Origin of the sequence: Streptomyces sp. CB00316 (assembly GCF_001905595.1) — a bacterium.
Taxonomy (GTDB): Bacteria; Actinomycetota; Actinomycetes; order Streptomycetales; family Streptomycetaceae; genus Streptomyces.
Map to the genome: position 1 here is coordinate 226,569 of NZ_LIXI01000002.1, position 115,343 is coordinate 341,911.

Sequence of the window (115,343 nt, forward strand, 5' to 3'; positions counted from 1 at the left end):
CCGGGACCTCTTCGGGATCACGGACGCGACGCGCTACCGGAACCTCACCCAGCTCCTGCACCGGCTGCGGCGGCCCACGGTCGGGGACCGCGTCGAGCACGGCGGTCTGGCCGTCCTGCTGAGTGAGACCCTGCCCGGACTCGACGAGGACGTGGTCGAGAAGGTGGCGCGCAACCTCCACGATCTGGACACCGTGCGGGCCGAACTGGGGCGCCTGGAACGTACCGACGCGGCCTTGCGCACATTCCTCTCCGACTACCGCCGCTACCTCGCCGGGGTCCTGCGCTCCTCGGCGCGGGACGTGAGCCGGGAACTGGACGCTCTCTCCGAGCGCCGCCGGAAGGCCGGGGACGCCGCGCAGCACACGAGCGTCCTGAAGGAGCGCGAGAAGGAATCGGAGGAGGGGCTGAGGACACTCCGCGAGGAGGAGGAGTCCGCCCGGACGGAACTCGCCGCTCTGCACGACAGCCACGCCTACCGCAGCCTGCGCGAGCTGTCGGAGCGCCGCAGCACGGTGGAGGCCCTGCACACCACGGCGATGACCGCCTTCGCCGCGTTGCGCGGCGCGCACGAGGCGGAGGAGAGCGCGGCCGAACGTCTGGACGAGGGCGGCGAGGAGTTGGGCACCCGACTCACCGAACTGGCCACGGAGCACCGGGAACTACTGGTCCAGGCGGAGCGGGCGGTACTTCCCGCCGCGCATCTCGGCGAGACGGTCGCTCTGCCGCGCACCGTCCGTTCCTCGTCGACACAGACGGAGCTGACCAGCCCGGACGGGGAACCGCAGACCGTACGGCACCGACCGGTGGTGCGCGTGGACACGGCGACGACGGAGGCCGGGCTGCGGTCCTGGCAGGGGCAGCTGGGATCCGCCGAGACCGTCGTACGGAACCGCCAGCGGATGGTGCAGGAGGTGGCCCGCCTCTCCTCGCGGGCCGACGAGGCGCGTGGAGTTGCGGTGCGTGCCGACGAGGCGCGGGAACGACTGGAGGGCGAGGCGGAGGAGGCCGCTGACCGTCTCGAAGTCAGCCGTCGGAAGGTCGCTGAGGAGAGCCGGGAGTACGCCGACGAGGTCGCCGTGTGGGTGCGCGAGACGCGGACCGCAGCGGGGCCCGAGTGCCCGCCGCTGGATGCCGTCCTCTCGGAAGTGGCCTGCGCGGCCGACTCCGACGGGGCGTTCTCATCCCGCACGCTCCCGCTCGGCATCGACACCCACGCGCGGCGGACGGCACACCTGGCTCTGGAGCCGTACGCGGACGCCCTCACCCGGCACCGCGACACCCTGGCGGTCGGCGTCGGGCGACTCGGCGAGGAGATCGACCGCCTGGCGGAGGAGAGGCGGGCCTGGGAACGCCGTACGGACCCGGAGCCTCCGGCCCCGTACCACCGCAGCGCGGCAAGAGACCCGGCCGGCGGGACACCCTTCTACCGGTTGGTGGACTTCGCCGAGCACCTGACCTCCGCCGACCGGGCCGGTCTGGAGGCGGCACTGGAGGCGAGTGGCATTCTCGACGCGTGGGTCAGCACGGGCGGCGCCCTTCTCGACGCGCTCTCCGGGGACGCCCTTCTCGACGCGGCTCCGGCCCACGACCCGCTGCCGGTGGCGCAGACCCTCGCCTCGGCCCTGCGTCCGGTCGCGCAGCCGGAGAGCGGCATCACATCCGAGCAGGTGGAGCACCTGCTGTCAGCCGTCGTGCTCGCACCGGCCGCGGGGACGACGGCCGCGAGTGCGGTCCACTTCGACGGTAGCTGGCGGCTGGGAGCCCTCCGAGGGCAGCATCACAAGAGCGCCGCCGAGTACGTGGGCGCAGCGGTGCGGGCCGAGACACGGCGACGGGCCTTGGCCGAGCTGGACGACCGGCTCGGGCAGACGGAACGACAGTTGGCCGAAGCCCGTGCCGAGCTCGCCGCAGCCGATTCCCGGCGACGGGCCCTCACCCAAGCGGAACGCGACTTCCCCCGGGCGCAGCGGCTCTCCGACTCCTGGAACACCCGTGCTTCGGAGGAGAGGACGGCGCAAGCACGCTCCACCAAGGCGGCCGAGGCGGCGCGCCAGGCGGAGGAGGCACGCGCTCTGGCCGTTTCGACGCGCTCCGAGGCGGACGCCACCGCGACCGCCCACGACCTGCCCACCGACACCGTCGCGCTGGACCGCGTACGCACCGCGCTGGCCTCGCTGCTCACCGGCGTCGGCCGTCTGCGCAGGTCGGTCAACGGTACGGTCGCCCGGCTCGGCGGAAGTGAGGCGGACGACCGGCGGTACGCGTGGGCCCGCGAGAAGCGGACGGAGGCGGAAGAGGGCTACCGGCTTCGCCACCGGCAACTACTCACCGCGCAGCAGGATCTGCGGACCCGGGAGGCCGCTGTCGGATCTTCCGAGGAGAAGATCCTCGCCGACGAACAGGCGGCCAAGGACCGTGTCGCGAGCGCCGTGGGGGCCATCCCGGCGAGAGAGCGCGACCACAACGGACTGCGCGACCGACGTGTGCGGGCGGAGGAGAAGGAGGAACGCCTACGCGAGGAGCTGGCGGACCAGGAAGCAGCCGTGATCGAGACCGGACGCGCTCTGCGCGGTGCTCTCAGCCGTCCGGAAGTCGTCATCGGGGCGGGGTTGGATCGTACGTCCCTCCCCGATCAGGTGCCGGACGACCCGGGTTCCAACGCACGCGACCGCCTGCGCGCACTGCGGGCGCTGGCGGAAGCGGTGGATCGGATTCTCGGCCGTAGCCGGGAAGAGGTGTCCGACAGCCTTCTCCTCAAACGGCACACAACGCTGCGCGATCAACTGGCGGGCGGCTTCGACGCACAGCTCGACGAACACGACGGCATCAAGGTGTGCCGCCTGCTCGACGACCACGGTTCGCACGACGTCGCGGTCGTGGGCGGGCGGATCGCCGTGGAGGCCGCCGAGGCGCGAGGACGGCTCACCGAACGCGAGAGCGACGTGTTCCAGCGCTTCCTGACCGGCGAGCTCGGCGACCACCTCTCCGCGCAGGTCATCACGGCGGCCAATCTGGTCGCGGCCCTCAACGACACGCTGAAGACCGTACGGACCTCGCACGGCCTCGGCGTGGAACTCCTCTGGAAACTCAACGATGACGCCGACGCCGACGTGCGGGTGGCCGTCGAACTGCTGCGCAGCCCGTCGAGCCTCCGGACGCGCGAGCAGACCGAGCAGCTCCGCGACGTGACTCAACGCCGCATCGAGGATGCCCGCCGCGCCGATCCGTCTGCCGGCTACACCGCCCACCTACGCACCGCGCTGGACTACCGCTCCTGGTTCACCTTCCACACCTTCGTGGTCGAGGACGCCGCCCCCGGGCGCAGAAGGAAGCTGACCGGCCGCACCGGCCTGAGCCAGGGAGAGCAGCGCGTGCTCTCGTACCTCGTGCTCTTCGCCGCCGCTTCCGCCCACTTCACCAGCCTCGCCGACTCGGCCCCGCACGCGCCCCGGCTGATCCTCCTGGACGACGCCTTCGCCAAGGTCGACGAACCCACGCACGGGCGTCTTGGCCGCATCCTGGTCGATCTGGACCTCGACTTCGTTCTCACGAGCGAGCGTCTGATGGGCAATTGGGCCGAGGTGCCGTCCCTGCACATCTACGAGTGCCTGCGCGACCCTCATGTACGCGGAGTGGCCACGTTGCACTACACGTGGAACGGTCGCCACCGGCGGCCGGCGTCGGTATGAGCGCCCTTCCGCCCGCCACGCGCGACTGGCTGGCAGGTCCCGGTCTCGTCCGGCTCTGGAGCGCGGCACGCAAGCGACTGGAGAGCAACGGGGTGCAGTCCACCGGCTCCCTCCGGCTGACAACGGTGAGTCCCCAGGAGCGGAACGACCTGTCGCTCCTGCTGGGCAAGCCCCTCACCGGTACAGCGGCGACGGTGAGGCTCGACGTGCTCGACAAACGCCTGCGGACCTCGGCCGCAGGGCTCGGGCTCAGGCAGGTCCTGGAGGAACTCGGCCCTCCGCTCGTCAACCGACGTGCGGCCCGCGAGGAGGACGCGGCGGGGCGGCAGCGTGTCTGGGCCTCGCTCGCCTCATCCCTCGACGCGTCGCCGCTGGCCGGGCTGGAGTGGGTGGCGCAGTGGTCGGATGTGCTGCGCCGCACCGGCGTCCCGAAAGGCGTGACACCGGAAGCAGCCGTACGGACGCTTCAGCAGGCGGTCCAGGTACTCGGCGTGCTGCTCGACCCGCACCGTGCCGACGCACGGGGCCGCGGCGAGCTGGCCGCGTCGGTAACGGGCTCGGCGCACGGGCTGGACGACGGTTCCTGGCTCGCCCGCCTCGTCCAGCGCGGCATCGCCCTGGCCCACGGCACGGACCTTCCCGGCGACGCGGCCGGCCGACGGGCACTGTGGCGGCTGGTCTCGGTCACCCCGGACGAAGTCTCCAGCACCGTGCTGACGTACGGCCTCCGGCCCCTCGGCGAGGACTGGCGCGCGAGGTCACTGCGAGAGCGGGCCGATCACCATGCGGAGGCCCACCTGACGTCCCGGGACCTGCTCGACGCGCGGCTTCACCTGCCTGCCGGAACCACCGTCCACATCTGCGAGAACGCACGTGTGGTGGAGGCCGCAGCGGACGCGGGCTGTTCGCACCCCCTGGTCTGCACCTCCGGCAGCGCCGCGACGGTGGTCCTCACCCTTCTGGACCTTCTCGCCTCCACCGACTGCCACTTCGCTTACCACGGCGACTTCGACTGGCCGGGCATCGCTCTGGCGAACCGGATCATGCGCCGTTACGGAGCCCGGCCGTGGCGCATGGGCGCTGACGACTATGAGCACCTGGCCACTCGCAGCCAGGCCGAGGGAATCCCTCCGCTGCCGCTGGTCGGTAGGCCCGTCGGCGCGGTGTGGGACGCGGGTCTCGCCCCTGCGATGGCGGCGCTCGGGGTGGTGCTCCATGAGGAGGCGACGCTCGACCTGCTGGTGGACGATCTGTCGGGTGCCCCGTAAGGGAGACGGAGTGCTCGAACCTGGTTCGTCCCGCTCGCGCCGCCGAGCCCCGGAAGTCAAGCCTCTCCAAGCCCCTTCGGGACGTCGGTACCACGGCATGGCGAACCCTTGACCGGGGGGAGACGTCATCGGCGCAGGCACGATCACTGACCGGCTCCCCGTAGGAGGCCGAAGAAGCCGGTCAGGCGGTGGCCGGTGACGTCCGGCGGTGCCAGCTCTCGGCCGCCTCGGCGGCCGGTCCGTCGCCGCCGAGGGCGACGAGTGTCATCCGCTCGGGGGCGAACAGTTCGGTGGCTGCTGTCGTCACGTCCTCGGGGCGCGTGCGGAGGATCAGGTCGGGCAGGTCCTCCAGCCATGAAGGGCCGCGCCCCGCGGACAGCGTCTCCCGGATCATGTCGGCCTTCGACGCAGGCGAGTCGAAGACCCCCAGGAGCTGCGCGGCGCAGAAGGCCGCCACCGGCGCTAGCTCCGCCCGGGTCACGGGGCGAAGGCGCAGCATGGCCAGCTCCTGATGGATCCCTGCCACCGCGGGTCCCGCCTCGTGCTCCGGGACGACGGCCCTGACGTAGGCGCGCGGGACATCGCGGCAGACGTCCCGGCCGGCGTGGATCTGCCGCGCGGGGCCCGGCACCGACAGGCCGTGCGCGGTCAGCCGCGAGGCGTGGTGCGCGCCCACGACGGCGGTGGCCAGGTAGCGCGCCGCCGAGCCCGTGTCCCCGTACGGTTCGGGCGCGGACAGCGTGAGGTGCAGCCGGTCGTCCGTTCCTCGTTGCCCCAGGGTCACGACTCCCGGGGCCGATGGGCGCACCGCCCGGGGCCCCGTTTCGGTGTGGGCGTGCGGGGCCGCCGGAAGGGCCGTACGCCATGCCGAGAGGGCGGCCCCGGCTGCCGAGGCGAACGCCTCCGGGTCGAGGTCTCCGACGGCGACGAGCCAGCCGCCCCGCACGACCACACTCCGGTGGAACTCGGCCGGGCCCGGCGGCTCGGGTACCAGGGCGGGAGCGCCGACCGCACCCTGGGCGCCCCAGGCCCGGCGCAGCGCCGTGTCCATGACCGACTCGGGGGCCCGGTGCCGTACGGGAGCGGGCGGTGCCGGCTCAGCCACGGGCACGGCGAGACCCGTCAGCGACTCCAGCCAGGCCCCGACGCGCCCCGGACGGCAGTGGCCGGTGATGTCCAGCCACTGCCCGTCCGAGGTGAGTTGGAAGGCCTCGCCCTCCCGGTCGGCCCGGTCGGCGGCGCCGCAGCGCGTGGCCAGGAACCGGCTGAGCGCTTCCGCGCGGTCCGGCCACCACCAGCCCAGGTCACCGAGCGGGAGCCTCATACGCAGCTCGGCCAGGGGCGCGCGGCGGTCGGCCACCGCGACGACCCGGGTGCCGCACGGGAGAGACGTGTCCACGCGCGGACCGTGGAAGGGGGCCGTCCCCTTGCCGAACGGCGGTACCGGGCGGGCCGACCGCCCGGCGCCGGGCTCCGGGGTGGGGCCCTTGATGCGCTGGGCCGGCAGGGTGGTTTTGTCGGGAGGGACGGTGGCGGTGGGGATCGGATCCGCGGGGGTCGGCCAGCGGGCCGGGGGGCGGGTGCGGCAGTTGCCAGGGGTCAGCACCAGGACGCCCTTGGGGGCGGTGCTCAGTCGCACGGCCGCGGTGGCGACCGCGTCGGTGGGGACCTCGTCCAGTGCGCCGGGCAGTTCGTCGAGCAGTTCGGCCCTCCCGAAGAGGAGTTCCAGCCTGCCCCGGGCCCTGGCCCGGGTGTAGGGGTCCGCGTGCTCCCGCCCGTGCCTGGTGACCATGTGCCGGACGGCGGTCGACCGGGCCCGGTCGAGGGAAGGGTCCTCGGCCAGCCGGGCCCACCCGCCCGTCATCGACCGGACCGCCCGGCGGGCGGAGACCCCGTCCGGTACGAGGGCGGTGACGACCATCAGGTCGGATTCGCGGGCGTCGAGCAGGCCGAAGACACCGCAGCTCGCCGACGCCCCCCGCACCCCCTCGGCCCCGTGGCCGCTGATCATCTCGGCGAGAACGGCGTACGCGAGATGGCCCGGGAGGTCCTCGGCCGGAGCCGGCAGCCGGTAGCCGAGGGCGAGCGCCGCCGTGGGCACCCTCGGCTCGGTGCACTCCGCCCAGCGGTCGTCGGCGGGTTCGGGCTCACGTACGTCCGGGGCGGCGGCGAAGGGGCGGGCCGGGATGTCCCCGAAGTGCCGTTCGATCAGGGCGAGCAGCTCACCGGGGTCGTGGTCGCCGACGACGCTGAGGACGGCGTTGCCCGGCGCGTAGTGCGCCGCGAAGAAGTCGGCGCACTCGTCGGTCGTGGCCGTGCGCAGCCGCTCCAGGGCACCGTAACCGTCGTGCGCGTTGGCGAAGCCGTCGAAGACCACCGACGGCAGCAGCGGCCAGGGGAAGCCGCCGTACGGCGGGGTGACAACGGCTTCGTGGATCTCCGTCGCGATGCCGTCGAGCTGTTCGGCCAGGGCCTCGGGGGTGAACAGCGGCGCGCGCATGCGGTCCGCCTCGGCGAACAGGGCCCGCTCCAGAGCTGCGGCGGGGACGACCTGGTGGTAGTCGGTGTAGTCCTGGTGCGTGGTGCCGTTGGCCTGTCCGCCGAGGGGGTGGACGTGGTCGTAGAAGCGGCCCTCCGGCAGGCTGGCGCTCCCCCGGAACATCAGGTGCTCGAAGAGATGGGCGAAACCCTCGCGGCCCGGGCGCTCGGACCGGTAGCCGACGCCGTAGTGAACGCAGACGGCGGTCCGCGGGGTGTGCGGCGTGCGTTCGAGCACCACCCGCAGACCGTTTCCGAGCGTCGCCTTGGACAGGTTGCTCATGGGCCTTCTCCCGCTACAGGTCGACGAGGAAGCGGAGGAATCCGCTGTAGTGGTCGAAGCCATGCTCGAACCCCTCCAGGTAGGCCGCGATGTCGTGGACGTGCAGCAGGATCCGCAGGGCGGCGACCCGGTTCCACTCCGGGCCGAGATCCCGCCCGTACCCCTCCAGCAGAGCGTCGGTCAGCCGCTGCCAGGCCTGCTTGTCCCCGCCCACCTGCCACTGGAGTTCGACGAGTTCGCCGACGATCCAGCCGATGTCCACGTACCAGGGCGCCGTGCACAGGTCCTCGCCGATGATCAGGTCCTGCCCGGTGATCGGCCCGTCCCCGCCCCCGATCCCGTCCCGGTCCACCACGAGGGAGCCGAGTCCGGCCGCGCCGTGGGACAGCACCGTGACGGGATCGGCGGCCACCTCGTCCCGCCAGGTACGCAGATGGCTCCAGCGCTCCTCGCCGAGCGCCCGGCGCACCTGGCCGAGGGCGCAGGCGGCCCGGGGCACGGGCGAACGCCCCGCCAGCCAGTCGTCGAGACGGCGCAGGGCGCGCGAGGGCCGGGGCTGTACGGGGGCCGGCGGAGGGATGTCGTGCACGGCGCGCAGCAGGTGCCCCAGCTCACGCAGCGGAGCGGCGAAGGCAGGGCGCGGGCCCTCGTTGAGGAGGCGGTGGGCCAGGGAGGTCACCCCGCACACGTCGTAGACGCGCCCGGGCCCGTCCTCCGCCCCGGGCACCAGTCGCCCGGCCGACGGCCCCGTCCCTCCGGAGTGGCCGGGCCCGGCGGCGGCCCGCTCCAGAAGGCGGGTGACGTCCTGCGCGGGCTGCTCGAAGGGGGCGGGGGCCAGCGGGCCGGGGGTGCGCCGCCAGAGCCGGCCGCCGGACGGCAGCGGGCGCGTGTCGACGGCGGTGTGCAGGAGGCCGGTGCCGAACTCGCGCACCGGGTACGCCTCGTCCGGCTCCTCCGTCGGGCCGGGTGGGCTTGCCGCCCCGGCCGCGGCTCCGTTCGCCGCCCCCTTGTCCGCGTCGTTCCCGCTCGCGAGGCGCTCGGCCAGCAGGTGCAGCACATCGGGCAGCGGCGGGGGGACCCAGGCGTCGTCCCGCCCGGTGGTCAGGCTACGGCCGGGTATCGGCGGCACCAGGACGACGTTCGGGCGGGCGGCCAGGGTTGCCCAGTGCTCCCGTACCACCGGGCTCTCCAGCCCGCCGGGCGGCAGGGCGGGGGCCACGGCGACCGGCGCCCCGGAGCAGTGGGCGGCCAGCAGGGCCGGGCTGTCGGACAGGCCCAGGGCCAGCCGTGCCAGGAAGTGCAGGGTGGCCGGGTACACGACGAACGCGTCGGCCCACTCGGCCCATTCGACGTGCCGGGCTCCCGGCGCGTCGGCCGGCCAGCCGTCCCCGTACACCTCGCCGCCCACCCGGGAGGCGACCGACTGCCGGGTGACGAACCGTTCCGCGCTGCGGGTGAGCACCACCTTGACGTCGAGCCGGGGGTGGTGCAGGCGCAGCAGGTCCAGCCAGTAGGGGGTCGACCAGGCGTAGGCGGAGCCCGTGACGACCACGAGGAGCCGCTCGATCCCGAGGCCGGGGGTCCCGGGAGCCCCGGGCGGGAGCGGTGTGCCCCGGGGGTCGGGCGGCATGGTGGTGAAAGGCGGCCCGGTGGGCGCTGTCGCGGTCATGCGCCCACCGCCTGGAGCAGGTTCTCCAGCTCACCGAGCGAGGCGCGTTCGCCGTAACGCATGTGGACTCCGGTGACGTTCAGGACGATCTCGTCGGCGCCCGCGAGGGTGTACTCCGCCAGCCGCTCCCCGAGTTCGGCCGGTCCGCCGTACAGGAAGGCGCCGCCGTCGAGGAGCGCCCGGGCATTGCCCTGGGGGTCGTCCGGCGACACCTCGATGCCGCTGCGACCGAGCATGTCGGCGTAGTGGGCGAGCATGGTGTGACCGGTGTTGCTGATCGCGGCCAGCTCCACCGCGTCCCGGCCGGGGGCGTCGAGGGCCAGCGGCACCATCACCGACACCCGCGGTACGGGTCGCCCGGCGGCCTCGGCACCCTCACGCAGCGCCGGAACCAGGACGTCGCGGACGTACGCCGCGGGGGTGAGCCAGGTGATGGCGACGTCGGCGACCTCTCCCGCCAGCCGCGCCATCCTCGGGCGCAGGACGCCCAGCCCGATGTGGACGGGGGGCCTCGGCAGCGGCGGGAGGTCCGCATGGCAGGTGAAGTACCGGCCGGTGTGGCTGACCTCGCCGTCCTCCAGCAGCCCCCGCATGACGGTGGCGTACTCGCGTACGGCGCCGAGCTGACTGGCGTACGGCGCACCCAGCAGGCTGCTCTGGAGCGGTGCGGAACCCGGTCCGAAGCCGGCGATCACCGAATGGCCCGAGGAGAGCGCCAGGGCCCTGGCCTGCAGGGCGGCCTGGAAGGGGTGCCGCATCGGCATGAGCGTGACTCCCGTGCCGGTGGGCACCCGGAAGCCGCAGGCCGCCGCGTGGGTGAAGTCCTGGAACGGTTCGTTGAGCATCGCCTGGCCCTGCCACAGCCGGTGGGCGGCGGTCCACTGCACCAGGGCCGCGTACGGGAGCACCTGCTCGGGCCGGTGCGGCGCGAAGGGCATCAGCAGGGAGATGTCGGTCATCGTTCGGCTCCCACCGGTGTCGAGAGTTCGGCCGCCGTGTCCGTGGCGGCGGGCGCCGACGCCGCATCCGTGCCGGCGGAGCCGAGCTGCTGTCCGCGCACCAGCTCCGCGTAGAGCGCGCTGGAGCGCATCAGCTCCTCGTGCCGTCCCTGGGCCGTGACCCGGCCGTCGGCCATCACCACGACGTGACGGGCGTGCTGCACCGTGGAGATGCGGTGCGCGACGACGAGGACGGCCCGGTCGCGGCCCATCCGGTCGAACAGGGAGCGCAGGCGGAGTTCGTTGACGCTGTCGAGCTGCGAGGACGGCTCGTCCAGCAGGATCAGCGAGGCGTCCGACAGCCCGGCCCGGGCGAGCGCGAGCCGCTGCCGCTGGCCGCCCGAGAGGTCGTGCGCGCCGCCGAGCACGGTGTCGAGTCCGTCGGAGAGCCGGGACACCTCGTCCTCCAGGCCCACGTCACGCAAGGCGCGCCACAGCTCCGCGTCGTCAACGGGGCCCTTGCGGCCGAGGGTGAGGTTGCGGCGGACCGTGTCCCTCAGGAGGGTGGCGGACTGGTCCACGTAGGCGATCCGGCCGCGCAGTTCGGACAGATCCCAGTGGCCGGCGTCCCGGCCGAACACCTCGACGCTGCCCGCGTCCGGATCCATGAAGCGCTCGACCAGACCGAGGACGGTCGACTTGCCCGCCCCGGACGGGCCGACGACGGCGGTGAGACCCCGTGCCGGAACCGTCAGGTCCACTTCCTGCAGGACCGGTTCCGTGCCGTAGCCGAACGAGACCCCGGAGAAGCGCACGGCCGACGCCTCGTCGGTCGTGGCGCGGCTGTGGGGTACGGGTACGGGCTCGCCGGTGCACTGCGGCTCCGACGGCAGCGCGAACAGGTCGTCGAAGCGTTTGCGCGAGGCCAGGCCCGCCTGGATGGTCGTGATGCCGGAGATCGCCATGATCATGGGCGCGGCGAGCTGGAAGAGATAGAGGAGGAAGGAGATGAACGCGCCCAGTTCGAGGTCGCCGCCGACCAGCCGTGCGCCGCCGCCGAGTACGACGGCGACGAGGGCGATCTGCTGGCCCAGGTTCACCACCGGCACCATCAGCGCCTCCAGGGCGGACGCACCGGTCTCGATGCGCGCGACGCTCCTGGCCCGGTCGGCCAGCTCCTCGGACGCGGAACGCTCGGCCCGGTACGCCTTGATGATCGTGAGCGACTCCATCATGGCCACGAAGTGACCGGCCAGCTCGCCCACCTCCTCCTGGATGGCGAGGTACTTGCGGCGCAGGGCCACCATGACCACGCCGATGCCCACCAGTGCGCACAGGAAGGCGCCGAGGGTGAAGAGCAGCAGCACCCAGTCCAGGATCCCCATGATCACCAGGGTTCCGGCCAAGGTGGCCAGGGCCATCGGAAGCTGGATCGGGCCGATGTCGACGACGCTCTTCACCGCGGCCGCGTCGGCGGTGAGGCGCGTGGCCAGGTTGCCCGTGCCCTCGGCGCGCGCGGTGTGCAGCGTGAGGCCGAGCGAGTGCCGCATGCTGCGGACGCGCAGCCGGGCGATCAGGTCGTGGCCGGTGCGCGAGAGCAGGTAGGTCGCGTACGCGTTGGCGGCGGCGGCGCCGAGGCCCACTCCGGCCATGAGCCAGATCCACCGGGCGTATCCGCGCCCCTCCTGGATCGCGCCCAGCAGTTCGCCCACGGTCCACGGGAGTACGAGCGTCGCCGAGGTGGCCAGCAGGGCGAGGCCGAGCACACACGTCAGCAGCAGGCGTCTGCCCTCGAACACCTCCCGCAGGATGAGCAGCCGCTCCGGGGGCTCGCTCGGGGGTGTCGTGTGCTGCGCGGTCGCCATCAGTGGTTCCTCATCGCCGTGAACTCGATCAGCGAACGGACGGGGGTGGCGGGGCCTTCCCAGGTCGCCTCCAGCCCCGCCGCCCGGCCCAGCTCCCTGAGTTCGGCCACCGTGCGCACGGGGTACGGCATCATGGCCCGGACCCACAGGCCGGACCTGGCCGCCTCCGGGTCCGCGGGGTCGGGGCGGAGGCTGACCTCGGCCACCAGCACCTTGCCGTCGGCGCCCGCGGCTTCCGCGCAGCGGCGCAGGATCGCCGTCGCCCGCTCGTCGTCCCAGTCGGCGAGGACGGCGGAGAGCAGATAGACGTCGTGGCCCGTGGGCAGCGGCTCGAAGAAGCTGCCGCCGACCGCCGTGGCCCGGCCCGCGAGCCCCCGGGAGGCGAAGTGGTCGCGGGCGATCCGGGCGGTGCCCGGGAGGTCGACGAGGGTGCCTCTCAGGTGCTCGTGCCCGCGCAGCAGATTGACGAGCAGGGCGCCGGTGTTCCCTCCGACGTCGGCCACGCTGCGGACGCCCGACCAGTCGTACGCGTCCACCACGAGCTCCCCGTCGAAGACGAGGTGGTCGGCGGTGACGCGTGCCAGGGCGCCGGTGAACTCGGGCCGGGTGTCCAGGCTCTCCCAGTAGCCCTCCCCGTACATGCCGACATGCGCCGGCTCTCCCGTACGCAGGGTGTGCACAAGCCCGAGCAGGGCGGTGTCCGACCGGCCGAACATGCCGTCCAGACGGAGGAACTCCCTTACGGAGGCGGGGTGGTCGCCGCGCAGCGGCTGCCCGGCGGCGGTCAGCTCCACGTCGCCGGACTCGTCACGGCGCAGCAGACCGAGGGCGGCGAGATAGTCCAGCAGGCTGTCGAACTGGTCGGGTCGGGCTCCGCACAGACCGGCCAGTTCCCCTGGACGACCGGTACCCGCGGCGATGTGGTCGGCCAGCCCGAGCGTCGCCGCGGCACGGACGGCGGCCGGGCGCAGCAGGTCGGCGAGGTCGACGAGGTTCCTGGCGTGGGCGAGGTCGTCCATGGGTCGGTGCTCCTGGAAGGGTTTCGGTGAGTGGTGGTACGTAGGCGGGGCGGGGGTGTGAGCGCGGGGGCCCGCGCGCCGGTTTTCGGGCGTGGTGGCCACTCGGGCCGCCCGGCCCGGGCACGGTGACCGGTGTCATCCGTGCCCGGGGCGGGCGGTGGCTCAGCAGCCGCCGGAGATGGTCCTGGCCGAGAACTGGCTGGCCATCCAGGACACGCCCGCGCTGGCCGCGGCCGCGCACAGCGGCGTGCTGGCCGGGGCCTCGGCCGTCGCGCCGACCTCCAGCTCCTCCGCGCCGGTGTAGGCGTCGTAGCCTGCGGCGAGTTCCATGATCGTCGTGGTCTTCATTTCTTCACCCCCTCTCGGTCACGGGTCTCCGCCCCGCCGGGCGACGGGACGGAAGTGGGGAGAGGACCCTCAGCAGGTGATCTCGTAGGTGGCGCCGCTGACGGCGCTCGCGCCGGCGCTCGCCCAGGCGCCGCACTTGACCGAGCTGGCACGCGACGCGACGACCGAGACACACACCCAGGTGGTCGCCGGGGCGCCGGCGGCGGCGCTGACGTTGAGCTCGTCGACCTCGGTGTAGGCGTCGTAGCCGGCGACGAGGTCTGCGATGACGGTGCTCTTGTTGCTCATGTTCTCTTCACTCTCGTTCAGTTCTGACCTGAATCCAGGGGGCGCGGACACGCCCCCTGGAAAGCACTTCAGCCCTGGACGTCGCGGCACAGCCGGACGGACCCGCTCCACCGGACGGTGCGGACGGGAGCGGAGCGCGCCGCTTCCCGGACCGGGGGGAGCCGGTCCGGGAGGCGGTTCAGGCAGCCGGAAGGCTGACGTTGCGCGAAGGGTCCTCGGGGTCGACACCCGCCCGCACCAGCAAGGTGCGCAGGACGCGGGGGAACGCCTCCGGGTCGTCGGCCGTGTCGACCAGCGCCTCGGCGAGGACGCCGGCGCGGTGCTGGCCGAAGCTCAGGCCCTGCATCCCGGGTGCGGGGTCCCTGGGCTCCCAGGCGGTCGCCACACCCGGCCGGATCCGGCGGGTGAACAGCGAGGTCCGCGACCCGACCCCGGGCAGGTCCGCGAGGACCTCGGCGAGCCCCGGCGCGACGTGGGCACTGCTCTCGTCCAGGTAGACGACGAGTGCGTCCCGCCGCGGGTAGAGGTACGTGGACGAGACGACCTTCGCCCGGTACACCGCCCCGCAGCCCTCCAGGTGGTGCAGGGCGCTGCGCCAGATCGCCGGGGCGAAAGTCCAGCCGGTGATGTGGACGTACAGCCTGAGCAGTTCGGCGGAGCGGTGCGGGGCCGTGCCCTCGACGAGGAAGAAGCCCGGGGACAGGGCGGGGCGCAGCGGGGTGTTGACGACCTCGACGAGCGAGCCCGGAACGGCTCCTCCAGCGGCGCGGACCTGCTCGACGGGCACCCGGACCCGGACCCCGCCCAGTTCGACGAGGTGCGTTTCCTCGCCGGACGCGACCATCACCGCGCGCAGAGTCGTCGCCCGGTGCGGCACCCCCTCGGCGAGCAGCTTCTCGAACTCGGGGTCGCGCAGCCGGAAGGGCAGCCCCTCGTCGGCAACGTCCAGGCCGGCGTGCAGCTCCTGGTAGAGCGCGTCGGCGAGCAGCCGGCGCAGCTCCCTCGGGCTGTCGGCCTCGATGGTCCGGTCGCCCACGGTCGCCCCCGAGCGGTCCGGCAGCACGTGGACCGAGCGCCCCGCCGTGAGCAGCTCCGGGGCCAGGCCACCGCCGGCGGCGGCTGCCGTCCTGGTTCCGCCGCCGGTGCTTCCGGTTACGGCTCCGCCGCCCGTGGTGCCGGTTACGGCTCCGCCGCCCGTCGTACCCGTCATGGTTCCGCCGTCCGTCGTACCGCTGCTCATGACGCGTCCTCGAATCCCAGAATGTGCGCGAACCTGTCCGGCGTCAGAAGGGCCCGTCGGCCGACCCCCGCCGCCGCGCGCTCGATGCCGGAGAGCCGCTGGCCCTGCGCGGCCCCCGCGATCAGCCGGTCGAGCAGATGCCATCCGGCGAACGCGGTGGCCCGGGCCGGGAAGCCCGGGTCGAGGAGCCGGGGCACGGTGCGGTAGCCCGCCCAGAAACGGTGCACCAGCGGCAGCAGGCGCTCCATCCGCGCCGCCCCGCGTTGCAGCACCTGTTCGTGCGTCAGTTCCAGCTCGGTGAGGGCGGACCCGGGGGTGCCTCGGTGGGTGACGATGTCGAGGACCGAGCGGTAGAGCCATTCACCGGCGAAAGAGCCGACGTCCCTGGCCGCGTCCCCGGCACGGAACTCCTCCCAGTCCGTGAGGACGGGGGTCCCGTCCTCACGGACCAGGAGCTGGTCCACGCGCAGGTCGCCATGGGTCGGCACCCGGGGGGCGTCCGCCTCCAACCGCTGCAGCCGCTCGATCGCCTCGACGAGCGGGGTGTCGTGCTGCATCAGCCGCCACGCCTCCAATTCGGCGTGGCTGAGGCTGTTGTACAGCCCGATCGGCATGCCGTGCAGGATCGAGACATCCGGGAGCGACGGGGTGCTGCTGTCCAGCGGCCGGGTCGTTCCGGCGGCGTGCAGCCGGCCGACGGTGCGGCCGACGGACTCGGCCAGGTCGCCCCCGAAGGTCTCGTCCACCATCAGCTCGGCGCCGCCACGGGCCTCGATGCGCTCGAAGGCGACAAGGTTCTCCGCCTCGTCGTAGCCCAGCATGACCGGGACCCCGGCCCGCAGACGGGGCACGTCCCGGACGAACTCCTCGAAGGACAACAGCCGCGCCATCCGGGCCCGTACGTCGGGGCCGGGCCCGACGAGCCGCTTGACGAACACGTCGCGCCCGCCGGACGTCCGTCCGAGCCACGCCTGGTTTCGGCCGACCGGAGCGGTGACGGAGTCCCGCAGGAAGGGCCCCGCGCCGATGGCGTCGAGCAGGGCGTCGACCGCGGGCACGGCGTCCAGGTCCACCGGGCGGAACGCCGTCGCACGCTGCTTCGCGCCGCCTGGTTCCCGGGCCGTGCCCGGCGTGCCGGCCACGGCGGTTTCTGTTGTGAGCATGTGTCCCCCGTTGAAGATCTGCTCCGGCGTTGATCGGTTGTGCCGCTCTTCCGGCCGGGCACAACGAGTCTCGCCCCGCGATCAGGGGACCGGCCACCCGCCTCGGGTAGGCGGTACGGCCCCCGGTCGGCGGGAGGTTCACCGGCCGGGGACCCCCGGTCGGCGGTGCGTCCCCTGCTTTCGGGGGAGTCGCACGGGCCGGAGGGCTGGGGTGCCGGAGGGCTACGGAGCCGGAGGGCTGGGGTGCCGGAGGGGTGGGGTGCCCCGGTCCGTGGAGCTACGGAGCTGCGGGGGCCGCGGGCTACGAGCCCGCGGCCCCACGGGTCAGGCGGCACACTCCTGCGAGGGGCGGCGGCCCACCACCAGCTTGGCCCGGTCGGCGATCACGGCCGCCTGCACCCGGTTGGTGACGTTGAGCTTGGTGAGGATGTCGCTCACACAGTCCTTGACGGTGGCCGTGCCGAGCCCCAGTCTCCGTCCGATGTCGGCGTTGGGCAGCCCCTCGGCGAGCATCATGAGCACGTCCCGCTCGCGGGCGTTCAGCACCTGCGTGAGCCTGCGGGCCCGGACCGTGTCCGCGGTGTCCTGGACGTCCTTGCCGAGTTCGGTCAGAAGCCGGGCGGAGGCGAGCCGGGACAGGACGGTGGAACCGGCGGCGAGCGCGCGGACCGAGGTCACGAGTTCCTCGGGCCCCGTGTCCTGGAACAGGCAGCCCGCCGCCCCGCGACTCAGCGCCGCGAGCACGGACTCACGGGAGGACGGCCCCGACAGCACGGCGACGCGCGGAGGCTCGGGCAGTTCGAGCAGGCCGTCGAGGACGCTCAGTCCGTCGGCGGTCCGCAGCCCCAGATCGAGCAGGACCACCTCCGGTCTGCGGCGCCGGGCCTCCACCAGAGCCTCCTCGCCGCCAGCCTGACAGCCCGTCAGTCCGTCCGCCGCATCGACGAGCAGGCGCAGGCCGGCGCGCAGTAGCGCCTCGTCGTGGACGATCAGCGTCGTGATCACTTGTTCACCGCCGCGCGTCGGCTCTGCACCGCACGGAGCAGGAACATCCCGGCGATGACGGCGAGGGAGACCCAGATCGCGTGATCCGTGATGGTCTCCGCCAGATCGACGGCAGGCTGCCCGATGGCGTACCCGAGGAGGGTGAACATGCCGGTCCACACCGCGGCGCCGATGGCGTTGAGGCCGAGGAACGCCCACAGCCCCATGCCCACCCATCCCGCCGAGGCGAACGCCAGCGGACCGGGGACGAGGGGCAGCGGCGCGAGAACGACCGCGGCGGCGACGAGCTTCCGGTTCCTGCCGCTGCCACGGCCCGGCGGGCCGCTCGCGGCCGCCCCACCGTCCGCCTCGGCCGTCGCGGCCCCCGCGTCAGATGCCCCGGCGGACGTCTCCGGAGAAGACTTGGGCGCCTTGCCCGCCGCTTCGGCCGCAGGTCCGGGCGGGCCGGTGAGCAGCCCCACGATGTTGCCGCCCCAGAGGCGGCCGGCCCACCAGAACACCCAGGCGAACTTCATCATCCCGAAGACACCCGCGGTGAAGGCGATCAGCAGCGGGGTTTCCCCGACCCGCGCCGCCGCGCCCGCGACGGTCATGGCCGTCTGGGTGCCCGTCAGTACTTCCAGCAACACCGGATGGGAACCGATGAGCCAGGGCCGCAACGGCCACATGGCGAACGAATAGGCGAACACCAGCCACATTCCGTACCAGCAGACAAGGTCCCTGGTCGACGGCGCTCCCGCCCACGGCAGCCATGGCTTGTCGAGCGGGCGCGAGGAAGCGGCCGGTACATACCGGGTCTCGGTGGTCAAGCGAAACCTCTCAAGGTGATGACCGGACAGAATCAGGTACGGCGGACGAAGACGCCCGCGGTCGGAAACGATCAGTCGGGCGGCGGTGTCTCCCCCTCACCTCCCGAGGGGGCGTCAGCGAGGCCGACGATGCGGCGGAGTTCGGCGATGTGCCCCGCCAGGGCCCGTCGGCCGTCACGGGTGAGCGCGATCCAGGTACGGGGGTACGACGCCCCCCGCGCCTTGGTCACCTCCACGTATCCCGCCCCCTCCAGCACCTTGAGGTGCTTGCTGAGGACGGAATCGCTCACCCCGAGGCTCTCGCGCACCCGGGAGAACTCCATGCTGTCGACGGCCGCCAGCATGGCGCAGATCCGCAGCCGGTTCGGCGCGTGGATCACCGCGTCGTAGCGGGGTTCGGTCACCGGCCCGCCCGCAGTTCACGACGTACGGTCGCGTCGATGCGAAACCCCATCACCACGGTGAGCACACCGGCGACCAGGCCCGCGCAGGCGACGGCCCAGCGGACGTCGAAGCCCCACTCCAGCGTCATGCCGGTGGCCACGAGCACCAGGCAGGCCAGCAGGTACACGCCGAAGTACCGGGCCGCGTCGGGGGTGCTCGTGTAGCGGTCGAAGGTGACGCCGCTGGTCCGCCTGAGAGCCCAGCCGAGCCCCAGGACCACCAGGACGAACGGCCCCATGGCCCACTCGGCCCACCGCAGGCTGATGGCCGCGCAGACGAGCGCGAAGGCGAGCCCGAGGCCGCTGTGGAACCACCAGGGGCTCGACACGCTGTCGGCGACACGTGCCCTGGAGGCGGCCGCTTCACCCAGCGCGCGACGAGCCGCCTCGGCGTCAGGCAGCTCGGAAGAGGTCGATGAGGGCGAGTTGCTTTCCATGTCGGAAAGTAAAACAAACCACTGTCCACCACGGCAAGTACCTTCTGCCACAGGAGGAGCCACAGACGGATCCGCAGAAACGAGCCGCGGACGGAGAGCGGCGGCGGACGGGCTCAGCCGACCGCTTTCCGGCCCGGGGCCGCTCGCCCGACCCCACTCAGCCCGTTGCGCTGGGCGAGCAGCGCCGCCTGCACGCGGTTGCTGACCTTCAGCTTGAGCAGAATGGCGCTGACATGTTCCTTGACCGTGCTGACGCCCATGTGCAGTCGCACCGCGATCTCCTGGTTGGACAGCCCGTCCGTCAGACAGTCCAGTACGTCCTGCTCACGGGAGGTCAGAGCGGTGAGGAGGTCGTCACTCCCCCGGCCTCCCCGGGTCGCGAGGTAGCCGTCGATGACCTGGCGTCCGACCACGGGCGCGAGAACTCCCCCGCCCCCCGCGAGGATCCGGACCGAGTGGACGAGCTGCTCCGGGGCCATGTCCTTGAGCAGGAACCCCTCGGCCCCCAGCCGCAGCGCGGCCGAGACGCAGTCCTCGCCGACCCGGGCCGCGAGCACCGCGACCGCCGGGCGGTTGGGCAGGGCGCGGACATCGGCGAGTACGGAGAAGCCGTCCGCTGCCGGGAGTGCGAAACCGAGGAGCACGACATCGGGCTCGTGGGCACCGATCCGGGCGACCGCTTCGGCCCGGTCGCAGTCGGAGACGACCTCGATGTCCGGTTCCGCGCCCAGAATGCCGACCAGGGCCGAACGAGTAAGCAACTCGTCTTCGGCAATGACCGTGCGGATCACAGCACCCACCCCCGTTGGTAACCGATTCGTCGCATCATACTCACGGATGATCACGACCGATCAGCCACCCGCAGGCCGGGGCCGACCACGGGACACACCCACGGGACGCACCCAGGGACGGCCCACCGTACGGACCAGCGACCGGGCCACCGCATTGGGCCGTACGGATGGAACCGCCGTCGCCCGCAGCGGCCCTTCGCCGCTCCGTACGGGCCTTGAACCGCCACCGACGCGGTGCGCGCGGACGCCCAACCTTTCCTTCAACTCGGCTGTTTCTCCACGGTGTTAAGGGTTCCTCTACGCGCGGAGCTTCACCCTCCGAGCGATCCACCGGGCATATCAGACGACTTCTCGCACGGGCATTACCGGTGGGTACCACGAGCTGCTAGACACTGCATCGCACCTTCACCCCCACCCCCCACACTTCGAAGGTCGGCAGCCATGTCCGTACGCAGGTTCTGGGCATCCCTATCCACTCTCGCACTCGCCGCCGTGGCCGCTCTCGGCGTCGCCGGGACCGCCGTCGCGGCGGACTCGGCCGCCGCCGGCGGTTATGTCGCGCTCGGCGACTCCTACTCCTCCGGTGTCGGCGCCGGCAACTACCTCCCCGACAGCGGCGACTGCCGTCGCAGCGCCAACGCCTATCCGCAGCTGTGGGCGGCGGCGAACTCCCCCACCTCGTTCGCCTTCGTCGCCTGCTCGGGGGCGACCACCTCTTCCGTCGCCAGTGGCCAGCTGGGCGTGCTCGACGCGTCCACCGCGCTCGTCAGCGTCACGGCCGGAGGCAATGACGTCGGGTTCGCCGATGTCATGCAGGACTGCGTGCTGGGGAGCGAGGCCACCTGCCTCAACAGCGTGAACGCGGCGGTCGCCGAGATGAACGACTCCCTTCCGCAGAGCCTTGATTCGCTGTACGGGAGCATCCGCGCGGGTGCTCCCGCCGCCCAGGTCGTCGTCCTCGGGTATCCGCGCTTCTACCAGCTCTCCGGCAGCTGCGTCGCGGGGCTCACCGAGGCCGAGCGGGCCGCGATCAACGACGCGTCGGACGTGCTGAACGGGGTCCTCGCCAAGCGGGCCGCCGATGCCGGCTTCACCTTCTCCGGCGTCGTCGACGAGTTCACCGGGCATGAGCTGTGCTCCGGCGACGCCTGGCTCCACAGCGTGACCGTGCCCGTCCAGAACTCGTACCACCCCACCGCCGCCGGGCAGTCGGGTGGCTATCTGCCTGCCTTCCGGTCCGCGGTGTAACGGGGACCTGTACCTGGCCTGTACCTGTACGGAGGCGGTTCACCGGTGATCCGGTGGGCCGCCTCCGCGCGTCTCCGGGGATGCCTTCCTCAGTAGCGCTCCACCAAGTGCTCGCGGCCCGACGGGGGTTCGTACGACTCCGGCCAGAAGTCCGTCACCCCGGTGATCAGGCCCCGGCCGTCGAAGGTGAAGAAGTGGATCGCGTGCGTTTCCTCCGGGCCTACCGTGACCTCGGTCCGCGCCGCCGCCTGCAGGCCCTCGGCGTCGGCGACGATCCGCTCGATCCGGATGTGCCAGTCGCCCGGGTACTCCCGGTTGAAACGCACGTAGCGCTCCTTGCCGTGGACACGCTCCCTGGTCTGCGGGAGCTCGTACACCACGTCGTCCGCCAGCGTCGCCGCGAACGCGTCCCAGTCGCGGGCCTCTGCCGTCGCCCAATACGTCTCCACCGCCGTGCGCAGGCCGCCCGTGGTGGTGTTGCCGCTCGTCTCGTCCGTCATGGGAGTGAGTGTGGCGTGCGGCACTGACAATGGCCCGGGGAGCCGCCGTCGAGCTGCTGTCACGCCTCGTTCGGCTTGGGGCGCATCGCCTTCAGGGAGTACATCAGCGGGATCCGGGGACGGTCCGCCGGGAAGCGGTAGTGGCCGTCCGCGTGACGCTCCAGCGTGCCGAAGCGCGGGAAGAGCGAGACGTCGTGCTCGTGGAGGAACTCGATCCGCAGGCCGGCCGCCGCGAGCGCCGTCACCACCTCGCCCACCGGGTGCTGCCACTCGACGCTGCGGTTGTGCACGGTCGGCGCGTCGAAGTCGGCGTACGTCCCGGGAGTCTCGTCGACCCAGGCCTCACGGCTGAAGTAGTCGTGGGTGACGACCGAGCCGGTCCCGTCGTCCAGCGCGTCGGTAAGGGGGTGGAACTCCGCCAGGTAGAGGAAGCCGCCGGGTGCGACCAGCGAGGCCGCCGTCTCGGCCCAGCGCTCCATGTCGGGGAGCCAGTTCAGCGCGCCGACGCCCGTGTAGACGATGTCGTACGACGCGTCGGGGACGGCCGTAGCGGCGTCGTACACATCGGCCGCCACGAACGCCGCGCGGTCCGGGCCCAGGCCCAGCGATTCCGCCAGGCCCCGGGCGGTCTCCACGGCAGGCTCGGAGAAGTCCAGGCCCACCACCTGCGCGGCGCCGTGGCGCGCCCAGGACAGGGTGTCCAGGCCGATGTGGCACTGGAGGTGCAGCAGGGTCTTTCCCGTGATGTCGCCGACCTCCGCCAGCTCGAACGGGCGCAGCGCGTCCTTGCCCGCCCGGAACGCCTCCAGGTCGTAGAAGTCGCTCGCCGCGTGTATCGGCACGCGCTCGTCCCAGCGTGCGCGGTTGGCGTCCTGCCAGTCGTCCGGGGTCGGGGAGTACATATCCGAAAAGTTACCCACAGGGCGGAAGGGGCGCGAGCGGTTATCCACAGGCGGAGGGGTCCGGTCACATCTTCGTACGGGTGTTGTGGACGGGCTTCTCCGGTCGGGCGGGGGATCGGGTTGGATGGAGGGCATGAGCGAATCAGAGAACGTCTCGACCATGCCGGAGTGGGAGCAGCGGTTCCGCGCGCCCAGGGTGTCCCTGCCCGACTGGGCCGAGGACGCGCCTGACCGCTCGCTCTTTGTCTCCAATGCCACCGGGACCTACGAGCTGTACGCGTGGGACCGGTCGAACGGGCGGCAGCGCCAGGTGACCGACCGGCCCAACGGGACCACCGACGGCGTGCTGACGCCCGACGGTGAGGCCATCTGGTGGTTCAGCGACGCCGACGGCGACGAGTTCGGCGTGTGGATGCGCCAGCCCTTCGGCGGCGGGCAGGACGAGCCCGCCGCCCCGGGCCTGGCGCCCTCGTATCCGGCGGGCCTCGCCATCGGGCGCGACGGCTCCGCGGTGATCGGCCGCTCCACCGACGAGGACGGGACGACCATCCATCGTGTGCCGCCCTCGGGCAGTGGCGAGGCCGTCGAGATCTATCGGCACCGCGAGTCCGCAGGCGTCGGGGACCTGTCCTACGACGGGACGCTCATCGCGCTGGAGCACACGGAGCACGGCGACGCCATGCACTCCGCCCTGCGCGTGGTGCGCCCGGACGGCTCCACGGTGGCCGAGCTGGACGACACCGAGGGCGGCACCAAGGAGCTCGGTCTCGCCGTGCTGGGCTTCGCGCCGGTGGCCGGTGATGCCCGGCTGCTCGTCGGCCACCAGCGCCGGGGCCGGTGGGAGCCGATGATCTGGGACCCGGTCGCGGGCACGGAGACCGCGCTCCCGGTCGACCTGCCCGGGGATGTGGGTGCCGAGTGGTATCCGGACGGCTCCGCCCTGCTCATCGAGCACAGCTTCGAGGCCCGCAGCGAGCTGTGGCGGTACGAGCCGGGGGCCGCGGAGCCCGTGCGTGTGGAGACCCCCGCCGGGACGGTGTCGGGCGCCACGGCCCGGCCGGACGGCACGGTGGAGTACCTCTGGTCCTCGGCCGCGCAGCCGCCGGTCGTGCGGTCGACGAGCGGTGCGGTGGTCCTGGACCCGCCGGGTGCCAAGGCCCCGGCGTCGGTGGCCGTCGAGGACGCGTGGGTGGAGGGGCCGGGCGGCCGGATCCACGCCCTTGTGCAGAAGCCCGCGGGGGATGGCCCGTTTCCCACCGTCTTCGAGATCCACGGCGGGCCGACCTGGCACGACAGCGACGCCTTCGCCTCCGGCCCGGCGGCCTGGGTGGACCACGGCTTCGCCGTCGTGCGGGTCAACTACCGGGGCTCGACCGGGTACGGCCGCGCCTGGACGGACGCGCTCAAGCACCGGGTCGGCCTGATCGAGCTGGAGGACATCGCGGCCGTTCGGGACTGGTCGGTCAAGTCCGGGCTCGCGGACCCGCGGCGCCTGGTCCTGGCCGGCGGATCCTGGGGCGGCTATCTCACCCTGCTCGGCCTCGGCACCCAGCCCGACGCCTGGGCGCTGGGGCTGGCGGCCGTGCCGGTCGCGGACTACGTCACGGCCTACCACGACGAGATGGAGGCCCTGAAGGCGATGGACCGAACGCTGCTGGGCGGTACGCCGGAGGAGGTGCCCGAGCGCTTCGAGGCCTCGTCCCCGCTGACGTACGTCGACGCGGTGCGCGCTCCCGTCTACATCTCGGCGGGCGTCAACGATCCGCGCTGCCCCATCCGTCAGGTGGAGAACTACGTGGACCGGCTGGCGGCGCGTGGCGCCGTGCACGAGGTCTACCGGTACGACGCCGGGCACGGCTCGCTCGTGGTGGAGGAGCGCATCAAGCAGGTGCGGCTGGAGCTGGAGTTCGCCCTGAAGCACCTGGGGGGTGGTGACGTCCTGGGGGCGTGAGGGGCGGGCCGTCCCCCACGGGGGTGTGAGAGGCGGATAAAGGGGCGACCCCGCTCCGGAGGGCCGGAACGGGGAACCGTACCTTGGTGGGGTGTACCGGTTCCTGCTGACCCCGCGATGGTGGGGGATCAACCTCTTCGTCGTGCTGGCCATCCCGTTCTGCGTGTTCATGGGCACCTGGCAGCTCGGCCGCTTCGAGGACCGTGTGCAGTCGCACGAGCAGGCGACGAAGCAGCCCGATCCGAGCACCCGGGCCGCGAAGCCGCTGGACGAGCTGCTGCCCGTCGACAAGGTGACGTCCGGCCGCCCGGCCGTCGCGACCGGGACGTACGCCGACCAGTTCCTGGTCCCCGGCCGTGAGCTGGACGAGCGGCAGGGCTTCTACGTCCTGAGCCTGCTGCGGACCGACGGGGGCAAGGCCCTGCCGGTGGTACGCGGATGGCTGCCCGGCACCGCGGGCAGTGTCCCCGTGCCGGCCGCCCCGCAGGGTGAGGTCACCGTCACCGGGGACCTCCAGGCCTCCGAGAACATCCACAGTGACGGCGTCGACACCAGGGGCGGGCTCCCCGCGGGCCAGCTCGGCATGATCAGCGCCGCGTCCCTGGTGAACCTGGTCGACTACGACGTGTACGACGCCTGGGTGACGCTTCCCGGGGCGGAGACGGGCGGTACGGGCGGCGCGATGAAGCCGGTGCCCGCCGCCGCCCCGCAGGGCAGTGGGCTCGACCTGAAGGCGTTCCAGAACCTGGGGTACACGGGCGAGTGGTTCGTCTTCGCGGGCTTCGTGCTCTTCATGTGGTTCCGGCTGGTCCGCCGCGAGGCCGAGGCCGTCCGCGATGTCGCCCTCGGGCTCGTCCCGGAGGGCGAGGAGGCCGACGCCGCCGCCGGCGTTGCGGGAACCGAGGCCGTACAGGTGCCTGAGTCGCCGGAGACACCGGAGACCTCGAAGACTCCGGAGACCGCGCAGGGCTCGTAGGGCCCGTGGGGCTCTCAGGCGGGCCCGCCTGAGCTGTCGCGGCCTCGGTCGCGGCGGTCGCCGGACTACGAGGTGGGCAGTACGCCCGTCCGGTAGATCGTGCCCGCGCAGGCGTTGTCGATCTTCGTCTCGGCCGTGGGCGCGCCCGTCTCCGGTGTGTGCGTCACGGCGATGCTGCCGTCCGCCGATGAGCCGTCCTGGTGCAGCGCCTGTGTGTCGGTGCCGGACTGGCCGGAGCTCTCGCCCGTCGTTCCCCCGGTGCCCGCGTCCGGCGTCGGGGTGGGGGTCGGTGAGGGAGCCACGGTCGGGCAGGTGTCGGTGGGGACCCAGGCGAACCGCACCTCGTAGGCCATGGAGGGCTTCAGCAGCACCGTGCCCGGCTCCTGCGAGGGGTCGGGCAGGCCGGGGGCCGCGTCGCCCGCCGTGTGCTGGATGACGTTGATCTTGAGCGGGTCGGCGGCGCCGAGGGCGGTGAAGCCGACGGTGCCGTTGCTGCTGACCGTGCAGGCCGCGCCGGAGACGTTCGCGATCTTGAAGCTGCCGTAGACCGTGCCGTCGGCGCCAGGGGCGGCCGCTCCCGCGGAGGCGACGCCGAGCTGACCCGGGTCGCAGACCGGCAGGGTGGCGAGATCCGCCGGCGGGGACGCGGAGGGCCCGCCCGTCACGGCGCCGTCCACCGGGTCCTCGGTGCGGTCCGCCGAGGGGTTCCCCTCGGAAGGCGCCGGTTCGCCGACCCCGCCCCGGCTCTCCTGGTTCGTGGGCTCCACGGTCCGGTCGCCCGGCGCCTGGGGCCCGGGCTCCTCCCCGTTGCCGCCCTGGGCCTGCTCGCCGTGTCCGGCGATGGCGGGAAGCGCGGTGGACGGGCCGTCGGAGTTCGCCACGTGCACGAAAGCGGGGACCGCCGTGCCGATCAGCAGCGCCGCCGCGGCCGCGCCGACCACGGCCTGCCGCCGGCGGGCTCGCCGGGCGGGCACCGCGCGCTGCAGATGCTCCAGGGTCCGGCCGGAGGGCTCGAGGTCCCCCACGGCACCGTGCAGCATCCGGCGCAGGACGACCTCGTCCAGCTCGCCGTCGACGGTTCCGCGCCCGCTCCGGAGGCCGCCGAAGAGGTCGGTGAGCGTACCGGCGGGGTCGGCGGGGCCGCCCTCGTCCGGCTCGCGGGGCGCGCTCTCCTCACGCGGACCGTCCGGTCGGTCCGACTGCTCCGGATCGGTGTGCGGAGTCTTCTCCGGCCCGTGGTTCACAATTCCGGTTCCCGTCGGGTCATTCTCCTGCCTGTGCTCGTGCCGGTGGCGGGGCCCGCTCATGTCTGGGCCTCCATCACGACGCGCAACGCGGCGATACCGCGGGAACCGTACGCCTTGACGGAGCCCAGCGAAACTCCGAGTGTCTCCGCGACCTGGGCCTCCGTCATGTCCGCGAAGTAGCGCAGGACCAGCACCTCGCGCTGGCGCCGCTGGAGCCCTTTCATGGCCTTGATCAGCGCGTCCCGCTCCAGCTGGTCGTAGGCGCCCTCCTCCGCGCTCGCCATGTCCGGCATGGGCTTGGAGAGCAGCTTGAGCCCGAGGATGCGGCGGCGGAGCGCGGAGCGCGACAGGTTGACGACGGTCTGGCGCAGATACGCGAGCGTCTTCTCGGGCTCCCGGACGCGGTTGCGCGCGGAGTGCACGCGGATGAACGCCTCCTGCACCACGTCCTCGCAGGAGGCGGTGTCGTCCAGGAGCAGGGCCGCGAGGCCGAGCAGCGAACGGTAGTGGGCGCGGTAGGTCTCGGTGAGATGGTCGACCGTGGTTCCCGCTGCCACCGTCTCGTCAGCACCCCCGCGCTGCGAGGGCAGCTGGGCCGGGCGCGCAGCGGGCATGGGCGCGATCACCGGCATGCCGCCGGGCGCGCGGGGCCGCCGGGGCGGACGCACGGTCGCGCCTCGCAACGGGGCCACCACGGTGATGTCGAGAACCTCTGCCACGCCTGTTGGACACGCTGCCCCCCGTCAGGGTTGTACGCGTACGGCGCCATGTTCGGCACTGTGCGACATGCCCTCATACGTACCTGCTCTTCCCCAAATGCCCCGTAAACGCGTCCCGCCACGCAAGAAGTGACGGCATAGACGCCGCCCGGCCGACGTGCGGTTGCAGGAGGCCGGGAGATCATCGTCGGATATGACAACACCCCAGCTCAAGAGGTTCAGACCAGGTAATTACTCATAGGGCGTTCACAGATCCTACAAAGCAGGTTCGACCGCCAGGTTCGATCAAAGGGGCTTCCTCAGGCGAGGGTGATTTCGGCGGCCACCGATTCCGCGATCTGCGCCACGTTCAAAGCCGCACCTTTACGGAGATTATCGCCGCAAATGAACATTTCCAGGGCGCGGGGATCGTCCATCGAGCGCCGCACCCGACCGACCCAGGTGGGGTCGGTGCCCACGACGTCGGACGGGGTCGGGAAATCTCCGGACGCCGGGCTGTCGAAGAGCACGACGCCGGGCGCGGTCGCCAGGATCTCGTGGGCCCGGTCGACGGCGACCTCGCTCTCGAAGCGCGCGTGGACGGACATGGAGTGCGTCGCGACGACGGGGACGTACACGCAGGTCGCGGTGGTCCTCAGGTCCGGCAGGCCCAGCACCTTGCGGCACTCCTCGCGGATGGCGAGCTCCTCGGAGGACCAGCCGTTCCCGGCGTCCGTACCGGCCCAGGGCACGACGTTCAGGGCGACAGGCGCGGCAAAGGGACTGAACGGACTGCGGGCGGCACTGGCACCGTCGCCCAGGGCCCGGCGTACGTCTCCGGGGTGGGTGCCCAGCTCCGTACCGGCCACCAGCGACAGCTGTTCGCGCAGGGCCGTGACACCGTCGCGGCCCGCGCCGCTGACCGCCTGGTAGGAGGAGACGATCAGTTCCCGCAGCCCGAATTCCGCGTGCAGCGCGCCGACCGCGACGATCAGCGACAGCGTGGTGCAGTTCGGGGACGCGACGATGCCCCGCGGTCTGAGCCGGGCGGCATGGGAGTTGATCTCCGGGACGACCAGCGGTACGTCGTCCGCCAGCCGGAAGGCAGCCGAGTCGTCGATGACGACGGCGCCCTTGGCCGCGGCGATCGGGGCCCAGTGGGCGGACACCTCGTCCGGCACCAGGAAGAGGGCCACGTCCACGCCGTCGAACACGTCCTCGGCGAGCGCGAGCACCTCGGTCTCCTCACCGCGCACGACCAGCTTGCGGCCGGCCGAGCGCGGTGAGGCGACGAGGGTGACCTCGCCCCAGACGTCCGCGTGCTGCGAGAGGATCCGGAGCATGACGCCGCCGATCGCCCCGGTCGCACCGACGACCGCGAGCGAAGGGCGGCGTGCGGTCATCGGCCGGTGCCCCCGTAGACGACGGCCTCGTCGGAGTCGCTGTCGAGGCCGAAGGCGGTGTGCACGGCGCGCACGGCCTCGTTGACGTCGTCGGCACGCGTGACCACCGAGATGCGGATCTCGGAGGTCGAGATGAGCTCGATGTTCACGCCCGCGTCGGAGAGCGCCTCGAAGAAGCCCGCGGTGACGCCCGGGTTGGTCTTCATACCCGCGCCGACCAGGGAGATCTTGGCGATCTGGTCGTCGTAGCGGAGCGACTCGAAGCCGATGGAGCCCTTGGCCCGCTCCAGGGCGTCGATGGCCTTGCGGCCCTCGGCCTTGGGGAGGGTGAAGGAGATGTCCGTCAGGCCGGTCGACGCGGCGGAGACGTTCTGCACCACCATGTCGATGTTGACCTCGGCGTTGGCGATGGCGCGGAAGATCGCGGCCGCCTCGCCCGGCTTGTCCGGGACGCCGACGACGGTGACCTTGGCCTCCGAGACGTCGTGGGCGACTCCGGAGATGATCGCGTGCTCCACCTTCTGGTCCCCTTGCGGCTCGTTGCTGACCCAGGTACCGCGCAGTCCGGAGAAGGACGAGCGGACGTGGATCGGGATGTTGTAACGGCGTGCGTACTCGACGCAGCGGTGCAGCAGCACCTTGGAGCCGGACGCGGCCAGCTCCAGCATGTCCTCGAAGGAGATCCAGTCGATCTTCTGCGCCCTCTTCACGACCCGGGGGTCCGCGGTGAAGACGCCGTCGACGTCCGTGTAGATCTCACAGACCTCGGCGTCCAGCGCGGCGGCCAGCGCGACGGCGGTCGTGTCCGACCCGCCGCGGCCGAGGGTGGTGATGTTCTTGCCCTCCTGGCTCACACCCTGGAACCCGGCGACGATGGCGATGTTGCCCTCGTCGATCGAGGTCCGGATGCGGCCCGGCGTGACGTCGATGATGCGCGCTTTGTTGTGGACCGAGTCGGTGATGACACCGGCCTGGCTGCCCGTGAACGACTGGGCCTCGTGGCCCAGGTTCTTGATCGCCATCGCCAGCAGGGCCATGGAGATCCGCTCGCCGGCGGTCAGCAGCATGTCGAACTCACGGCCGGCAGGGATCGGCGAGACCTGCTCGGCGAGATCTATCAACTCGTCCGTCGTGTCGCCCATCGCGGACACCACGACAACCACCTGGTTGCCGTTCCTCTTGGCGTCGACGACTCGCTTGGCGACCCGCTTGATGCCCTCGGCATCGGCTACGGAGGAGCCTCCGTACTTCTGCACGACAAGGCCCACGTGCGCTCCTCGCTCAGTCATTACTGCGGTCGGCTCAGTTTAACGAGCAGCCCGGAATCGCCCCGTCCCTACCAGATGGTGAGATGTCCCGCCCACAACGCGGTACGGCGTGTCGCCCCGAACTGCTCGTACGGGGCTGCTGCCCATCCCGGAGGAGCGCACTCCCTTTTGTGTCCCAGCCCACACCATCAGGAGGGAATGCGCGAGCCGGGAGGAGCCGGCCGGCGTACCGCCTCCGGGGCACCGGCGGGGGCCGGGGGCTCGCAGCCCGGGGCCTGGGCCTCGACGGGGGCGCCGGGGTCCGGAACGGGTTCGTCCGGGGCACCGGTCGCGCATCGGCGCCGCTCGGTGGCCTCGATGTAGTCGCCGAGGGAGCGGCGGGTGTCGAGCAGGGCGTCGACGCGCGCGTCGATCCCTCGGAGCCGGGCCCGCAGGACGTCCAGCACCTCGGCGCACGGTTCGAGCTCGGGTGACGGGCCCGTCGCACAGGGAAGGGTGTACGCGATCTCCTGGGTGGACAGGCCGGCCGCGAGGAGGTTGCGGATCTGGGTGACGGTGAGGACGACGTCGTCGGTGTACTCGCGGTATCCGCTGGGCCCCCGGGTGGGCCGTAACAGGCCCTGGGATTCGTAGTACCGCAGGAGGTGCGCGTGGACCCCGGTCCGCCGGCTCAGTTCCCCGATCAACATGCCCGTTCCTCCTTGACCTTCATACCGGTGTGAAGGTTGATGATGCCCCCATGACCACGACACCCTTCAACCCGCACGCCCTCCTCGCGAAGAGCAGCCTCGGCACGCTCGCGACGCTCAAGTCGGACGGCCGGCCGCAGCTCTCCCCCGTCCAGCCCTTCTTCGACCAGGAGGCCGGCGTCATCTACGTATCGACCAGCCATGGAACGGCCAAGACGGCGAACCTGCGCCGGGACGCGCGCGCCACGCTGATGGTGCTGAGCTCCGACGGGTGGGACTGGGCCACCGCCGAGGGCGTCGCCACGCTCACCGGGCCGGGTGAGGACCCCCACGGCCCGGAGGTCGAGGCGCTGGTGGACTACTACCGCAAGGCGGCCGGCGAGCACCCGGACTGGGACGAGTACCGCGAGGCGATGGTGGCCGGCCGCCGGGTGCTCATCACGATGACCGTCGACCACGTGTACGGCGCCCGGGTCTCCTGACGGCACGCCCCTCACGGCTTCCTGCCCCCGCGGTCCGTCGGCCGGACCGCGGGGGCAGGAAGCTTCGGCGTCACCGGGCGGGGTCACCATGGGTCACCCGGGGTTCACCCAGCCGTGTCACCCGGCCGTGTCACCCAGCCGTGTCACCCGGCCGTGGCACCTCCGCCGTGGAGGAGCGTCTCGCCGTCCTGTTCCCGGAGTACGGCGATCAGTCCGCGCAGCCCCGCCTCCGTACGGGCGATCTCCTCGTCGGTGAGGTACACCGACGGCTCGAAGCGCAGGGTGTTGGTCGCGCTCGCGGTCGGGAAGATCCGCAGCGAGTGGACCCGCAGGAGGTAGCCGGACAGGAGGTAGCCGAGGAGCCCGGCGCCCGCCTGCTCCCGGATGATCTCCGAGGTGGAGCCGGACTGGTCGTGGAACTCCAGGCCGAGCATCAGGCCCTTGCCCCGGACGTCCGCGACGATGTCGCCGAACTCCTTGCGCAGCCCCTCCAGCACCTCCAGCAGCTGGTTGCCCCGCGTCTCGGCGAGCCGGTACGCCTTCCCGTCGTCGGCCTCCAGCAGCTCGACGGTCTTGGCCGCGATGAGCGTGGAGAAGCTGTCCTTGGCATAGGTGGAGCTGTGGACGAGCTCGAAGTCCGTACGGTAGCGGGAGCCGCGCACCAGGGTCAGCGCCGACTTGGCGATGCCGCCGCCGAGGCTCTTGGCGAGCGTGATGTAGTCCCCGCGCAGGCCGATGTGGGAGGCGGCGAAAAAGGCTCCGGAGCGGCCCATGCCGCTCTGCACCTCGTCCACGACGATCGGGATGTCGGCCGTGGCGCAGGCGTCCTGGATCCGGCGGGCGGTCTCCCGGTCGAACACCCTGATGCCGGCCTCGCCCTGGATGGGCTCCAGCAGGAACGCGCCGATGACCGGCAGCTCGCGCTCGACGAGGCGTACCGTCCCGTCCTGCGTCTGGAAGTCGAACAGGGAGCTGCGCTCCTCGTCGATGGCTTCCGTCAGCGCCTCGGGACGGCTGACGTCCACGAAGCGGCAGCGGGCGGCGAGCGCGCGGAACGGGGTGCGGTACCCGGGGTTGTGGGTGAACTGGACGCTCCCGATCAGCTTCCCGTGGAAGGAGCCCTCCGGCGCCAGGAACACCGGAGCCGCGCCGGTCCGCTCGGTGTTGACCCGTTCGACGGCGGCGAGCAGGCGCTCGAAGCCCGCCGCGCCGTCCTGCGCGGGGTCGCCCTCCACACCGAGTACCGCGAGTGCCTCGTCGGAGACCTCCGGACGCGCACCCGCCCCTACGGCGGACCGGGCCTCCTCCGCGTGGGCCGAGACCCCTTCGAGGAGTTCGGCGAGCTTCAGCACCCGGTCGAGTTCCGCGTGCTTGACGGCCACTTCGTTGGCCTCGGCACCACTGTTGGCGAAGATCGCCGAATAGGGCTCGGGGTCGCCGAACTCCCGGTGGATGATGCCGTTGATCTTCCAGGCGAGGTCATTGGCGTAAGGATGCCGCGAGAACTGCGCGTGGACCGGCGTCCCTCCGTCCAGCAGCGACTTCGCGTACTCCACGATCTCGGGGTTGTTGTGTCCGAGGACGACCGACCCGTAGCCGCCGACCAGGTCGAGCACCGGTATTTCCGCCCCATCGGCTCGGCGGTAGAAAAGGGTGTTTCCACTGGAACGGACGTACTCGACGTCCAGCCCCAGCGTGGACAGCCAATTCGCCAGGTGCGGTTCAGCAAGTTCGAGCTTCTCTACCACGGGGTTCATCTCCACCCTCTGACCGACAGTGCCGCATGACTCCGTACTGGCGGCGAACAATAGCATTCGGTCGCTCTTTTATTCGAGTGATCCGTAATGGATCGGTAACTGCCCGTCCTCCGCGCCGTGAACACCGCCCCGACCAGCCAATTCCTCCCCGGTTCCCCGAGTGATCCACAGGTTTCCTTTCCCTGGCACGGGCGCTCTCCGGTAATCATCCGGGGAAAGCGGACGGAGATTCACGCGTTGCCGGGCCGTGACCGACTTCCTGGAATTCATGTATCGAATACGGATACGGTTCGGGGCGAACATGTGATCGTCAGCCAGAGGCGATTTCCGTCGCGGGAAAGGCAGTCGAGCGAAATGACGAGTGAGCCACGTTCCGAGGTCAACGGCCCGCACCGGGGACGGTCCGAGCCCATCGCCGTGGTCGGCCTGTCCTGCCGACTGCCCGAAGCCTCCGGCCCGGCGGCCTTCTGGGAGCTGCTGCTCGAAGGCCGGGACGCCCTCTCCGACATGCCTGCCGACCGCTGGGAGTCGATCTCGGGCGACACGATCGACGGAATCCGCCGGGGCGGATTCATCGACGGCATCGCCGACTTCGACGCCTCCTTCTTCGGCATCTCGCCCCGCGAGGCCGTCGTCATGGACCCGCAGCAGCGCCTCCTGCTGGAGCTCACCTGGGAAGCGCTGGAGGACGCCGGTATCGTCGCCGCGACCCTGGAGTCCAGCGCGACCTCCGTGTTCGTCGGCACCGCTCGCGAGGACTACACCAGCCTGGTCTACCGGCAGGGCTCCTCGGCCATCACCCAGCACACCGTGACCGGCACGCACCGCGGCATCATCGCCAACCGGGTCTCCTACGCGCTCGGGCTGAACGGCCCCAGCCTCACCGTGGACACCTCCCAGTCCTCCTCCCTGGTCGCCGTCCACCTCGCGTGCGAGAGCCTGCGCACCGGCGAGTCCGACATGGCCCTCGCGGCGGGCGTGAACCTCAACATCCTCGGCGAAGGGATCGGCGGCGCCGAGCAGTTCGGCGGCCTCTCCCCCGACGGCCGCTCCTTCACCTTCGACGCCCGCGCCAACGGCTACGTACGCGGGGAGGGCGCGGGCGTCCTGGTCCTCAAGCCGCTCTCGCGGGCCCTCGCCGACGGCGACCGGGTCCACAGCCTGATCCTCGGCAGCGCCGTGAACAACGACGGCGCGACCCCCGGGCTGACCGTGCCCAGCGCCGCCGCGCAGGAGCGGGTGATCCGCCTGGCCCGGGAGCGGGCCGGGGTGGAGCCGGACGCGATCCAGTACGTCGAACTCCACGGCACCGGGACCCCGGTGGGCGACCCGATCGAGGCCGCCGCGCTCGGGGCCGCGCTCGGCACCCTCAAGGCGGACGGCGATCCCCTGCGGGTCGGGTCCGTCAAGACGAACATCGGGCACCTGGAAGGCGCCGCCGGCATCGTCGGCCTCATCAAGACGGTCCTGTCCATCCGCCACCGGATGCTCCCGCCGAGCCTCAACTTCGAGACGCCCAACCCGAACATCCCCTTCGGCGAGCTGAACCTCGCGGTCAACGAGCGGCTGAGCGCCTGGCCGCGCCCCGACCGCCCGCTCACCGCGGGCGTGAGCTCCTTCGGCATGGGCGGCAGCAACTGCCACGTCATCCTCACCGAGGCGCCGGACCGGCCGGCGGACCCGGCGGCGGACCCCGCCGGATCCCCGGCGCGGCCCTCCGCCGCCCTGCCGGTGGTGGTCTCCGGGCGGACCCCGCAGGCGCTGGCCGCCCAGGCCGCCCGGCTGGCCGCCCATGTGGCGGCCGACGAGCACGTGACGCCGGCCGCCGTCGGCCGCTCGTCGGTCTCCATCCGGTCACTGTTCGCTCACCGCGGGGTGGTCCTGGCCGCCGACCGCGAGGAACTGCTCGCCGGGCTCGGGGCGCTGGCCGGGCGGCTGCCCGCCGCGGGCGTGGTCTCCGGCAGCGAGGCGGGCGGCCGTCTGGGGATGGTCTTCACCGGCCAGGGGGCCCAGCGGGTCGGGATGGGAACGGAGCTGTACACGGCCTTCCCGGCCTTCGCCGCCGCCTTCGACGAGGTGTGCGCGCACCTCGACCCGCTGCTGGAGCGCCCGCTCCGGGAGGTGATCGCCTCGGGCGAGGGCCTGGACCTGACCGGCTCCACCCAACCCGCGCTGTTCGCGGTCGAGGTGGCGCTGTTCCGCCTGTACGAGTCCTGGGGCGTGCGCCCCGACTTCCTCGCCGGGCACTCCATCGGCGAGGTGTCGGCCGCCCATGTGGCCGGGGTGCTCACGCTGGCCGACGCGTGCGTCCTCGTGGCGGCCCGGGGCCGGCTGATGCAGGCGCTTCCCGAGGGCGGCGCCATGGTCGCGGTCCAGGCGTCCGAGGCGGAGGTGCTGGCCGCCCTGTCCGGCCACGAGGCCGCGGTGTCCCTGGCCTCGGTGAACGGGCCCGCCGCCGTCGTGCTCTCCGGCGACGAGGCCGCGGTGCTGGAGGTCGCGGGCGGTCTGCGCGAGCGGGGGCACAAGACGAAGCGGCTCACGGTGAGCCACGCGTTCCACTCGGCCCACATGGACGGGATGCTCGACGCGTTCCGCCAGGCGCTGGCGCCGTTGTCCTTCCACCCGCCGCGCATCCCCGTCGTCTCCACCGTGACCGGTCAGGTGGCGGCGGACGGCCTGCTGGAGTCCCCGGAGTACTGGGTCGAGCAGGTGCGCCGGCCCGTCCGGTTCCTGGAGGCCGTGCGCACCCTGGAGGCCGAGGGCGCGCGCACCGTCGTGGAACTGGGCCCCGACGGGGTGTGCTCGGCGATGGTGGCCGAGAGCGTGCTCGACCGGGACGCCGTCCACGCCGAGCCCGCCCTGCGCGCGGGCCGGCCGGAGGACCGTACGGTCGGCGCGGCGCTCGCCCGGGCCTTCGTCCGGGGTGCGCGGGTGGACTGGGACGCGGTGTTCGCGGGCACCGGGGCGCACCGGGTGGAGCTGCCGACGTACGCCTTCCAGCGGGAGCGCTACTGGGTGACGGACCTGGCGGCTCCGGCCGCCGGCTCCTCCCCGGGGGCGGGTGCCGCCACGGCCGGCGCTCCGGCCCCCGTGGCCGCCCGCCCCACGGCGGGCACCGCGGCGGGAGACCGCTCGGCGGCCGACCTGGTGGCGGCACACGTCGCGGCCGTCCTCGGATACGGTCCCGACCGGTCCGTGGAGACGGATCTCCCCTTCCGTGACCTCGGGTTCAGCTCACTGATGACCGTGGAGCTGCGCACCGGCCTCGCCGAGGCCACCGGGCTGCGGCTGCCCTCCGGTCTGCTCTTCGACCACCCGACGCCGGCGGCCCTGGCGGAGTTCATCGGCGCCGAACTCCAGGGCTCCGGCGGTGGCCAGGAGGAGGAACCCCTCCTGGCCACCGGCTCCGACGAGCCGATCGCCATCGTCGGCATGGCCTGCCGCTACCCCGGCGGCGTCGCCTCGCCGGAGGACCTGTGGCGGCTCGTGGACGAGCGCGGCGACGCGATCACCCCCTTCCCGACCGACCGGGGCTGGGACGAGGACCTCTACGACCCGGACCACGAGCGCTCCGGCAAGTCCTATCTGGGCGAGGGCGGCTTCCTGCACGACGCGGGCCGCTTCGAGCCCGGCTTCTTCGGCATATCGCCGCGTGAGGCGCAGGCCATGGACCCCCAGCAGCGGCTGCTGCTGGAGACCGCGTGGGAGTCCCTGGAACACGCCGGGCTGGTGCCGCGCACGCTGCGCGGGACCCGTACGGGTGTCTTCGTCGGCGCGACGACCGGCGACTACGGGCCCCGGATGCAGGACGCTCCGGAGAGCGCCGAGGGGCACCTGCTCACCGGGACCACCCCCAGCGTGATGTCCGGGCGCATCGCCTACCAGTTCGGCTTCACCGGCCCCGCGGTGACCGTGGACACGGCCTGCTCCTCCTCCCTGGTCGCCGTGCACATGGCGGTGCAGTCGCTGCGGCGCGGCGAGTCCGGCCTCGCTCTGGCGGGCGGGGCGGCCGTCATGTCCTCCCCCGGCATGTTCGTGGAGTTCTCCCGGCAGCAGGGGCTGTCGCCCGACGGGCGGTGCAAGTCCTTCGCCGCCGGCGCCGACGGCACCGTCTGGTCGGAGGGCGTCGGCCTGCTGGTCCTGGAGCGGCTCTCCGAGGCACGCCGCAACGGACACCGGGTCCTGGGCCTGGTCCGCGGATCGGCCGTCAACCAGGACGGCGCCTCCAACGGCCTCAGCGCCCCGAACGGCCTCTCCCAGCAGCGGGTGATCCGGCAGGCGGTGGCCGACGCCGGTCTGACCGTCACCGACGTGGACGTGGTGGAGGCGCACGGCACCGGTACGTCGCTGGGCGACCCGATCGAGGCCGAGGCGATCCTCGCCACCTACGGAAGCGACCGGGAGGGCCGGGAACCGGTCCTGCTCGGCTCGCTGAAGTCGAACATCGGGCACGCGCAGGCAGCGGCCGGCATCGGCGGGCTCATCAAGATGGTCGAAGCGATGCGGCACGGCGTCGTACCGGCCACCCTGCACGTGGACGAGCCGACCCCGCACGTGGACTGGTCGTCCGGCACCGTCGCGCTGGTGCGCGAGCACCGGCCGTGGCCCCGCACCGGTGCGCCCCGGCGGGCCGGTATCTCCTCCTTCGGAATCAGCGGGACCAACGCGCACGTCGTCGTCGAGCAGCCGGACCCGGCGGACGCGCCGCCTCCCGCAAAGACGCACCCCGTGAAGACGCACCCCGTGGAGACGGCCGCCACCGAGGCGCCCGCCACCGAATCGTCCGCCGTGGACGCGGCACGGACCCCCTGGCTGCTCTCCGCCCCCGACGCCGACGGCCTGAAGGCCCAGGCGGCGCGCCTGCGGGAGTTCGTGACGGCCCGTCCAGAGCTGCGCCCCCAGGACGTGGGGCTCTCCCTCGCCGCCACCCGCACCCTCTTCGCCCACCGGGCGGTCGTCCTCGGCACAGCCGGTGAGGCCGGTTCCGGCGCCGAGGGCCGCCTCGCCGCCCTCGCCGCGCTCGCCGACGGCACCGCCTCGCCGCAGGTGGTGCGCGGCTCGGCCGCGGAGCCGGGCCGCACCGCCTTCCTCTTCACCGGCCAGGGTGCGCAGCGGGCCGGGATGGGGCGCGAACTCCACGCGGAGTCAACGGTGTTCGCCGAGGCCTTCGACGCCGTGTGCGCGGCCGTCGATCCGCACCTGGACCGCTCGCTGCGCGACCTGGTCTTCGCCGACGAGGACTCCCCGGACGCGGCGCTGCTGCACCGGACGCGCTACACCCAGCCGGCCCTCTTCGCCGTGGAGGTGGCGCTGTTCCGGCTGGCCGAGCACCAGGGCCTGGCCCCGGACCTGCTGGCCGGCCACTCGGTCGGTGAGCTGGCCGCGGCCCATGTGGCCGGGGTGCTCTCCCTCGCCGACGCCGCCACGCTGGTGGCGGCCCGGGGCAGGCTCATGGAGGAGGCGCGCTCCGACGGTGCCATGGTCGCGATCCAGGCCGGGCCCGACGAGGTGGTCGCCACGTTCGGCGCCGACGCCGACGCCGTCTCCCTGGCTGCGGTCAACGGGCCGCGGTCCGTGGTCGTCGCGGGGGACGAGGCCGTGGTGGAGCGGATCGAGCGGGAGTGGCGCGAGCGCGGTCACCGCGTCCGCAGGCTCCGGGTGAGCCACGCGTTCCACTCGCCGCACATGGACGGCATCCTGGAGGAGTTCCGTACGGTCGCGCGCTCCCTGACCTTCCACGCGCCCGCCGTCCCCGTGGTGTCGACGGTGACCGGGGCACCGGCCGAGCCGGAGCTGCTGCGCTCGCCCGACTACTGGGTCGACCAGATCCGTGCCACGGTGCGGTTCCACGACACCGTACGGTCCCTGTACGAGCAGGGGGCGACCCTCTTCGTGGAGCTGGGGCCGGACGCCGTCCTCACCGCCATGGCACGGGAGTCGCTCGCCGACGCGGGCGCCGACGGCGCCACCACCTGTGTCGCCCTGGCCCGCGCCGGCCGGCCGGAGGCCGACACCTACACCGCCGCCATCGCCGCGGTCCAGGCCGCCGGGGCCGCCTTCGACCTGGCCGCCCTCTTCCCCGGCGCAGAGCGGATCGGCCTGCCGACGTACGCATTCCGCGGAACGCACTACTGGCTGGCCCCCGGCGCCCGTACCGACGTCCCCGGGCTCGGCCTCGACGCCTCCGGGCACCCGCTGCTCGGCGCCTCGGTCGACGTGGCGGGGGGCGACGGGGAGACCGTCCTCACGGGCCTGCTCTCCCTGCGCACCCACCCCTGGCTGGCCGACCACGTCGTCGAGGGCAGCACCCTCCTGCCCGCCACCGCCTTCCTGGAGCTGGCCTTCGCCGCCGGGGAGCCGACGGGGGCGGACACCGTCGACGACCTGACCCTGGAGGCGCCGCTGGCCCTCACCGGGCGGGACTCCGTGCGCGTCCAGATCAAGGTCGCCGCCCCGGTCGCCGACGGCGGCCGGCCCTTCACCATCCACTCCCGCCCGGTCACGGCCACCGGTCAGCCGTGGACACGACACGCCACCGGGATCCTCTCCGCCGCCGCGGACCCGTCCCCGGACGCCGAGCGGGGCCCCTGGCCGCCCGCCGGGGCACTCGCGCTGCCGACCGAGGACCTGTACCAGGAGCTGGACGGCCTCGGATACTCCTACGGCCCGGCCTTCCAGGGGGTGCGCGCGGTGTGGCGCCTCGGGGACGAACTGCTCGCCGAGGTCGCGCTGCCCGACGGCCGGCAGGAGCACTCCGGCCGGTACGGCGTGCACCCCGCGCTGCTCGACGCCGCGCTGCACCCGCTGCTGCCCGGAGCGGCGGACGGCGGGAGCCCGTCGGAGATCCGGCTGCCGTTCGCCTGGGACGGGGTCCGGCTGCACGCGGCCGGAGCGGCCGAGGCCCGGGTGCGGATCACCCCGGCCGGCCCGGACACCGTCTCCCTGGCCGTCACCGACCGGGCCGGGGAGCCCGTGGTGACCGTCGCCTCGCTCACCCTGCGACCGGTGGCCCGGGCGGCGTTCGCCGAGGCCGCCGTGGTCCGCGAACCCCTCTACGCCCTCGACTGGCCGGTGGTCGCCGCGGGCGAGGTCCCCGAGTGGACCCGTACGGAGCTGACCGGCCTCACCGGGCAGGAGACGGCGGCCGTCGACCCGGCCGACCTCGTCGTCCTGACCCTCACGAAGGTCCCGGGCGCCGTGCCCGGCACGGCCCGGACCACGACCGCGCGGGCGGCTGCGTTCCTGCGGGAGTGGCTGGAGTCGGAGCGGTTCGAGCGGTCCCGGCTGGCCGTGGTGACCAGCGGTGCCGTGGCGGCGGCCCCCGGGGAGGACGTGACCGACCTGGTCCACGCCCCGCTGTGGGGGCTCGTGCGCTCGGCCCAGACCGAGCACCCGGGCCGGATCGTCCTGGTCGACCTCGACGGGCACGGTGACGCGCACGCCCTGGTGGCCGGTGCCGTGGCCACCGGAGAACCGCAGATCGCCGTCCGCGACGGGGAGTTCCGCGCCCCGAGGCTGGCCCGGGCCGCCGCCCGGACCGCACCGCCGGTACGCTTCGCGGCCGAGGGTACGGTCCTGGTCTCCGGCGGCACCGGCGGACTCGGCGCGGTCCTGGCCCGGCACCTCATCACCGAGCACGGCGTACGACGCCTGCTCCTGCTCAGCCGCCGGGGACCCGACAGCCCCGGCGCCGACACCCTCCGCCAGGAACTCACCCGACTCGGCGCCCACGTCGACCTCGTGGCCGCCGACGCCGCCGACCGCGACGCCCTCACCCGGGCCCTCGCCACCATCCCCGGCGAACACCCGCTCACCGCCGTCGTCCACACCGCGGGCGTCATCGACGACGCGACGATCGCCTCCCTGACCCCGGAACAGCTCGACAGCGTGCTCCGGCCCAAGATCGACGGTGCCTGGAACCTCCACGAACTCACCCGCGACCACGACCTCACCGCCTTCGTCCTCTACTCCTCCATCGCCGGCACCATCGGCACCCCCGGCCAGGCCAACTACGCCGCCGGCAACACCTTCCTCGACGCCCTCGCCCACCACCGCCACGCCCACGGCCTCCCCGCCGACTCCCTCGCCTGGGGACTGTGGGACGCCTCCACGGGCATGGGCGCCACCCTCTCCGGGGCGGACCTGGCCCGCTGGACCCGTACCGGCGTGCTCCCGCTCTCCGAGGAGCAGGGCCTGCGCATGTTCGATACGGCGCTGGGCACGGACGCCCCGCTCACCGTCGCCGCCGCGCTGGACCCGGCGCGGGCCGCGGGCTCCGGCCTGCCGCCTGCCGTGTGGCGCGGCCTGGTCCGCACCCGGCGTACCGCCCGTACGGCAGCGGCGGCGGACGCCTCAAGCTGGGCGGCCCGGACGGCCGCACTGCCCGAGGACGAGCGCGGCCCCGCCGTGCTCCAGCTCGTCCGCGACTGCGTCGCCACGGCGCTGGGCCACACCTCCGGTGAACAGGTCGACGCCACCAAGGCGTTCAAGGAGCAGGGCTTCGACTCCCTCACAGCCGTCGAGCTGCGCAACCAGCTCGGCACCGCCACCGGGCTGCGGCTGCCCTCCACCGTGGTCTTCGACCACCCCAACCCCACCGCCCTGGTCACCCATCTCCTGGGCCTGGTCCCGGGACAGGACCAGGCAGGGGCCGCGACCCCGGGCAAGGCCGCGAAGGCACGCCGGGGCAAGCGCTCCGGCTCGGCCGACGAGCCGCTGGCCATCGTGGGCATGGCCTGCCGGTACCCGGGAGGGGTCCGGTCGCCGGAGGACCTGTGGAACCTGGTCACCTCGGGCACCGACGCGATCAGCGGCTTCCCGACCAACCGCGGCTGGGACCTGGAGCGGCTCTACGACCAGGACCCGGAGCACACCGGTACCTCGTACGTACGCGAGGGCGGGTTCCTGCACGACGCCGACCTCTTCGACCGTGACTTCTTCGGCATATCGCCGCGCGAGGCCACCGCCATGGACCCCCAGCAGCGGTTGCTGCTGGAGACCGCCTGGGAGACCTTCGAGAGCGCCGCGATCGACGCGACCTCGCTGCGCTCCACCAACACCAGCGTCTTCGTCGGTTCCATGTACGACGACTACGCCTCCCGACTGGCCTCCGTACCCTCCGAGTTCGAGGGCTTCCTGCTCGTCGGCAACACCTCCAGCGTCATATCGGGCCGGCTGGCGTACACCTTCGGGCTCGAAGGCCCGGCGGTCACCGTCGACACCGCCTGCTCCTCCTCCCTGGTCGCCCTCCACCTCGCGGCCCAGGCCCTGCGCTCGGGCGAATCCGATCTGGCGCTGGCCGGTGGTGTCACCGTGATGGCGGGACCGGGATCGTTCGTCGAGTTCAGCCGGCAGCGGGCCCTGTCGACCGACGGCCGCTGCCGGTCCTTCGCCGCCGACGCCTCCGGCACCGCGTGGAGCGAGGGGGTCGGGCTGCTTCTGGTGGAGCGGCTCTCCGACGCCCGCCGCAACGGCCACCAGGTCCTCGCGGTGCTGCGCGGCTCGGCCGTCAACCAGGACGGGGCGAGCAACGGGCTCACCGCGCCCAACGGCCCCGCCCAGGAACGGGTCATCCGTCAAGCCCTCGCCGACGCCGGCCTCACCCCAGCCGACGTCGACGCCGTCGAGGCCCACGGCACCGGCACCACCCTCGGCGACCCCATCGAGGCGCAGGCGCTGCTGGCCACGTACGGCGCCGAGCGGGAGCCCGGACACCCCCTGCTGCTCGGGTCGCTGAAGTCCAACATCGGCCACGCCCAGGCCGCGGCCGGTGTCGGCGGGATCATCAAGATGGTCCACGCCCTCAGCCACGCCCACCTGCCTCCCACCCTCCACGCCGACAACCCCACGCCCCACGTCGACTGGGACACCGGCACCCTCGAACTCCTCACCCGGCCCCGCGACTGGCCCGAGACCGACCGCCCCCGCCGCGCCGCCGTCTCCTCCTTCGGGATCAGCGGCACCAACGCCCACGTCATCCTCGAACAGGCACCGCCCGTCAAGGAGGAGGCCCGGAAGAACGCGGACGGGCCCCGCCCGGAGACCGGTACGACGGTTCCGTGGCTGCTCTCGGCGAAGTCCGAGGACGCGCTGCGCGCCCAGGCGGACCGGCTGCGGCAGTTCGTGACCACGAGCCCCGAACTCCTGCCGTCCGACCTCGGCTTCTCCCTCGCCACCGGCCGGATCCGGCACGAGCACCGGGCCGCCGTCGTCGGAGCGGACCGCGAGGAGCTGCTGCGCGGCCTGGCCGCGCTGGCAGCGGGAGAGGACGCCGCCGGTGTGGTGCGCGACGAGGGCGGCCGAAGAGGCAGGACCGCCTTCCTCTTCACCGGCCAGGGCAGCCAACGAGTGGGTATGGGAGCCGAGTTGTACGCCTCCTTCCCGGTCTTCGCCGCAGCCTTCGACGAGGTGGACGCGCACCTCGAACTGCTTCTGAAGGACGTGGTGTTCGGCGGCGGGGACGGACTGAACCGGACCGCTCTCGCCCAGCCCGCGCTGTTCGCGCTGGAAGTGGCCCTGTTCCGGCTCGTGGAGTCCTGGGGCATCACCCCTGACCTGCTGATGGGCCACTCCATCGGCGAGTTCGCCGCCGCCCATGTCTCGGGCGTGCTGTCCCTCGCCGATGCCTGCACCCTGGTGGCCGCCCGCGGCCGGCTGATGGACGCGCTGCCGCAGGGCGGGGCGATGCTGGCGGTGGAGGCCGCCGAGGAGGAGGCCGACCTGCCGGACGGGGTGAGCCTGGCCGCCGTCAACGGCCCCCGGTCGGTGGTGGTCTCCGGCGACGAGGAGGCCGTGGCCGCGCTGGAGGCGCGGTGGCGCTCCGAGGGCCGCAAGGTCAAGCGGCTCGTCGTCTCGCACGCCTTCCACTCCCCCCTCATGGACGGGATGCTCGACGCGTTCGCGCAGGTGGCGGAAGGGGTGACCTTCCACCCGCCGAAGGTGCCCATCGTCTCGACCGTCACCGGTTCCCTGATCGACGACGAGGCCCTGTGCACCCCCGACTACTGGGTGGCGCAGATCCGGCAGGCCGTCCGCTTCGCCGACGGCGTCCGCACGCTGGAGTCCGAAGGGGTCACCGAATACCTGGAGCTGGGCCCCGACGGTGTCCTCTCCGCGCTGGTGGAGCGGTGCCTGACGGCTCCGGCCGGATCGGTGGCCGCACTGCTGCGGGCCGGCCGGCCCGAGCCGCGGACCGTCGTATCGGCCCTGGCCCTGTCCGCGCTGCGGGGAGCCCGCACCGACTGGAGCGCCGTCCTCCCCGGCGCCCGCCGCACCCCGCTCCCCTCCTACGCCTTCCAGCGGCAGCGTTACTGGCTCACGGCCGGGGACACGAAGGGCGAGGCCGCGGACTTCGGCCTCGACTCCACCGGGCACCCGCTGCTCGGCGCGGCGGTCGAGGTGGCGGGCGGCGAGCTCGTCGTCCTCACCGGCCGGGTCTCGCTGCGCACCCACCCGTACCTCGCCGACCACGCCGTCATGGACCGGGTCCTGCTGCCCGGGACGGCCTTCGTGGACCTGGCCCTGACGGCCGCCCGGCGAGTCGGTCTCCCCCTGCTCGACGAACTCACCCTCACCGCCCCGCTGGTGCTCGGTACGGACGACGAGGCGCAGCTGCAGATCACCGTCGGCGCCCCCGACGAGGGCGGCCGCCGGCCGGTCTCCGTCCACTCCCGGCGAGCCGGCTCCCGCGCCGAGGGCGACGAGCCCTGGACCCAGCACGCCGAGGGCGTGCTCAGTCCGGGCGGGCCGCCCTCCCCGGCCGACGGGGACACCCGCGCGCCGGCCGGCGTACTGGAGATCGACCTCACCGACGTGTACGACCGGCTCGCCGGGCAGGACTACCGGTACGGCCCCGCCTTCCAGAACCTGCGGCGGCTCTCCCGCCTCGGGGACGACCTGTACGCCGAGGTCGCATCCGGCGGTGAACACCCGGCGGGCGGAGCGGGCTTCACTCTCCATCCGGCGCTCCTGGACGCGGTGCTGCACGCACTGCTCCCCGGCGTCGCGGGCGTGGCCGACCGGCCCATGGTGCCCTTCTCGTGGTCCGGTGTCAGCGTGCCGGCGGCTCCCGTCGACGCGCTCCGGGCCCGGCTGACCCTGCGCAAGTCCGACGACACGGCCGTCGCGGTCGGCCTCACCCTGACCGACGGGGCGGGGCTGCCCGTGGCCACGGTCGACGAGCTGCTCCTGCGTCCGCTGTCTCCCGAGGACCTGCCGGTGGCGGGCGACCGGCCCGCCGAGGGACTGTTCGGGCTGAGCTGGGAACCCGTACCGCTCGACCGGACGGCAGGGGCGGACGAGGACCGGGTCGTGCTCGGCCGGACGCTCGACCTGCCCGGAGCCCGTACGCACACCGACCTGGCGGCTCTGCGCCGGGCGGTGGACGACGGGGAGCTCACGCCCTCGGCCGTACTGCTGCCGCTGGAGCCGCCCGCCGGCACCGGTGGTCTGGCGGAACGGGCCCGGGCCGCCCTGGCCGGTGTCCTCGCCACCGTGCGGGAGTGGCTGGCCGACGAACGGTTCGCCGACACCCGCCTGGTCGTGGTGACCCGGGGCGCCGTCGCCCCGGACGGGGAGGACGCCACCGACCTGGTGCTGGCCGGTGTCTGGGGCCTGCTCCGGTCGGCCCAGGCCGAGCAGCCGGGGCGGATCGTGCTGGTCGACACCGACGAGAACCCGCTCAGCCGGGACGTCCTGGCGGCGGCCCTGCGCACCGACGAGACCCAGCTGCTGCTGCGGGCCGGCGAGGCGTTCGTACCGCGCCTCACCCCCGCCGAACCCCCCGCCCCGGGCGTGGCCGGCCCCGACTGGGGACGCGGTACGGTCCTGATCACCGGCGGCACCGGCGCACTCGGGGCGATCCTGGCCCGGCACCTCATCACCGAGCACGGCGTACGACGCCTGCTCCTGCTCAGCCGCCGGGGACCCGACAGCCCCGGCGCCGACACCCTCCGCCAGGAACTCACCCGACTCGGCGCCCACGTCGACCTCGTGGCCGCCGACGCCGCCGACCGCGACGCCCTCACCCGGGCCCTCGCCACCATCCCCGGCGAACACCCGCTCACCGCCGTCGTCCACACGGCCGGTACGACGGATGACGCCACCGTCATGTCGCTCACCCCGGAGCAGCTGGACGGTGTCCTCCGGCCCAAGATCGACGGCGCCTGGAACCTCCACGAACTCACCCGCGACCACGACCTCACCGCCTTCGTCCTCTACTCCTCCATCGCCGGCACCATCGGCACCCCCGGCCAGGCCAACTACGCCGCCGGCAACACCTTCCTCGACGCCCTCGCCCACCACCGCCACGCCCACGGCCTCCCCGCCGACTCCCTCGCCTGGGGACTGTGGTCCGACACCAGCACCCTGAGCTCCCACCTGTCGGACGCCGACGTCCAGCGCCTGGCCCGGCTCGGGCTGAAGCCGCTGAGCTCGGCGGAGGGCACCGCGCTCCTCGACGCGGCGCTGCGCCTGGACCGTCCCGTACACGCCCTCACCCGGATCGACAGGGCGGCGCTGCGCACCGCACAGCAGCTCCCCGCCGTCCTGCGGGGCCTCGCACCGGCCGCCGCACCGGTCCGGAGCCAGGCACCGCTCGCCGAGCGGCTGGCCCAACTGCCGCCCGCCGAACAGGAAGCGCTCGTCGCCGATCTGGTGCGGGCCAAGACCGCGGCCGTCCTGGGTCATGCCGACCAGTCGGCGGTCGCCGCCACCCGGGCCTTCAACGAGCTGGGGTTCGACTCGCTCACCGCGATCGAGCTGCGCAACCAGCTCGGCACCGCCACCGGGCTGCGGCTGCCCTCCACCGTGGTCTTCGACCACCCCAACCCCACCGCCCTGGCCGCCTATTTGCTGGAGGAGCTCGCCCCGGCGGCCGGACCCGCGGCCCCGTCGGCGGCCACGGCGGTCCTCGCCGATCTCGACCGGCTGCTCGGCGCCCTGCCGGGCGCGCTGTCCGACGCCGACGCCCAGGGCCGCATCGCCGCGCGGCTCAGAGAACTTCTCGACCTGGCGGACCCGGTGGCCGGCACCGACGAGGACCTGGACGGCGCGACCGACCAGGAACTCTTCGATCTCATCGACGAACTCGACTGAGAAGAGGTGGGCCGGGCCCCGACGCCCGGCCCGCCTCGCCGCACGCACCGTCCCCTTCCGCACACGAACCTGGAGCTGAGAGACGTGACCGCCGAGAACCAACTCCGCGACTACCTCAAGCGCGCCACGGCCGACGCGCGCGCCTCTCGCAAGAGACTGCGAGAGATCGAGGAGAGACAGCAGGAGCCGATCGCGATCGTCGGCATGGCCTGCCGCTACCCCGGCGGCGTGCGCAGCCCCGAGGACCTGTGGCGGATCGTCGCCGACGGGGTCGACGCGGTCTCCTCCTTCCCCGAGCACCGCGGCTGGGCGGAGGACCTCTACGACCCCGACCCCGAGGCGGTGGGGCGCTCGTACACCCGCCAGGGCGGATTCCTGCACGACGCCGACCTCTTCGACCCCGAGTTCTTCGGGATGTCGCCGAGGGAGGCGTTGGCCACCGACCCGCAGCAGCGGCTGCTGCTGGAGACCGCGTGGGAGGCCTTCGAGCGGGCCCGGATCGTCCCGGACTCGGTACGGGGCAGCCGTACGGGTGTGTTCGTGGGGGCGATGTACAACGACTACGGCTCCCGGCCCCATCTGCCGCAGCAGGAGTTCGAGGGCTATCTGTACAGCGGCAGCGCGGGCAGTGTCGCCTCGGGCCGGCTGGCGTACACCTTCGGGCTCGAAGGCCCGGCGGTCACCGTCGACACCGCCTGCTCCTCCTCCCTGGTCGCCCTCCACCTCGCGGCCCAGGCCCTGCGGCGCGGCGAGTGCGACCTGGCCCTGGCCGGCGGAGTGACGGTGCTGGCCACGCCGATGCCGTTCGTCGAGTTCTCCCGGCTGCGCGGCCTGTCGCCCGACGGCCGCTGCAAGTCCTTCGCCGAGGAGGCCGACGGCACCGGCTGGGCCGAGGGCGTGGGGCTGCTGCTGGTGGCCCGGCTCTCCGACGCGCTGCGCGACGGCCGACGGATCCTCGCCGTGGTCAAGGGCTCGGCGATCAACCAGGACGGGGCGAGCAACGGGCTCACCGCGCCCAACGGCCCCGCCCAGGAACGGGTCATCCGCCAGGCCCTCGCCGACGCCGGCCTCACCCCAGCCGACGTCGACGCCGTCGAGGCCCACGGCACCGGCACCACCCTCGGCGACCCCATCGAAGCCCGCGCCCTGCTCGCGACCTACGGCAAGGAACGGCCCGAAGGCCAACCGCTGCTGCTCGGGTCGCTGAAGTCGAACATCGGCCACGCCCAGGCAGCCGCGGGCGTCGGCGGGATCATCAAGATGGTCCACGCCCTCGACCACGCCCACCTCCCCCGTACGCTGCACGCCGACAACCCCACCTCCCACATCGACTGGGACACCGGCACCCTCGAACTCCTCACCCGGCCCCGTGACTGGCCCGAGAACGACCGCCCCCGCCGCGCCGCCGTCTCCTCCTTCGGGTTCAGCGGCACCAACGCCCACGTCATCCTCGAACAGGCTCCCCCCGTCGAGGAGGAGGCCGGCAGCGCGCCGGCGAGCCCGGACGGGCCGCCGCAGCCCGTGCCGCTGGTCCTCTCCGGCCGGGACGGACAGGCCCTGGCCGACCAGGCCCGGCTGCTGCTCGACCGGCTGGCGGAGGGCACCGACCCGGTGGCGGACATCGCGTACGCCCTGGTCACCACCCGGGCGACGCTGGACCACCGGGCCGTGGTGACGGGCACCGGCCCGGCCGAGCTCGGTGAAGCCCTGACCGCCCTGGCCGAGGGGGCGACCGCCCCGAACCTGGTCCGCGGCGTCCGGCGCACGGAGTCCCGCAGCGCCTTCGTCTTCCCGGGCCAGGGCTCCCAGTGGGAGGGCATGGCAGCCGAACTGCTGGACACCTCACCGGTGTTCGCCGCCAAGCTGGCCGAGTGCGCGGCGGCGCTGGAACCCTTCACCGACCGGGACCTCCTGGAGACCCTGCGGGCGGGCGCGCCGCTGGAGCGGGTGGAGGTCGTCCAGCCCGCGCTCTGGGCGGTCATGGTGGCGCTGGCCGAGGTGTGGCGCTCCCACGGGGTGCGGCCCGCCGCCGTCATCGGGCACTCCCAGGGCGAGATCGCCGCCGCCTGCGTGGCCGGGGCGCTCTCGCTGGAGGACGGCGCCCGCATCGTGGCGCTGCGCAGCCGGGCCATCGCCGAGGACCTCTCGGGGCGCGGCGGCGGCATGATGTCGGTGGCCCTGCCCGAGGACCAGGTGCGGGAGCTCATCGCCGGTTACGGCTCCAGGGTGTCGGTCGCCGCCGTCAACGGGGCCGCCTCCGTGGTGCTCTCGGGCGACGGCGACGCCCTGGACGAGGTGCGGGAGACGGTCCGGGCCTCCGGCGACCGTGCCAAACGGCTCCCGGTGGACTACGCCTCGCACGGCGCCCACGTGGAAGGCATCCGCGAGCGGCTGCTCACCGACCTGGCGGGGATCGAGGCCCGGCCCTCCGAGGTGCCGTTCTACTCCACCGTCACCGGCGGCCTGTTCGACACGACCGGGCTCGATGCCACGTACTGGTACACCAACCTGCGCCAGAGCGTGCTGTTCGAGCCGACCACCCGCACCCTGCTCGGTGACGGCCACGGTGTGTTCGTCGAGTGCAGCCCGCACCCCGTGCTGCTGCACAGCATCGAGGAGACCGCCGACGCCTCCGGGGTCACGGTCACCGGCATCGGTTCGCTGCGCCGTGACGACGGCGGGCCCGAGCGCGTCCTGACCTCGCTGGGCGAGGCGTTCGTCGCCGGCGTCCCGGTCGACTGGGCGACCCGGTTCGCCGGGACGGGCGTACGTCAGGCCGAGTTGCCCACGTACCCCTTCCAGCGGGAGAGGTACTGGCTGGAGCCGTCGGCGAGCGCCCTCCGCGCCGCCGGCTCCGGCGCCCCGCAGCATCCGCTGCTCGGCACCGCGCTGGCCGTGGCGGGCAGCGACGAGTTCCTGTTCGCCACCGCGATATCGCTGGGGACCCACCCCTGGCTGGCCGGGCACACCCTCGCGGGCAGCGCGGTCCTCTCGGCGCCCGCGTTGGTCGAGACCGTGCTCGCGGCGGGCTCCGTGGCCGACGCTCCGGTCCTGCGGGAGCTGACCGTACGGGCCCACCTCGCCGTCCCCGAGACCGGCGAGCTGCCCCTCCAGGTGCGGGTCGGCGCCCCGGACGGCGAGGGTCACCGGCCGGTGACCGTACACGCCCGGGCCGAGGCCGACTCCGCCGACTGGACGGAGCTGGCCACCGGGACCCTGACTGGCGAGCAGGACCCGGCCGCCGCCCCGGAGCCGGTGCCCGCCGAGGCCGCCGAGGCCGTGGACGTCCGGCTGCCGGAGGAGTACGCGCCGGAGGCCGGCGCCTTCGGCCTGCACCCGGAGCTGCTCCGGGCCGCCCTGGCCGGGGCCCCGGGCTCCGCGGCCGGAGCGACGCTCGTCGACGCCGAGTGGCGCGGGGTACGCCTGTACGCCCCCGGCGCCACGGCGGTGCGGGCCCGCTTCCAGGCGGCGGGCGGGGGGACCCTCTCCCTGCTGCTGACCGACCAGGACGGCAGGCCCGTCGCGACCGTGGAGTCCGTGCTGCGGCGCGCGCCCCGTCCTGCCGAACTCGTGGGCGGGCCGGGCCCGCTGCGCGCCCTCCACCACGTCATCTGGACGCCGTCCGGGCTGCGTGCTCCCGCCCGGCCGGTGGCCTGGGCGGTGCTGGGGTCCGACGGTGGCGCGGCGCGGGACGTGCCGCACCACGAGGACCTGGCCGCCGTCGGCCGGGCCATCGGCTCCGGGACGTCCGTACCGCTCCTGCTCACCCGCCCGCACCCCGCCGAGGACGCCGACACCCTCGCCGGCCTCCACGAGGAGACCGGTGCGGCCCTGTCGCTGCTCCAGGGCTGGCTGGCCGACGAACGCCTCGCGGACACCCGGCTGGTGATCGTCACCCAGGGTTCGGTGCACGCCGCCGAAGGGGACCGGCTCCGGCCCGGCGCGGCGGCCGTCCGGGGCCTGGTCCACTCGGCGCAGTCGGAGAACCCGGGCCGGATCGTGCTCGTGGACGCCGACACCGAGGAGGTCGCACCGGAGCTGCTGTCCGCTCTCCTCGCCTCCGACGAACCGCAGGCCGCCGTCCGGGACGGCCGGCTCCTGCTGCCCCGGCTGGCCCGCGTGCCCGCCCCCGCCGAAGACACCGGGCCGACCCCGTCCTGGCGGCCGGACGGAACCGTCCTGGTCACCGGCGGCACCGGCGCACTCGGTTCGGCGGTCGCCCGCCACCTCGTCACCGAACACGGCGTCGGCCACCTGCTGCTGGCCGGGCGCCGCGGTGAGGAGGCCCCTGGGGCCGGCCGGCTGCACGCCGAACTGACCGCGCTCGGCGCCTCGGTGCGGATCGCCGCCTGCGACGTCTCCGACCGGGACGCCCTCGCGTCGCTGCTCGCCGAGATCCCCGCCGAGCACCCGCTGACCGGTGTGGTGCACACGGCGGGGGTCCTGGACAACGACCTGCTGCCCGCCCTGACCGCCGACGGGCTGGACACGGTCCTGCGGCCCAAGGCGGACGCGGCCTGGCACCTGCACGAGCTGACCCAGGACGCGGATCTCTCCGCCTTCGTGCTGTTCTCCTCGGTCGTCGGCGTGTTCGGCGGCCCCGGACAGGCGAACTACGCCGCGGCCGGAGCGTTCCTGGACGGCCTCGCGCACCACCGCAGAGCGCTCGGCCTGCCCGCCGTCTCGCTGGCGTGGGGCCTGTGGGAGGTGGAGGGCGGGATCAACGCCGGCCTGACCGCGGCGGACCGGACCCGCTTCGTCCGTGAGGGGTTCCTCCCGGTCGGTACGGCGGAGGCGCTGTTGCTCTTCGACGCGGCCCTCCCGCTGGAACCGCCCGCCGTGACCGCGACCCCGTTCGACCTGGCGGCGCTGCGGGCCGGTACACGCGTCCCGCCGCTGCTGCGGTCCCTCGTACCGGCGTCGGGCCGCCGCGCGGCGAGCGGCGACGGAGCCTCCTTCGCCCAGCGGCTCGCGGAGCTGTCCGACACCGACCGGCGCACGTACATGCTCGACCTGGTGCGCGGCGAGGTGGCCGGAGTCCTCGGCTTCCGCGACGCGGGCGCGGTCGACGCGGGCCGTGCCTTCCAGGAGCTCGGCTTCGACTCGCTCACCGCGGTCGAGCTGCGCAACCGGCTGGGCGCGGCGGCGGGCGTCCGGCTGCCGGCGACGGTGGTCTTCGACCATCCGACGCCGACGGCGCTCGCCGGGTTCCTGCTGGCGAAGGCCGCGCCCGACAGCGCCACCGAACGGCGCGCACCGGCCCTGGCCGAGCTGGACCGGCTGGAGGAGATCCTCGCGACCGTGGCGGACGACGAGGGGCGCGCCACGGTCACGGTCCGCCTCCAGACGATCCTGGCGCGCTGGATGGAGGCGTGGGGCACGCCCGCCGGCTCCGAGCCCGTGTCCTCCCTGGAGTCGGCCTCGACCGACGAACTCCTCGACTTCATCGACAACGAGCTCGGCCGGGCCGGCGGCTGACCCCCGCCCGGTCCCGCGTCCCGCGGAGTTCCGCGAAGTCCCGTGAGGCTCCGCGAAGTCCGCGCCCTCCCGCCCCGCCCTCACCGCCCGCACCGACGTCACGAGGAGATGTGAGCCGTCCCATGCCCGATGAGAAGAAGCTCGCCGAATACCTGAAGTGGGTCACCGCCGACCTGCAGAAGGCCCGCCACCGCATCACGGAGCTGGAGTCCGGGCGGAGCGAGCCCATCGCCATCGTGGGCATGGCGTGCCGCTATCCCGGCGGTGTGGCATCGGCCGACGACCTGTGGCAACTGGTCCGGGACGGCCGTGACGGCATCTCGGAGTTCCCCACCGACCGCGGGTGGGACCTGGACGGCCTGTACGACGCCGACCCGGACACGCCCGGTACCTCGTACACCCGGGAGGGCGGGTTCCTGGACGGGGCGGCCGACTTCGACGCCGGCTTCTTCGGCATCTCCCCGCGTGAGGCGGTCGCGATGGACCCGCAGCAGCGGGTGCTGCTGGAGACGGCCTGGGAGACCTTCGAGCAGGCCGGGATCGACCCGACCTCGCTGGAGACCTCCAAGGTCGGGGTGTTCGTGGGCTCGGTGGACCAGACGTACCTCGGTCTGGAGGGGCCCTCGGACCTGGAGGGCTACCTGATGACGGGCAAGCTCAGCAGCGTCGTGTCGGGGCGGGTCTCCTACTCGCTCGGCTTCGAGGGCCCGGCGGTGACGGTCGACACCGCCTGCTCCTCGTCGCTGGTGGCGCTGCACCTCGCCGCGCAGTCGGTGCGCAGCGGCGAGTCGTCGCTGGCCCTGGCCGGCGGGGTGACGATCAGCGGGACGCCGGGCGGGTTCGTCGACTTCTCGCGGCAGCGCGGGCTGGCCGAGGACGGCCGGTGCAAGTCCTTCGCGGGGGCTGCCGACGGGACGAGCTGGTCGGAGGGTGTGGGGCTGCTCCTGGTGGAGCGGCTGTCCGACGCGGTGCGGCGCGGCCACCAGGTGCTGGCGGTGCTCCGGTCGACGGCGGTCAACCAGGACGGCGCGTCCAACGGGCTGACCGCGCCCAGCGGTCCGTCCCAGGAGCGGGTGATCCGGCAGGCGCTCGCGGAGGCCCGGCTGGACTCCTCGGACGTGGACGCGGTCGAGGCCCACGGCACCGGTACCCGGCTCGGCGACCCCATCGAGGCGCAGGCGCTGCTGGCGACCTACGGGGCGGCGCGTCCGGCGGCACCGCTGTGGCTGGGCTCCCTGAAGTCGAACATCGGGCACTCCGTCGCGGCGGCCGGGGTGGGCGGCGTGATCAAGATGGTGCAGGCCATCCGGCACGGGATCCTGCCCCGCACGCTCCACGTCGACGAGCCCACCCCGCTGGTCGACTGGTCGGCGGGTGCGGTGGAGCTGCTCACCGAGGAACAGGCCTGGCCGGAGACGGGCAGGCCGCGGCGGGCCGCCGTGTCCGCGTTCGGCGTGAGCGGCACCAACGCGCACGTGATCCTGGAGCAGGCACCGCGGCCGGAGGAGCCGGTGGCGGACGCGGCCGCCGGGGGGACGGAGGGCGCCGGGGAGCTGCCGGTCGCGGCGTGGGCGCTGTCGGCGAAGGCGGCGGACGGGCTGCGGGCCCAGGCCCGTCGGCTGCTCTGCCACGTCGAGCGGCACCCCGGCCTCTCCGTACCGGACGTCGCCCACTCGTTGGTGACCACCCGGGCCGCGCTGGAACACCGGGCCGTGGTGGTGGGCACGGACCGCGATTCGCTGCTGGACGGGCTGCGCTCGTTCGCCCTGGACGAGGCGGGCTCCTCCTCGCCGTCGGACGTGGCGCGGCCGGGCAGGCTGGGCTTCCTCTTCACCGGCCAGGGCAGCCAGCGGCCGGGGATGGGGCTGGAACTGCACTCCGCCTATCCGGTGTTCGCCGAGGCGTTCGACGCGGTGTGCGCCGAGGCCGACCCGCATCTGGACCGCCCCCTGCGTGAGGTGATCGAGACCGGTGACCGGCTGGACGAGACCGGGTACGCGCAGCCGGCCCTGTTCGCCTTCGAGGTCGCGCTGGCCCGGCTGGCCGAGTCGTGCGGTGTGCGGCCCGACTTCGTCGCCGGGCATTCGGTGGGCGAGCTGGCCGCCGCCCATATCGCGGGCGTCCTGAGCCTCGCCGACGCGACCGCCGTGGTCACCGCCCGGGGCAGGCTGATGCAGGCGCTGCCGGCCGGCGGGGCGATGGTGGCGCTCCAGGCGACGGTCGACGAGGTGGAGCCGCTCCTCGCCGCCCGCGCGGGGCGCGTGGGCATCGCGGCGGTCAACGGGCCCTCCTCGACGGTGGTGTCGGGCGACGAGGACGTGGTCGCCGACATCGCCGCGACCGTACGGGCCTGGGGTCGGGCCACCAAGCGGCTGACGGTCAGCCACGCCTTCCACTCGCCGCGGATGGAACCGATGCTGGAGGAGTTCGGCAAGGTGGTGCGCGGGGTGGCCTTCGGCGCCCCGGCCGTCCCGCTGGTGTCCTCGGTGACCGGCCGGATCGCCACCGAGGAGGAGCTGCGCTCCCCGGATTACTGGATCGACCAGGTCCGCCGGCCGGTGATGTTCCTGGAGGCGGTGCGCACCCTCGCGGCGCAGCAGGTGAACACGCTGCTGGAGGTGGGCCCGTCCGGCGTCCTGTCGGCGATGGTCGACGACTGCCTGCCCGGCGACGGGGCGGTCCTGCCGGTGGCCGCCGTACGGTCCGGCCGGCCCGAGCCGCACGCCGTGGTCCACGCGCTGGGCCGGCTGTGGAGCGCGGGGGTGCCGGTGGAGTGGACGGCGCTCTTCGCCCCGGCGGGCCCGCGCCGGGTGGAGCTGCCGACCTACGCGTTCCAGCGGGAGCGGTACTGGGTGGAGGCGGCGGCCCCCGTCGAAGGCCCGCGCTCCGACGGGCCGGTGGCGGACCATCCGCTGCTGGACGCGGTGGTCGAGGTGGCAGGCCGCGACGAGCTGGTGTTCACCGGCCGGCTTTCGGCGCGGTCCGAGCCCTGGTTCGAGGGGCACCGGCTGTTCGGCTCCCCGGTGGTGCCCTCGTCGGCGCTGCTGGACATGGTGGTGCGGGCGGGCGACGAGGTGGGCTGCACGGTCGTCGACGAGCTGGTGGTGAGCCGGCCGGTCGCCCTGCCCGAGCGCGATCCGCTGCGGGTGCAGATCACGGTCGGCCCGCCGGACGGGGCCGGTGCGCGGCCCTTCACCGTGCACACGGCGGGTGAGGGGGTGCGTCCCGCGTGGACGGCCTGTGCCTCGGGAGTGCTCGGTACGGGTGGCCGCGCCCTGCCCTTCACACTCGGCGCGTGGCCGCCCGCCGACGCCGAGGCACTCCCCGTGGCCGGAGAGGACGGGGCCGGAGAGGACCAGGACGGGGCCGGTTCGCCGTCCGGGCCGAGGACCGCCCGTCCGACCGCGCTCTGGCGCCGGGAGGGCGAGCTGTTCGCCGAGGCCCGGCTGGAGCCGGGAGCGTCCGCCGACGGCTTCGGGCTGCACCCCGCGCTGCTGGACGCCGCACTGCGGGGCGCCGGGCTCGCCTCCGGGCAGCCGGTCGCCGTGGCCGAGTGGCGGGGCGTACGGCTGCACGCGGTGGGCGCCTCCTCGGTCCGGGTGCGGATCACGCCGGGCGAGGAGGGCACGGTGGCGCTGCTCGTCGCGGACCCGTCGGGCCGGCCCGTCGCGTCCGCCGAGTCGGTCCTGGTCCGCCCGGTGACCGAGGACGCGGTGGTCACCGCGCGGACGCGGCCTCAGGACTCCCTGTTCGAGGTCGGCTGGAAGCCGCTCGCGCTCCCCCCGCGCAGCGGGGACGCCGCCTGGGCGGTGCTGGACACCGGCAGTGGCGACCTCGGGCTCTCCCGCGGCCAGCGGTTCGACGACGTGGACGCGGCCCTGGACTCACCCGGCGCGTTCGGTGCGCTGCTCGCGCCGTTCGTGTTCCCGCAGGACGGTGCCGTGCCCGCGGGGGTACGGGAGGCCACCGGGCGGGCGCTGGCGCTGGCGCAGCGGTGGCCGACGGACGACCGGGCCGCCGACACCCCGCTGGTGGTGGTGACCCGGGGCGCGGTGAGCGCGGGCGGGTCGGGCGTGACCGATCTCGTCGCGGCGCCGCTGTGGGGTCTGCTGCGGTCGGCGCAGTCGGAGATGCCGGGCCGGATCGCCCTGGTCGACCTCGACGACGACCCGGCCTCGGTGGCGGCGCTGGCGTCGGTGATCGCCTCCGGCGAGCCGCAGGCGGCGGTCCGCGGCGGTGCGGCGTTCGTACCGCGCCTGGAACGGACCACGCCGCCGCGGGAAGGTCGCTCCGCCACGGAGGCGGCGCCCGGACCGTGGAACTCCGGCGGGACCGTGCTGATCACCGGAGGCACCGGCGCCCTCGGCGCGCTGTTCGCCCGCCACCTGACCCGGGTGCACGGCGTCTCCCACCTGCTGCTCGTCAGCCGCAGCGGCCCGGCAGCCCCGGGCGCGGGCGCGCTCGCCGACGACCTCGCCCGGCTCGGCGCGAAGGTGACCATCACCGCCTGTGACACCGCCGACCGGCAGGCGCTCGCCGCGCTGCTGGCCGCCATCCCCGCCGAGCACCCGCTGACCGGGGTGGTGCACACCGCGGGTGTGCTCGACGACGCCCTGATCCCGGTGCTCTCCCCCGAGCAGCTGGAGGGCGTCCTGCGGCCCAAGGTGGACGCGGCGTGGAACCTGCACGAACTGACGGCCGGTCATGACCTTTCGGCGTTCGTCCTGTTCTCCTCCATCGCCGGGGTCGTGGGCGGCCCCGGCCAGTCCGGGTACGCGGCGGCCAACGTCTTCCTGGACGCCCTGGCGGCGCACCGCGCCGAGCAGGGGCTGGCCGCGACCTCGCTCGCCTGGGGGCTGTGGGACTCCGCGCACGGCATGGGAGGGCACCTGAGCGCGGCCGACCTCAAACGGATCGCCCGTACCGGTCTGCTGCCGGTCACCGAGGAGGACGGCCCGCGCCTGCTGGACACCGCCCTCGGCCTGCGCCGTCCGGCTCTGGTGGCCTCGCCCCTGGACGTGGCCGCCCTGCGCGCCCGGCCCGGCGAGACCCCGGCCGTCTTCGGCTCACTGGCCCCGGCCGCGCGCCGCGGCTCCGTATGCGAGGACGGCGACGGGCCGGGGTCGCTGGTGGAGCGCCTCGGAAGCCTGCCGGAGGGGCGGCGGCAGGAGGGCGTGGCCTCGTTCGTACGCGGCCAGGTCGCCCTGGTGCTGGGCCACGCCGATCCGGACACCGTCGATGTGGACCGGCTCTTCTCCGAGCTGGGCTTCGACTCGCTCGTCTCGGTGGAGCTGCGCAACCGGCTCAACTCCGCGACGGGACTGCGGCTTTCGCCGTCCGTGGTCTTCGAGCACGCCACGCCCGCCCTGCTGACGAAGCACCTGCACTCCGAGCTGTTCGCCGGGGAGCGGGAGGAGGCCTCCCAGGGCCGCGCCACGGTGGACTTCGCCGCCGAGGTGCACCTGCCGGAGGACGTGCGGCCGGCCGCCGAGGTGGTCCGCGTGGCGGCCGACCCCCGCGAGGTGCTGCTGACCGGGGCCACCGGGTTCCTGGGCGCGTTCCTGCTGCGCGACCTGATGCGGTCGACCACGGCACGGGTGCACTGCCTGGTACGCGGGGAGGACCGGGCCGACGCGGAGCGCCGGCTGCGCGAGAGCCTCGCGTGGTACCGGGTGCTGGACGAGGTCGACGAGGACCGGATCTCGGTCGTCGTCGGTGACCTCACCGCACCGGGCCTGGGGATGGGCGACGCCGTCTTCGACGATCTGGCCCGCCGGGTCGACGTCGTCCACCACGCCGGGGCGACGGTGAGCTGGCTGCGGCCCTACACCGAGCTGCGGCAGGCCAACGTGGCGGGCCTGCGGGAGGTGTTGCGGCTGGCCGCCCGGCACCGGACCGTGCCGGTGCACTACGTCTCGACGACCGGGGTGTTCCCCGCCCCGGAGCCCGGCACCCGCCCCGTGCCCGCCCGGCCCGGCGACCCGACCGGCCCCGCCTCGTCCCTGTGGAACGGCTACCTCCAGAGCAAGTGGGTGGCCGAGCAGGTCATCGAGGTGGCCCGGGACCGGGGGATGCCGGTGTCGGTGTACCGGGTGGACGTGGTCTGCGGCGACCGGCACACCGGCGCCTGCCAGACCCGCGACTTCGTCTGGCTGAGCCTGAAGGGGCTGCTCCAGGCGGGCGCGGTGCCCGACCGGCTCGCCGGGGTGTTCCACATGGTGCCGGTGGACTACGTCAGCGGGACGATCACGACCCTCGCCGCCGACCCGGCGGCCGTCGGCGGGACGTACCACCTCTACAACGAACAGACCCAGCCCTTCGCCGAGTTCGTCGGCCACCTCAGGGCGGCCGGGTACGAGCTGCCCGAGGTGACCTGGGACGCGTGGCGCAAGCTGGTGCGGTCCGATCCCGGGAACGCGCTCACCCCGCTGCTGCACGCCTTCGACGGCGCCATGGCCGGTGACGGGAGCGAGACGTACCCGCCGATGGACGTCTCCGCGACAAAGGCCGCCCTCGCGGGCAGCGGAGTCTCCTGCCCGCCGGTCGACCGCGAACTGTTCGCGAAGTACGTCGACTTCTTCGTGGACGCCGGCTACTTCCCGGCGTCCGGTGCCTGAGCCGTACGAGGCCGAACCCGTCGGCCCGACCTACCCGAGGAGCAGTGACCACCGTGGGCATAGCTGACCACAACCGCGCCGTCGTGCTGGGGGCGAGCATGGCCGGTCTGCTGGCCGCCCGTGTCCTGGCCGACTCCTACACCGAAGTGCTGGTGGTGGAGCGCGACGGCCTGGAGGACCTGGCCGGCCCGGACGGATCGGCGGAGACGAGGCGGGGCGTACCGCAGGGACGCCATGTGCACGCCCTGCTGGCCCGGGGCCGGCACATCCTGGAGGAGCTGTTCCCCGGCTTCACCGAGGAGCTCGTCGCCGGAGGCGCCATCACCGGTGACGTCACCGGCAACGTCCGGTGGATCATGGACGGCCACCGGATGCCGAAGCCCCATTCGGACATGCTGCTGCTGTCGATGAGCCGGCCCTTCCTGGAGCAGCGGGTCCGGGCGCGGGTGCGGAGCCTGCCGAACGTGCGCTTCCTGGAGCGGCACGACGTCACCGGCCTGCTGACGGCCGACGGCGGCAAGGCGGTCGTCGGGGTGAGTGTCACCGAGGACGGCGCGGAGAGCACCCTGTCGGCCGATCTGGTGGTCGACGCCGGCGGCCGGCGCTCGCGCACCCCGGCCTGGCTCAAGGAGCTGGGCTACGCCGAGGTGCCCGAGGACCAGATGGCCATCTCCGTCGGATACGCGACGCAGTACTACCGGCTGCCGGACGGGGTGATGCCCGACGAGATCTCCATCGACGTGGTGGCCTCCCCGGAGCTGCCCCGCGGCGCGATCTGCGCGAAGATCGACGGGGACCGTACGGTGGTGACGGCCTACGGCTACCTGGGGGACTACCCGCCCAGCACCTCCGCCGGGTTCCTGGACTTCCTCAAGTCGCTGTCGGGGACGGACATCCACGACGCGGTCCGGGACCACCAGCCGCTGGGCGACCCCGTCGCCTACCGCTTCCCGGCCAACCTGCGCCGGCGCTACGAGCTGCTGCCCGCGCTGCCGGACGGGCTGCTCGTCCTCGGCGACGCGGTGTGCAGCTTCAACCCGGTCTACGGGCAGGGCATGACCGTCGCCGCGCTCGGGGCGACCGTACTGCGCGATCATGTGACGGGTGATCAAGCACCGGATTCCCACGCGTACTTCGCCGATCTCGCCGCCCGTGCGGTGGACGACGTCTGGGAGATGACGACCGGCGCCGACCTCGCTTTCCCCGGAGTCGAGGGCGACCGCACGGAGGAGTGGCAGGCTGAGCAGGGTTACGTAGCCGATCTCCTCACGGCGGCGACGCGGGACCACTCCCTCCTGACGGCGTACGCACGGGTCGTGTTCCTCGTCGACCCGCCCTCCGCGCTCGCGGCCCCGGAGATCCAGGAAGCCGTACGCGCCGCCCTGGCGCAGACCGGCCGATGACAGCACCACTCCCACGTAAGGACAGCTGAGATGAGCGAAGCACCCGTTCTCGTACTGGGCGGCACCGGCAAGACGGGCCGCCGAGTGGCGCGCCGACTCACCGAGAAGGGACGGGCGGTCAAGGTCGCCTCCCGCTCCGGCGGCCAGCGCTTCGACTGGCACGACCGCGACACCTGGGCGGATGCCGTCGCGGGTGTCGAGGCGGTCTACGTGGTGGACGAGCAGGGCGCGAACGCGGCCGCGCTGCTGGCCGACTTCACCTCTCTGGCGGTGGGCGCGGGGGTCACGCGCCTGGTCATGCTCTCCGCCCGGACCCTGGAGGAGTCCCCGCAGGAAGATGAGGTGTTCACCGCCGAGCGCGTGGTGCGCGGGTCCGGCGTCGCCTGGACCATCCTGCGCCCGACGTGGTTCGCGCAGAACTTCAGCGAGGACGGCCTCTTCCGCGACGAGGTCGCGCGCGGAGAGCTGCTGCTGCCGGACTGGAAGGGGCTTGAGCCCTTCGTCGACGCCGAGGACATCGCGGCCGTCGCGGTGGCGGCCCTGACCGAGGAGGGCCACGACGGGGAGATCTACGCACTCTCCGGCCCCCGGCTGATGACCTTCGAGGAGTGCGCCGAGGAGATCTCGAAGGCGGCCGGGCGCGAGATCCGCCGCGTGGCGGTGACCCGCGAGGAGTACGCGCTGCACCTCGTCGAGCGGGGTTACCCGCGGGGCTTCGCGGACTTCCTCAACACGCTCCTCGACGTCGTCCGGGACGGCGGGGCGGCCCACCTCTCCGACGGGGTGCAGCGGGCGCTCGGCCGCGAGCCGCGCGACTTCTCCCACTACGCCGCCGAGACCGTGTGGACCCCCGCGGCGGGCGCCACCGGCTGACCGTCGACGACCGGCCGGGCCGCCGGTCACCGTGCGGTCCGCGCACGGTAACCGGCGGCTCTGCGCCGCAGGCCACCAGGGTGGCCGGGGGCGGAGACCCAGCGGTTGCCGGGCCGTGTCGGGCAGCCCGTAGCGTCAGTCCGGCCGCCGCGTTCTGCGGGCTGCGGCGCACGGCGAAGTCCATCCGAACGAAGAGAAACGGAGCGGTTCACCATGGCCAGCGCATCCCAGAACACCAGCTTTCTGACCGACGACATCGAGCAGCACCAGGAGTTGTTCGGCCAGGCCTTCAACTCCGGTGACGCGGCCGCCGTCAACTCCATGTACGCCGATGACGCGGTCGGCGTGTGGGAGCCGGGCTTGCCGCTGACCGGGCAGGCCCGCCGCGACTACGTCACCGACTTCATGTCCCGGCGGCCCTCCGTCGAGGCGACGGTGCTGCAGACCCTGGTGACCGGTGACACCGCCATGCTGATCGTCGAGTGGTCCATGGAGACCACCGACAAGGACGGCAAGCCCGAGCACCTGGAGGGCACCGCCGTGGACGTGCTCCGGCGCGACGAGAACGGCCACTGGCGCTACCTGGTGGACAACCCGTACGGCGCCAGCGGCCCGCACACCGCCGAAGAGGCGGCCGCGCAGGCCTAGCCGGCGCCCGCCGCGGAGCCCGCCAGGGGGGTTCAGGCGCCGCGGCGGGCCGCGGGGATCGCCCCGAAGGACTGCCGGTAGTCGGTGGGGGTGACCCCGACGTGGAGGGTGAAGTGCCGCCGCATGTTCGCCGCGGTGCCGAGGCCGCTGTGCTCGCTGATCCGCTCGATCGGCAGGTCCGTGGTCTCCAGCAGGGCCTGGGCCCGGGAGAGGCGCTGGTTGAGGAGCCACTTCAACGGCGTCATCCCGGTGGCGGCCTGGAGCCGGCGGAAGAACGTCCGGGTGCTCATCCCGGCCCGCCGCGCCATGCCGTCCACGGTGAGGGCCTGGTCGAGGTGGTGCGCGGCCCACTCCATCACCGGGCCGAGGCTGTCGTCCTCGGTGGCGGGGACGGACAGGGCCACGAACTGCGCCTGGCCGCCCGGCCGGTGACCGGACACCACCAGGCGGCGGGCCAGCTGGTTGGCCACATGGGCTCCGAGGTCGCGGCGGACGAGGTGCAGGCACAGGTCGAGTCCGGCGCTCATGCCGGCACTGGTCAGCACCTGGCCCTCGTCGACGTAGAGCACCGAGCCGTCGACCTCGGCCTTCGGGTAACGCTCGGCCAGGTCCGCCGTGTTCGTCCAGTGCGCCGTGGCCCGGAGCCCGTCGAGCAGTCCTGCCTCGGCGAGCGCGAAGGCCCCGGTGCACAGGGAGACCACCCGTGCCCCGCGGGCGGCCGCCGTGCGCAGGGCGTCGATGAACTCGGCCGGAAGCCGCTCGCCCCGGGAGACCACGGCGTCGGGGACGGAGGGCACGATCACCGTGTCCGCCTCGACGAGTTCGTCCATGCCGTAGGGGGTACGTACGGAGAATCCCTTCGCATCGGCGTCGGGGCTCTGGTTCACCGCGCATAACCGCAGGTCGTACCAGGGGTCGTGGAGATCCAGGTGACCATCGCCGAACACCGCGTAGGCGATGGCCGTCTCATAGACCTCGCATGCCTGCATATCCGTGTCGTTGATCAACGCCAGCGCAACAGAGCCAGGATTCATGCCGCGAGTGTACGGCAGGAATTTTGCGACATCAGTCAGTTCTGCCACTGTCCGCCTCGTCGAGGCAATGCGATGGTGCAGGAGCAACAGGTCGGACATCGTCGCGATGCAGACCAAGAAAATTGACGGGAGCACACAATGTCGAACACCAATGCAGCCCAATCACCGGTGTCGGTCATCGGACTGGGGCTGATGGGCCAGGCATTGGCCGCCGCATTCCTCAAGGCGGGTCACGCCACCACCGTGTGGAACCGCACGGCCTCCAAGGCCGATGAGCTCGTCGCCTCGGGCGCCACCCTCGCCGGCTCGGTCGAGAGCGCCGTCAAGGCGAGCCCGCTGGTGATCGTCTGCGTCTCGGACTACGCCGCCGTGCACGAGCTGCTCGACCCGCTGGAGGAGGCCCTCAAGGGCCGGGTCCTGGTGAACCTCACCACGGGCACCTCGACGCAGGCCCGCGAGACGGCCGAGTGGGCGGCACGACGCGACGGCCTGTACCTCGACGGCGCGATCATGGCCATCCCGCCGGACATCGCCACGGACTCCGCCGTCCTTCTCTACAGCGGCCCGAAGGCCGTCTTCGAGCAGCACGAGGCGACGCTGCGGAAGCTGGGCCCGGCGGGCACCATCTACCTCGACGAGGACCACGGCCTGTCGGCGCTGTACGACATGTCGCTGCTCGGCATCATGTGGGGCATCCTCAACGGCTTCCTGCACGGCGCCGCCCTGCTCGGCACCGCCAAGGTGAAGGCCACCACCTTCGCCCCGCTGGCCAACACGATGATCAACGTGGTCACCGAGTACGTGACCGCCTACGCGCCCCAGATCGACGACGGCTCCTACCCGGCCGACGACGCCACCATGACCGTCCACCAGGAGGCCATGGAGCACCTCGCCGAGGAGAGCGAGACCCTCGGCATCAACTCCGAGCTGCCCCGCTTCCTCAAGGCGCTGGCCGACCGCTCGGTGGCCGACGGCCACGCCGGCAGCAGCTACGCCGCGCTGATCGAGCAGTTCCGCAAGCCCTCCGCCTGAGGCTTTTGGCGAGATCTCATTCCGGGGCACGGCCGATTCTCGGCCGTGCCCCGTTCCGCGTTCCCGCTGGAACGGGAGGGACGGGAACAGGAATCTCACATTTCCCTCCCCACGGAGGCTCTCTCCGATCACCGGTCCGGTGACCAAACCTGGACCGCGGGAATTACCCACATGTGACTGAAAATCGACGCCCCTCGGCTACGTTGAGCCCGCGCTTTCCGGACACGGCATTGCCTTGCCCGAGCCCGGCGAAACACCGAGGAGAAACATGAGCACACCCACGGACCGCGGTCCGATATCCACCACCGTGAACGCGGCCGAAACCGGTCGTGGCAAAACGCGCCCGACCCGGCGCACCCTGCTGAAGGTGGCCGGAGCCGCCACACTCGCCTCCGCGGCGAGCGTCTCCGTGGCACATGCGACGCCGAAGGGCGCCCGGCGCGATTTCGACGTCATCATCGTGGGAGCCGGCCTGGCCGGCGTCACCGCCGCCCGTGAGCTGCGGAAGAAGGGCAAGCGCGTCCTCCTGCTGGAGGCGCGCGACCGCATCGGCGGCCGGACCTGGACGGACACCTGGCGCGGCAGCCAGATCGAGCGCGGCGGCACCTGGGTCGACCAGCTGCAGCCGCACATCTGGCGGGAGCTGGTCCGCTACCGAATACCGATCGTCGCCGACTCCGGCGTGGAGCGGGCCATCCTCCCGACCCTCACCGGCTTCCAGGAGTACGACCCGGTCGAGGCGTACACGCGCCAGAGCGAGCTCTTCACCCCCTTCTTCGACGGGTCCCGGGACCACTTCCCCAGCCCGTACGAGCCCTTCGCCCGCGAGGACCTGGTGAAGCCGCTCGACCGCTTCTCCCTGCGGGACCGGCTCGACCAGCTCGACTACGCGCCGGAGGACGAGATCCGGCTCACCAGCACCACCTCGCTCTACGGCGGGTCCAGCACCCGCGGGGCGTTCACCCACCTCTCGCAGTGGTGGGCGCTCTCCGGCTGGAACTTCGACGGCTTCCACGGAGTGAACACCTACCGTCCGCAGCACGGCACGATCGCCCTGCTCCGGGCCATCCTCAAGGACGCGGCACCCACGCTGCGCCTCAACTCCCCGGTCGACTCGGTCGTCCAGAGCAAGGGCCGCGTCCAGGTCACCACCCGCTCGGGCGAGCGGTTCTCCGCGCCCGAGGTCATCATGGCCGTCCCGGTCAACGTGTGGAAGACCATCCAGTTCAGCCCGCCCCTGCCCAAGGCCCACAAGGCGGCCTCCACCTCGGGCATCGGCGTACCGCACGAGAAGAAGCTCTGGCTCGACCTGAAGCGCCCCGCGGACACGTTCGTCGCGGAGGCACCGGAGGGCTACCCGATCTGCATCATGGGCCGCCTCAACGAAGGCGACCACGTCGTCGCCTTCAGCGTGAAGGACACCTTCGACGTCAACCAGCACCACCAGGTCGAGAACGCCGTCAGCCAGATCGTCCCCGACGCCGAGCTGCTCGGCTACACCGCGACCGACTGGCACGCCGACGAGTTCGCCCTCGGCGTCGGCGCGTTCCGCCAGCCCTTCCAGCTGACGCGGCTCCACCGCGAGATCCAGCAGCCGCACGGGAACGTGAAGTTCGCCGGCGCCGACATCGCCGACGGCTGGAGCGGCTACATGGACGGGGCCGTGGAGTCGGGGCTGCGCATCGCCGGCTCGCCCACCCTGACCGGCCCGCTGCCCGCCGCGGTCGCCAACTCCCTCGGCGCGCCCCCGGTCGACCGCCGGGCCTACCGCCCTCTCCGGGGGCTCTGACCCGGCCCCGGGGCCGTCCGCGAGGGCGGCCCCGGGTGCCAGGGGTCTGGCAATCCCGCGCGGCCCCGCCCGCCCATTCCGTACGACGAAGGTGAAGACGCAGGATCATGACCATCATCTCGGACGCCACAGCGCAGGACCCGACCGAGGAGCTGTTCTCCTGGTTCCGCACGAAGCTCGACACCACTCCGGTGTACCGGGACGAGGAGAAGGGCTGGCAGGTCTTCGGCTACGACGACATCGCCCGGATCCTGGCCGACACCACCACCTTCTCCTCCGACACCGCCCGCTCCTTCAACCCCCCGCAGCCCGACCTCGACTTCTTCGACATGGGCAACCTGGTCACCACCGACCCGCCCCGCCACCGCCAGCTGCGCTCGCTGATCAACTCGGGGTTCACGCCCCGCGCCGTGGCCGGGCTGACCCCGATGATCGAACGGATCACCCACACGCTGCTCGACGCCGTCGACGGCGCGGACCGGTTCGACCTGATCGACTCGGTGGCGTACGCGCTGCCGATCACCGTCATATGCGAGCTGCTCGGGCTGCCGATGGAGGACGAGCCGCTCTTCCGCGTCTGGGGCGAGGCCCTCGGCACAGTGGACGCCGCCACCGTGCCGCCGGACCAGCTGCGAGACGAAGTGGCCCCCGCCGTACGGGACATGAACGCCTACCTGATGGACCAGGTGCGCCGCAGGCGCAAGCAGCCCACCGACGACGTGATCAGCAAGCTCGCCAACGCGGAGGTCGACGGCAGGCATCTGGAGGACGGCGAGATCGTCGGTATCACCGGCCTGACCATGTTCGCCGGCCACGCGACCACCATGGCGCTGATCGCCAACGCGGTGCTGCTCTTCGACCGCCACCCGGAAGCGGGCGCCGCCGTGCGCGCCGACCGCTCCCTGCTGCGCAACGCCGCCGAGGAGGTGCTGCGCCTGCGCCCGCCGTTCCCGCGGCTGGCCCGGGTCGTCACGGCCGACACCGAGATCGGCGGCCACGCGATCGCCGCCGGCGAGCTGGTGACGCCGTGGATCGGCGCGGGGAACCGGGACGCCTCCCGCTTCCCCGACCCCGACCGGTTCGACATCCACCGCCACACCGGCAGCAGCCTGGTCTTCGGCCAGGGCATCCACTTCTGCCTCGGCGCCCCGCTGGCCCGCCTGGAGGGCCGGATCGCGCTGGACATCCTGATGGACCGCTACGCGGACATCGCGGTGGACGCCAACGAGCCGGTGGAGTTCGAGAACCCGTGGCAGCTGATCACGCCGAAGCGGCTACCCGTACGCGTGTCCTGACAGCCGCGGGGTGCACTCCGGGGCGGCGGCCGGCAGGCCACCGCCGCCGGAGCATCTCTCGTAGCGCAGGGACGCCGACCCGGACGCCAGGATCCGGCGCAACTGGTGGCGCCGGGCGTCCGGTTCCCGGCCCCCGCTCTCCAGAAGGGCCTCCAGGAGCCCGCCGACGGAGTTCTTCACCCCGCCCTCGGTCGTGGACATCAGGAACTCCAGCAGCCGGTCGATGGCGGCGTCGGAGATCGGCTCCAGGGTGATGGTGAGACGGTTCAGACTGCCCTCGCCCCACTCCGGCCGCCTCTTGAGCAGCTCCGGCCCGGCGGTGACGATCACGAAGAGGGGCAAGCCCGCCTGGGAGGCCGTCAGGTTCTCGACGAAGTCCACCAACGCCTGATCGGCCCAGTGCAGGTCCTCGAAGACCAGCACGAGCGGCGTGCTCGCCGCCACCGCCCCCAGGAACTCCCGGGATGCCGTGAGCATTTCGTCCGGCGGAGCCTGTGCCGCGGCCGGGTCGACGAGCGGGGCCAGGCAGGACAGCATCCAGTGGCAGTCCTCCTCCGGCGCCTTCAACCGCCTTACGGTGGAGGTGAGTTTGGCCGTCATCGTCTCGACCATGTCCCCCTGGAGGATTCCGCAGCAGGCCAGCAGGAGGTCGTGCAGGGCCTCCAGGGGATGCGCGCCGCCGCCGGGCCGGACCCGCCCCACCACCAGCCGTACCGCGTCCGCGTTGGCCGCGACCCGCCGCTCGAACTCCATGACGAACCGCGTCTTGCCGACGCCCGGCTCACCCAGCACGGTGATCAGGTGCGGCGTCGCCTGGTGCCGGCTGCGCTGGAGAAGCCCGCGCAGCACGTCCAGGTCGTACTCGCGGTCGATCACCGGTACGGCGTGCAGGGCGGTGTACTCCTGGCGGAACCCGCCGACCGTCCACCCGGAGGACGGGGTGCCGTGCTGGTAGGTGATGGCGAATCCGGTCGACCGGCGCGTGTTGTCGCAGACCCGTATCTCGCCGGCCCGGGTGTCGGAGAGCAGGGTGTGGCACTCGTCCAGCAACGCCCCGTTGACCGTCGGCGGCAGGCCGCTGCGGTCCGGCTGGTAGCGCACGAGCGCCTCGCCCGTGGCCACCGCGACCTGCACGGACACCCCTCGGGTGCGGCCGCCGTCCGGCTCCCCGGGGTCGGCGATCCGGGTCAGCTGGTCCCGGATGGTCAGCGCGGCGTGCACGGCCCGCTCCGCGTCGTCGTCGCCGGCCTCGGGGACACCGAACAGCACCAGGGAGATCGGCCCGATGGACGCCGCGACCGTACCTCCGAGGCATTCGACCTCGCCCCGGATGGTCGCGGCCACCTGCTCCACCGCCTCGTCCATCCGCTGGGGGTCGACGCCCGCCGCGTCGGGCATCAGCTGGACCCGGGCGATCAGGACGCTGACCTCCTTGCGCTCGGCGACCATGGTCCGTGGCACCGGCCGGGAGGCCGGTTCGTCGTCCACCCGCTCGGGCCGCGTCTGAGGCCCCACGCGGCACTCCGCCTCCGGCGGCGGTCCCGAGGCGATCTCGGCGGGCGGCGGCGCGGCGGGCCCGGCCGCCGCCCGAGCGGGTTCCGGAGGAGCGCACGTCATCCGCACCTCTATCTGTTCGCGGATGCCGACGGGTATCAGCGCCGGGTCGTGCGTCAGGACCGCCTGCTGCAGTGCCTGCAGGGCGTGCCCGGGTTCGAGACCGAGCCGCTCGGCCATGGCGGCGCGCGCACCGGCGTAGACGTCGAGCGCGTCCGTCTGTCGCCCGGACCGGTACAGCGCGAGCATGAGCTGGCCCAGCAGCCGCTCCCGCAGCACCTCCGTGGCGACCGTCTTCTCCAGCTCGGCCAGGACGCGGTGGTGGTGGCCGCATGCCAGCTCCGCTTCGAAGAAGTCCTCCAGGGCGTCGAGCCGCGCGTTCTGCACGGAGGCCAGCTCGGGCCAGTCGATACCGGTCTCGACCAGGTCGGCCAGGACCGGCCCCCGCCACAGGGCCAGCGCCTCACGCAGCAGGACGGCCGCGGCCCGGGGCGCTCCCGCCGCCAGCTCCGCGTGCCCGCACTGGGCCAGCCGCCGGAAGTGGTACAGGTCGATCTGGTCGGGCTCGGCACAGAGCATGTAGCCGGGCGCCTGGCTCCGAAGCCTCACACCCGTGAACTCCCCGTCGCCCAGCGGCAGGGCTCTGCGCAGCCGCCACACGGAGTTCTGGAGGATCTTGCGCGCCGACTGCGGCGCCCGGCCGGCCGGCCACAGCGCGTCGATCAGCTGGCTGCTGGCCACCACCCGGTTGGCGTGCATCATCAGGAACCCCAGGGTGGCGCGCTGCCGCGTTCCTCCCAGTCCCACGGGCACGCCCCCTCCATCCACTTCCAGCGGGCCCAGCATCCGGAACAGCATGTACATCCCCCGTAATTCGACGTCGGTTTGCGGATCGTCGGGAACCGCGGAATTCGACCGGCGGGCTCGCCGAGAACAAGCCCCGTTTCCGAACACAAGACGTTCACTCGGCGGATTCGGGATGTCCGGGTGGTGTTGTATTCCGTTACCCCCGGATACCGTGACGGGTGAACGCCGAGCTGGGTGATCAGCCGCGGGTGGCCGTGACGCTGCCGCGGATCAGGTCGGCGAGTTCCTCGACCCGGCTGCCCAGGTAGAAGTGGCCGCCCTCGAACACCCGCAGGCGGAAATCGCCCGAGGTGTGCCCCTGCCACGCCTCGACCTCCCGGACGGGTGCCTCCGGGTCGCCGTCGGCCGCGAGGGCCAGCACCGGACAGGACAGCGGCCTCCCCGGCGTCCCCCGGTAGGTGGCCAGGGCCCCGTAGTCGCCACGCAGCGCGGGCAGGACCAGCTCCCGCAGTTCGGGGTCGTCGAGGAAGGCGGCGTCGGTTCCGCCGAGCGCCCGCACCCTCGCGACCAGGGCCGCGTCGTCCCCTACCCAGCCCCAGCCCGGCTCGGGCGCGCTCGGGGCCCGCCGGGCGGACACGATGAGCAGGTCGGGGCCGCCGCCAGGGGTACGGGAGAGCCGTGCGGCCACCTCGTACGCCAGGGACGCGCCCATGCTGTGCCCGAGCAGCACCCGGGGCCGGTCTCCGGAGCCGCCCAGCACCCCGGCGATCAGATCGGCCAGCCGGTGCAGGTCCGCCACGGCCGGCTCCCGGTAGCGGTCCTGGCGGCCCGGGTACTGGACGGCCAGGACGTCCGCGTCATCGGCGAGCTCCACGGCCAGCCCTCGCCAGTACGCGGCGGAGCCGCCGGCGTGCGGAAAACAGACCAGTTCGAACGGCGCACCGGCCCTCGCGGCCCCCCGTGTATCGGTGCCGAATTTCCGGAACCAGAGATTCCGTTCGCTACTTGCCACTTTCGGACCGCCCTGACGAATCGTCATGCTTCGATGCCCCGCATGCAGACTTTGGAAAGCAACCGCGCACCTCTCACATCACTGTCGAGTGGGCGCGCGGATCCACGCAACCAAGAAAGGGTGCAGACTGAGCCAATGGCCGGTATTGACCAGCATCACGGCCAAAAACGCATGCTTGCCATCGCATTGTTGACCACTATGTTTCGGCCGCCGTGCGCGTGCGGCCGGACACCGGTCACCTCGGCCGATCCGGAGCGACAGCGGTGAACAGGGGCCCGTCGCGGGGAGTCCGTCAGCCGATGAAGGATTCCGGCCAACTCCTGTCGGCCGCGGGGACAACGCCCGCCGCCGAGCAGTGGACGCGCCGGTGTCCGATACGTGTCACCAGCCACCACTTCTCGGCCAGGGGCCGCGCCCCGCCCGCGGCAGCACAGCACGACGCAGCCGGCCCCACGACTGAACTCGCCGTGGGACCGGCTGCGAAAGCGGGCGGACGTCCTCGTTCCGGGCGGCTGCCTCACCGGCTTCCGGGCGGCTGCCTCACCGGCTCGGGCCGGCTACTTCACCGGCCGCAGCCCCAGCGGGCCCGCGATCTCGTGGAGCATCACGCGGCCCGCCTCCTCCGCCAGGTCGTCCTCGCCCGGGTCCTGGTCGGTGTCCAGGCCGTCCAGCTCCTCCAGGGGCTGGCCGAGGCGGATGTGGGCGACCAGGGACTGGAGGGCGCGGAGGGTGGCGGAGGCGGTGGAGCCCCAGTTGGAGAAGTACGAGAACTGCCACCACCACAGCGCCTCGGCCGTGCGCTCCGCCTCGTAGTGCGCGAGGCCGTGGCCGAGGTCGGTGACCAGGTCGGCGAGGTCGTCGGAGATGCGGTGCGGGACCGGGGCCTTGCGGGGCTCGTACGGGTCGAAGACCTCGGAGTAGACGTCGATCGGCTCCAGGAGGGCCGCGAACCGCTCGCGCAGGCCGTCCGCGTCCGGCTCCGGGCCGAGGTCGGGCTCGTACCGCTCGTCGGGGAGGACGTCCTCGTGCGCGCCGAGGCGACCGCCCGCGAGCAGGAGCTGCGAGACCTGGAGGAGCAGGACCGGGACGGCCTCTTCCGGCTCGTCGACCTTGGAGACCTCGGTGACCGCGACGATGAACGTCTTGATCTGGTCCGCGATCTGGACGGCGAAGTCGCCCGGGTCCTGCGTGACGGAGTTCAGCGTGGCGTCAGACATCGGGGGGACCTCCCGTGGGCACGGTCACAGACGGTGAAGCAGACGGCAGTACGGGCGAGGGCCGGGGACGCGTGGCCGTGGTCTCAGACATCCAGCAGCCGCCTCCCCTCGAACGCGCGGCCCAGCGTGACCTCGTCGGCGTACTCCAGGTCGCCGCCGACCGGCAGGCCGCTGGCCAGCCGGGTCACCCTGAGGCCCATCGGCTTGACCATCCGCGCCAGGTACGTCGCGGTGGCCTCGCCCTCCAGGTTGGGATCGGTCGCCAGGATCAGCTCCGTGATGGAGCCGTCCGCGAGCCGGGCGAGCAGCTCACGGATGCGCAGGTCGTCCGGGCCGACGCCCTCGATGGGGCTGATCGCCCCGCCCAGGACGTGGTAGCGGCCCCGGAACTCGCGCGTCCGCTCGATCGCCACGACATCCTTGGGCTCCTCCACCACGCAGATGACGCTCCGGTCGCGGCGCGGATCGCGGCAGATCCCGCACTCCTCCTGCTGGGCGACATTGCCGCACACGGCGCAGAACCGGACCTTGTCCTTGACCTCCAGGAGGGCGTGGGCGAGGCGGCGTACGTCGGTGGGCTCGGCCTGCAGGATGTGGAAGGCGATCCGCTGCGCGCTCTTGGGACCGACGCCGGGCAGCCTGCCCAGTTCGTCGATGAGGTCCTGAACAACGCCTTCGTACAACGGAACGCCTTTCTTTGCTTCCTGCTCCGTACCGTAGTGGGTACGGGTCGGTACCAGTAGGCCTCCGGCGTCAGCTCCCGCAGGCCCGGCCCGTCAGAACGGCAGGCCCGGGATCGAGCCGCCGCCCAGGCCCTGCGCCAGCGGGCCGAGCTTCTCCTGCTGGAGCGCCTGCGCGTTCTCGTTGGCCGCCTGGACGGCCGCCACCACGAGGTCGGCGAGCGTCTCGGTGTCCTCCGGGTCCACGGCCTTGGGGTCGATCACCAGGGCCCGCAGCTCGCCGGAGCCGGTGACGGTGGCCTTCACGAGGCCTCCGCCCGCCTGTCCGTCGACCTCGGTCCTCGCCAGCTCCTCCTGGGCCGCGGCGAGGTCCTGCTGCATCTTCTGGGCCTGCTGGAGCAGCTGCTGCATATCGGGCTGGCCACCACCGGGAATCACGGTCACTCCTGGCATTTCGACGACAAATGTTTCGGTAAGCCGAGCCTACGTGCTCCTCGGTCACCGCGCTTCACCCACCCGGGACCAACTCTTTCGGGTGAGTTTCGTCAACCGTCGCGAAGGCTCCTATACCTGACCAGCGGCCCTGCGCAGGCGGGAATCCCGCGATCTCGACTCCGCAGACCACCATTCGGCGGTAGGAAGGGCATGCACATCGGTACACATGCGCGCATGTGTGGTGACGCAGAGTTACCCGCGAGGAAGCCCCGAGCGTCCGTTCCGTCCGTCAGAGTGCGAAGGAGTGCCCCGGTGAGTCAGCCGGAGATGCAGCCCGAGGGGCCGCCCCGCAAGGAGTCCGACGCGGGTTCCGGTGAGAGCGGAGCTGAGTGTTCCGCTTCTGGCTCCCGCGCCGGTGGAGCCGGCGCGCAGGATGGATCGGGGGGCGGCGGGGCCGGGAACGGCGGCGCCCGTCCCGGTGGGGCCTGGGGCGGTGGCTCCGGGGCCGGCGGGCGCGACCTGACCGGGCGGCCCTTCCCCCTCGGGGACTGGGGCGAGCCCGCCGAGCGGCTCGACGGGCTCTACCGCTGGGTCGAGTCCGGCGCCCTCGCGACGGCGGACTGGTATCTCCACGACCGCGCGTGGAAGCGCCGGGGGGCGCGGGCCCTGCGGCTGGGCACCGCCGCCGGGGCCGTCGCGGGGGCCGCGCTGCCCCTGCTCGACCTGACCGGGACGCTGAGCGGGTCCGCCGGGTGGGGGTACCTCTCGCTGCTGCTGGGCGCCGCCTGCATGGGCTGCGACCGGTACTTCGGGCTCACCTCCGGCTGGATAAGGAACCTCGCCACGGCGCAGGCCGTGCAGCGGCGGCTCCAGGTGCTCCAGTTCGACTGGGCGTCGGAGTGCGTACGGGAGATGCTCGGCCCGTCCGAGGGGACGGCCAGTGAGGCGGCCGAGCGGTGCCTGGGGGTGCTGCGGCGGTTCTCCGAGGACATCACGGAGCTCGTGCGCTCCGAGACGGCGGACTGGATGGTGGAGTTCCGGGCGGGGCCCGCGCCCATGGGGACGCAGGCGCTGGTGTCGGGCAGTGCGGGTGGCCGGGCCGAGCCCGGTGGGCTGCCGGGCCGGTTCTCCATGCCGTCCGTCGCCGCCCGGCCGAACATGCCCCGGCAGCGGCCTCCGGAGGCGCCGCGCTAGGGGGTGTCCGGTGGCTCAGCTGAAGATGATCATCGAGCCCTGCGCCAGCGACCGTGTGGCCGCCGCGTGCAGCCCCAGCCAGACGTGGCGCTCCCTGGCGAAGGGACTGTCGTCGTAGGGGACCGCGGTCGCCGGTTCCTCCAGGGCCGTGGGGCCCGGCGGCGGCTGAGGGGCGGCCGGGGGGTTGGCCGGGTCGATGCCGATGGACGGGGCAACGTACTCCAGCTCCCGCAGCAGGCCGTGTGCGGAGCCCAGGGGGCCGCCGCCCTCCAGCAGCGCGTCGTCGGAGAGCGGGTGCGGGAAGTCGACCGGGACGTACGCCCCGGCGTGGTCGTAGTGCCAGACCAGGTGCGACTGCTGGGCGGTCTGCTCGAACATCTCCAGCAGCTGCTCGTAGTCGCCGCCGAGTCCCTCGACCGGGGTGACGGCCAGACCGCTCAGCTGGAGCAGGTAGGCGCGGCGCAGGAAGTGCAGGGCGTCGTAGTCGAAGCCCGCGACCGGGGCCACGTCCCCGTTGAGGCCCGGCATGTAGGCGAAGACGGGGACGGGCGGCAGCCCCGCGTCGTTCAGCGCCCGGTCGTAGACGGCGATCTCTTCGGCGAACGGGTTGTCGGGGCTGTGGCACAGCACATCGACGAGGGGGACGAGCCACAGGTCACAGGCCACGAAGTCTCGCTCTCCATCGGGTTCGGCGATCGTCGGACCAGCGTAATGCGAGGTGAACCCCACGCACAGTGCGTGGGTTCCTACTCTTCCGGGCGCTCCCGTGCCTGCTGGGCCTCCAAGTGATCCGCCCAGGCCAGCGCGTGGGCGTAGTACGCCTGCATCACCGCCAGCACCTCGCCGCGGTCGCCGCCCGCGATGGCCTCGACCAGCTCCTCGTGCCCGAACCACAGAACGTGCTCGTCCGCGTGCTCGCCGCGCAGCCGGTGGACGGCGAACGCCCAGGCCTGGACGCGGAGTTTGGCGAGGAAGGCGGTGATGTACGGGTTGAGGACGAAGGCCCCGAGCTCCCGCCAGAAGCGGAGGTCGTACCCGATCAGTACGTCGAGATCGCCGCCCTTCGCCGCGCGGACGGCCTCCGAGGCCCGGCGCCGGATCGGGGCGAGCGCCTCGGGCCGGACGGCCACCTGGTCGGCGGGGCTGCGGAAGATGCCCTCGACGACGAGGGAGCGGGCCTCCACCATCGCCCGGTAGTCCGCGATCGTGAACTCGTGGACCTGGAAGCCGCGGTGCTGGTCCGAGGCGAGCAACCCCTGCGCGGAGAGGTCGAAGAGCGCCTCGCGGACGGGCGTCGCGGAGACGCCGTACTGTTCCGCGATCTGCTTGACGGTGAACTCCCGGCCCGGCCGCAGTCGCCCGGCCAGCACTTCGTCGCGCAGCGCGTCGGCGATCTGCTGGCGCAGCGTACTGCGGGTCACACCTCCGCTCGGCCCCATGGGCGGCCCTTCCCGTTCGTCGGCCGTCTTTCGGCTCGGGTCACCTTAAGCCAGCCGCCCGCCGTGCCCGATTTCGGGCAGGGCGGGCGGGGATGGGATGCGTGAGAGTGCTCGGGCGCTTACACCGTGTGCTCGTCGGCCACCGCGAGCGCGATGTCCAACGCCGCGAGGCCCTCCTCGGCCTCGGCCTCGGTGACGTTGCAGGCGGGGACGGCGTGGGTACGGTTCATGTTGATGAACGGCCACAGCCCCTGCTTCTTCGCCGCCGCCCCGAAAGCCGCCATCGGGGCGTTGGCCTCGCCCGACGCGTTGTACGGGACGAGCGGCTCGCGGGTCTCGCGGTTGCGGACCAGGTCCAACGCCCAGAACGCGCCGAGGCCGCGCACCTCGCCGACCGAGGGGTGGCGCTCGGCGAGTTCGCGCAGGCCGGGCCCGAGGACACGCTCGCCGATCCGGGCCGCGTTCTCGATGACCTTCTCGTCCTCCATCACACCGATGGTGGCGACGGCGGCCGCGCAGGCCAGCGGGTGGCCGGAGTAGGTGAGGCCGCCGGGGTAGGGGCGGGTCTCGAAGGTCGCGGCGATCTCCGCGCTGATGGCGACGCCGCCGAGCGGTACGTAACCGGAGTTGACGCCCTTCGCGAAGGTCAGCAGGTCCGGCACGACGTCGAAGTGGTCCGCCGCGAACCAGGCGCCCGTGCGGCCGAACCCGGCCATGACCTCGTCGAGCACGAAGACGATCCCGTACCGGTCGCAGATCTCGCGGACGCCCGCGAGGTAGCCCGGCGGCGGGGTCATGATGCCGGCCGTGCCCGGGATGGTCTCCAGGATGATCGCGGCGATGGTGGACGGCCCCTCGAAGGCGAGCGTGTCCTCCAGGTGCTGGAGCGCGCGGGCGCACTCCTCGGCCTCGGTCTCGGCGTAGAACGCCGAGCGGTAGAGGAACGGCGCCCAGAAGCGCACGACGCCGGCCGAGCCGTTGTCGGAGGGCCAGCGGCGCGGGTCGCCGGTGAGGTTGATCGCGGTGGAGGTGGCGCCGTGGTACGAGCGGTAGGCGGAGAGCACCTTCGTACGGCCGGTGTGCAGCCGGGCCATGCGGATGGCGTTCTCGACGGCCTCGGCCCCGCCGTTGGTGAAGAAGATCTTGTCCAGGTCGCCCGGGGTGCGCTCGGCGATGAGGCGTGCGGCCTCGGAGCGCGCCTCGACGGCGAACGCGGGCGCGAAGGTGGCGAGTTTGCCCGCCTGCTCCTGGATCGCCGCGACCACGGTGGGGTGCTGGTAGCCGATGTTCGTGTAGACGAGACCGCTGGTGAAGTCGAGGTAGCGGTTGCCGTCGTAGTCCCAGAAGTAGGACCCCTCGGCGCCGGCGACGGCGAGCGGGTCGATGAGGCCCTGGGCGGACCAGGAGTGGAACACGTGCGCGCGGTCCGCGGCCTTCACGGCCGCACCGGCCGCGGGGTCGGCGTACGGGGCATGAGGGGCATGAGGGGTCATGCGGGGAGCGTAGGCGCTGGTGGGGGCCACCCTCCATGGCCATGTTGTACGGCGTGGGGCGCGGGGTTCGGCAGGGTGTCGGGTCCAGGACCCCAAGGACCCCTTCATCCTCATTGACAGCACACTGTCGACATGACAGGCTTCTGTCATCTACTTCGGGAGGCTGCCATGACCGGCACCAGTTCTGTGGTTCATCTCGCCGTGTACGACACCCTCGCCGACTGGGAGACCGGGTACACGACCGCCTTCCTCGCGCAGAACGGCTACACCGTGCGGACCATGGGGCCCGAGCGGGAGTCCGTCACCACCATGGGCGGGCTGCGCGTCCAGCCCGACCTGGCGCTGGCCGAGCTGCGGCCCGAGGACAGTGCGCTGCTCGTCCTCCCCGGGGCCGGGCTCTGGGACGCGGGCGACGATCTGGCCCCGTTCGCCCGTACGGCACGCGCCTTCCTCGACGCGGGGACGCCGGTCGCGGCGATCTGCGGGGCGACGGCGGGGCTGGCCCGCGAGGGGCTCCTCGACGACCGGGCGCACACGAGCGCGGTCTCCTTCTACCTGGCGGCGACGGGGTACGGCGGTGGCGCGCGGTACGTGGACGCCGACGCGGTGACGGACCGCGGGCTGATCACGGCCGGGCCGACGGAGCCGGTGGCGCTGGCGCGGGAGGTGTTCGGGCTGCTGGGGGTGTACGGACCGGAGGAGCTGGACGCCTGGTACCGGCTGTTCCACGACTCGGACACCGGCGCGTATGAGGTGCTGGAGGGTGCGTGAGCGCGCGGAGGACGTGGGGGAAGTGGAGGAAGTCCCTTCCCAGCAGGAGCTGTTGAGCCGGGCCGCGCTGACGGTGTTCCGGCTGAACGGCCAGTTCCTCGGCGTGGCCGAGGAGTTGGCCAAGCCAGGCGGGCTGACGGCGGCGTGGTGGCAGGTGCTGGGGGCGGTGCTGCCTGAGCCGTTGCCGGTGGCGGGGGTCGCGCGGACGATGGGGATCACCCGGCAGAGCGTGCAGCGGATCGCGGACCTGCTGGTGGGGCGGGGCCTCGCGGAGTACGTCGAGAACCCGGCCCACCGCCGAGCGAAGCTGCTCCGCCCGACGGCCGCGGGCCGGGACGCGATAGCGCGGATCACCCCGTCCCACGCGCAGTTCGCCGCCCGCCTGGCGGCGGAACTGGGGCCGGAGGGATTCGCGGAGGCGGTGGGGGTGCTGGAGCGGTTGTCGGGGGCGGTGGAGTCAGCGACGTCCCCTTCCGGCCCGCCGGGGGCGGGCGGCTCCAGCCCGTCCGGCGTTTGAGGACGGAACCCTCGGGGTGGGGGGCCGCACCTGAACACCCCGCTCCCCGGAGCACCGCCCATGCCCGCGCACCCGACCCGTGCACTCCCCGGTTCCGTCGTCAAACGCCGGACGGGCTGAGGGGAGCGCGGGCGGAACCAGGGGCGCGACAGGCGTGTCGTGGAGGGCGGGGCCCGTGACGGCGGCGCCCCCGCCCCGCCGGGGCTATTCTCGTGCGGGCCGCACGGGAGGAAGCGCACATGGACAAGCTCGGCCCCGACGACCCGCACCGCATAGGCGCGCACCGCCTCCTCGGCCGCCTGGGAGAAGGCGGCATGGGCCAGGTCTTCCTCGCCCGCTCCGCTCCGTCCAGCTCCTCGGCTCCGGCCTCGCCCACGCCCTCCAGCACATCCACCGCGCCGGGCTCATCCACCGCGACCTGAAGCCCTCCAACGTGCTGCTCACCATCGACGGCCCCCGGGTCATCGACTTCGGCATCGCCCGCGCCCTGGAGTCCCTGGCCGACGGTGACCTGACCCGCCCGGGCGCGATGATCGGCTCGCCGGGGTTCATGGCCCCGGAGCAGGTGCGCGGCGAGCGCGTGACGACGGCGTGCGATGTGTTCTGCCTGGGCTCCGTGCTCGCGTACGCGGCGACCGGCCGCCTCCCCTTCGGCGCGGCCGAGAGCGGCGGGGCGCACGCCCTGATGTTCCGGATCACCCAGGAGGACCCGGACCTGACCGGCGTCCCGGCGGAGCTGGCCGGGGTCGTCCGGGAGACCTGGTCCGCCTCCATCCCCGGCGACCGGGGCGCGTCCACCCGGAAGCTGACCATCCGCCAGGGCGACGTCGGCGACCAGGTCCTCTCCCTCACCGCCGAAGGCCCCCTGGCGCTGGGCGCCACGTACCACTGCGAGTTCACCGCTCCCCTGGCCGCCCGCCCCGGCGACGGCGAACCGGTCCTCATCGGCCCCTCCACCGTCTCCGTGGGCCGCCCGGCCGCCTCCTGCTCGCCCGGGAAGGCCACCGAGTTGACCCTCCTGCCGGACGGCACCCTGCGCCGGGCGACGACCGGGTCGGGCGAGAGCCTGATCTACACCAGGTCGGACTGAGCCGAAGTCCCTTCGGCCGAGGAGGCCGACGAAGACGGCGAAGGCGACGAGGGTGACGAAGGCGAGGCCGCCGCGTCCGTACGCCGCACCGCCGGCCGCAACGCCCCCGCGACCAGCGCCGCAGCCGCCAGCAGCACCAACACCACGATCATGGCCAGCCGCAGGCCCACATGGTCGGCCAGGAACCCCAGCGCGGGCGGCCCGACCAGGAACGCCACGTAGCCCGCCGTCGCGACGGCCCCGACCCGGGCCGCGGCGTCCTTCTCACCCTCGCCCGCCGCCGAGATCGCGACCGGGAAGCCGAGCGAGGCGCCGAGGCCCCACAGCACGACCGCCGCACCGGCCAGCAGCGCGCTGGACGAGAAGATCACCAGCGCCACCCCCACCGTCGCCACGACCGCGCTCGCCCGGACCACGGCCGCCGGGCCGAACCGCACCAGCAGCGGCCCGCCCGCGAACCGGCCCGTCGTCATCGCGACGGCGAACAGCATGAACGTCAGCGAACCCGCCGTCGCACTCGTCCCGTGACCGTCCACCATGAGCAGCGGCAGCCAGTCGTTGGCGGAGCCCTCCGCGAACGCCATGGCCAGCACGATCAGTCCGATCAGCACCAGCCGCCGGTCGCTCCACACGGCCAGCTGCGCCCGCAGGCCCCCGGTCCGCTCCCCGTCACCGGCCTCCGCCTCCTCGCGCCCGGTACCCGACGGGACGGCGCGTACGGTCCACAGCCCGGCCACCGCGGCGGCGACGGCGATCGCCGTCAGGTGCCAGCCGACCGGGAACGCCACCGCCGTCAGCGCCATCCCCAGCAACGCGCCGAAGACCGTGCCGAGGCTGAAGCAGCCGTGCAGCAGCGGCAGGACCGGCCGCCCCGCGGCCCGCTCCACGGCGGCACCCTCGATGTTGAACGCCACCTCCGCGAGCCCCATCCCGGCCCCGAACAGGGCCAGTCCGGCGAAGACCCCGCCGGACACCTCCAGGGCCGTGCCCCCGGCGATCACCAGCAGCCCGGCGACGAACAGCCCGGCCCCGACGGCGATCACCGGCCGGCCGCCGTACTTGCGCACGAGACCGCCGGAGACGAGCACACCCGCCATCGAGCCGACCGAGAGACCGAACAGCACCAGACCCATGGAGCCCGTGGAGGCGTCCAGCGCGTCCCGCACGGCGGGGGTCCTGGCGACCCAGGACGCCAGGCTCACCCCGGCGGCGAACATGAAGAGGAAGAGCGCGGCGCGCCAGCGTCGGGTGGGTGCGTCCATGACCGGCAGGTCCTTCATGAGAGCAGCGCCTCTGCTTACAGATGGGGGACGGGGAAACGGATATGCGCCTGAAGCGTACGGTCGCGCGCGGAGGCGCCACAGGGCCTTTCGCCTTCTGCGTCCGGGCTGCGACCAGGCGGTTACCGCCGACTCCGGGACCGGGTGCCGGCCCTTGCGCTCCCGTGGTGGAGCCGGGGCGGATGTTCACCGGCGACGCCCCCCACGGCCCCCGCTGGCAACCGCTCGCCCATGCCTCTTGGTGCCCGCCGCACGCATCAGGCGGGTGATCGCCGGATTACCACGCCCGGGCCGGTCACCGATCGCCTCCGAGGAGGTCGTTGAGTTCGTCGGCGCAGTCCGTGCGGTCGCGGGAGAACACCAGGATTGCGCCTTCTCCCTTGCTGTCGCTCCTGGCTACGTGCATCCGGCCTTCGATCCCCGCGATGTACTCGCGGCACTCGGCCTCGATGCGTCTCTCGGGCGGCGCCTCCGGCGCCGACGCGGCCTGAAGCCCGGCGGTCGCGGCAAGGCCGGCCACGCAGAGTACCGCCCATGTGAGCAACCAGGCGCGGCGGCTCATCCGACGTGGATTCGGCATTCAGGCAGCCTATGAGCACGACGTCAGCACGCCCAGGGAGCCGCCGAAAAGGGAGACCTTCTCGACGCGCTCCACGCCCGAGGCGTTCCGGCCGCCCACCTCTCTCCATGGCCACGAGCAACACCCCGGCCCGCGCCTTCTACGACCGCGTCGGCTTCCACGAGATCGCCGTCCCCGATCCGGGGTTCGTCACCTATCTCGGCCGGGGTACAGCAGCGACTCCGCCGCGTTGATCAGGATCAGCGTGTGGACGAAGCGCCCCGGGCCCGTCGGCGGATACCGCCACGACAGCGGCCACGTCCGGCCCTCCAGAGCCGGGACGGGCACGTAACTCACACGGCTCCTCGTCGAGTTCAGGATCGTCACCTCGCGCGGCCAGCACCGGTGCGCGGTCGAGCCCGGCGGTACGAGGAAGTACACCCCGCGCCGCCCGTTCGCCTCCGTCACCACAGGGCCCGGTTCGCCCCCGACGAGCTCCTCCATGAGGTCGGCCAGCCGACGCCCTGTCTCGCCGTCCACGCGGACCGCGTCGAATTGCACGCCCGCCTTGCGGAGTTGGAATCCCGAGTCCGGGACCCACTCGATATCGCGCTCACCATTCAGTGCATTCACAGGGCGATTGTGACCGCGATCACCTAGCGTTCTCTACGACTGGCGAGGAGCGTCGCATACCTGTTGACCTGCACGAACCTCGCTGCTGGGCAGTTGATTTCGGGCACATCGCGTAGTGACCGGTTGAGTTCGGTTGAGTCGAAAAGAGATCACGTCATGGCAAGTGCGGAGAACAAGGAGACGGCCAGTCCGGCGGCGAAGCTGGTGGCCAAAGTGACGCGCATGCTGCGCGTCCAGCGGGAGTGGTCGCAGGACCGGCTGGGGGACGAGCTGGGCTACTCGGCGGCTGCGGTCAGCGCGATGGAGACGTGCGCGCAGCCCGCCAGTGACGCGATGCTGGTGGCGCTGAAACGCGTCCTGAGCGAGGGCAGCGAGGTCTTCGAGACCGCACGGCTGTACATGCGGATGGAGCGGCTTCCCGAGCAGTTTCAGGACTACTCGCTGCTGGAACAGGCCGCCATCAGCCTCCAGCTGTTCGCCACCAACGTCATCCATGGGCTCTTCCAGAGGGAGGCCTACGCGCGGGCGCTCATCGGTGGCGGATACCCGCCGCTCTCCGACGAGCGCGTGGAGGAGCTGGTCCAGCTGCGGATGGCGCGCAAGGCCCTCTTCGACCGGGACCCGCTCCCGATGATCGAGATCATCATCGACGAGTCCGTCCTGCGTCGCGTCATCGGCAGCGAGGAGATCATGCGGGAGCAGCTGCTCCATCTCGTGGAGTGCGCCCGAAGGCGCAATGTCACGCTACTGGTGCTGCCCCTGGACGCCGGGAAGTATGGGGAGTACGACGGTGGTCGTGGCTCGATGAGCCTGCTGGAGACGCCGACGCACGAACATCTCGTCTATCTGGAGCCGCAGGACGAGAGTCTGCTGATCAGTGACCCGGCAAAGGTCAGCATCTACGCTCAGCGCTATGCGAAGATCCGGTCACAGGCCCTGGGTCCTCGTGAATCGCTGGACCTCATCATGCGGTTGGCAGGAGTGAAGTAATGAGCAGCACCCTCCGGTGGTTCACGTCGAGCTACAGCAGCGAAAGCGGCGGCGAGTGCATCGAGGTCGCCTTCGACTGGCGTACGTCCTCCTACAGCAGCTCCAGCGGCGGCGAGTGCGTGGAGGTCGCCGCCTGCCCCCACTCCGTCCACGTCCGCGACTCCAAGGTGGCCGACGGGCCTGCCTTCGCCGTCGCGCCCGACGCCTGGTCCACGTTCGTCACCTGGGCGGACTGACCCGCCCACGTACGAGACCGGCCCCGCACGGCGGTCCCGTCACGCGGCATGACTGAATACCCCCACAGAACGTTCGACTCAGCGGTGGGGGGCACCACATGACGACCAGACGTAGCCGTACACGTACCGCCACGCTCGCCGCGCTCGCGGCCATGACCTTCGCCGCGAGCACGCTGGCCGGCGGTCCGGCCGGCGCCGCGCCGGTTCCGGTGCCGCAGGACATCAACGGGGACGGGTACCGGGACGTCGTCCTGCCCGCGCCCGGGGCCTCCGTCAAGGGGCGTTGGGCGGCCGGGGCCGTCGTCGTGCTCTACGGGTCGGCCAAGGGGGTCTCCGCCGCCAAGCGGGCCGTGATCACCCAGGACTCGCCGGGGGTGCCGAGGACGGCCGAGGCCAATGACCGCTTCGGGGCCTCCAGCGCCATCGCGGACCTGGACAAGGACGGGTACGCGGACGTCGTCGTCGGCATCCCGTACGAGAGCGTGGGGACCACGCAGGCGGCCGGTTCGACGGTGGTCCTGTGGGGCAGCAGGAACGGTCTGGTCTCCGGCGCCGCGCTGCCGACGCGGGTCGAGAGGAACGGCAACGCGGGGCGGGACGTGGCGGCCTGGTCGGGGCCGGACGGGGCACAGGTCCTCGTCGTGAACAACAACACCACCACCCGCCTGACCGGGCCGTTCACGCGGGCCGGGAAGCCGAAGTCCACCTATCTGCACGACGAGACGGGCTGGATGCGCTCCGCCTCGTACGGGGATGTGAACGGGGACAAGGCGGCCGACCGGGTCCTCGTCACCGGGCGCATGGGCGGGCTGAGCGGAGGCTACGCGTTCGTGAACTCCTCGATGGAGGTCAGCCCCTTCGACCGCCGGATGACCGGCGGTGACGGACTCACCTCCGCCGTCGGGGACGTGAACGGCGACGGTTACGGGGACCTGGTCGTCGGCGACCCCGATGAGCCCACCGCCGAAGGGCGCTGGGGCCGTCTCGGCGGGGCCGTGCACGTCTGGTTCGGGTCGGCGAAGGGGCTGGCGTACGACAGGGCGCCGCTGACACTCCACCAGGACACGACGGGCGTTCCGGGCTCCGGTGAGCGGGGGGACGCCTTCGGGTCCTCCGTCGCGGTCGCGGACCTGGACCGGGACGGGAAGGCCGAGATCATCGTCGGCGCTCCGGGTGAGGCCATCGGTACGAAGTCGACTGCGGGCACCGTGGTGGTGGTGCCCGGGCGGGCGACGGGGGCGCTGGGAGCGGGCTCGTACTCCTTCTCGCAGGACACGGCGGGGGTCCCGGGCTCGGTCGAGGCGGAGGACCAGTTCGGTTCGACCGTGAGCGCCGGGGACCTGAACCGGGACGGGCGGCCGGACCTCGTCGTGGGGGCCGCCTGGGAGAACGGCAGCGGCGGGGTGTGGGTGCTGCCGGGCGGTGCGTCGAAGCCGGTGTACGCGTCGTCGGTGTCCTTCGGGCCCGGCGGGCTGGGGCTGCCGGGGAACAGCGGGCTGCTGCTGGGCGGCGACCTCCAGTCGTGAGCTGAGCCGGGTGTCCGCACACCGGCCCGCCGACCGGACACCGGCCCGTGGCAGCGCCTTCCGGAACAGCGCAGTCCGTTCGGGCAGGATGGGGTCCATGCCCATGCGACCTGTACCTGTCCTCGTCTACGACGGCGACTGCGCCTTCTGCACGACCTCGGTGAACTTCCTGACACGGCGTGTGCGTCCGCAATGCACCGCCACACCGTGGCAGTTCGCCGACCTGGACGCTCTCGTCACCACCCAGGAGCGGGCCGAGCACGAGGTGCTGTGGATCTCGCCGCTCGGCACGGTGTTCGGCGGGGCGCAGGCCGTCGCCAAGCTCCTGTTGAGCGCCGGCGGTGGCTGGGCGTGGCTGGGCGGCCTGCTCACCCTGCCGCCGGTGCGGTGGATCGCCCACGGGGTCTACCGGCTCATCGCCGCCAACCGTACCCGCCTGCCGGGCGGCTCACCGGCCTGCGCGCTGCCGGCGGACCGCAGGCCGGGGGGCGTACGGTCCGCGCCCTAGGGACGATCGCGTACGGGGGAGACAGGACCGCCCTGCTTCGGCACCGCACCACGCGCTGCCTCCGGTACTTCGCCCCGTACCGGCTGCGGCTCCTCCGTACGTCCCAGCGCCCGCCGGGCCAGCCTTCCGGCCGCGATCCAGAAGCGGTCCGGCAGGAACACCGCGTCGGCGATGATCATCGCGCCCGAGAACAGCGGCAGCCCCATGAGCACCGCGATGCCGATGTGCATGCCGAGCAGCATGGTCAGCACCGGGTACTTGAGCCTGCCGAACAGCACGAACGGGAAGGCGACCTGGAGGAGCACGGTCAGGTAGCCGACCACCGCGATGGCCAGCGCCTGGTCGTCCGCCCAGTGGGAGAGGGCGGGCCACGGCTGGAAGAGGTCGAGGTTGAGGACGTAGTGCAGCGCGGTTCCGGCTCCCCAGGTGCCGCCCTGGACCTTGTAGAGGCCGGCGGCGCCGTAGAGGAAGCAGACCTGGACGCCGATCACGAGGAGCCCGCAGTTGTGGAGCGTCGTGACCAATGTGGTCCGTGATGCGGCGAGTCGAGGAGGAAGGGCGGGCAGGCGTCGTCGGCGGGCGGGGGTGCGGCGGGCCCTCCTGGCGTCCAGGGACCAACGGCGGCCGGAGGCCGTGAGGACGAGGTAGAGCGCCATCAGCAGGACGAGGTTGTCGCCACCGTCCGTCATGAAGATGGACCGCGCGTGGAACGAGGCCACGACGACGGCGAAGAGCACGGAGACCGCGCGGGTCCGCCAGCCGAGCAGGAACAGGACGCTGACGACGAGCGCGGCCGCGTAACAGAGTTCGAAGTGGAGGCGGCTGTCGGAGAGGGTCAGCACGCTGACCCAGCCGGTCTGGTCGAAGAGCTGCCGGGCCAGGTCCGGTGTCCACGGGGAACCGGGTCCCCAGATCGCGTCGCGGTGGGGGAACTCGCGCAGCAGGAAGACCAGATAGAGCAGGCCGTATCCGATGCGCAGGACCGATACCGCGTAGAGGGAGAGGGGGCGGTCCGTCAGCAGCGCCCAGGCGTGGCGCGCGGCCCCCGTCACCCGTACGAGCGGGCGGGTCGGGTTGTCGGTCGGCTCAGGCATCGGAGGTCACCTTCCACCAGGGCAGGAGCCGGGTATCGGCGTTTCTCGCGGCTTCGGCGGCGCCGCCGTCGCCATCCGCTCTGCCCTGAGCGGGCACGGGCAGGGTGACCACCCGGAGCTGGATGTTCTCGAACGGCTTGCCGTCCCGTTCCGCCATGCGGTCCGCGGCGATGTTCCGTAGGTACTTCCGCATCATCACGGCCCGGTCCGAGCGCGAGAGGTCGTCTCCTCCGTGGAGTTCGACGTACGACGTCCACGACCGGCGCAGCATGTTCTGCGAGGTGTGGCTCGGGAGGGGGTTGTGCCTGATCGCGGCGGTGTCCACCGCCGTCAGGTCCACCCAGTCGCTGACCTCGATGGAGCCGTCCGGGGCCGTGTGCGCGGTGCGCGCGGAGATCTGCCGGTTGACGGAGTCCGGGTCGGGCGCGAACAGTCGCCAGTTCTGCTCGAAGAGGGGGTAGATCCAGGCGTCCACCTGGGAGTTGAAGCGCTGCGACACCACGTTCGACGGTGCCACGTGTAAGAACACCAGGCCGACGTGGGCCAGGGCCGTGGTCAGGCAGAGCGCCACGGCGGTGTTGAGGATTCCTCTGCGTACATGTTCCGTCGTCACTCCACCCAGCACGTGCCCCAGCCCCGCCCTGTTCTCGTCTCGTCAATTCTTGTTGTCGCGTGGAAGCGTGCGGCGGGGCAGGAGGACATGCCCCGCCGCACGCCGGTCATCGGGCAGCGCGGGTGTCGCGCCGCCGGTCAGCCCTCGTGGTGGCCGGGGCCCTCCGGCTTGTCGCCGTAGCCGCCGTGCTGCTCACCGTGGCCGGGGCCGTGGTCACCGGGGCGCCCGTCGCCGTAGCCGTAGCCGCCGTTGTCGTGACCGCCGGAGTGACCGCCCGAGTGACCCCCGGTGCCGCCGCCCTTGCCGCCGCCGGTGTGACCGCCGGAGTGGCCCCCGGTGCCGCCGCCCTTGCCGCCGCCGATGACGCCGCCCTTGCCGCCGCCCGTGGTGTTGCCGGCGATGTTCCCGGAGGTGTTGCCGACGGTGTTCCCCGTGGTGGTGCCGGTGGTGGAGCCGCCCGGAGTGCCTCCGGTGGTGCCGCCGGTCAGGACGCCGCCGAGCACCCCGCCCAGCACGCCGCCGGTGCCGCCCGTCGTACCGCCGGTCAGGACGCCGCCGAGCACCCCGCCCAGCACGCCGCCGGTGGTGCCGGTGGTGGTGCCCGTCGTCGTGCCGGTGGTCGTGCCCGTCGTCGTGCCCGTCGTCGTGCCCGTCGTCGTGCCGGACGTGGTGCCGCCGGAGCAGGTGGAGCGGGTGATGCGGTTGTTGTCCAGGGTGACCGAGCCGTTACGGGCCAGCGCCCGGCCCTCGATGGTCGCGCCGGTGGTCACGCTGATCGAGGTCAGGGCCAGGATGTTGCCGATGAAGGTCGAGTCCGTACCGAGCGTGGCCGAACTGCCGATCTGCCAGAACACGTTGCACGGCTGCGCACCGTTGATGAGGTTCACGCGGCTGGCGGACGCCGTCGTCAGGCCCGATCCGACCTGGAAGACCCACACGGCGTTGGGGTCACCCTCGGCGTCGAGGGTGAGCGTGCCGGTGAGACCCAGCGTCGAGGAGGCCGTGTAGACGCCGGGCACCAGCGTCAGGCCCCCGGCGTCCGGCGGGAGCGCGGCGTCCGTGGCCTGTCCCGCCGCGTTGTTGTACGCCACCACCAGATCGGACTTGGCCTGGAGCGCGACGGCGTCCGCCGAGTGCTGGACCCCGTTCACGAGCCCCGGCGGGAATCCGCTGATGGCCGTTCCCGGGCTGACGCCGACGTCCCCGGTGATCACGGTGGGTCCGGTGTTGGTGACCGACTCCCCTGCCAGCACCGCGAAACTGTCCGCTGTCCCCAGCGGTACGGGCGTGGCGATGGCGAAGGCCGGGGCCGTCGCCACGGCCACCATGGCTGCGGCGACCGTCGCGGTGACAGCGGCGGTGAGCCAGGAGGAGACAAGGCGCCGTACTGCAAGATCAGGAGTTCTGAGCTTCATCAGAAACCGATTTTCTGTGCGAGGCGGCGGCTTCCGAGCCGTTTCACGGTTTCCCGGAAGCCCTCGTGTGTCCGCAGCACATTACGCACAGAACCACCCAAAAAGTCGGGCGAAATCGGGCCAACCGCATTTCTTTTTTCTGCCGAAAAGCGGAGAACGGTTTCTGCATCGCGCAGAATGCTTTCATCGAATAAAGGTGCCCAGCCACGGATAATCGAATAAAGAATTAATGCACCATGTGTTCCCCTCCCGGTGCGGAGCCCCCAGCTCGGCCCCCAGGGCGGGGGGCGCGTAGTCGTCCAGGGGCGCGAAAAATGCGCCCCCGTTGTCGGCGACGTGCCTTATTCTGCGATCGGGCCGCGCCCCTTCGTTTCTCTCGTCCGGGTGACGTGCGGCCCCTTCATACCGTGGGGGTATCAGTAACTGTGCGCACGCGCAGAATCTCGACCGCGACAGCGTTCGCGGTCCTCTTCAGTTCCGTGGTGCTGGTCGGCGGCACGGCGAGCACTGCCGCCGCCGACAGCAGCAGAATCCTTCCCGCAACCTCGCTCGGCGACATCGTCGCCGACGGTGTGCACCAGCGGGTGTTCATCAGCGACCCGCAGTCCGGCCAGATCCTCGCCACGGACTACTCCGGCAAAGTCGTCCGCGTCCTCGGCGAACTGCCCGGGGTGACCGGTCTGGAGCTGTCGGCCGACTCCGGCACCCTGTACGCGGGTGTGGCGGCCTCCGACCACATCGTGGCCATCGACACCGCCACCCTGACGGAGTCCGCGCGCTACGACATCGGCCTGGGCACCCGGCCGACGCACCCGGCCCTGGCGGGCGGGAAGCTCTGGTTCGGCTACGGGGCGGCGACCGAGGGCAACATCGGTTCGCTGGACCTGTCCGGCGAGGAGCCGGTGGTCACGCTGGACCAGGAGACGGACCGTACGTGGTACTCCGCGCCGGTCCTCGCCTCGTCGCCCGGCGCCCCGGACAAGCTGGCAGCGGGGCAGGAGGGCCTGAGCCCGTCCGAGCTGGCTGTGTACGACGTGGCGTCGGGCACGGCCGAGCGGACCGCCCAGCTGCGGGCGGACGCGAGCAACCTGCGCGACATCGCGGTGAGCCCCGACGGGGCCCAGCTCGTCGTCGCCAGTGGTGCGCCCTACTTCCACCAGGTGTACCGGACGTCCGACCTGCGGGCGGAGCAGGGCTACACCTCGAAGCACTACCCCAACGCCGTGGACATCGCCCCCAACGGGACGGTGGCGGCCGGGATCGACGGTTCGTACGATCCGGACGTGTACATCTACCCGAAGGGCGCGTCCAAGACGGCCCCGGTGCGGACGTACGACTTCCCCAGCACCGGTACGTCCAGCGGGTCGGACCTCCTGGAGCCGGCGGGTCTCGCCTGGGCGCCCGACGGCAGCCGGCTGTTCGCCGTCTCGGTCAACAACCACGGGACCCGTTCCTTCCGGGTCCTCACCGATCCGACGCGGTCCGTCGCCACCCTGAGCATCAGCGCCCCCGCGAAGGCGACGCGCGCCGAGGCGCTCACCGTCAAGGGCTCCATCAAGGCCTCCGTGGCGGTCCCGGCCGGCACACCGGTCACCGTGACCCGTACGGACGTCGAGTCGCCCAAGGGCAAGTCGCTCGGCACCGTGAAGACGGACGCCAGGGGCGCGTTCACCTTCAAGGACACCCCGCCCGCCGGCGGCAAGGTGACCTACAAGGCCACCTACGCGGGCAGCGCCAAGCACACCGCCGCGTCAGCCTCCGCCGCCGTCACCGTCTCGCGTGCCGCGACCTCGCTGAAGCTGAACCGGAACAAATCGGTCCACGCGTACAACAAGAACGTCTCCTTCACCGCGACCCTCGGCAAGACGTACAAGAACCGCGTCGTCGAGCTGTGGGCCGACCCCTTCGGCGCCGACAAGCCGAAGAAGCTGGTCAAGAAGGCGAAGGTCAACTCCAAGGGCAACCTGTCCGTCACGGTCAACATGAAGCGCGACACGACGGTCACCGCCGTGTTCGCGGGGGACGCCAGGTACGCGCCCAAGACCGTGAAGTCGACCGCGTACGCCAAGGTCAACGCCTCGCTGAAGCTGTCCAAGCAGTACAAGACGGCGAAGATCGGGAAGACCCCCTACGCGTACTACAGCAAGAAGAAGAACCCCGACTTCACCACGAGCATGACCTACCACAAGGGCCGTGCCCACCGGCTGTCACTTCAGCTGAACTACCAGGGCACCTGGTACGACGCGGGCCAGCAGTACTTCCCGCTCGGGTCCGGCGGCAAGTCGATCGTGACGTTGGAGGGACCGCACGAGACCGGCTACAAGATGCGCGTGCGCACCTCGTACATCAACGGTTCCTCCGGTGACAGCGTCAACTCGACGACCCACTCGGCCTGGAAGTACTTCATCTTCACGAAGTAACAAGCTGCGGCTACCCGTTGACCTGCTGCGCCCGTATCGCCAGCCACAGGTCGTAGCGGGCGCTCGGGGGGCGCAGCAGCGAGCGCTGGAGCACGGTCTCCAGCCTTGTGAGGCGCTTACGGGCTCCGGGGACGGAGATGCCCAGCTCGGCCGCTGTCGGGCCGAGGCGGCCCTCGCAGCGCAGCCAGGTGCGCAGGGTCTCATCGGCCGAACCTCCCCATGGCTCCGATATCGGGGCCAGTTGGCGGGCGGCCCACTCCTGGACGGCGGGGCGGCGCAGGACCTCATCGAGGTCGTGCGCCGCCCCGCCGTCGCGCCGTCCGGCCTCCGGGGTGCAGACCGGGGCCGGGGTGGCGCGGATGCGCAGGGCCAGGTCGAGCGCCGACTGGTCGGCCAGCCGGAGGAGGTCGAGGCCGAGCAGTTCGCCGATGAGCTTGAGGCGGGCGGCCAGGGTGTTGCGGTGGACCTTGAGGTGGTCGGTCGCGTGCGACGAGAAGGCCAGCCAGGACGCGGCGGTCGCCGCGAGCTCCTGGCTCCCCGGGTCCTGGGCCCGGCGCGGCACATGGGTCAGGAGCGGGGTGAGCAGGGCCTCAGCCCACCGCCGCCCGGCAGGGCCGACGACGAGCGCCGGTTCCGGGGCGGCGCCGAACCGGACGTGCCGGCCGGGCACTTCGCGGGCGACGGCCAGGGCGTGGAAGGCCTGGCGGTAGCCGGTGGCGGTGTCGGCCAGCGGCACCTGCTCGCTGACGCCCACCACGCAGCGCTCCACCAGCGCGGCCACCGCCTCGTCGGTGGCGGTCCCGCCGTCCGGGCCGTCCTCCCGCCCGCCCTCCGCCGGCATCACGAGGATGAGGTGGCGGGCGTAGACGGGGCACCGCACGATCCAGGACCGTCCGCCGTCCGCCTCGGCGCAGACCCGGGCCACCTCGTCCCGGCTGTCCCCGGGGCACTCCACGACACAGACCCGTACGGGGTCGGGGAGGCGGGGGCGCAGCGCACCGGCCACCTGGTGGGCGATGGAGAGCTGGCCCGTCATCAGCAGGTGCAGCACCGCCTCCCGGCCGCGCGACTCGGCGAGGTCCACCCGGCGCCGCTTGCGCTCGACCGCCTCGGCCTCCCGGCACAGGGAGAGCGGCATCAGCACGTCGGCCAGCAGCGTGGTGAGCCCGGCGGCCACGGGCCGGCGCGTGACGACGGCGAGGAGGGGGGCGGCGCCCCGGTCCGCGGCGTGCGCGTCGTGGGGTCCGGGCAGCGGGAAGAGGAGGACGGTGTGCGCTCCGGTGTCGTGGGAGTACGCCAGGGCCCCGCGCTCGGTCAGCGCCCGTACGCCCTCGGCGACCAGCCGGGGCACGTCGGGGGCGTCGGCCGGTGCGGTCAGGGGGCCGCTCGAAGCGGCCCCGGACGCGCTCAGCACGGTCCCGTCGGAGCGTGCGATTCCGGCCCAGCCGCCGGCGCGCCCCGCCAGCCAGCGCAACAGGCCGGCCGTCCCGCCGTTGCGGGCCAGCCGCTGCATCCTCAGCAGGTCGTCGTCCCGTTGACGTGCTCGCACATGATCCCCCGATCACCACTGTGCATCACTGTGCGGGGTGTTACCCCCGCCGTCGCCCCACTGGGCGCATTGAACCTCCCCGTGCCCCTACCCGCCGGTCTATGGTCCGAACGTGGTGTTCCGGTACTGGTCGTCCGGGGCGCTCACGGTACCGGTGGCAGCGACTCACGGGGGTGGTCGCTGTCGCCGGTGCTCTTCGGCCCCGGCCCGGTGTCAGTGGTGGCCTCTAACGTCGTCGGTGTCCGGACGATCTGTTGAGAAGAGGCCCCACCGTGGAGTTCCGCATCGAGCGCAGTGCCCTGACCGAAGCCGTGGCCTGGGCCGCCCGCGTCCTGCCGGTCCGCTCCCCCGTTCCCGTACTGGGCGGGCTCCTGCTGGACACGGAGGGCGGGCGGTTGCGCGTCAGCGGGCTCGACTACGAGGCGTCCGCGCGCATCGACGTGGAGACCGCCGAGGTGCTGCGCCCCGGGAAGGTGCTCGTCATGGGGCGGCGCCTGCTCGACATCTGCAAGGTGCTGCCGGAGGGGCCGGTGGAGTGCGCGGTGGAGGGCTCGCGGTTCACGGTGTCGGGGGACGGCGCCCGCTTCGGCCTGTCCGTGCTGCCGCTGGACGACTACCCGGCGCTGCCGTCGCTCCCGCAGGTGCGGGGCGCGGTGGAGGCGGCGGAGTTCGCGGCGGCCGTCGCGGATGTGGCGGTGGCGGCGGGGCGGGACGACACCCTGCCCGCGCTCACCGGGATCCGGCTGGGGCTCGACGGGGAGAGCGGGACGATGACGCTCGCCGCGACCGACCGGTACCGCTTCGCCGTGCGGACGCTCCCGTGGAAGGCGGCGGCGGGCGACGAGAGCGCCGATGTCATCGTCTCCGCCCGCCGGCTGACCGAGATCGCCCGCTCGCTGGGGCGGTCCGGGCTGGTGAGCGTGGCGCTGGACGCCGGTTCGGCGGGGTTCGAGCACGCGGGGATGCGGACCACCGTGCGGCTCCTGGACGGGCGGCTCCCGCGCCACGACAAGCTGTTCGCCCTGGAGAGCCCCGCCGTGGCGGTGGTGGACCGGGCGCGGCTGGTGGAGGCCGTCAAGCGGGTCTCGGTGGTCGCCGACGGGGACAGCCCGGTGCAGATGGCGTTCTCCGCCGCCGACAACTCCGTACATCTCCAAGCGGGTTACGAGGACGACGTGGCGTCCCAGCGGCTGCCCGCGACGCTGGAGGGCGCCCGGGAGATGACCGTGGCGTTCAACCCGGGGTATCTGGCGGACGCCCTGGCCTCGTTCGAGGAGCCGTCGCTGCGGCTGCTGATGATGGGGGCGGGGCAGCGGGCGATGATCACGGGCGGGGCGGGGTCGGACGCGCACCGGCACCTGCTGATGTCGGTGAAGCCGCCGCTGCTGTAGGCCGGGACGGGGGTCCGCCCGGCAGCAGCCGGACGCACCCCCGTACGGGTGGGGATCACCAGGTGGGGATCAGCAGCTCAGGTTCGAGCCGGTGGTGGTGCCGAGGATCTGGGTGAACTGCGTGAACTTGTTGATCCGGCTCTGGACCTGCGCCGGGTTGCCGCCGTTGCACTCGATCGCACCGTTGATGGAGCGGATGGTCTCACCGAACCCGCGGTTGTCGACGATGGCGTTGTGCGCCGTCATGGTGCCGGGGCCGTTCTGGGTGTTCCAGTACCAGAGGCCGGTCTTCCAGGCCACGGATGCGTTCTGCTCCACCAGGTAGGGGTTGGCCAGCAGGTTGATGCCGAGGGCGTCACCGGCGGCCTTGTAGTTGAAGTTCCAGCTCAGCTGGATGGGACCACGGCCGTAGTACGCGGCCCGGCCGGCGGGGCAGCCGTAGGGCTGGCCGGTGTCGCAGTAGTGCGGGTAGTTGGCCTCGTTGACCTCCTTGATGTACACCAGCCCGCCGGTCTCGTGGCTGACGTTGGCGAGGAAGGCCGCGGCCTCGCGCTTCTTCACCTCGGTGCTGCCGGTGTTGGCGAAGGCCGGGTAGGAGCTGAGGGCGGCGGTGAGGCCGCTGTAGGTGTAGAAGGAGTTCCGGTTCGGGAACATCTGGTTGAACTGGGCCTCGCTGACGACGAAGCCGCCGCCCGGCTGCTCACCGCCCCCGCCGGTGCCGCAGGCGCCGTTGTCGGCCCAGACGTCGGAGGAGCCCGGCCGCTCGTTCTGGGTCCACCACTTGGCGGTGTAGTTGCGGCCGTTGTACGAGGCGGTCTGCCCGCCCGTGTAGACGGACGAGGAGTTCCAGGTGGTGACGCAGGTGGCGGCCTGGGCGGTGGCCGCGGGGAGGACGACGAGCGCCGCGACGACCGCGGCGAGCGCGACCAGCAGACTGAGGACGCGTCTGATCACGTGAGCACACTCCTTAGACGCGGCGCGACGTCCGGCCGTGCGCCGCCGTGGGGGTGCCGACACTCAAGCGATGATGGTCTGGACCTGTCAAGGTCTAGACCATCATCCGTGAATATGCCGCACCCCCCGAACCGGCCCGACGCCGCCCGTGACAACGATGCCATCAGGCCTCTCAACTGCCGTCATTCCGGAGGAACTCGATCCGGATCATGTCGTGAACAGGACGAGGGTGAAAGGAAAAAGATTCGGGGCGTGTCCAGCATGCGGGACGCGTACCCCACCCGAGGGCCGCGGGTTTGAAAGCCGCCGATCACTCGTTGGTGAGTTCCGCCGCCCCGGCACACGCCCCCGGCGAGACTCGGCGGCGCGGACGGACGCGGCGCCGCCCGGGCCCTTGCGGCTCCGGACACACTGGGGCTGGGGGATGGCGTGGAACGAACGACGGACACACGCGAGGGCGTCGGCGGACCGGGCGGGCAGGCGGTGCTGCTGGCGGCGGGCCTCGCGGACCTGGCGGTGACGACGGTTGGCGCGGCCCTCACCTCCGTACGCGGGCTGCTGCGGCGGTCCGACACGGCCGAGCTGGCGGCCGAGGCCGAGCAGGAGCTCTTGGCGCGCGGCCGCCTCGCACTCGACCGGTACACGACCGCGCCCCCGGCCCACCTGGAGGTGCTCGCCCGCCATGTGATCGCCCAGCGCGACAGCGACGGCAGCCGTCACGGTGACCGTGCCTGAGGGGTGGGAGCCGGGCGCGTTCAAGGCCCGGGTGGACCAGGTGCTCCATCGCTTCGCCGCGGCGGAGGCCGATCAACTCACCGCGGTCGACGGCTCCCTGGGTCCCGTGGCGGACGCGGTGGAGACGGCCGTGGCGGACGGCAAACGGCTGCGGGCGGCCTTCTGCTACTGGGGCTGGCGCGCGGCCGGGCAGCCCGACAGCGACGCCCTGGTGCGGGCGGCGGCCTCGATGGAGCTGGTGCACGCGGCGGCCGTCGTCCACGACGACCTGATCGACGACAGCCCGCTGCGGCACGGGCGGCCCACCGCGCACCTGGCCCTGCGCGCGGCGGTGCAGCAGCATCCCGAACCCACGGCGGCGGCGCGGTCGTTGGCGATGCTCGCCGGGGACCTGCTGATGTCCATGGCCGGGCAGCTGTTCGTCACCAGTGGCCTGCCCGCCGCCTATCTCGGCCGGGCCCGCCCGCTCTGGGCCGCGCTGGCACGGGAGTTGATCGCGGGCGAGTGTCTGGAGATCCTGCACACCGGGTCCGCCGCCCCCGAGACGGCGATCTCGCTCAAGGTCGTCCGCTACAAGACCGCCAAGTACACCGTGGAGCAGCCCCTGCTGATCGGCGCGCTGCTGGGCGGGGCCGGTGCACGGCTGCGCGCGGGCTGCTCCGCGTACGGGCTGCCGCTGGGCGAGGCGTTCCAGCTGCGGGACGACCTGCTGGGCCTGTTCGGGGACCCCGCTCTCACCGGCAAGGACGGCTCCGACGACGTACGGGGGAACCGGCCGACCGCCCTGCTCGCGGAGACCTGGCGGCTGGCCGGGGAGGAGGACCGGCGCCGCTTGCGCACCCTGCTCGCGGCCGGGGCGGAGAACGACGCCGCCGACGCCGTACGCGATGTGATGCGCCGCCTGAAGGCCCCCGACCGCATCGAGTCCATGATCACCGCCCGGGTCGAGGAGGCCCTGCGCGCCCTCGACGAGCTGGACCTGGCCGGCCCCGCCGCCACCGCGCTCACCGGCCTCGCGCACTCGGCGGCCGTCCGCCGTTCCTGACGCCTCCCCGACGCGACCCCACCAGAAGGGCAAGCCCCCGCCATGACATCCGCCCCCGCACCGACCTACACCCAGGCATCGCTGGACGCCCTCCGCCGCAGCGGCGACGAGCTCGCCGACGCCACGGTCGCCACCCTCTTCGAAAACGGCGAGGTCGGCACGTTCAACACCCTGATGCGGTACGTCTCAACCGCCGGCGCCCCGCTCCCCGACGGCCTGCCGGACGTGGCCCGGGAGTACCTGAACGCCACCGCCGCGCCGCCGTCCTGGGTGGACTGGGGCGAGATGGAGAAGGCCCGGCTGTTCTTCGTCGACAACAACGTGCACATCTCCACCGCCCTCTCCTTCGCCTCCATGCCCGCCTGTTACGTGGTCCCGCACGTGGCGAAGCTGCTGTCGGCGACGCACGGGCTGAACTATCCGTCCAAACGGATGGCGGAGACCGGCCAGTTCACCGTCTACCTGATGCAGCCCGACGCCTTCGAGGCCGGCAGCCGTTTCATCCCGGCCGCGCAGAAGGTCCGCCTCCTGCACGCCTCCATCCGCCACCACCTGCGGCGCGAGGGCGCCTGGGACACGGAGGGCGCGGGGGTGCCGATCTGCCAGGAGGACATGATCGGCGGGCAGATGTTCTTCTCGATGCTGGTCCTGGACAGCCTGCACCGGCTCGGCATCCACATGTCCCAGGAGGGCGCGGACGCCTACTACTACGCCTGGCGGGTGGTCGGCGCCATGCTCGGCGTCGACCAGGACGCCGTACCCGAGTCCCTGGCCGAGGCACGGGAGTTCCTCGACCTCTACATGATCCGGCACATGGGCCCGTCCCCCGAAGGCGCGTTGCTGACCCGGCAGCTCATCGACCTCTACGAGGAGGTGGTCCCCGGCACGTTCTTCGACCCGATCGTCTCCGCCCTCATCCGCCATCTCGTGGGCGACACCTGCGCGGACTGGCTGGAGGTGCCCCGTACCCCCTGGGACGCCGTCGCCAAGGCCGTCCCGCACCTGCTCGGCGTCCTGGAGACCATCGAGGACCGCTCTCCGCTGGGCGCCTGGGCCCTGGACCGGGTCGGGCACCTCACCACCGTGCTGGAGCTGTCCTCGCTGACCCGGGGGCGCGTCATGCACTACGCCATCCCCGAGCACCTCAAGAAGGAGTACGGCGTCCCGTCCGGGCCCGCCCGCACCGGCCGCTGGAGCCCTCCGGCGGCGACCGTGCCGGGGCCCAGGTAGGAAGGGGGCCAACTGGATCAACTGCTGTCTGAACAAAGGGAGAACAATAGCCGTCACTCTTCCCCCACCCCTCCCGGCCCCCTTCCCGCCCGCCTACGGTGACTCGCACCGACGCGCGGACACGGGGGCCGGACGCGCGGGCACGGGGGACCGGGGGGCAGCCGTGGAGTGGTTCAGCGCCGAGAACGTCGTGGCGGTCCTCACCGCCGTCCTCGGCGTCCTCGCCTCGATCGGGGTGCTCTGGTACGAGCGCCGGGTGCCCCGCCACAAACGCATCGGCTACCGCGTCCAGATGGACACGCCCATCGGCAGCGACGTGAGCCAGGGCCGGGCCAACGTACGCCTCGGGCTCTTCAGCGAGACCCCCGACATGTCGGACGCCACGCTCGTCCTGCTGCGCGTCGAGAACGACGGCTCGCAGTCCATCGTCGACAGCGACTACACCGGACGTGAACTGCACGGCCTGACGGCCGAGTTCACCGGACGCACGGTACGCGGGATAGCGGTGACCCAGCCTCCCGGCGCCGCACACCTGATGGAGCACTTCACCCCGGCCTCCGGGATGCGGCACAGCGGATCGCTGATCCGGCTGCCCCGCGTCCCGCTGAACCGGGGCGAGCACTTCAAGCTGCTGGTGCTGCTGACCGGCGCGGACGTCGGCAGCCCGATCCGGATCACCGGCGGCATCCGGGACGGTGAGGTGACGGTCAACCGCGCCGCCCGCCCCGACGACAAACCGCCGCTGTTCGGCCGGGCGGCCCGGCTCATCACCGTGACGCTGACCGTCTGCGTCATGGCCCTCGCCGCGATCATCCTGGTCCGGGACGACACCCCGCCCCCGCTCGACTGCGCGCGGGGCGAGCTCCGGGTGACGGGATCGACCGCCTTCGCCCCCGTCGTACGGGAGCTGGCCGCGACGTACATGAAGGAGTGCGAGGGATCCCGGATCGAGGTGGACCCGCGCGGCAGCAACTCCGGCATCCGCGAGCTCGCGGACGAGGGCGCGCGGTCCGCGAAGGCCGGTGGGGCGAAAGCCGGTTCACCGGCGCTGGTGGCCCTCTCGGACGGCCCGAAGCCGCCGGGCCACCCGGAGCTGCGCGAGACCCGTGTCGCCGTGTCACTGTTCTCCCTGGTCGTGAACGACCGGGTGCCGGTGCGCGACCTCTCGCTCGCCGACATCCGCCGCATCTACGCGGGCGAGATCCGCAACTGGCGGGAGCTCGGCGGCCCCGACCTGGAGATCCTGCTCGTCAGCCGGGACGCCAACTCCGGTACGCGGGAGGTGTTCCAGCGCCGGGTGCTGGACCGTAACGAACCCGCCCAGTCCTCCCGCGACTGCGCCACCAAGGACGACCCTCAAGCCCCGGTCATCCGCTGCGAACTCGATCGCACCGACCAGGTCCTGGCCACCGTCGCCCGGCTGGACGGCGCGCTCGGCTACAGCGAACTGCGCTCCGGCAGCGAGCCACGCGGCCTGCACCGGATCGCGATCGACGGCGCCCACCCGGCCGTCGACACGATCGGCACCAGCCCCTACCCGTACCGGGAGATCGAGTACGCCTACACCTACGGCCGCCCGCCCGCCGACTCCCTGGCCTCCAGCTTCCTCGGCTATCTGAGCCGGGGGCGCGGCCAGGACGTCATCCACATCCACGGCCACCTGCCGTGCGCGACCCCGAAGGGGCTGCGGGTGTGCGGCGAGGACTGAGCGGCCGGCCGCCTACGCCGAGGGCCCCGGATCGATGAGGATCCGGGGCCCGGGCGGTCGCCCAAGGAGCAGGTGCTCCTACAGGAACGAGTTGATCTGGATCGTCTCGGTCCGGCCGGGGCCGACGCCGATCGCGGAGATCGGGGCGCCCGACATCTCCTCCAGCGCCTTCACGTACGCCTTCGCGTTCTTCGGCAGGTCGTCGAAGGTCTGGGCCTTGGTGATGTCCTCGGACCAGCCCGGCAGGTTCTCGTAGATCGGCTTCGCGTGGTGGAAGTCGGTCTGGTTGTACGGGAGTTCCTCGACGCGCTTGCCGTCGATCTCGTACGCCACGCAGACCGGGATCTGCTCCCAGCCGGTGAGGACGTCGAGCTTGGTGAGGAAGAAGTCGGTCAGGCCGTTGACCCGGGTCGCGTACCGTGCGATCGGGGCGTCGAACCAGCCGCAGCGGCGGTCACGGCCGGTGGTGACACCCCGCTCGCCGCCGATGCGCCGCAGCGCCTCGCCGTCCTCGTCGTGCAGCTCCGTCGGGAACGGACCGGCGCCGACACGCGTCGTATAGGCCTTGAGGATGCCGATGACGCGGCTGATCTTCGTCGGGCCGACACCGGCGCCGGTGCAGGCGCCGCCCGCCGTCGGGTTCGACGAGGTGACGAAGGGATACGTGCCGTGGTCGACGTCGAGCAGCGTGCCCTGGCCGCCCTCGAAGAGCACGACCTTGCCCTCGTCGATGGCATCGTTCAGGATCAGGGTCGTGTCGGCGACGAACGGCTTGATCTGCTCCGCGTACTGGAGCATGTCCTCGACGACCTTGCCGGCCTCGATGGCCCGGCGGTTGAAGACCTTGGCCAGGAGCTGGTTCTTCTGCTCCAGGGCCGCCTCCACCTTCTGCACCAGGATCGACTCGTCGTAGAGGTCCTGGACGCGGATCCCCACCCGGTTGATCTTGTCGGCGTACGTCGGACCGATACCCCGGCCCGTCGTGCCGATCTTGCGCTTTCCGAGGAAGCGCTCGGTCACCTTGTCGAGCGTGACGTTGTACGGAGTGATCAAATGAGCGTTGCCGCTGATCAGAAGCTTGGACGTGTCGACGCCTCGCTCGTTCAGACCGCTCAGCTCGGAGAGCAGGACCGCCGGGTCGACCACGACACCGTTCCCGATGACCGGGGTACAGCCCGGCGACAGGATTCCGGAGGGGAGGAGATGCAGTGCGTACTTCTGGTCGCCTACGACGACCGTGTGACCGGCGTTGTTCCCGCCTTGGTATCGCACGACATAGTCCACGGATCCACCGAGGAGATCGGTGGCCTTCCCCTTGCCCTCGTCACCCCACTGAGCACCGAGCAGCACAAGTGCGGGCACAGGCGTACACCCCTTCCGGGCGGGGCATGTCCAAGGTCAGGGGGCGTACGTAAAGGTCGTACCTGCCGCACGACGATGTACGGCAAAGCCTGAGCCGTCGAACCGGGTGCCCCGGAATAGACGAAGCCCCTGGCGCAATAGCGCAAGGGGCTCTTGCACCAAGATGCTACCCGAGGAAGGACCGAGGTGTCGGCTGCAGAGCCCCCCGGCGACGGCGACGACCAGCTTCTGGTGGTCATCGACCCGGTCGCCCGCCGGACCGACGGCGAGTCCGTCCGTATCGCGAAGGACGTGCTGAGCGCCGGCTCGCACGCCAAGATCTGCCTTCCGGACACCCCGGAGGAGTTCGCCCGGGCCCTGTCCCGGCGGGGTTCGCGCCGCCCGGTGGTGGTCGGCGACGACCACGCGCTGCTGCGTGCCGTGGCCCAGCTCCACCGGGAGCGGGAGCTCGCCGGGGGCGTCCTCTCCCTGATCCCCGTGGGGGCCGCGCACGCCCTGGAGGTGGCCCACGCCCTCGGCGTGCCCCGGGGCGCGGTGGCGGCCGCGCGGACGGCGCTGGACGGGGCGGTGCGGCGGCTGGACCTGCTGGTGGACGACAGCGACGGCGTGGTGCTCGGCCGGCTGTGCATCCCCGCCCCCACGCCGGCACCCGGCGCGGGGGCCCCGCACGCGGGCGTCACGGCCGTCTGGGACACCTGCCGCTCCCTGATGACGTCCCTGGTCCGCCCGGCGGCCCCGGGCGCCGCCACGGCACCCCCGGGGACGTACCGGCTGCGCGTCGAGGCGGACGGGGTGCTGCTGAGCGACCTGGACGCGCCCGTGCGGGGCGTCTCGGTGCTCTCCCAGGGCGACGGGGGCCTGGCCGACGTGGTCGTGCGCACCTCGGACGGCGAGGACGTCACGGTGGAGGCCAAGGCCGTCACCGTCTCGGGCGCGGACTTCCGCTACCGGGCCGACATACAGACCGGGGGCCCGGTCCGGACCCGGACGTGGACCGTGCGGGCGGGCGCCTGGGGGCTGATGCTGCCTCTCCCGGCGAGCGCGGACGGGGCGACGGGAGGACGCTAGAAGGGTACGTACGGGAATCGGCCGCGGAGGTGACCGCCATGACCAGCACCGTCATGCCCCGAGTCGCTGTCGGATGGCACATCGACCTCGAATTCGAGGAGGACTCGCACCGCACCCGCGCGGCGGCCCTCGTCCGCCTCCCCGACGGAACCGAGGTACGCGCGCACGGCTACGCCAGCCGCCACCCCTCGGACGAGGACCAGCAGCGGGTCGGCGAGGAGATCGCGGGAGCCAGAGCCCTCAACGAACTGGCGATGAAGCTGCTGACCAAGGCCCACGACGAGATCGACGAGGCCTCGGGCCGGACGTCGTACCCGTTGACGTAGGCCATACTTCAGCCCCTCCGGCATTCCCGCCCCTCCGGCGTTCGAGGGGCGGGGGTCCGGGGGCAGCGCCCCCGAAACGCGGGCGGAACCGCCCGCCCACCCCACCGCGTCCCCCCGCACATGGAGACCCGACAAGAAGCCGTCACCGGCACCATCGGCTGCGCGGCCGCCGCCCTCGGCACCCTCGTCGGCATCGCGGCCTGGCTCCCGTACGGCAGGAAGGGCCTCTTCGGCGCCTTCGAGGGCGAGACCAACGCGGACGTCTTCTGGCTGGGCCTGCCCGTGATGGCCCTCGGCGGAGCCGCCACCGCCCTGGCCGCCCTCGCCGCCGCCCGGCGCCACTGGCACCTCGCAGCCGGCCTGGCGGCCGCCACCGCGGGGCTCGCCGCCTTCGGGTACGCCTTCGACGTCCTGGCCGCCCCCCAGGCACTCCAGGACTGCGGCCCGCCCTGCTGACCGGGCGCCTGGCGCCCTACACCTCCACCACCAGCTCCTTCAGCCCCCGGATCACGTACCCCGGCTGCCACTCAGGCTCCGCCACCATCCGCATCGCGGGCGCCTTCCGCAACAACTCGCCGAAGGACGCCGCCAGTTCGAGCCGCGCCAGTGGAGCGCCCAGGCAGTAGTGGATGCCCGCGCCGAGCGAGACGTGCTGGTTGTCCGGCCGGGTCAGGTCCAGCCTCTCCGGGTCCGTGAACCGCTCCGGGTCCCGGTTGGCCGAGCCGAACAGCAGCGCCACCTCCGCCCCGCGCCCGATCACCTGGCCGTCGACCTCGATGTCGTCCAGCACCCACCGCTCGAACAGCTGCAACGGGGTGTCGTAGCGCAGGAGTTCCTCCACAGCCGTCGGCAGCGACGCGGGCGCGGCACGGAGCGCGGCGAGCTGCTCCGGGTGGTGGAAGAGCGTGCGCCAGCCGTTGACCGTGGTGTTCACCGTCGCCTCGTGACCCGCGTTCAGCAGCAGCACGCACGTGGAGACCATCTCCTGCTCGGTCAGCCGCTCCCCGTCGTCGTGGGCGGCGATGAGCGCCGAGATCAGGTCGTCGCCGGGGGCGGCGCGCCGCTCGGCGATGAGCCCGCGCAGGTAGGCGGAGAACTCCTCCGACGCGCGGACCGCCGCCTTCGCCGTCTCCTCGGACGGGTTCAGCTCGTACATCCCGCAGATCGCCGCCGACCAGGGCCGCAGCGGCCCCCGGTCCTCCTCCGGCACGCCCAGCATCTCCGCGATCACGGCGACCGGCAGCGGTTCGGCGACCTCCGCCAGCAGGTCGCCGCCGCCCTTGGCCACGAACGCGTCGACCAGCCCGGCCGCCAGCCGCCGTACGGTCGGGGCGAGGTCCTCGACCGTACGCGGGGTGAACGCCTTGGAGACGAGCCGCCGGATGCGGGGGTGGTCGGGGGCCTCCAGGTCGAGCAGCCCCTGCCCGTTGAGCGTGGTGAACGGCTCGTGCGCGGCGGGCGGCGGCGTACGGCCGAACTCCTCGTGGGTGAAGCGGTGCAGATACGTACGGCCCAGGCGCCGGTCGCGCAGCAGGGCCGATACGTCGGTGTGGTGCGGGATCAGCCACTGCCCGGTCGGCTCGAACCAGTGCGCCCGGCCGGCGGCGCGCAGGGCGGCATAGGCGGGGTAGGGATCGGCGACGAACGCGGGCGACCATGGGTCGAAGGACACGTGCATGACCCGACGCTACCCGCGTCCGCCGCCACCGCAAGGGGGTCTGCCCGTCCTGGGGCGCTACCCCGGCGTGACCAGCCTCGCCTCGTACGCGAACACCGCCGCCTGCGTCCGGTCGCGCAGCCCCAGCTTCACCAGGATCCGGCTCACATGCGTCTTGATCGTGGACTCCGCGACGATGAGGTGCGAGGCGATCTCCGCGTTCGACAGCCCCTGCGCGATCAGGACGAGCACCTCCGTCTCGCGCTCCGTGAGATCCCCGATCCGGGCGAGGGCGGGCGGCCGCGGGGCCTCCGCGAGCTTGGAGAACTCGGTGATCAGCCGCCGGGTGACGGTCGGCGCGAGCAGCGCCTCGCCCGAGGCCACCACCCGTACGCCGTCCGCGAGCTGCCGGGCCGAGGCGTCCTTCAGGAGGAAGCCCGAGGCCCCGGCCCGCAGCGCCTGGTACACGTACTCGTCCAGGTCGAAGGTGGTCAGGACCAGCACCTTGGCGTCCGCGTCCTGGGCGACGATCTCGCGGGTGGCCTCGATGCCGTTCATCTCGGGCATCCGGATGTCCATCAGGACGACGTCCGGACGCAGGGCGGCGACCTGGGAGACGGCCTGACGTCCGTCCACCGCCTCCCCCACGACGGTGATCCCGGGCATCGCGTTGAGCAGGACGGAGAAGCCCTCGCGGACCATCATCTGGTCGTCGACGATCAGGACCCGGATGTCGGTGCTCATGCGCTGCCGTCCCGTTCGATGACGAGCGTTTCCGCCACGGTACCCCGGTCGTCCCGCTCGTCCGGCTCGCTCTCCGCCGGCGGTACGGGCAGGAACACCGCGACCTCGTACCCGCCGTCCTCCGCCGCCGCGGCCGTCATGGCGCCGTTCAGCATCGCGACCCGCTCCCGCATCCCGGTGATCCCGTGCCCGGCCCCCGGGGACGGCTTGACCAGGCCCCTCGGGGGCCCGTTGACGATCCGCAGCCCGATCCCGCCGAGCACGTACGCGATCTCGACCCGGGCGGTGGCGCCCGGCGCGTGGCGCAGGGTGTTGCTGAGGGCCTCCTGGATGATCCGGTACGCCGACAGCTCGACGCCCTGGGGCAGCTCGCGGACGGCTCCGGTGATCACCTTCTCCGTCTCCAGGCCCGTCTCGCGGACGTTGTCCAGGAGCCCGTCGAGGACGGCGAGGGTGGGCTGCGGGGCGTCCGGTGCCTCGTAGTCCTCAGCCCGCACCACTCCGAGGACGCGGCGCAGCTCGGTGAGGGCGGCCACCGCGTTCTCCCGGATGGTGACGAAGGCCTGCTCCAGCTCGGGCGGCGGGTTCTCCACCCGGTAGGGGGCGGCCTCCGCCTGGATCGCGACGACCGACATGTGGTGGGCGACCACGTCGTGCAGCTCCCGGGCGATGGTGGTGCGCTCCTCCAGCAGCGTGCGCCGGTCCCGCTCGACGGCGGTGACGGTGCGCTGCACGGTGACCTCGCGCTCGGCTTCCCGGACCTCCTGCGCGGCGTCGCGCCGGATGTGGATCAGGGCGACGACGAGCAGAGCGAAGGCCGAGAGGACGGCCATGGGCGCGGTGACGGACGGGTCCCCGCCCTCCAGCAGCAGTCCGAACAGCAGGGTCAGCGTCCACATCCAGGCCGCTGTACGGGGCCGGGTCCTGGCGGCCACGACCACCATGACCACCACCTGCGCGAGGAAGGCGCTGGGCCCCCACAGCCCGTCGCTGCCCAGGATCGCGCAGAAGATCGTCGCGAGCATCGATCCCCAGAACGCGGCGACCGGCCTGACCAGGGTCATCGCGACCGTGATCGCGGGCACGAAGCCCATGAGGAACCGGTAGTGCCAGTTGGCCATTCCCGCCGTCAGCACGATCAGGGCGGCGCCCAGCACCAGGGCGTGCGGGGTCCAGACGACGGCCCGCTTCAGCCCCTCGGGCAGCCGGCGTATGAAACGCCCCTCCGGCGAGAGGGGCGGCAGCGGGCGGTAGGCGAACACATGGCGGAAGAGGTCTTCCCGCAGGCCTTCCATCGCGCCTTCGGCCGCCCGGAGCTCCGGGCTACTGGTCTTCGTCTGGGTCTCGGTCACGTTTCCACGGTAGGCGGCGGCGGAGTGAGGGTCGTCCCTATCGATGCTGATTCCGGGGCGTCCCTCTCAAGGACTACGCGCCCTACTCGCGCCCCGGGGCGGCGCCCCCCGGCGCCGCCCCAGCCCGTTCCCCGGCCCCTACGGACGGAAGAATTCCGCGTTCTCCCCGGCCCACTGCGCGAACGTCCGGGCCGGCCGTCCGGTGACCTTCTCGACGGTGTCGATCACGGTCCTCCCCTCCGGCGGGGTGTCCCGGTAGACCTCGATCAGGAACGCGATGACGTCCTCGGGCATCGCCTTGGCCCGCCAGCCGGTGACCGCCTCCTCCTCGGTGAGCTCCACCAGCCCGATCTCCCGGCCTCGCGCCGCCGCGATGGCCGCCACCTTGTCGCCGACGGTCAGCGCCTGCGGTCCGGTGATCAGGTACACCTGGCCGCCGTGGCCGTCCTCGGTGAGCGCCGTCGCCGCGACCGCGCCGATGTCGGACTCGTGGACCATCGCGCTCAGCCGGTCGACGAAGGGCTCGCGGACCACACCCTCGGCCTTGATGCCCGGCGCCCACTCCAGGGCGTTCGCCATGAACTCGACCGGCATGACGACGGTCCACGCGAGCCCGCTCTCCCGTACCGCGGTCTCCATCGGGGTGTCCCCGCCGCCGTTGAGGACGGTCACCCGGCGCACCCCCGCCGCGCGGGCCCGCTCCATGATCTCCTCGCCGGTCGTCAGCGGGGCGAAGAGGCCGCCGTCGAAGGTGATCAGGTGCAGCCCGGTCACGCCCTCCAGCGCGCTCTCCAGCGACGCCGGGTCGGCGAGGTCACCGCGGACCACGTCGACGCCCGCGGGGAACTCCGCACGCGCCGGGTCGCGCGTCACGGCCCGGACGGGCTCGCCGCGCTCCAGCAGTTGCTCGACCACTCGACGGCCGACCGTTCCCGTGGCTCCGGTCACCAGGATCGTCATTGCGGGTCTCCTTCGTTCGGTTCGACATCAACCAACCTAGGGACCCTCGCGGTCAGCTTCTGTCCGCAACGAACGGTGGGCTTCAGGCTCACCACGCCAGCTGCGTGATCTCCTCCGCCACGATCGCGCAGGCGTCGGCGGCCGGGTCGATCAGCGGGAAGTGCCCGACGTCGCCGAGCAGCGTGAGCCCGACCATCTCGCCGGACTTCGCCGCCGCGTCGACGTACGCCTCCGAGACGGCCAGCGGGACGACGATGTCCTCCTCACCGTGCACGATCGCGGTGGCGATCCCGGTGGGCAGCAGGGCGGCGGGGTCGGCCTGGGCCGTACGGACCTCCGACTCCCCCCCCTCCCCCAGGAGTTGGGTGACCGCACCGCCGCACACCCCCAGCTCCACCGACGTGGCGAAGTCCGCGATCGGGGCCAGCGCGACGACCCCGCGCAACGGGGGAGGGGCGGGCAGGCGCCACGGCGAGCCCTCGGGCAGCACATGGCGCGCCGCCGCCCAGAGCGCGAGGTGCCCGCCCGCGGAGTGCCCGGTGACCACGATCCGGCGGACGTCGGCCTCCGGCAGCTCCCGGGCGGCCAGGGCCGGTACGGCGTCGAGCGCGGCGGCCACGTCGTCGAAGGTCTCCGGCCAGCGCCCCGCGACGGGGTCGGCGCCGTCCGCGAGGGGCACCTGACCGCCCTCCTCGCCGCCGCGCCGGTACTCCACGCTCGCCACGGCGAAGCCCCGCCGGGCCAGGAAGTCCGCGAGCGGGGAGACGTGCGCCCGGTCGTAGGGGGCCCGCCAGGCGCCGCCGTGCAGCAGGACGACGAGAGGGGCGGCGGTGCGGCCGTCGCGCGGGGCGTAGAAGTCGATGACCTGGTCGGGGTGGTCGCCGTAGGCGGCGGTCCGGTCGGGGGCGACCACCGGATGCGCGAGCGCCGACTCGGTCTCGGCGTCGTCCCGATCACGCGCGGCAGAATCCGACATGCTGCTCAACCGTCCTATGCCTGTGTCCTGTGGCTGTGCCCTGTGCCTGTGTCAGGTGCCCAACTGGGTTGACCTGCGGGGACGGTACCAGTGATCGGCACCGTCCCCGCCCGGTCGCACAGGCGTCGACGATCCGTCAGGCCTGCTGTGTCTCCTCCAGCACCTCGGCCAGGACCCGCGCCGCCCGTTCCGCGTCGGCGAACCCCACGTACAGCGGGGTGAAACCGAACCGCAGCACATCGGGCCGCCGCAGGTCGCCCACGACGCCCCGCTCGATGAGCCGGCGCATCACGGCCTCGGCCTCGGCGCAGCGCAGGGCGACCTGGCTGCCGCGTTCGGCGTGCGCGGCCGGGGTGACGGAGACGACCCGCCCCTGCGGTACGTACGCCTCGACGCACTCCAGGAAGAAGTCCGTCAGCGCCAGCGACTTGGCCCTCACCGTGTCCACGGAGACCCCGTCCCACACGTCCAGCGCCGCTTCCAGCGTGAGCATGGAGACGATGTCGGGCGTGCCGACCCGGCCCCGTACGGAGCCGTCCGCCGGGGCGTAGTCGGGGGTCATGCCGAACGGGTCGACGTGCGAGTTCCACCCCGGCAGCGGGGAGTCGAAGGCGGCCTGGTGGCGCTCGGCGACATACAGGTACGCGGGCGAACCGGGGCCGCCGTTCAGGTACTTGTAGGTACAGCCGACCGCCAGGTCCACCCCGTGCTCGTCCAGCCCGACCGGCAGTGCGCCCGCGCTGTGGCAGAGGTCCCAGACGGCGATCGCGCCGGCCGCGTGGACGGCGGCGGTCAGTCCGGGCAGGTCGTGCAGCCGGCCCGTACGGAAGTCCACCTGGTTGAGGAGGACGGCGGCCGTACGGTCCCCGAGCACGCCCGGTACGTCGGCGGGCGCGACCGGCACGATCCGGTGGCCGGTGAGCCGGGCGGCGGAGGCGGCGATGTACCCGTCCGTGGGAAACGTCGTGGCGTCAACCAGGATCTCGTCGCGTCCCTCGCCCGCGAGGGACGCGAGACGGGTGGCCGCGACGACGGCCTTGAAGACGTTCACGCTGGTCGAGTCACCGACGACGATCTGTCCGGCGGCGGCCCCGACGAGCGGGGCGATCCGGTCGCCGATCCGCTCGGGCGCGGTCCACCAGCCGCTCTCGCCCCAGGACCGGATGCGCAGCTCGCCCCACTGGCGGGTGAGGACGTCCTGCACCCGGGCGGGGACGTGGAGGGGCAGGGCGCCGAGCGAGTTGCCGTCGAGGTAGACGCCGTCGTCGAGGGCGAAGAGCTTACGCTGCGGGGCGAGCGGGTCGACGGCGTCAAGGGTGGCGGCGCGCTCGCGCAACTCCGTGTACGTGGTCTCAGACATGGCTGCGCGCCGTCCACAGCTCCGGGAACACGTTCTTCGTGGCGCGCTTCTCCAGCCAGGCCACCCCGGCGGAGCCGCCGGTTCCGGTCTTGGAGCCCATCGCGCGCCGGGTGGCGACGAGGTGGTCGTTACGCCATCGCCAGACGAGCTCGCCGACATCGGTGAGCAGCTCGCCGAGGCGGACCAGCTCGTCGTTCTGGTCGGTAGCGGAGTAGATCTCCGCCCACACGGCCTCGACCTCGGGGGACGGCTCGTACCGCTGGGTCAGGTCCCGGGTGGTGACGGACTCGGGGATGGCGTACCCGCGGCGGGCCAGCAGGGCGAGCGTCTCGTCGTACAGGCTCGGCTCCGCGAGCGCCTTCTCCAGCTCGGCGTACACGCGGGGCGCGCCCCGGTGGGGCACCAGCATGGAGGCGGACTTGTCGCCGAGCAGGAACTCCATCCGCCGGTACATCGCGGACTGGAAACCGGAGCCCTCGCCGAGCGAGCCCCGGTAGGAGTTGAACTGGGCGGGGGTGAGTCCGGCGAGCGGCCGCCAGGACTCGTTGAGGGCCTCCAGCTCGCGCAGCGAACGCTTCAGGGCGTCGCGGGCGACGGGTATGCGGTCCTCGCGCAGGGCGCGGGTGGCGGTCTCCCACTCATGGACGATGACCGTGAACCACAGCTCCATTACCTGGGTGGTGACCAGGAAGACCATCTCGCCGGGGTCGTCCGAGCGGAGGTGCTGGAGGTGGGTCAGGACATCCGCCTGGACATAGTCCTCGTACGGAGTCGTTCCCGCGAAGTCGAGGTGCGGGGTGTCCGCACCGGTGGCTTCGGGGTCGGGGTGATTCGTCGACATCGCTGTCTCCTCGACACGAGCTTCCGGGTAGCGGTCCGCCCCTTCCGTGAGGTGATGGAGCTCCGGTCCCCTGCTCGCATACTAAGCCGCTCCCCGCCCGAGGCGCGTGGGAGGGGAGCGGCTCAGGGCAAGGCTGCTCAGCTCAGGATGTCGGCGGCGGTCGGCGAGGAGTCGCGCAGGAAGGTCGAGCAGCGCTCGTGCTCCTCGGTCTCCCCGATGGCCCCGGCGGCCCGCGCCAGGGCGTGCAGGGCGCGCAGGAAGCCGCGGTTCGGCTCGTGCTCGAACGGTACGGGGCCGTGGCCCTTCCAGCCGGCCCGGCGCAGGGAGTCGAGGCCGCGGTGGTAGCCGGTACGGGCGTACGCGTACGACTCGATGACCCGGCCGCCCTCGTACGCCTCGTCGGCGAGCTGCGCCCAGGCGAGCGAGGAGGTGGGGTACTTCGCGGCGACCTCGGCGGGCGGGGTACCGGCGGCGAGCAGCTCGCGCGGCTCGGGGTCGTCGGGCAGATGGGTCGGGGCGGGGCCCCCGAGAAGGTTCTCGTGGATGGACATGGATCAAGTGTGCCTGGACCGGGACGCGGGTGACACCTCACCGCCCGCCTTCCCCCGCCCGCTCCGGTGGCCGGAAGACGGCTCACCGCCCGCCTTCCCGCACCCGCTCGGGCTCCAGCGGCGGGGCCACGATCCCGCAGTGGACGGTGCACTCGGGCCGCTCCTCCTCCCCTTTGCGCTCGGCGGCGTGCGGCGGGGTGCGGACGGTCCAGCAGGCGATGACCGCGCCCAGCGCCAGCAGCCCGGCGCACATCGGCATCGCCCGCCGGAAGGTCGCCGCGAACTCGCCCGCGTCCCGGTACGCCTCCGGACCCATCCCGGCGAGCAGCGGCAGCGCGGCCACCGCGATCAGCCCGGCGGCCCGGGCGGCCGCGTTGTTGATCCCGCTGGCCAGACCGGCCCGCCCGGTCTCCACGGCGGCCAGGACCGTCGCGGTGAGCGGGGCCACGACCACGACGAGCCCGGCGCCCAGCACCGTGACGGCGGGCAGCACCTCACTCACGTACCCGCCGAAGGACGCGCTGCCCCGCCCCACCCGCAGCATCAGGAGCATTCCGGCGCCGGCCAGCAGCGGCCCCACCGTGAGCGGGATACGCGGCCCGATCCGCCGCCCCAGCTCCCCCGACCAGGCGGAGAACAACAACATGAGGATCGTGGTCGGCAACAGCGCGGTACCGGCCCCCAGCGCCGAGTATCCGGCGACCACCTGGAGCTGGATCGCGGAGAGGAAGAAGAAGCCGCCGAGGGCCGCGTAGACGCAGAACGTCACCAGGTTGACCGAGGTGAACAGCCGGGAGCGGAAGATCGACGGCGGCAGCATCGGATCCGCCCGCCGCTGCTCCACCAGCACGAACGCCACCCCGAGGAGCAGCCCCCCGACGGCCGCCCCGATCACGACCGGCGAGGCGCCCCGCCCCGGCGCCTCGATCAGCGCGTACGTCACCCCGGCCAGCGCGAGCGCCCCGAGCACGGCCCCCACCACGTCGAACCGGCCGTGCGCCGCCGGATCACGCGACTCCGGTACGTGGCGGAGGGCGACGGGCACGCAGATCGCGGCGAGCGGCAGGTTCAGCAGGAAGACCCACCGCCACCCGGGCCCGTCCACGAGCCACCCGCCCACGAACGGCCCCACGGCCGCCCCGACCCCGCCGAACCCTGACCAGAGCCCCACGGCCCGCGCCCGGTCGTCGGGATGGAAGCCGGCCTGGATGAGCGCCAGGGACCCCGGGGTGAGCAGCGCCCCGCCCACCCCTTGCAGGGCCCGCGCGGCAATCAGTACCCCCGCGTTCGGCGCGATCCCGCAGAGCAGAGAGGCGGCGGCGAACCACACGATCCCCACGACGAACACCCGCCGCCGCCCGTACCGGTCCCCGAGCGCCCCGCCGAGCAGGATCAGCCCGGCGAGCGTGAGCATGTACGCGTTGACGGTCCACTGGAGCGCGGCCAGATCGGTGTCGAGGTCCGCACCGATGCGGGGCAGGGCGACGTTGATGACGGTGGAGTCGAGCATCGCCATGCCGGACCCGAGCACGGTGGTCAGCACGACCCAGCGCCCGACGGGAGAGGCGACCCGGATCTCCCCGGGAGCGGCGGCGGCAGCCATGGGGTCAGCTTCCCCCGGGGTGCCCGCCCCCGCACCCCCGTGGCCCCGTCACGGGGGTGCTGCCCCCGCACCCCCGCTCCTCAAACGCCGGAGGGGCTGGAGTGCGCGGCCTTCACCGCCCGGACCAGCGCATCCACCCCCACCTCGGCGACCTCGGCGTCCGCCAAGGAGCTGGGAGAGCTGGCTGAGCACGGACGGGCCGTACACGAGCTGCCCGGTGTCGATCTCGGAGCCGTACCGCGTGGCGTACCAGTGCGCGACGGCCGCACAGCAGCGGGCCCGGCCCTCTGGGAGAGGACCGGGCCCGAGGCCGTACATCCGTACGTACGCGTGGTTACTTCAGCTTCGTACCCGTGGAGCGCAGGTTCGCGCACGCCTCGGTGACGCGCACGGCCATGCCCGCCTCGGCGGCCTTGCCCCAGGTGCGGGGGTCGTAGGTCTTCTTGTTGCCGACCTCGCCGTCGACCTTCAGGACACCGTCGTAGTTGCGGAACATGTGGTCCGCGACCGGGCGGGTGAAGGCGTACTGGGTGTCGGTGTCGAGGTTCATCTTCACGACGCCGTTCTCCAGCGCGGTGGCGATCTCCTCGGCGGTGGAGCCCGAGCCACCGTGGAAGACGAAGTCGAACGGCTGGCTGCCGGCCGGCTTGCCGTACTTCTCGGAGACGCCCGACTGGAGGTCCTTCAGCAGCTCCGGGCGGAGCACGACGTTGCCCGGCTTGTAGACGCCGTGGACGTTGCCGAAGGAGGCGGCCAGCAGGTAGCGGCCCTTCTCGCCCAGACCGAGCGCCTCGGCGGTACGCAGCGCGTCGTCGACGGTCGTGTACAGCTCGTCGTTGATCTCGTGCGTGACGCCGTCCTCCTCACCGCCGGTCGGGGTGATCTCGACCTCAAGGATGATCTTGGCGGCGGCGGCCTTGGCCAGCAGCTCCTGGCCGATGGCCAGGTTGTCGGCGAGGGTCTCGGCCGAGCCGTCCCACATGTGGGACTGGAACAGCGGGTTCAGACCCTTGGCGACGCGCTCGGCGGAGACGTCGAGCAGCGGACGTACGTAACCGTCCAGCTTGTCCTTGGGGCAGTGGTCGGTGTGCAGCGCGACGGTGATGTCGTACTTGGCCGCGACGATGTGCGCGAACTCGGCCAGGGCGACCGCGCCCGTGACCATGTCCTTGTTGTACTGGCCGCCCAGGAACTCCGCACCGCCCGTGGAGATCTGGACGATGCCGTCGCTCTCGGCCTCCGCGAAGCCGCGCAGGGCCGCGTGCAGGGTCTGCGTCGAGGTGACATTGATGGCCGGGTAGGCGAACTTGCCCGCCTTTGCCCGGTCGAGCATCTCGGCGTAAGCCTCGGGGGTTGCGATGGGCATCTGACCGCTCCTTGGGATGTGCGGGTGTGCAGGCTATGAGTCCCTGACCTGGGGGCGACGTCATCGTCGCCCCCATCTTCCCAGACTCCTCGTCCGGCTCCACCCGGCGGACCCTGTTTCACGTGAAACGGTCCGCCCCGTCCGCCAGGGCTCAGGCGAGACCGAGGTCGGCCACCGAGTAGACCTGGACGTACGGGAGACCGGCCTCGGCGATGGCCGGAGCGGCACCGCGCTCGACGATCACGGCGACGGCGACGACCTCGCCGCCCGCCTCCCGCACGGCCTCGACAGCGGTCAGCGGCGAGCCGCCGGTGGTCGAGGTGTCCTCGACCACCAGGCAGCGGCGGCCCTTCACGTCGGTGCCCTCGATCCGGCGCTGCATCCCGTGCGCCTTCTGCGCCTTGCGGACGACGAACGCGTCCAGGCTCTCACCGCGTGCGGCGGAGGCGTGGAGCATCGAGGTGGCGACCGGGTCGGCGCCCAGGGTCAGCCCGCCGACACAGTCGTAGTCCAGCTCGGCGGTGGCGTCCAGCATGGCCCGGCCGACCAGCGGCGCGGCCTTGCCGTCCAGCGTGATCCGGCGCAGGTCGATGTACCAGTCGGCTTCCAGACCCGAGGAGAGGGTCACCTTGCCGTGCACCACGGCCTTGTCCTTGATCTGCTGGAGCAGGTCAGCACGTACGTCAGTCATGGACACGAGGGTAAGCGGTGCCGCCCCCACCTCGGAGCCGAGTCTCAGAGCCGCGTCCAGCTCCAGGTCGTCGTGATCTCCAGCGGGTCGATCGGGGTGACCAGCCGGGGCGCGGTGTTCAGCCCGTTCGGCGGGCCGGACTGCGGCTCCACGCAGACCGCCTCGTCCTGCTCGTCGTAGATCACGACCCACTCGCTGCGGCTCTTCACCGTCAGCTCCAGCCGCTCCGGCCAGGTGAGCTTCACGTCCACGCCGTCGGGCATCCCGAAGCAGTCGTCCCACGGACCCGGTGCGGGGTCGATGCGGCGGCCGGTCGGCAGGTGGTCCTCGCCGCGCTCCTCCTGCCAGGCGGCGTCGAAGGAGAGCTGGGCGTCCTGACCCCCGAGGCTGCGGTGGAACCAGGGGTGCCAGCCCGCCTGGGCCGGGAAGGAGTTGCCGTACGTCTCCACCGCGAGGCCGAGCGTCAGCCCGTCCTCGGTCAGCTCGAAGGTCTGGGTCACCCGGCCCTCGTACGGCCAGGGTTCGGCGAGGTCGTAGTAGAAGGCCGCCTGCGCCTTGTCCACGTGGGCGGTCTGCCAGGCGGTGTCCCGGCCGGTGCCGTGGATGGCGTGCGGCGGCGAGTTCAGGGGCAGTTGGTGGGCGGCGTCGCCGTTGCGGAACTGCCCGTACCCGGTACGGCCGCACCAGGGCACCATCGGGAAGCAGCCGTACCGCTCACCCTGGCGCAGCAGTTCGGTGGAGGCGATCCGGAGGCTGCTGATCCGGCAGCCGTGGGAGGGGTCGACGGTCAACTCGGCTTCGCCGGCACTCAGCCTGACGTTCTCTTCGCTACTGCTCACCCGACGACCCTACTGGCGGGCCGAGGGAGTGTCCTGCCGGTCGGGCCGGGTCCGGCCCCTACCTACGGCGCCGCAACGCCCTGCTCAGCACCACGGCGGAGGCCAGCGCGAGGGCGGCCGCCGGGGCGACCCAGCGCAGGGTGGCGCCCGCCCCGCCCGCGTCCGGCGAGGGCACGGGGGCGTACCGGCCGCGCGGGGGCGCGTGGTCGACCTCCTCCGCGCTGCGGCCGATCATGGTGCGGCGGGCATGCGCGGCCTCGGCGGGCGGCTCGTCCGGGACGGTGAACTCCACTCCGGCGACGGGGTCGAGGGCGGGTGGGGGGACGGGGGAGTCGAATACGGAGGCGGGCTCGGCGGGTTCGACGAGCTCATC

84 protein-coding genes and 2 pseudogenes (2 of these 86 cut by a window edge) are annotated in these 115,343 nt (G+C 72.7%); 33 read left to right on the forward strand and 53 right to left on the reverse strand.

Annotated elements, in window-relative coordinates:
• Nucleotides 1-3,691, forward strand: the 3' portion of a protein-coding gene (locus AMK21_RS05165) for a TIGR02680 family protein (RefSeq protein ID WP_073874648.1). Its footprint begins 557 nt before the window's first position; 3,691 of the gene's 4,248 nt are visible here — the last part of the coding sequence; the start codon falls outside the window, past its left edge; its stop codon occupies nucleotides 3,689-3,691.
• On the forward strand, nucleotides 3,688-4,959 hold the full coding sequence (locus AMK21_RS05170; protein WP_073875574.1) for a TIGR02679 family protein: 1,272 nt from the start codon (nucleotides 3,688-3,690) through the stop codon (nucleotides 4,957-4,959). The genes AMK21_RS05165 and AMK21_RS05170 overlap by 4 nt, the downstream gene beginning before the upstream one ends.
• Nucleotides 4,960-5,140: 181 nt before the next feature.
• Here the strand turns inward: AMK21_RS05170 and AMK21_RS35295 are convergent, their stop codons facing one another.
• The 14 genes from AMK21_RS35295 to AMK21_RS05240 form a co-directional block, all read right to left on the reverse strand.
• Nucleotides 5,141-7,780, reverse strand: coding sequence for a M16 family metallopeptidase (locus AMK21_RS35295; protein ID WP_073874650.1), 2,640 nt, complete (start codon nucleotides 7,778-7,780; stop codon nucleotides 5,141-5,143).
• A gap of 13 nt (nucleotides 7,781-7,793) precedes the next feature.
• Nucleotides 7,794-9,449 carry a flavoprotein gene (locus AMK21_RS35300; RefSeq protein ID WP_073874652.1) on the reverse strand — a complete coding sequence of 552 codons (1,656 nt, stop codon included), beginning with the start codon at nucleotides 9,447-9,449 and terminating at the stop codon, nucleotides 7,794-7,796.
• The gene (locus AMK21_RS05185) at nucleotides 9,446-10,408 is read right to left on the reverse strand and encodes an LLM class flavin-dependent oxidoreductase (RefSeq protein ID WP_073874654.1); all 963 of its coding nucleotides are present in this window, start codon (nucleotides 10,406-10,408) and stop codon (nucleotides 9,446-9,448) included. Before AMK21_RS05185 ends, AMK21_RS35300 begins: the two co-directional genes overlap by 4 nt.
• Nucleotides 10,405-12,252, reverse strand: a complete 1,848-nt coding sequence (locus AMK21_RS05190; protein ID WP_079181074.1) for an ABC transporter ATP-binding protein — start codon at nucleotides 12,250-12,252, stop codon at nucleotides 10,405-10,407. Before AMK21_RS05190 ends, AMK21_RS05185 begins: the two co-directional genes overlap by 4 nt.
• The gene (locus AMK21_RS05195; protein ID WP_073874656.1) at nucleotides 12,252-13,271 is read right to left on the reverse strand and encodes a methyltransferase; all 1,020 of its coding nucleotides are present in this window, start codon (nucleotides 13,269-13,271) and stop codon (nucleotides 12,252-12,254) included. The genes AMK21_RS05190 and AMK21_RS05195 overlap by 1 nt, the downstream gene beginning before the upstream one ends.
• Nucleotides 13,272-13,433: 162 nt before the next feature.
• The gene (locus AMK21_RS05200) at nucleotides 13,434-13,619 is read right to left on the reverse strand and encodes an LxmA leader domain family RiPP (RefSeq protein ID WP_073874658.1); all 186 of its coding nucleotides are present in this window, start codon (nucleotides 13,617-13,619) and stop codon (nucleotides 13,434-13,436) included.
• Between the two features lie 69 nt (nucleotides 13,620-13,688).
• A complete protein-coding gene (locus AMK21_RS05205; protein ID WP_073874660.1) occupies nucleotides 13,689-13,907 on the reverse strand; it encodes an LxmA leader domain family RiPP in 219 nt (72 codons plus the stop codon).
• Between the two features lie 178 nt (nucleotides 13,908-14,085).
• Nucleotides 14,086-15,147 (reverse strand): T3SS effector HopA1 family protein, encoded by a 1,062-nt coding sequence (locus AMK21_RS05210; RefSeq protein ID WP_079181075.1) that lies wholly within the window; start codon nucleotides 15,145-15,147, stop codon nucleotides 14,086-14,088.
• Nucleotides 15,144-16,310: a class V lanthionine synthetase subunit LxmK gene (lxmK, locus tag AMK21_RS05215; RefSeq protein ID WP_079181076.1), complete on the reverse strand. Its 1,167-nt coding sequence runs from the start codon at nucleotides 16,308-16,310 to the stop codon at nucleotides 15,144-15,146. The genes AMK21_RS05210 and lxmK overlap by 4 nt, the downstream gene beginning before the upstream one ends.
• A 324-nt stretch (nucleotides 16,311-16,634) precedes the next feature.
• The gene (locus AMK21_RS05220) at nucleotides 16,635-17,315 is read right to left on the reverse strand and encodes a LuxR C-terminal-related transcriptional regulator (RefSeq protein WP_234421835.1); all 681 of its coding nucleotides are present in this window, start codon (nucleotides 17,313-17,315) and stop codon (nucleotides 16,635-16,637) included.
• A complete protein-coding gene (locus AMK21_RS35770) occupies nucleotides 17,312-18,124 on the reverse strand; it encodes a DedA family protein (protein WP_234421836.1) in 813 nt (270 codons plus the stop codon). The genes AMK21_RS05220 and AMK21_RS35770 overlap by 4 nt, the downstream gene beginning before the upstream one ends.
• A gap of 71 nt (nucleotides 18,125-18,195) precedes the next feature.
• Entirely contained in the window at nucleotides 18,196-18,528 is a 333-nt protein-coding gene (locus AMK21_RS05230; protein ID WP_073874664.1) for a winged helix-turn-helix domain-containing protein, read from the reverse strand.
• On the reverse strand, nucleotides 18,525-19,004 hold the full coding sequence (locus AMK21_RS05235; RefSeq protein ID WP_073874666.1) for a hypothetical protein: 480 nt from the start codon (nucleotides 19,002-19,004) through the stop codon (nucleotides 18,525-18,527). The genes AMK21_RS05230 and AMK21_RS05235 overlap by 4 nt, the downstream gene beginning before the upstream one ends.
• A gap of 113 nt (nucleotides 19,005-19,117) precedes the next feature.
• The gene (locus AMK21_RS05240; RefSeq protein WP_073874668.1) at nucleotides 19,118-19,795 is read right to left on the reverse strand and encodes a LuxR C-terminal-related transcriptional regulator; all 678 of its coding nucleotides are present in this window, start codon (nucleotides 19,793-19,795) and stop codon (nucleotides 19,118-19,120) included.
• Nucleotides 19,796-20,236: 441 nt separating this feature from the next.
• Here AMK21_RS05240 and AMK21_RS05245 point away from each other — a divergent pair, with 441 nt between their 5' ends.
• Entirely contained in the window at nucleotides 20,237-21,043 is an 807-nt protein-coding gene (locus AMK21_RS05245) for an SGNH/GDSL hydrolase family protein (protein ID WP_073874670.1), read from the forward strand.
• A gap of 89 nt (nucleotides 21,044-21,132) precedes the next feature.
• On the opposite strand, the gene AMK21_RS05250 is transcribed toward AMK21_RS05245, so the two are convergent.
• Both AMK21_RS05250 and AMK21_RS05255 read right to left on the reverse strand, forming a co-directional pair.
• On the reverse strand, nucleotides 21,133-21,543 hold the full coding sequence (locus tag AMK21_RS05250) for a nuclear transport factor 2 family protein (protein ID WP_199863110.1): 411 nt from the start codon (nucleotides 21,541-21,543) through the stop codon (nucleotides 21,133-21,135).
• Nucleotides 21,544-21,602: 59 nt separating this feature from the next.
• Entirely contained in the window at nucleotides 21,603-22,445 is an 843-nt protein-coding gene (locus AMK21_RS05255) for a class I SAM-dependent methyltransferase (RefSeq protein ID WP_073874672.1), read from the reverse strand.
• A gap of 124 nt (nucleotides 22,446-22,569) precedes the next feature.
• Here AMK21_RS05255 and AMK21_RS05260 point away from each other — a divergent pair, with 124 nt between their 5' ends.
• Nucleotides 22,570-24,396 (forward strand): S9 family peptidase, encoded by a 1,827-nt coding sequence (locus AMK21_RS05260; RefSeq protein ID WP_073874674.1) that lies wholly within the window; start codon nucleotides 22,570-22,572, stop codon nucleotides 24,394-24,396.
• 91 nt (nucleotides 24,397-24,487) lie between these two features.
• Entirely contained in the window at nucleotides 24,488-25,372 is an 885-nt protein-coding gene (locus tag AMK21_RS05265) for an SURF1 family protein (RefSeq protein WP_073874676.1), read from the forward strand.
• 65 nt (nucleotides 25,373-25,437) lie between these two features.
• Here AMK21_RS05265 and AMK21_RS05270 read toward each other — a convergent pair whose 3' ends face one another.
• From AMK21_RS05270 to AMK21_RS05290, 5 genes are all read right to left on the reverse strand, one after another.
• A complete protein-coding gene (locus AMK21_RS05270; RefSeq protein WP_073874678.1) occupies nucleotides 25,438-26,616 on the reverse strand; it encodes a hypothetical protein in 1,179 nt (392 codons plus the stop codon).
• Nucleotides 26,617-26,675: 59 nt separating this feature from the next.
• Complete coding sequence (locus tag AMK21_RS05275; protein ID WP_199863111.1) at nucleotides 26,676-27,338, reverse strand: SigE family RNA polymerase sigma factor; 663 nt, start codon at nucleotides 27,336-27,338, stop codon at nucleotides 26,676-26,678.
• A 299-nt stretch (nucleotides 27,339-27,637) separates the two neighbouring features.
• Nucleotides 27,638-28,720: an aspartate-semialdehyde dehydrogenase gene (locus tag AMK21_RS05280; protein ID WP_073874680.1), complete on the reverse strand. Its 1,083-nt coding sequence runs from the start codon at nucleotides 28,718-28,720 to the stop codon at nucleotides 27,638-27,640.
• Nucleotides 28,717-29,988 carry an aspartate kinase gene (locus AMK21_RS05285; protein ID WP_073874682.1) on the reverse strand — a complete coding sequence of 424 codons (1,272 nt, stop codon included), beginning with the start codon at nucleotides 29,986-29,988 and terminating at the stop codon, nucleotides 28,717-28,719. The genes AMK21_RS05280 and AMK21_RS05285 overlap by 4 nt, the downstream gene beginning before the upstream one ends.
• Before the next feature lie 188 nt (nucleotides 29,989-30,176).
• Nucleotides 30,177-30,677 (reverse strand): MerR family transcriptional regulator, encoded by a 501-nt coding sequence (locus AMK21_RS05290; RefSeq protein WP_420712468.1) that lies wholly within the window; start codon nucleotides 30,675-30,677, stop codon nucleotides 30,177-30,179.
• Nucleotides 30,678-30,727: 50 nt separating this feature from the next.
• Here AMK21_RS05290 and AMK21_RS05295 point away from each other — a divergent pair, with 50 nt between their 5' ends.
• Nucleotides 30,728-31,159 carry a PPOX class F420-dependent oxidoreductase gene (locus AMK21_RS05295; protein ID WP_073874684.1) on the forward strand — a complete coding sequence of 144 codons (432 nt, stop codon included), beginning with the start codon at nucleotides 30,728-30,730 and terminating at the stop codon, nucleotides 31,157-31,159.
• A gap of 143 nt (nucleotides 31,160-31,302) precedes the next feature.
• Here AMK21_RS05295 and AMK21_RS05300 read toward each other — a convergent pair whose 3' ends face one another.
• A complete protein-coding gene (locus tag AMK21_RS05300; protein ID WP_073875586.1) occupies nucleotides 31,303-32,916 on the reverse strand; it encodes an aspartate aminotransferase family protein in 1,614 nt (537 codons plus the stop codon).
• 354 nt (nucleotides 32,917-33,270) lie between these two features.
• Between AMK21_RS05300 and AMK21_RS05305 the strand changes: the two genes are divergently transcribed.
• From AMK21_RS05305 to AMK21_RS05330, 6 genes and pseudogenes are all read left to right on the forward strand, one after another.
• Entirely contained in the window at nucleotides 33,271-47,010 is a 13,740-nt protein-coding gene (locus AMK21_RS05305; protein WP_073874686.1) for a type I polyketide synthase, read from the forward strand.
• Between the two features lie 87 nt (nucleotides 47,011-47,097).
• Nucleotides 47,098-52,488 (forward strand): annotated as a pseudogene (locus AMK21_RS05310) (SDR family NAD(P)-dependent oxidoreductase); the annotation flags it as partial.
• Nucleotides 52,489-52,598: 110 nt separating this feature from the next.
• Nucleotides 52,599-59,105 (forward strand): type I polyketide synthase, encoded by a 6,507-nt coding sequence (locus AMK21_RS05315; protein ID WP_420712470.1) that lies wholly within the window; start codon nucleotides 52,599-52,601, stop codon nucleotides 59,103-59,105.
• A 53-nt stretch (nucleotides 59,106-59,158) separates the two neighbouring features.
• Entirely contained in the window at nucleotides 59,159-60,508 is a 1,350-nt protein-coding gene (locus AMK21_RS05320; protein WP_199863112.1) for an FAD-dependent oxidoreductase, read from the forward strand.
• 30 nt (nucleotides 60,509-60,538) lie between these two features.
• A complete protein-coding gene (locus tag AMK21_RS05325; protein ID WP_073874692.1) occupies nucleotides 60,539-61,381 on the forward strand; it encodes an NAD(P)H-binding protein in 843 nt (280 codons plus the stop codon).
• 213 nt (nucleotides 61,382-61,594) lie between these two features.
• On the forward strand, nucleotides 61,595-62,029 hold the full coding sequence (locus AMK21_RS05330; RefSeq protein WP_073874694.1) for a YybH family protein: 435 nt from the start codon (nucleotides 61,595-61,597) through the stop codon (nucleotides 62,027-62,029).
• 32 nt (nucleotides 62,030-62,061) lie between these two features.
• Here the strand turns inward: AMK21_RS05330 and AMK21_RS05335 are convergent, their stop codons facing one another.
• Nucleotides 62,062-63,063: a helix-turn-helix domain-containing protein gene (locus AMK21_RS05335; RefSeq protein ID WP_073874696.1), complete on the reverse strand. Its 1,002-nt coding sequence runs from the start codon at nucleotides 63,061-63,063 to the stop codon at nucleotides 62,062-62,064.
• 138 nt (nucleotides 63,064-63,201) lie between these two features.
• Between AMK21_RS05335 and AMK21_RS05340 the strand changes: the two genes are divergently transcribed.
• The 3 genes from AMK21_RS05340 (at nucleotide 63,202) to AMK21_RS05350 (ending at nucleotide 67,179) form a co-directional block, all read left to right on the forward strand.
• Nucleotides 63,202-64,095, forward strand: a complete 894-nt coding sequence (locus AMK21_RS05340) for an NAD(P)-dependent oxidoreductase (RefSeq protein WP_073874698.1) — start codon at nucleotides 63,202-63,204, stop codon at nucleotides 64,093-64,095.
• Nucleotides 64,096-64,363: 268 nt separating this feature from the next.
• On the forward strand, nucleotides 64,364-65,884 hold the full coding sequence (locus tag AMK21_RS05345; RefSeq protein ID WP_199863113.1) for a flavin monoamine oxidase family protein: 1,521 nt from the start codon (nucleotides 64,364-64,366) through the stop codon (nucleotides 65,882-65,884).
• Nucleotides 65,885-65,991: 107 nt separating this feature from the next.
• Entirely contained in the window at nucleotides 65,992-67,179 is a 1,188-nt protein-coding gene (locus AMK21_RS05350; RefSeq protein WP_073874700.1) for a cytochrome P450, read from the forward strand.
• On the opposite strand, the gene AMK21_RS05355 is transcribed toward AMK21_RS05350, so the two are convergent.
• The 5 genes from AMK21_RS05355 to AMK21_RS05375 all read right to left on the reverse strand — a co-directional run bounded on the left by AMK21_RS05355 (nucleotide 67,159) and on the right by AMK21_RS05375 (nucleotide 72,887).
• Nucleotides 67,159-69,546: a BTAD domain-containing putative transcriptional regulator gene (locus tag AMK21_RS05355; protein WP_234421837.1), complete on the reverse strand. Its 2,388-nt coding sequence runs from the start codon at nucleotides 69,544-69,546 to the stop codon at nucleotides 67,159-67,161. The two genes, AMK21_RS05350 and AMK21_RS05355, sit on opposite strands and share 21 nt — an antisense overlap.
• Before the next feature lie 232 nt (nucleotides 69,547-69,778).
• Nucleotides 69,779-70,579, reverse strand: a complete 801-nt coding sequence (locus tag AMK21_RS05360; RefSeq protein WP_251073962.1) for a thioesterase II family protein — start codon at nucleotides 70,577-70,579, stop codon at nucleotides 69,779-69,781.
• Between the two features lie 530 nt (nucleotides 70,580-71,109).
• Nucleotides 71,110-71,769: a DUF5063 domain-containing protein gene (locus AMK21_RS05365; protein WP_073874704.1), complete on the reverse strand. Its 660-nt coding sequence runs from the start codon at nucleotides 71,767-71,769 to the stop codon at nucleotides 71,110-71,112.
• A gap of 83 nt (nucleotides 71,770-71,852) precedes the next feature.
• Nucleotides 71,853-72,452: a recombination mediator RecR gene (gene recR, locus AMK21_RS05370; protein WP_030565138.1), complete on the reverse strand. Its 600-nt coding sequence runs from the start codon at nucleotides 72,450-72,452 to the stop codon at nucleotides 71,853-71,855.
• A 93-nt stretch (nucleotides 72,453-72,545) separates the two neighbouring features.
• Entirely contained in the window at nucleotides 72,546-72,887 is a 342-nt protein-coding gene (locus tag AMK21_RS05375) for a YbaB/EbfC family nucleoid-associated protein (protein ID WP_073874706.1), read from the reverse strand.
• Nucleotides 72,888-73,196: 309 nt separating this feature from the next.
• On the opposite strand from AMK21_RS05375, the gene AMK21_RS05380 reads away from it, so the two are divergent.
• The gene (locus AMK21_RS05380) at nucleotides 73,197-74,078 is read left to right on the forward strand and encodes an SLATT domain-containing protein (RefSeq protein ID WP_073874708.1); all 882 of its coding nucleotides are present in this window, start codon (nucleotides 73,197-73,199) and stop codon (nucleotides 74,076-74,078) included.
• A 15-nt stretch (nucleotides 74,079-74,093) separates the two neighbouring features.
• Here the strand turns inward: AMK21_RS05380 and AMK21_RS05385 are convergent, their stop codons facing one another.
• The 3 genes from AMK21_RS05385 to AMK21_RS05395 all read right to left on the reverse strand — a co-directional run bounded on the left by AMK21_RS05385 (nucleotide 74,094) and on the right by AMK21_RS05395 (nucleotide 77,010).
• Entirely contained in the window at nucleotides 74,094-74,744 is a 651-nt protein-coding gene (locus AMK21_RS05385) for a hypothetical protein (protein ID WP_073874710.1), read from the reverse strand.
• Nucleotides 74,745-74,824: 80 nt separating this feature from the next.
• On the reverse strand, nucleotides 74,825-75,517 hold the full coding sequence (locus AMK21_RS05390) for a GntR family transcriptional regulator (RefSeq protein ID WP_073874712.1): 693 nt from the start codon (nucleotides 75,515-75,517) through the stop codon (nucleotides 74,825-74,827).
• Nucleotides 75,518-75,636: 119 nt separating this feature from the next.
• The gene (locus AMK21_RS05395) at nucleotides 75,637-77,010 is read right to left on the reverse strand and encodes an aspartate aminotransferase family protein (RefSeq protein ID WP_073874714.1); all 1,374 of its coding nucleotides are present in this window, start codon (nucleotides 77,008-77,010) and stop codon (nucleotides 75,637-75,639) included.
• A gap of 168 nt (nucleotides 77,011-77,178) precedes the next feature.
• Between AMK21_RS05395 and AMK21_RS05400 the strand changes: the two genes are divergently transcribed.
• The 3 genes from AMK21_RS05400 to AMK21_RS05410 all read left to right on the forward strand — a co-directional run bounded on the left by AMK21_RS05400 (nucleotide 77,179) and on the right by AMK21_RS05410 (nucleotide 79,388).
• On the forward strand, nucleotides 77,179-77,781 hold the full coding sequence (locus AMK21_RS05400) for a DJ-1/PfpI family protein (protein WP_073874716.1): 603 nt from the start codon (nucleotides 77,179-77,181) through the stop codon (nucleotides 77,779-77,781).
• Complete coding sequence (locus AMK21_RS05405) at nucleotides 77,774-78,298, forward strand: MarR family winged helix-turn-helix transcriptional regulator (RefSeq protein WP_234421839.1); 525 nt, start codon at nucleotides 77,774-77,776, stop codon at nucleotides 78,296-78,298. The genes AMK21_RS05400 and AMK21_RS05405 overlap by 8 nt, the downstream gene beginning before the upstream one ends.
• A gap of 79 nt (nucleotides 78,299-78,377) precedes the next feature.
• Nucleotides 78,378-79,388 (forward strand): protein kinase domain-containing protein, encoded by a 1,011-nt coding sequence (locus AMK21_RS05410; protein WP_234421840.1) that lies wholly within the window; start codon nucleotides 78,378-78,380, stop codon nucleotides 79,386-79,388.
• On the opposite strand, the gene AMK21_RS05415 is transcribed toward AMK21_RS05410, so the two are convergent.
• A complete protein-coding gene (locus AMK21_RS05415) occupies nucleotides 79,370-80,668 on the reverse strand; it encodes an MFS transporter (RefSeq protein ID WP_079181080.1) in 1,299 nt (432 codons plus the stop codon). The two genes, AMK21_RS05410 and AMK21_RS05415, sit on opposite strands and share 19 nt — an antisense overlap.
• 295 nt (nucleotides 80,669-80,963) lie before the next feature.
• Complete coding sequence (locus tag AMK21_RS34120; protein ID WP_234421841.1) at nucleotides 80,964-81,230, reverse strand: hypothetical protein; 267 nt, start codon at nucleotides 81,228-81,230, stop codon at nucleotides 80,964-80,966.
• A 78-nt stretch (nucleotides 81,231-81,308) separates the two neighbouring features.
• Between AMK21_RS34120 and AMK21_RS35775 the strand changes: the two are divergent.
• A pseudogene (locus tag AMK21_RS35775) lies at nucleotides 81,309-81,481 on the forward strand (GNAT family N-acetyltransferase); the annotation flags it as partial.
• On the opposite strand, the gene AMK21_RS05430 reads toward AMK21_RS35775, so the two are convergent.
• Complete coding sequence (locus AMK21_RS05430; RefSeq protein WP_073874720.1) at nucleotides 81,438-81,860, reverse strand: hypothetical protein; 423 nt, start codon at nucleotides 81,858-81,860, stop codon at nucleotides 81,438-81,440. The pseudogene AMK21_RS35775 and the gene AMK21_RS05430 sit on opposite strands and share 44 nt — an antisense overlap.
• Nucleotides 81,861-82,016: 156 nt before the next feature.
• Here AMK21_RS05430 and AMK21_RS05435 point away from each other — a divergent pair, with 156 nt between their 5' ends.
• The 4 genes from AMK21_RS05435 (at nucleotide 82,017) to AMK21_RS05450 (ending at nucleotide 85,120) form a co-directional block, all read left to right on the forward strand.
• Entirely contained in the window at nucleotides 82,017-82,850 is an 834-nt protein-coding gene (locus AMK21_RS05435; protein ID WP_073874722.1) for a DUF5753 domain-containing protein, read from the forward strand.
• Nucleotides 82,850-83,086: a DUF397 domain-containing protein gene (locus AMK21_RS05440; protein WP_073874724.1), complete on the forward strand. Its 237-nt coding sequence runs from the start codon at nucleotides 82,850-82,852 to the stop codon at nucleotides 83,084-83,086. The genes AMK21_RS05435 and AMK21_RS05440 overlap by 1 nt, the downstream gene beginning before the upstream one ends.
• Before the next feature lie 98 nt (nucleotides 83,087-83,184).
• Entirely contained in the window at nucleotides 83,185-84,612 is a 1,428-nt protein-coding gene (locus tag AMK21_RS05445; RefSeq protein ID WP_073874726.1) for an FG-GAP-like repeat-containing protein, read from the forward strand.
• A gap of 103 nt (nucleotides 84,613-84,715) precedes the next feature.
• Nucleotides 84,716-85,120: a thiol-disulfide oxidoreductase DCC family protein gene (locus AMK21_RS05450; RefSeq protein WP_073874728.1), complete on the forward strand. Its 405-nt coding sequence runs from the start codon at nucleotides 84,716-84,718 to the stop codon at nucleotides 85,118-85,120.
• Here AMK21_RS05450 and AMK21_RS05455 read toward each other — a convergent pair.
• The 3 genes from AMK21_RS05455 to AMK21_RS05465 form a co-directional block, all read right to left on the reverse strand.
• Entirely contained in the window at nucleotides 85,117-86,214 is a 1,098-nt protein-coding gene (locus AMK21_RS05455) for an HTTM domain-containing protein (protein ID WP_073874730.1), read from the reverse strand. The genes AMK21_RS05450 and AMK21_RS05455 overlap by 4 nt on opposite strands.
• On the reverse strand, nucleotides 86,207-86,827 hold the full coding sequence (locus AMK21_RS05460; RefSeq protein ID WP_073874732.1) for a DUF5819 family protein: 621 nt from the start codon (nucleotides 86,825-86,827) through the stop codon (nucleotides 86,207-86,209). The genes AMK21_RS05455 and AMK21_RS05460 overlap by 8 nt, the downstream gene beginning before the upstream one ends.
• A 137-nt stretch (nucleotides 86,828-86,964) precedes the next feature.
• Nucleotides 86,965-88,242: an ice-binding family protein gene (locus AMK21_RS05465; RefSeq protein WP_073874734.1), complete on the reverse strand. Its 1,278-nt coding sequence runs from the start codon at nucleotides 88,240-88,242 to the stop codon at nucleotides 86,965-86,967.
• Between the two features lie 425 nt (nucleotides 88,243-88,667).
• Between AMK21_RS05465 and AMK21_RS05470 the strand changes: the two genes are divergently transcribed.
• The gene (locus tag AMK21_RS05470; protein ID WP_073874736.1) at nucleotides 88,668-90,662 is read left to right on the forward strand and encodes a hypothetical protein; all 1,995 of its coding nucleotides are present in this window, start codon (nucleotides 88,668-88,670) and stop codon (nucleotides 90,660-90,662) included.
• Between the two features lie 10 nt (nucleotides 90,663-90,672).
• On the opposite strand, the gene AMK21_RS05475 is transcribed toward AMK21_RS05470, so the two are convergent.
• Nucleotides 90,673-92,175, reverse strand: a complete 1,503-nt coding sequence (locus tag AMK21_RS05475; RefSeq protein ID WP_079181081.1) for a helix-turn-helix domain-containing protein — start codon at nucleotides 92,173-92,175, stop codon at nucleotides 90,673-90,675.
• A 308-nt stretch (nucleotides 92,176-92,483) separates the two neighbouring features.
• Here AMK21_RS05475 and dnaN point away from each other — a divergent pair, with 308 nt between their 5' ends.
• Entirely contained in the window at nucleotides 92,484-93,602 is a 1,119-nt protein-coding gene (dnaN, locus tag AMK21_RS05480; protein ID WP_073874740.1) for a DNA polymerase III subunit beta, read from the forward strand.
• A gap of 69 nt (nucleotides 93,603-93,671) precedes the next feature.
• Here dnaN and AMK21_RS05485 read toward each other — a convergent pair whose 3' ends face one another.
• Nucleotides 93,672-94,556, reverse strand: a complete 885-nt coding sequence (locus tag AMK21_RS05485; RefSeq protein ID WP_073874742.1) for a glycoside hydrolase family 19 protein — start codon at nucleotides 94,554-94,556, stop codon at nucleotides 93,672-93,674.
• Nucleotides 94,557-94,985: 429 nt separating this feature from the next.
• Between AMK21_RS05485 and AMK21_RS05490 the strand changes: the two genes are divergently transcribed.
• From AMK21_RS05490 to AMK21_RS05505, 4 genes are all read left to right on the forward strand, one after another.
• On the forward strand, nucleotides 94,986-95,291 hold the full coding sequence (locus tag AMK21_RS05490) for a hypothetical protein (protein WP_073874744.1): 306 nt from the start codon (nucleotides 94,986-94,988) through the stop codon (nucleotides 95,289-95,291).
• The gene (locus AMK21_RS05495; protein WP_073874746.1) at nucleotides 95,278-96,336 is read left to right on the forward strand and encodes a polyprenyl synthetase family protein; all 1,059 of its coding nucleotides are present in this window, start codon (nucleotides 95,278-95,280) and stop codon (nucleotides 96,334-96,336) included. The genes AMK21_RS05490 and AMK21_RS05495 overlap by 14 nt, the downstream gene beginning before the upstream one ends.
• Before the next feature lie 42 nt (nucleotides 96,337-96,378).
• Nucleotides 96,379-97,566 carry an oxygenase MpaB family protein gene (locus AMK21_RS05500; RefSeq protein ID WP_073874748.1) on the forward strand — a complete coding sequence of 396 codons (1,188 nt, stop codon included), beginning with the start codon at nucleotides 96,379-96,381 and terminating at the stop codon, nucleotides 97,564-97,566.
• 163 nt (nucleotides 97,567-97,729) lie between these two features.
• Entirely contained in the window at nucleotides 97,730-99,274 is a 1,545-nt protein-coding gene (locus tag AMK21_RS05505) for a substrate-binding domain-containing protein (RefSeq protein WP_073874750.1), read from the forward strand.
• Between the two features lie 78 nt (nucleotides 99,275-99,352).
• Here the strand turns inward: AMK21_RS05505 and AMK21_RS05510 are convergent, their stop codons facing one another.
• Entirely contained in the window at nucleotides 99,353-100,636 is a 1,284-nt protein-coding gene (locus AMK21_RS05510) for an adenylosuccinate synthase (protein WP_030588646.1), read from the reverse strand.
• 186 nt (nucleotides 100,637-100,822) lie between these two features.
• Between AMK21_RS05510 and AMK21_RS05515 the strand changes: the two genes are divergently transcribed.
• From AMK21_RS05515 to AMK21_RS05525, 3 genes are all read left to right on the forward strand, one after another.
• A complete protein-coding gene (locus AMK21_RS05515; protein WP_073874752.1) occupies nucleotides 100,823-101,704 on the forward strand; it encodes a diacylglycerol kinase in 882 nt (293 codons plus the stop codon).
• 53 nt (nucleotides 101,705-101,757) lie between these two features.
• Nucleotides 101,758-102,030 (forward strand): DUF1876 domain-containing protein, encoded by a 273-nt coding sequence (locus tag AMK21_RS05520; RefSeq protein WP_073875598.1) that lies wholly within the window; start codon nucleotides 101,758-101,760, stop codon nucleotides 102,028-102,030.
• A gap of 120 nt (nucleotides 102,031-102,150) precedes the next feature.
• Nucleotides 102,151-102,486: a hypothetical protein gene (locus AMK21_RS05525; protein ID WP_073874754.1), complete on the forward strand. Its 336-nt coding sequence runs from the start codon at nucleotides 102,151-102,153 to the stop codon at nucleotides 102,484-102,486.
• Nucleotides 102,487-102,502: 16 nt separating this feature from the next.
• On the opposite strand, the gene AMK21_RS05530 is transcribed toward AMK21_RS05525, so the two are convergent.
• From AMK21_RS05530 to AMK21_RS05595, 13 genes are all read right to left on the reverse strand, one after another.
• Nucleotides 102,503-103,708, reverse strand: coding sequence for a cytochrome P450 (locus AMK21_RS05530; protein WP_073874756.1), 1,206 nt, complete (start codon nucleotides 103,706-103,708; stop codon nucleotides 102,503-102,505).
• A 57-nt stretch (nucleotides 103,709-103,765) separates the two neighbouring features.
• Entirely contained in the window at nucleotides 103,766-104,431 is a 666-nt protein-coding gene (locus AMK21_RS05535; protein WP_073874758.1) for a response regulator, read from the reverse strand.
• On the reverse strand, nucleotides 104,428-105,783 hold the full coding sequence (locus tag AMK21_RS05540) for a sensor histidine kinase (RefSeq protein WP_073874759.1): 1,356 nt from the start codon (nucleotides 105,781-105,783) through the stop codon (nucleotides 104,428-104,430). The genes AMK21_RS05535 and AMK21_RS05540 overlap by 4 nt, the downstream gene beginning before the upstream one ends.
• 138 nt (nucleotides 105,784-105,921) lie before the next feature.
• Nucleotides 105,922-106,743, reverse strand: coding sequence for an NAD(P)H-binding protein (locus tag AMK21_RS05545; RefSeq protein ID WP_073874760.1), 822 nt, complete (start codon nucleotides 106,741-106,743; stop codon nucleotides 105,922-105,924).
• Nucleotides 106,744-106,831: 88 nt separating this feature from the next.
• Nucleotides 106,832-107,719, reverse strand: a complete 888-nt coding sequence (locus AMK21_RS05550) for an alpha/beta hydrolase family protein (RefSeq protein WP_073874761.1) — start codon at nucleotides 107,717-107,719, stop codon at nucleotides 106,832-106,834.
• A gap of 136 nt (nucleotides 107,720-107,855) precedes the next feature.
• A complete protein-coding gene (kynU, locus tag AMK21_RS05555) occupies nucleotides 107,856-109,079 on the reverse strand; it encodes a kynureninase (protein ID WP_073874762.1) in 1,224 nt (407 codons plus the stop codon).
• Nucleotides 109,072-109,920: a tryptophan 2,3-dioxygenase family protein gene (locus tag AMK21_RS05560; protein ID WP_073874763.1), complete on the reverse strand. Its 849-nt coding sequence runs from the start codon at nucleotides 109,918-109,920 to the stop codon at nucleotides 109,072-109,074. Before AMK21_RS05560 ends, kynU begins: the two co-directional genes overlap by 8 nt.
• 137 nt (nucleotides 109,921-110,057) lie before the next feature.
• Entirely contained in the window at nucleotides 110,058-110,471 is a 414-nt protein-coding gene (locus AMK21_RS05565; protein WP_018514127.1) for a DUF3151 domain-containing protein, read from the reverse strand.
• 82 nt (nucleotides 110,472-110,553) lie between these two features.
• Nucleotides 110,554-112,074, reverse strand: a complete 1,521-nt coding sequence (locus AMK21_RS05570; RefSeq protein WP_073874765.1) for a DHA2 family efflux MFS transporter permease subunit — start codon at nucleotides 112,072-112,074, stop codon at nucleotides 110,554-110,556.
• 334 nt (nucleotides 112,075-112,408) lie between these two features.
• On the reverse strand, nucleotides 112,409-113,440 hold the full coding sequence (gene fbaA / locus AMK21_RS05580) for a class II fructose-bisphosphate aldolase (protein WP_073874769.1): 1,032 nt from the start codon (nucleotides 113,438-113,440) through the stop codon (nucleotides 112,409-112,411).
• 151 nt (nucleotides 113,441-113,591) lie between these two features.
• Nucleotides 113,592-114,131, reverse strand: a complete 540-nt coding sequence (gene pyrE / locus AMK21_RS05585) for an orotate phosphoribosyltransferase (RefSeq protein WP_073874771.1) — start codon at nucleotides 114,129-114,131, stop codon at nucleotides 113,592-113,594.
• Nucleotides 114,132-114,175: 44 nt separating this feature from the next.
• Entirely contained in the window at nucleotides 114,176-114,970 is a 795-nt protein-coding gene (locus AMK21_RS05590) for an aldose epimerase (RefSeq protein ID WP_073874773.1), read from the reverse strand.
• Between the two features lie 58 nt (nucleotides 114,971-115,028).
• Nucleotides 115,029-115,343, reverse strand: partial view of an SRPBCC domain-containing protein gene (locus AMK21_RS05595; protein WP_073874775.1) — the 3' end only. 603 nt of this gene lie beyond the right edge of the window; the window shows 315 of its 918 coding nt (coding positions 604-918); its start codon lies beyond the right edge, outside the window; the stop codon is at nucleotides 115,029-115,031.

Coding starts and splice junctions, on each gene's coding strand:
- AMK21_RS05550 (WP_073874761.1), bottom strand. CDS start 107,719: ATGTCGGATTCTGCCGCGCGTGATCGGGACGACGCCGAGACCGAGTCG.
- AMK21_RS05440 (WP_073874724.1), top strand. CDS start 82,850: ATGAGCAGCACCCTCCGGTGGTTCACGTCGAGCTACAGCAGCGAAAGC.
- AMK21_RS05475 (WP_079181081.1), bottom strand. CDS start 92,175: ATGCAGCGGCTGGCCCGCAACGGCGGGACGGCCGGCCTGTTGCGCTGG.
- AMK21_RS05365 (WP_073874704.1), bottom strand. CDS start 71,769: ATGTCTGACGCCACGCTGAACTCCGTCACGCAGGACCCGGGCGACTTC.
- AMK21_RS05350 (WP_073874700.1), top strand. CDS start 65,992: ATGACCATCATCTCGGACGCCACAGCGCAGGACCCGACCGAGGAGCTG.
- AMK21_RS05200 (WP_073874658.1), bottom strand. CDS start 13,619: ATGAAGACCACGACGATCATGGAACTCGCCGCAGGCTACGACGCCTAC.
- AMK21_RS05330 (WP_073874694.1), top strand. CDS start 61,595: ATGGCCAGCGCATCCCAGAACACCAGCTTTCTGACCGACGACATCGAG.
- AMK21_RS05415 (WP_079181080.1), bottom strand. CDS start 80,668: ATGAAGGACCTGCCGGTCATGGACGCACCCACCCGACGCTGGCGCGCC.
- AMK21_RS34120 (WP_234421841.1), bottom strand. CDS start 81,230: ATGAGCCGCCGCGCCTGGTTGCTCACATGGGCGGTACTCTGCGTGGCC.
- AMK21_RS05520 (WP_073875598.1), top strand. CDS start 101,758: ATGCCCCGAGTCGCTGTCGGATGGCACATCGACCTCGAATTCGAGGAG.
- AMK21_RS05335 (WP_073874696.1), bottom strand. CDS start 63,063: ATGAATCCTGGCTCTGTTGCGCTGGCGTTGATCAACGACACGGATATG.
- AMK21_RS05300 (WP_073875586.1), bottom strand. CDS start 32,916: ATGAACCCCGTGGTAGAGAAGCTCGAACTTGCTGAACCGCACCTGGCG.
- AMK21_RS05280 (WP_073874680.1), bottom strand. CDS start 28,720: ATGACCGCACGCCGCCCTTCGCTCGCGGTCGTCGGTGCGACCGGGGCG.
- AMK21_RS05260 (WP_073874674.1), top strand. CDS start 22,570: ATGGAGGGCATGAGCGAATCAGAGAACGTCTCGACCATGCCGGAGTGG.
- AMK21_RS05305 (WP_073874686.1), top strand. CDS start 33,271: ATGACGAGTGAGCCACGTTCCGAGGTCAACGGCCCGCACCGGGGACGG.
- AMK21_RS05435 (WP_073874722.1), top strand. CDS start 82,017: ATGGCAAGTGCGGAGAACAAGGAGACGGCCAGTCCGGCGGCGAAGCTG.
- AMK21_RS05445 (WP_073874726.1), top strand. CDS start 83,185: ATGACGACCAGACGTAGCCGTACACGTACCGCCACGCTCGCCGCGCTC.
- AMK21_RS05290 (WP_420712468.1), bottom strand. CDS start 30,677: ATGTTGATCGGGGAACTGAGCCGGCGGACCGGGGTCCACGCGCACCTC.
- AMK21_RS05565 (WP_018514127.1), bottom strand. CDS start 110,471: ATGTCCATCCACGAGAACCTTCTCGGGGGCCCCGCCCCGACCCATCTG.
- AMK21_RS05530 (WP_073874756.1), bottom strand. CDS start 103,708: ATGCACGTGTCCTTCGACCCATGGTCGCCCGCGTTCGTCGCCGATCCC.
- AMK21_RS05235 (WP_073874666.1), bottom strand. CDS start 19,004: ATGGAAAGCAACTCGCCCTCATCGACCTCTTCCGAGCTGCCTGACGCC.
- AMK21_RS05205 (WP_073874660.1), bottom strand. CDS start 13,907: ATGAGCAACAAGAGCACCGTCATCGCAGACCTCGTCGCCGGCTACGAC.
- AMK21_RS05250 (WP_199863110.1), bottom strand. CDS start 21,543: ATGACGGACGAGACGAGCGGCAACACCACCACGGGCGGCCTGCGCACG.
- AMK21_RS05295 (WP_073874684.1), top strand. CDS start 30,728: ATGACCACGACACCCTTCAACCCGCACGCCCTCCTCGCGAAGAGCAGC.
- AMK21_RS35295 (WP_073874650.1), bottom strand. CDS start 7,780: ATGAGCAACCTGTCCAAGGCGACGCTCGGAAACGGTCTGCGGGTGGTG.
- AMK21_RS05525 (WP_073874754.1), top strand. CDS start 102,151: ATGGAGACCCGACAAGAAGCCGTCACCGGCACCATCGGCTGCGCGGCC.
- AMK21_RS05255 (WP_073874672.1), bottom strand. CDS start 22,445: ATGTACTCCCCGACCCCGGACGACTGGCAGGACGCCAACCGCGCACGC.
- AMK21_RS05400 (WP_073874716.1), top strand. CDS start 77,179: ATGACCGGCACCAGTTCTGTGGTTCATCTCGCCGTGTACGACACCCTC.
- kynU (WP_073874762.1), bottom strand. CDS start 109,079: ATGTCTGAGACCACGTACACGGAGTTGCGCGAGCGCGCCGCCACCCTT.
- AMK21_RS05455 (WP_073874730.1), bottom strand. CDS start 86,214: ATGCCTGAGCCGACCGACAACCCGACCCGCCCGCTCGTACGGGTGACG.
- AMK21_RS05195 (WP_073874656.1), bottom strand. CDS start 13,271: ATGGACGACCTCGCCCACGCCAGGAACCTCGTCGACCTCGCCGACCTG.
- AMK21_RS35300 (WP_073874652.1), bottom strand. CDS start 9,449: ATGACCGCGACAGCGCCCACCGGGCCGCCTTTCACCACCATGCCGCCC.
- lxmK (WP_079181076.1), bottom strand. CDS start 16,310: ATGCTCACAACAGAAACCGCCGTGGCCGGCACGCCGGGCACGGCCCGG.
- AMK21_RS05345 (WP_199863113.1), top strand. CDS start 64,364: ATGAGCACACCCACGGACCGCGGTCCGATATCCACCACCGTGAACGCG.
- AMK21_RS05340 (WP_073874698.1), top strand. CDS start 63,202: ATGTCGAACACCAATGCAGCCCAATCACCGGTGTCGGTCATCGGACTG.
- AMK21_RS05535 (WP_073874758.1), bottom strand. CDS start 104,431: ATGAGCACCGACATCCGGGTCCTGATCGTCGACGACCAGATGATGGTC.
- pyrE (WP_073874771.1), bottom strand. CDS start 114,131: ATGACTGACGTACGTGCTGACCTGCTCCAGCAGATCAAGGACAAGGCC.
- AMK21_RS05395 (WP_073874714.1), bottom strand. CDS start 77,010: ATGACCCCTCATGCCCCTCATGCCCCGTACGCCGACCCCGCGGCCGGT.
- AMK21_RS05560 (WP_073874763.1), bottom strand. CDS start 109,920: ATGTCGACGAATCACCCCGACCCCGAAGCCACCGGTGCGGACACCCCG.
- AMK21_RS05570 (WP_073874765.1), bottom strand. CDS start 112,074: ATGGCTGCCGCCGCCGCTCCCGGGGAGATCCGGGTCGCCTCTCCCGTC.
- AMK21_RS05170 (WP_073875574.1), top strand. CDS start 3,688: ATGAGCGCCCTTCCGCCCGCCACGCGCGACTGGCTGGCAGGTCCCGGT.
- AMK21_RS05360 (WP_251073962.1), bottom strand. CDS start 70,579: ATGACGATTCGTCAGGGCGGTCCGAAAGTGGCAAGTAGCGAACGGAAT.
- AMK21_RS05190 (WP_079181074.1), bottom strand. CDS start 12,252: ATGGCGACCGCGCAGCACACGACACCCCCGAGCGAGCCCCCGGAGCGG.
- AMK21_RS05545 (WP_073874760.1), bottom strand. CDS start 106,743: ATGACGATCCTGGTGACCGGAGCCACGGGAACGGTCGGCCGTCGAGTG.
- AMK21_RS05465 (WP_073874734.1), bottom strand. CDS start 88,242: ATGAAGCTCAGAACTCCTGATCTTGCAGTACGGCGCCTTGTCTCCTCC.
- AMK21_RS05245 (WP_073874670.1), top strand. CDS start 20,237: ATGTCCGTACGCAGGTTCTGGGCATCCCTATCCACTCTCGCACTCGCC.
- AMK21_RS05500 (WP_073874748.1), top strand. CDS start 96,379: ATGACATCCGCCCCCGCACCGACCTACACCCAGGCATCGCTGGACGCC.
- AMK21_RS05390 (WP_073874712.1), bottom strand. CDS start 75,517: ATGGGGCCGAGCGGAGGTGTGACCCGCAGTACGCTGCGCCAGCAGATC.
- AMK21_RS05185 (WP_073874654.1), bottom strand. CDS start 10,408: ATGACCGACATCTCCCTGCTGATGCCCTTCGCGCCGCACCGGCCCGAG.
- AMK21_RS05450 (WP_073874728.1), top strand. CDS start 84,716: ATGCGACCTGTACCTGTCCTCGTCTACGACGGCGACTGCGCCTTCTGC.
- fbaA (WP_073874769.1), bottom strand. CDS start 113,440: ATGCCCATCGCAACCCCCGAGGCTTACGCCGAGATGCTCGACCGGGCA.
- AMK21_RS05210 (WP_079181075.1), bottom strand. CDS start 15,147: ATGAGCAGCGGTACGACGGACGGCGGAACCATGACGGGTACGACGGGC.
- AMK21_RS05325 (WP_073874692.1), top strand. CDS start 60,539: ATGAGCGAAGCACCCGTTCTCGTACTGGGCGGCACCGGCAAGACGGGC.